General features: G+C 56.6%; 87 protein-coding genes and 1 pseudogene (1 of these 88 only partly in view). 36 read left to right on the plus strand and 52 right to left on the minus strand.

Annotated elements, in window-relative coordinates; genetic code table 11:
- The 3 genes from ASD54_RS24610 to bfr all read left to right on the plus strand — a co-directional run.
- Window positions 1-3,199, plus strand: the 3' portion of a protein-coding gene (locus tag ASD54_RS24610) for an error-prone DNA polymerase (protein ID WP_062557241.1). Its footprint begins 203 nt before the window's first position; 3,199 of the gene's 3,402 nt are visible here — the last part of the coding sequence; its start codon lies beyond the left edge, outside the window; its stop codon occupies window positions 3,197-3,199.
- Window positions 3,200-3,330: 131 nt separating this feature from the next.
- Entirely contained in the window at window positions 3,331-3,642 is a 312-nt protein-coding gene (locus tag ASD54_RS27535) for a (2Fe-2S)-binding protein (protein ID WP_062557242.1), read from the plus strand.
- On the plus strand, window positions 3,608-4,093 hold the full coding sequence (gene bfr, locus ASD54_RS24620; RefSeq protein ID WP_062557243.1) for a bacterioferritin: 486 nt from the start codon (window positions 3,608-3,610) through the stop codon (window positions 4,091-4,093). Before ASD54_RS27535 ends, bfr begins: the two co-directional genes overlap by 35 nt.
- A gap of 53 nt (window positions 4,094-4,146) precedes the next feature.
- Here bfr and ASD54_RS24625 read toward each other — a convergent pair whose 3' ends face one another.
- The gene (locus tag ASD54_RS24625; RefSeq protein WP_062557244.1) at window positions 4,147-5,106 is read right to left on the minus strand and encodes a quinone oxidoreductase; all 960 of its coding nucleotides are present in this window, start codon (window positions 5,104-5,106) and stop codon (window positions 4,147-4,149) included.
- Window positions 5,107-5,194: 88 nt separating this feature from the next.
- Here ASD54_RS24625 and ASD54_RS24630 point away from each other — a divergent pair, with 88 nt between their 5' ends.
- Complete coding sequence (locus ASD54_RS24630) at window positions 5,195-6,037, plus strand: LysR family transcriptional regulator (protein ID WP_062557245.1); 843 nt, start codon at window positions 5,195-5,197, stop codon at window positions 6,035-6,037.
- Between the two features lie 6 nt (window positions 6,038-6,043).
- On the opposite strand, the gene ASD54_RS24635 is transcribed toward ASD54_RS24630, so the two are convergent.
- The 14 genes and pseudogenes from ASD54_RS24635 to rplU all read right to left on the minus strand — a co-directional run bounded on the left by ASD54_RS24635 (window position 6,044) and on the right by rplU (window position 18,041).
- A complete protein-coding gene (locus ASD54_RS24635; protein WP_062557246.1) occupies window positions 6,044-6,571 on the minus strand; it encodes an RNA pyrophosphohydrolase in 528 nt (175 codons plus the stop codon).
- A 12-nt stretch (window positions 6,572-6,583) separates the two neighbouring features.
- Window positions 6,584-7,759 carry a divergent polysaccharide deacetylase family protein gene (locus tag ASD54_RS24640; RefSeq protein ID WP_062557247.1) on the minus strand — a complete coding sequence of 392 codons (1,176 nt, stop codon included), beginning with the start codon at window positions 7,757-7,759 and terminating at the stop codon, window positions 6,584-6,586.
- Window positions 7,760-7,834: 75 nt separating this feature from the next.
- The gene (locus ASD54_RS24645) at window positions 7,835-9,214 is read right to left on the minus strand and encodes a S41 family peptidase (RefSeq protein ID WP_062557248.1); all 1,380 of its coding nucleotides are present in this window, start codon (window positions 9,212-9,214) and stop codon (window positions 7,835-7,837) included.
- Window positions 9,204-10,571 (minus strand): murein hydrolase activator EnvC, encoded by a 1,368-nt coding sequence (locus ASD54_RS24650; RefSeq protein ID WP_244484847.1) that lies wholly within the window; start codon window positions 10,569-10,571, stop codon window positions 9,204-9,206. Before ASD54_RS24650 ends, ASD54_RS24645 begins: the two co-directional genes overlap by 11 nt.
- A gap of 108 nt (window positions 10,572-10,679) precedes the next feature.
- Window positions 10,680-11,162 carry a 23S rRNA (pseudouridine(1915)-N(3))-methyltransferase RlmH gene (gene rlmH, locus ASD54_RS24655; protein WP_062557250.1) on the minus strand — a complete coding sequence of 161 codons (483 nt, stop codon included), beginning with the start codon at window positions 11,160-11,162 and terminating at the stop codon, window positions 10,680-10,682.
- Between the two features lie 104 nt (window positions 11,163-11,266).
- A pseudogene (gene rsfS, locus ASD54_RS24660) lies at window positions 11,267-11,712 on the minus strand (ribosome silencing factor).
- A gap of 66 nt (window positions 11,713-11,778) precedes the next feature.
- Complete coding sequence (locus ASD54_RS24665) at window positions 11,779-12,369, minus strand: nicotinate-nucleotide adenylyltransferase (protein ID WP_062557327.1); 591 nt, start codon at window positions 12,367-12,369, stop codon at window positions 11,779-11,781.
- Between the two features lie 40 nt (window positions 12,370-12,409).
- Complete coding sequence (locus ASD54_RS24670; RefSeq protein ID WP_062557251.1) at window positions 12,410-13,690, minus strand: glutamate-5-semialdehyde dehydrogenase; 1,281 nt, start codon at window positions 13,688-13,690, stop codon at window positions 12,410-12,412.
- Complete coding sequence (gene proB / locus ASD54_RS24675; RefSeq protein WP_062557252.1) at window positions 13,683-14,855, minus strand: glutamate 5-kinase; 1,173 nt, start codon at window positions 14,853-14,855, stop codon at window positions 13,683-13,685. The genes ASD54_RS24670 and proB overlap by 8 nt, the downstream gene beginning before the upstream one ends.
- Window position 14,856: 1 nt before the next feature.
- Window positions 14,857-15,918, minus strand: a complete 1,062-nt coding sequence (gene obgE, locus ASD54_RS24680; RefSeq protein WP_062557253.1) for a GTPase ObgE — start codon at window positions 15,916-15,918, stop codon at window positions 14,857-14,859.
- A 160-nt stretch (window positions 15,919-16,078) separates the two neighbouring features.
- Entirely contained in the window at window positions 16,079-16,651 is a 573-nt protein-coding gene (locus ASD54_RS24685) for a GNAT family N-acetyltransferase (RefSeq protein ID WP_062557254.1), read from the minus strand.
- Complete coding sequence (locus ASD54_RS24690; protein ID WP_062557255.1) at window positions 16,648-17,283, minus strand: GNAT family protein; 636 nt, start codon at window positions 17,281-17,283, stop codon at window positions 16,648-16,650. The genes ASD54_RS24685 and ASD54_RS24690 overlap by 4 nt, the downstream gene beginning before the upstream one ends.
- 136 nt (window positions 17,284-17,419) lie before the next feature.
- On the minus strand, window positions 17,420-17,689 hold the full coding sequence (rpmA, locus tag ASD54_RS24695; protein ID WP_062557256.1) for a 50S ribosomal protein L27: 270 nt from the start codon (window positions 17,687-17,689) through the stop codon (window positions 17,420-17,422).
- A 40-nt stretch (window positions 17,690-17,729) separates the two neighbouring features.
- Window positions 17,730-18,041, minus strand: coding sequence for a 50S ribosomal protein L21 (rplU, locus tag ASD54_RS24700; protein WP_062557257.1), 312 nt, complete (start codon window positions 18,039-18,041; stop codon window positions 17,730-17,732).
- 355 nt (window positions 18,042-18,396) lie between these two features.
- Between rplU and ASD54_RS24705 the strand changes: the two genes are divergently transcribed.
- Window positions 18,397-20,019, plus strand: a complete 1,623-nt coding sequence (locus ASD54_RS24705) for an ABC-F family ATP-binding cassette domain-containing protein (protein ID WP_062557258.1) — start codon at window positions 18,397-18,399, stop codon at window positions 20,017-20,019.
- Window positions 20,020-20,154: 135 nt separating this feature from the next.
- Entirely contained in the window at window positions 20,155-20,541 is a 387-nt protein-coding gene (locus tag ASD54_RS24710; RefSeq protein WP_244484848.1) for a thermonuclease family protein, read from the plus strand.
- Between the two features lie 38 nt (window positions 20,542-20,579).
- On the opposite strand, the gene acs is transcribed toward ASD54_RS24710, so the two are convergent.
- Window positions 20,580-22,541 carry an acetate--CoA ligase gene (acs, locus tag ASD54_RS24715; RefSeq protein WP_062557328.1) on the minus strand — a complete coding sequence of 654 codons (1,962 nt, stop codon included), beginning with the start codon at window positions 22,539-22,541 and terminating at the stop codon, window positions 20,580-20,582.
- 224 nt (window positions 22,542-22,765) lie between these two features.
- Between acs and ASD54_RS24720 the strand changes: the two genes are divergently transcribed.
- Window positions 22,766-23,470 (plus strand): DUF1013 domain-containing protein, encoded by a 705-nt coding sequence (locus ASD54_RS24720; RefSeq protein WP_062557260.1) that lies wholly within the window; start codon window positions 22,766-22,768, stop codon window positions 23,468-23,470.
- A gap of 79 nt (window positions 23,471-23,549) precedes the next feature.
- Here ASD54_RS24720 and ASD54_RS24725 read toward each other — a convergent pair whose 3' ends face one another.
- A complete protein-coding gene (locus ASD54_RS24725) occupies window positions 23,550-25,487 on the minus strand; it encodes a propionyl-CoA synthetase (RefSeq protein WP_062557261.1) in 1,938 nt (645 codons plus the stop codon).
- Window positions 25,488-25,588: 101 nt separating this feature from the next.
- Window positions 25,589-26,248, minus strand: coding sequence for a YggS family pyridoxal phosphate-dependent enzyme (locus tag ASD54_RS24730; protein WP_062557262.1), 660 nt, complete (start codon window positions 26,246-26,248; stop codon window positions 25,589-25,591).
- 162 nt (window positions 26,249-26,410) lie between these two features.
- On the opposite strand from ASD54_RS24730, the gene leuS reads away from it, so the two are divergent.
- From leuS to holA, 3 genes are read left to right on the plus strand one after another with little or no spacing between them, the layout of a single operon-like run.
- Window positions 26,411-29,044, plus strand: a complete 2,634-nt coding sequence (gene leuS, locus ASD54_RS24735) for a leucine--tRNA ligase (RefSeq protein WP_062557263.1) — start codon at window positions 26,411-26,413, stop codon at window positions 29,042-29,044.
- Complete coding sequence (locus ASD54_RS24740; RefSeq protein WP_244484849.1) at window positions 29,034-29,555, plus strand: LPS assembly lipoprotein LptE; 522 nt, start codon at window positions 29,034-29,036, stop codon at window positions 29,553-29,555. The genes leuS and ASD54_RS24740 overlap by 11 nt, the downstream gene beginning before the upstream one ends.
- A 3-nt stretch (window positions 29,556-29,558) precedes the next feature.
- Window positions 29,559-30,602: a DNA polymerase III subunit delta gene (gene holA / locus ASD54_RS24745; protein ID WP_062557264.1), complete on the plus strand. Its 1,044-nt coding sequence runs from the start codon at window positions 29,559-29,561 to the stop codon at window positions 30,600-30,602.
- Between the two features lie 89 nt (window positions 30,603-30,691).
- Here holA and ASD54_RS24750 read toward each other — a convergent pair whose 3' ends face one another.
- From ASD54_RS24750 to hemE, 8 genes are all read right to left on the minus strand, one after another.
- The gene (locus ASD54_RS24750; RefSeq protein ID WP_062557265.1) at window positions 30,692-31,573 is read right to left on the minus strand and encodes a ParB/RepB/Spo0J family partition protein; all 882 of its coding nucleotides are present in this window, start codon (window positions 31,571-31,573) and stop codon (window positions 30,692-30,694) included.
- 37 nt (window positions 31,574-31,610) lie between these two features.
- Window positions 31,611-32,402, minus strand: coding sequence for a ParA family protein (locus ASD54_RS24755; RefSeq protein ID WP_062557266.1), 792 nt, complete (start codon window positions 32,400-32,402; stop codon window positions 31,611-31,613).
- Between the two features lie 18 nt (window positions 32,403-32,420).
- Window positions 32,421-33,041 carry a 16S rRNA (guanine(527)-N(7))-methyltransferase RsmG gene (rsmG, locus tag ASD54_RS24760; protein ID WP_062557267.1) on the minus strand — a complete coding sequence of 207 codons (621 nt, stop codon included), beginning with the start codon at window positions 33,039-33,041 and terminating at the stop codon, window positions 32,421-32,423.
- Window position 33,042: 1 nt separating this feature from the next.
- Window positions 33,043-34,920: a tRNA uridine-5-carboxymethylaminomethyl(34) synthesis enzyme MnmG gene (mnmG, locus tag ASD54_RS24765; RefSeq protein ID WP_062557268.1), complete on the minus strand. Its 1,878-nt coding sequence runs from the start codon at window positions 34,918-34,920 to the stop codon at window positions 33,043-33,045.
- Between the two features lie 36 nt (window positions 34,921-34,956).
- The gene (gene mnmE / locus ASD54_RS24770; RefSeq protein WP_062557269.1) at window positions 34,957-36,261 is read right to left on the minus strand and encodes a tRNA uridine-5-carboxymethylaminomethyl(34) synthesis GTPase MnmE; all 1,305 of its coding nucleotides are present in this window, start codon (window positions 36,259-36,261) and stop codon (window positions 34,957-34,959) included.
- Window positions 36,262-36,307: 46 nt separating this feature from the next.
- Window positions 36,308-37,573 (minus strand): transcription termination factor Rho, encoded by a 1,266-nt coding sequence (gene rho, locus ASD54_RS24775; protein WP_137133652.1) that lies wholly within the window; start codon window positions 37,571-37,573, stop codon window positions 36,308-36,310.
- Window positions 37,574-37,733: 160 nt separating this feature from the next.
- Window positions 37,734-38,279, minus strand: coding sequence for a protoporphyrinogen oxidase HemJ (gene hemJ, locus ASD54_RS24780; protein WP_062557270.1), 546 nt, complete (start codon window positions 38,277-38,279; stop codon window positions 37,734-37,736).
- Complete coding sequence (hemE, locus tag ASD54_RS24785; RefSeq protein WP_062557271.1) at window positions 38,272-39,309, minus strand: uroporphyrinogen decarboxylase; 1,038 nt, start codon at window positions 39,307-39,309, stop codon at window positions 38,272-38,274. Before hemE ends, hemJ begins: the two co-directional genes overlap by 8 nt.
- Before the next feature lie 401 nt (window positions 39,310-39,710).
- Between hemE and ASD54_RS24790 the strand changes: the two genes are divergently transcribed.
- Genes ASD54_RS24790 through dnaQ form a run of 5 tightly spaced genes read left to right on the plus strand, consistent with a single transcriptional unit; the run spans window position 39,711 to window position 43,303 of the window.
- A complete protein-coding gene (locus ASD54_RS24790; RefSeq protein WP_062557272.1) occupies window positions 39,711-40,532 on the plus strand; it encodes a pyruvate, water dikinase regulatory protein in 822 nt (273 codons plus the stop codon).
- 28 nt (window positions 40,533-40,560) lie between these two features.
- Window positions 40,561-41,160, plus strand: a complete 600-nt coding sequence (locus tag ASD54_RS24795) for a Maf-like protein (RefSeq protein WP_062557273.1) — start codon at window positions 40,561-40,563, stop codon at window positions 41,158-41,160.
- Entirely contained in the window at window positions 41,153-42,004 is an 852-nt protein-coding gene (locus ASD54_RS24800; protein ID WP_062557274.1) for a shikimate dehydrogenase, read from the plus strand. Before ASD54_RS24795 ends, ASD54_RS24800 begins: the two co-directional genes overlap by 8 nt.
- Complete coding sequence (gene coaE / locus ASD54_RS24805; protein ID WP_062557275.1) at window positions 42,001-42,612, plus strand: dephospho-CoA kinase; 612 nt, start codon at window positions 42,001-42,003, stop codon at window positions 42,610-42,612. The genes ASD54_RS24800 and coaE overlap by 4 nt, the downstream gene beginning before the upstream one ends.
- On the plus strand, window positions 42,605-43,303 hold the full coding sequence (gene dnaQ, locus ASD54_RS24810; protein ID WP_062557276.1) for a DNA polymerase III subunit epsilon: 699 nt from the start codon (window positions 42,605-42,607) through the stop codon (window positions 43,301-43,303). Before coaE ends, dnaQ begins: the two co-directional genes overlap by 8 nt.
- 92 nt (window positions 43,304-43,395) lie before the next feature.
- Here the strand turns inward: dnaQ and secB are convergent, their stop codons facing one another.
- Window positions 43,396-43,857 (minus strand): protein-export chaperone SecB, encoded by a 462-nt coding sequence (gene secB, locus ASD54_RS24815; protein ID WP_062557277.1) that lies wholly within the window; start codon window positions 43,855-43,857, stop codon window positions 43,396-43,398.
- Between the two features lie 83 nt (window positions 43,858-43,940).
- Complete coding sequence (locus tag ASD54_RS24820) at window positions 43,941-44,453, minus strand: FxsA family protein (protein ID WP_062557278.1); 513 nt, start codon at window positions 44,451-44,453, stop codon at window positions 43,941-43,943.
- Between the two features lie 116 nt (window positions 44,454-44,569).
- Here ASD54_RS24820 and ASD54_RS24825 point away from each other — a divergent pair, with 116 nt between their 5' ends.
- The 13 genes from ASD54_RS24825 (at window position 44,570) to ASD54_RS24885 (ending at window position 58,074) form a co-directional block, all read left to right on the plus strand.
- The gene (locus ASD54_RS24825; protein WP_062557331.1) at window positions 44,570-45,268 is read left to right on the plus strand and encodes a Tim44/TimA family putative adaptor protein; all 699 of its coding nucleotides are present in this window, start codon (window positions 44,570-44,572) and stop codon (window positions 45,266-45,268) included.
- Window positions 45,265-46,383: a murein transglycosylase A gene (locus ASD54_RS24830; protein ID WP_062557279.1), complete on the plus strand. Its 1,119-nt coding sequence runs from the start codon at window positions 45,265-45,267 to the stop codon at window positions 46,381-46,383. Before ASD54_RS24825 ends, ASD54_RS24830 begins: the two co-directional genes overlap by 4 nt.
- Window positions 46,380-46,934 carry a Smr/MutS family protein gene (locus ASD54_RS24835; RefSeq protein WP_062557280.1) on the plus strand — a complete coding sequence of 185 codons (555 nt, stop codon included), beginning with the start codon at window positions 46,380-46,382 and terminating at the stop codon, window positions 46,932-46,934. Before ASD54_RS24830 ends, ASD54_RS24835 begins: the two co-directional genes overlap by 4 nt.
- Window positions 46,931-47,296 (plus strand): helix-turn-helix transcriptional regulator, encoded by a 366-nt coding sequence (locus ASD54_RS24840; protein WP_062557281.1) that lies wholly within the window; start codon window positions 46,931-46,933, stop codon window positions 47,294-47,296. Before ASD54_RS24835 ends, ASD54_RS24840 begins: the two co-directional genes overlap by 4 nt.
- 131 nt (window positions 47,297-47,427) lie before the next feature.
- Complete coding sequence (gyrB, locus tag ASD54_RS24845) at window positions 47,428-49,854, plus strand: DNA topoisomerase (ATP-hydrolyzing) subunit B (RefSeq protein WP_062557282.1); 2,427 nt, start codon at window positions 47,428-47,430, stop codon at window positions 49,852-49,854.
- 295 nt (window positions 49,855-50,149) lie between these two features.
- Window positions 50,150-51,430, plus strand: coding sequence for a polyhydroxyalkanoate depolymerase (locus ASD54_RS24850; protein ID WP_062557283.1), 1,281 nt, complete (start codon window positions 50,150-50,152; stop codon window positions 51,428-51,430).
- A 154-nt stretch (window positions 51,431-51,584) separates the two neighbouring features.
- Complete coding sequence (locus ASD54_RS24855) at window positions 51,585-52,004, plus strand: DUF2852 domain-containing protein (protein WP_062557284.1); 420 nt, start codon at window positions 51,585-51,587, stop codon at window positions 52,002-52,004.
- Window positions 52,005-52,208: 204 nt separating this feature from the next.
- Window positions 52,209-52,979, plus strand: a complete 771-nt coding sequence (locus tag ASD54_RS24860) for a SprT family zinc-dependent metalloprotease (protein ID WP_062557285.1) — start codon at window positions 52,209-52,211, stop codon at window positions 52,977-52,979.
- A 56-nt stretch (window positions 52,980-53,035) separates the two neighbouring features.
- Window positions 53,036-53,707, plus strand: coding sequence for a phosphoribosylanthranilate isomerase (locus ASD54_RS24865; protein WP_062557332.1), 672 nt, complete (start codon window positions 53,036-53,038; stop codon window positions 53,705-53,707).
- The gene (gene trpB, locus ASD54_RS24870) at window positions 53,704-54,924 is read left to right on the plus strand and encodes a tryptophan synthase subunit beta (protein ID WP_062557286.1); all 1,221 of its coding nucleotides are present in this window, start codon (window positions 53,704-53,706) and stop codon (window positions 54,922-54,924) included. The genes ASD54_RS24865 and trpB overlap by 4 nt, the downstream gene beginning before the upstream one ends.
- 2 nt (window positions 54,925-54,926) lie before the next feature.
- Window positions 54,927-55,766 carry a tryptophan synthase subunit alpha gene (gene trpA / locus ASD54_RS24875; protein ID WP_062557287.1) on the plus strand — a complete coding sequence of 280 codons (840 nt, stop codon included), beginning with the start codon at window positions 54,927-54,929 and terminating at the stop codon, window positions 55,764-55,766.
- Between the two features lie 39 nt (window positions 55,767-55,805).
- Window positions 55,806-56,690: an acetyl-CoA carboxylase, carboxyltransferase subunit beta gene (accD, locus tag ASD54_RS24880; RefSeq protein WP_062557288.1), complete on the plus strand. Its 885-nt coding sequence runs from the start codon at window positions 55,806-55,808 to the stop codon at window positions 56,688-56,690.
- A gap of 40 nt (window positions 56,691-56,730) precedes the next feature.
- Window positions 56,731-58,074, plus strand: a complete 1,344-nt coding sequence (locus tag ASD54_RS24885; RefSeq protein ID WP_062557289.1) for a folylpolyglutamate synthase/dihydrofolate synthase family protein — start codon at window positions 56,731-56,733, stop codon at window positions 58,072-58,074.
- A 77-nt stretch (window positions 58,075-58,151) separates the two neighbouring features.
- Here ASD54_RS24885 and trxA read toward each other — a convergent pair whose 3' ends face one another.
- The 12 genes from trxA to ASD54_RS24945 all read right to left on the minus strand — a co-directional run bounded on the left by trxA (window position 58,152) and on the right by ASD54_RS24945 (window position 75,796).
- The gene (gene trxA, locus ASD54_RS24890; RefSeq protein WP_062557290.1) at window positions 58,152-58,472 is read right to left on the minus strand and encodes a thioredoxin; all 321 of its coding nucleotides are present in this window, start codon (window positions 58,470-58,472) and stop codon (window positions 58,152-58,154) included.
- A gap of 72 nt (window positions 58,473-58,544) precedes the next feature.
- On the minus strand, window positions 58,545-62,102 hold the full coding sequence (addA, locus tag ASD54_RS24895; protein WP_062557291.1) for a double-strand break repair helicase AddA: 3,558 nt from the start codon (window positions 62,100-62,102) through the stop codon (window positions 58,545-58,547).
- Entirely contained in the window at window positions 62,095-65,295 is a 3,201-nt protein-coding gene (gene addB, locus ASD54_RS24900) for a double-strand break repair protein AddB (protein ID WP_062557292.1), read from the minus strand. Before addB ends, addA begins: the two co-directional genes overlap by 8 nt.
- Window positions 65,296-65,298: 3 nt before the next feature.
- Window positions 65,299-66,042, minus strand: a complete 744-nt coding sequence (locus ASD54_RS24905) for a nucleotidyltransferase family protein (protein ID WP_062557293.1) — start codon at window positions 66,040-66,042, stop codon at window positions 65,299-65,301.
- Between the two features lie 5 nt (window positions 66,043-66,047).
- A complete protein-coding gene (tsaE, locus tag ASD54_RS24910) occupies window positions 66,048-67,568 on the minus strand; it encodes a tRNA (adenosine(37)-N6)-threonylcarbamoyltransferase complex ATPase subunit type 1 TsaE (protein WP_062557294.1) in 1,521 nt (506 codons plus the stop codon).
- Complete coding sequence (locus ASD54_RS24915; protein ID WP_244484850.1) at window positions 67,565-70,024, minus strand: PAS domain-containing sensor histidine kinase; 2,460 nt, start codon at window positions 70,022-70,024, stop codon at window positions 67,565-67,567. The genes tsaE and ASD54_RS24915 overlap by 4 nt, the downstream gene beginning before the upstream one ends.
- Before the next feature lie 312 nt (window positions 70,025-70,336).
- Window positions 70,337-71,737, minus strand: a complete 1,401-nt coding sequence (gene ahcY, locus ASD54_RS24920) for an adenosylhomocysteinase (protein WP_062557296.1) — start codon at window positions 71,735-71,737, stop codon at window positions 70,337-70,339.
- A 146-nt stretch (window positions 71,738-71,883) separates the two neighbouring features.
- A complete protein-coding gene (locus ASD54_RS24925; RefSeq protein WP_062557297.1) occupies window positions 71,884-72,159 on the minus strand; it encodes an HPr family phosphocarrier protein in 276 nt (91 codons plus the stop codon).
- Between the two features lie 8 nt (window positions 72,160-72,167).
- On the minus strand, window positions 72,168-72,569 hold the full coding sequence (locus ASD54_RS24930; RefSeq protein WP_062557298.1) for a PTS sugar transporter subunit IIA: 402 nt from the start codon (window positions 72,567-72,569) through the stop codon (window positions 72,168-72,170).
- Between the two features lie 107 nt (window positions 72,570-72,676).
- A complete protein-coding gene (locus tag ASD54_RS24935; RefSeq protein ID WP_062557299.1) occupies window positions 72,677-73,168 on the minus strand; it encodes a hypothetical protein in 492 nt (163 codons plus the stop codon).
- Window positions 73,165-74,973, minus strand: coding sequence for a sensor histidine kinase (locus ASD54_RS24940; RefSeq protein ID WP_062557300.1), 1,809 nt, complete (start codon window positions 74,971-74,973; stop codon window positions 73,165-73,167). The genes ASD54_RS24935 and ASD54_RS24940 overlap by 4 nt, the downstream gene beginning before the upstream one ends.
- A 97-nt stretch (window positions 74,974-75,070) precedes the next feature.
- Complete coding sequence (locus ASD54_RS24945) at window positions 75,071-75,796, minus strand: response regulator transcription factor (RefSeq protein ID WP_137133620.1); 726 nt, start codon at window positions 75,794-75,796, stop codon at window positions 75,071-75,073.
- 327 nt (window positions 75,797-76,123) lie between these two features.
- Here ASD54_RS24945 and ASD54_RS24950 point away from each other — a divergent pair, with 327 nt between their 5' ends.
- Window positions 76,124-77,734, plus strand: a complete 1,611-nt coding sequence (locus ASD54_RS24950; RefSeq protein ID WP_062557302.1) for a phosphoenolpyruvate carboxykinase — start codon at window positions 76,124-76,126, stop codon at window positions 77,732-77,734.
- Window positions 77,735-77,867: 133 nt separating this feature from the next.
- Window positions 77,868-78,302, plus strand: a complete 435-nt coding sequence (gene arfB, locus ASD54_RS24955; RefSeq protein WP_062557303.1) for an alternative ribosome rescue aminoacyl-tRNA hydrolase ArfB — start codon at window positions 77,868-77,870, stop codon at window positions 78,300-78,302.
- 51 nt (window positions 78,303-78,353) lie between these two features.
- Here the strand turns inward: arfB and coaA are convergent, their stop codons facing one another.
- The 7 genes from coaA to hisB are packed head-to-tail and all read right to left on the minus strand — an operon-like array spanning window position 78,354 to window position 82,939.
- Entirely contained in the window at window positions 78,354-79,346 is a 993-nt protein-coding gene (gene coaA, locus ASD54_RS24960; RefSeq protein WP_062557304.1) for a type I pantothenate kinase, read from the minus strand.
- Window positions 79,343-79,666: a phosphoribosyl-ATP diphosphatase gene (locus ASD54_RS24965; RefSeq protein ID WP_062557305.1), complete on the minus strand. Its 324-nt coding sequence runs from the start codon at window positions 79,664-79,666 to the stop codon at window positions 79,343-79,345. The genes coaA and ASD54_RS24965 overlap by 4 nt, the downstream gene beginning before the upstream one ends.
- Window positions 79,667-79,677: 11 nt before the next feature.
- Window positions 79,678-80,454, minus strand: a complete 777-nt coding sequence (hisF, locus tag ASD54_RS24970; RefSeq protein WP_062557306.1) for an imidazole glycerol phosphate synthase subunit HisF — start codon at window positions 80,452-80,454, stop codon at window positions 79,678-79,680.
- Entirely contained in the window at window positions 80,451-81,194 is a 744-nt protein-coding gene (gene hisA / locus ASD54_RS24975) for a 1-(5-phosphoribosyl)-5-[(5-phosphoribosylamino)methylideneamino]imidazole-4-carboxamide isomerase (RefSeq protein WP_062557307.1), read from the minus strand. Before hisA ends, hisF begins: the two co-directional genes overlap by 4 nt.
- Window position 81,195: 1 nt before the next feature.
- The gene (hisH, locus tag ASD54_RS24980) at window positions 81,196-81,846 is read right to left on the minus strand and encodes an imidazole glycerol phosphate synthase subunit HisH (RefSeq protein WP_062557308.1); all 651 of its coding nucleotides are present in this window, start codon (window positions 81,844-81,846) and stop codon (window positions 81,196-81,198) included.
- Window positions 81,846-82,328 carry a DUF2628 domain-containing protein gene (locus tag ASD54_RS24985; protein ID WP_062557309.1) on the minus strand — a complete coding sequence of 161 codons (483 nt, stop codon included), beginning with the start codon at window positions 82,326-82,328 and terminating at the stop codon, window positions 81,846-81,848. Before ASD54_RS24985 ends, hisH begins: the two co-directional genes overlap by 1 nt.
- 14 nt (window positions 82,329-82,342) lie before the next feature.
- Window positions 82,343-82,939: an imidazoleglycerol-phosphate dehydratase HisB gene (gene hisB / locus ASD54_RS24990; protein WP_062557310.1), complete on the minus strand. Its 597-nt coding sequence runs from the start codon at window positions 82,937-82,939 to the stop codon at window positions 82,343-82,345.
- 191 nt (window positions 82,940-83,130) lie between these two features.
- Here hisB and hslV point away from each other — a divergent pair, with 191 nt between their 5' ends.
- The 5 genes from hslV (at window position 83,131) to ASD54_RS25015 (ending at window position 89,909) form a co-directional block, all read left to right on the plus strand.
- A complete protein-coding gene (gene hslV, locus ASD54_RS24995; RefSeq protein ID WP_062557311.1) occupies window positions 83,131-83,658 on the plus strand; it encodes an ATP-dependent protease subunit HslV in 528 nt (175 codons plus the stop codon).
- 77 nt (window positions 83,659-83,735) lie between these two features.
- A complete protein-coding gene (gene hslU / locus ASD54_RS25000; RefSeq protein WP_062557312.1) occupies window positions 83,736-85,043 on the plus strand; it encodes an ATP-dependent protease ATPase subunit HslU in 1,308 nt (435 codons plus the stop codon).
- Between the two features lie 237 nt (window positions 85,044-85,280).
- The gene (locus tag ASD54_RS25005) at window positions 85,281-86,201 is read left to right on the plus strand and encodes a DUF1402 family protein (protein WP_062557333.1); all 921 of its coding nucleotides are present in this window, start codon (window positions 85,281-85,283) and stop codon (window positions 86,199-86,201) included.
- Window positions 86,202-86,245: 44 nt separating this feature from the next.
- Entirely contained in the window at window positions 86,246-87,646 is a 1,401-nt protein-coding gene (locus ASD54_RS25010) for a cytochrome P450 (protein ID WP_062557313.1), read from the plus strand.
- A gap of 91 nt (window positions 87,647-87,737) precedes the next feature.
- Entirely contained in the window at window positions 87,738-89,909 is a 2,172-nt protein-coding gene (locus ASD54_RS25015; protein ID WP_062557334.1) for a malate synthase G, read from the plus strand.
- Between the two features lie 101 nt (window positions 89,910-90,010).
- On the opposite strand, the gene ASD54_RS25020 is transcribed toward ASD54_RS25015, so the two are convergent.
- Entirely contained in the window at window positions 90,011-90,679 is a 669-nt protein-coding gene (locus tag ASD54_RS25020) for a L,D-transpeptidase (protein WP_062557314.1), read from the minus strand.
- Window positions 90,680-90,954: 275 nt separating this feature from the next.
- On the opposite strand from ASD54_RS25020, the gene ASD54_RS25025 reads away from it, so the two are divergent.
- The gene (locus ASD54_RS25025) at window positions 90,955-91,458 is read left to right on the plus strand and encodes an MmcB family DNA repair protein (RefSeq protein ID WP_062557315.1); all 504 of its coding nucleotides are present in this window, start codon (window positions 90,955-90,957) and stop codon (window positions 91,456-91,458) included.
- Here ASD54_RS25025 and ASD54_RS25030 read toward each other — a convergent pair whose 3' ends face one another.
- From ASD54_RS25030 to ASD54_RS25045, 4 genes are all read right to left on the minus strand, one after another.
- Window positions 91,459-92,025, minus strand: coding sequence for an ActR/PrrA/RegA family redox response regulator transcription factor (locus ASD54_RS25030; RefSeq protein WP_156379372.1), 567 nt, complete (start codon window positions 92,023-92,025; stop codon window positions 91,459-91,461).
- Window positions 92,026-92,098: 73 nt separating this feature from the next.
- Window positions 92,099-93,415: an ActS/PrrB/RegB family redox-sensitive histidine kinase gene (locus ASD54_RS25035; RefSeq protein ID WP_062557317.1), complete on the minus strand. Its 1,317-nt coding sequence runs from the start codon at window positions 93,413-93,415 to the stop codon at window positions 92,099-92,101.
- 1 nt (window position 93,416) lies between these two features.
- The gene (gene hrpB, locus ASD54_RS25040) at window positions 93,417-95,882 is read right to left on the minus strand and encodes an ATP-dependent helicase HrpB (protein ID WP_062557335.1); all 2,466 of its coding nucleotides are present in this window, start codon (window positions 95,880-95,882) and stop codon (window positions 93,417-93,419) included.
- Window positions 95,882-96,838 carry an ornithine cyclodeaminase family protein gene (locus tag ASD54_RS25045; protein ID WP_062557318.1) on the minus strand — a complete coding sequence of 319 codons (957 nt, stop codon included), beginning with the start codon at window positions 96,836-96,838 and terminating at the stop codon, window positions 95,882-95,884. The genes hrpB and ASD54_RS25045 overlap by 1 nt, the downstream gene beginning before the upstream one ends.
- Window positions 96,839-97,028 lie beyond the last annotated feature (190 nt).

Consider the following 97,028-nt stretch of genomic DNA (forward strand, 5'->3'; position numbering starts at 1 on the left):
GGATACGGAATTGAAGGTACAGCCGGGTTCGCGGCTTGTCTTCAGCGACGACACACCCGATGTCCTGGCATTTCCATTGAACAGGAAAGGATGGGGCAATCTTTGCCGTCTGCTGAGCGCTGGTAACTTGCGCACGGAAAAGGGAAGCTGCCTGATCTATCTCGAGGATCTTCTGGAATGGGGAGACGAGATGATGTTGGCTATTGTGCCGGATCGCCCCCTGCTGGAGGATGCACAAAAGGCCTCTGACTTCCCTGCCCTTCTGGATCGTCTCAAAACTCGCTTCGGCGACCGGCTCTATATGGCGCTTGTTCCGGACTATGACGGACTTGATACATTCGCCTTTGCCAGTTTCGCGCAATGGGCAGCGAATGCCCGCATTCCCTTGATCGCCACGAACCAGCCGCTTTACCATCATCCCAGCCGCAGACCGCTATCGGATGTCGTGACGGCCATCCGCGAACATGTCACGGTTCAGGAAGCGGGATTTCGCTTTGCAGCCAATGCAGAACGCTATCTGAAGACCGCGCGTCAACTGGCTGCAGTGTTCCGACACTATCCGCAGGCGGTTTCCAATAGCGTGCGATTTTTCTCACAACTCACCTTTTCATTGCGGGAGTTGAAGCACAACTATCCGGAGGAGAGGATCAATGGCGAGACACCTTGGGAAACCCTGCGGCGCCTGACCTATGAGGGTGCTCGCGAACGCTTTGGCGGCACCATCCCGCCCAAGGTTGAAAGACAAATTCAGGAAGAACTGGCCCTGATTCTGGAGAAGAAATATGCGCCCTATTTCCTGACGGTGCGCAATATCATGGAATTCGCCCGTTCTGAAGACATCCTCTGTCAGGGTCGCGGTTCCGCCGCCAATTCCACTGTCTGCTATTGCCTGCGCATTACCGATGTCGACCCAGACCAGAACAAGCTGCTGTTTGCCCGATTCCTTTCGACAGAACGCGATGAACCGCCGGACATCGATGTGGACTTTGAACATGCACGGCGTGAGGAAGTCATCCAGCACATCTACAAAACCTACGGCAAGGAGCATGCAGGGCTTGCCGCAGCGGTGACAAGTTACAGGACCAGATCTTCGGGCCGCGAGGTTGCCAAGGCATTTGGCCTTTCGGAGGACGTGCAATCTGCCCTTTCCAGCACCGTCTGGGGCTGGTCGACAGAAGGTCTCTCTGAGCGGGATGCCAAAAATGCCGGGCTTGATGCACAAGACCCCCTGACCCGGCGCGTGCTGGATTACGCTCGACAACTCATGGACTTCCCCCGCCATCTGACCCAGCATGTCGGCGGCTTCGTGATTACACGCGATCGGCTGGATGAAGTGGTACCCATCATGCCGACAGCCATGCCGGACCGCTACATGATCGAGTGGAACAAGGACGATCTCGACACACTCGGCATTCTGAAGGTTGATGTTCTGGCGCTCGGCATGCTGACCTGTCTCGCCAAGGCATTTCATTTGCTGAAAAGCCATTATGGACAGGAGAAATCGCTGCCCGAGATCCTCAAGGATCATCGTTCCGAGGTCTATGACATGATTTGCCGGGCCGACACGATCGGCGTCTTCCAGATCGAAAGTCGGGCACAGATGAGCATGCTGCCACGCCTGCAACCTCGCAAGTTCTACGATCTCGTGATTGAGGTCGCCATCGTTCGTCCGGGACCAATCCAGGGAGATATGGTTCACCCCTACCTCAAACGGCGGGAAGATGAACGCCACGGACGTGAGATTGAATATCCGAGTGTTGAATTGAAGGACGTTCTGGAACGCACGCTGGGTGTGCCACTGTTTCAGGAACAGGCGATGCAGATTGCCATCGTCGCAGCAGAGTTCTCCCCAAGCGAGGCAGACAAGCTGCGCCGTGCCATGGCCACCTTCCGCCGCACCGGCACCATTCATCACTTCCGTGACAAGATGGTCAGCAAGATGATCGAGCGTGGCTATGATCCAGGCTTTGCGGAGCGCTGCTTCAGCCAGATCGAAGGCTTTGGCGAATATGGCTTTCCGGAAAGCCATGCCGCATCCTTCGCACTTCTGGTTTATACCTCATGCTGGTTCAAGGCCTTCTATCCGGACGTATTCCTGACCGCCATTCTGAACTCACAGCCCATGGGTTTCTACGCGCCTGCCCAACTGGTGCGCGATGCCCGGGAGCATGGCACTACCGTTCTTCCGGTCGATGTGAATTTCTCCGATTGGGACAGCATTCTGGAAGGCGGTAAGGGCTATGATCCGCGAATGCTGAGCCTCCAGCACGCGGATATGCGACAGGTAATCCGTTCGAAATATAGCGTCAGGCTTGGTTTCCGGCTGATCAAGGGGCTACCGGAAAAGGAAATCATCGATAAGCTCATGCCGAACCGGGGATCCGGTTATCGCTCGATCCGGGATCTCTGGCTGCGATCCGGCATGAACCGCGCCAGTATCGAGCGCCTTGCCGAGGCGGATGCGTTTAGGTCCATGGGGCTGGATCGCCGTCAGGCTCTCTGGGAGGTGCGCGCGCTGGATGCTCGCAATGCCAGTGAAAACCTGCCGCTTTTTGAACATGCCATCCGTGACGGCACCCTCAAGCGGGATGATCTTCAGCAGGAGCCGGATTTCGAACTTCCGGAAATGCCTCCAGGCGAACAGGTGATTGAAGATTACCGCAGCCTGACCCTCTCCCTGAAGGCGCATCCCATAACCTTTCTACGAAACGAACTCGTCAAGCGACGCATCATTCAGATGCGTGACCTGCTGACGGCACCGAAAAACAGGCGTGTGGAAATTGCGGGGCTGGTGCTTATCCGGCAAAGGCCCGGAACCGCCAAGGTCATCTTCATGACGCTGGAGGATGAAACAGGTGTGGCAAATGCCATTATCCGCCCGAAAATTTTCTTACGCTTCCGTTCCGTTGTCATGGCGGCGCGTCTCGTGCGTATTCGGGGCATGTTGCAACGAGAGAGCGGGGTCATTCACGTGATCGCCGATGAGATCGAAGACATGACCCATATGTTGGGCCTGCTGCAGGCAGAGAAGCGACGGTTTGGTTTGTGCGAGCGCGTCGATGAGGTTTTGCGCCCAACGGCGGACCATCGCGACCGGCCACGCAGACCCATGCCCGAGGCTCTTTCAACGGTTAAAGGAGAAGCTTCCCCTCAACATCCCAATGCCGAGGTCCCGCCCAAAGGACGCAATTTTCATTGAAGCCAAGCCGCAGATAGCAATCCAGTCTCACAAGAAAGAGAGCAGATGCGCCGTCTGCCATTTTTTGTTGACATTCATCGTCCGCTTTATAAAAGAGGATATCGAATGTCATGTTTGATGGCTGAAACAGCATGCTTGTCTGTAGTTGCAATTACATTACCGATCGGGAAATCAGGGACGTGATCAACGGTCTCCTCGACGAGGACTGTTGGCAGCTCATTGTGCCTGCAAAAGTCTATCACGCCATGCAGAAGCGCGGCCGGTGCTGCGGATGTTTTCCCAATGTGGTTGACCTGATTATCCGTACAACCGAAGAATATCATGCTGCTCACCACTCGACGGAAGCAGATGTCATCGACTATATGTCTCGCTTGAAACAATTCCACGAGGAAAACAGGAGAGCGGACATTGAAAGGCGACAAAAGAGTCATCGAGCGGCTTAATGAGGCCCTCTTTCTAGAACTAGGCGCCGTAAATCAGTACTGGCTACATTATCGCCTCCTGGAAGACTGGGGCTATACAAAGCTAGCCAAGAAAGAACGCGCTGAGTCCATTGAAGAAATGCAGCACGCCGACAAGCTTGTTGCTCGCATTATCTTCCTTGAGGGTCATCCGAATCTGCAAACACTTGCTCCGCTTCGCATCGGCCAGAACGTTCGCGAAGTTCTGGAGGCAGATCTTGCCGGTGAATACGATGCGCGTACCGCCTACAAGGCATCGCGCGATATCTGTCACGAAGCTGGCGACTATGTTTCCATGAAGCTTTTCGAGGAACTGCTGATCGATGAGGAAGGTCATATCGACTTCCTCGAAACGCAGCTTGAGCTTCTCGGCAAGATTGGCGAAGAAAAGTATGGTCTGCTGAACGCAGAATCTGCGGACGCTGCCGAATAATATTTTCAAGATTTCAAAAGCCGGGTGTGAACAAACGTCCGGCTTTTTTGATGTCACGATCTGAAGACTGCTGCGCCTGTGATCATTCCCGCTTCCAGATCACGATGCCCTGCCACGGCATCCGTCAGTTCATAGGTTCGGGACGGAGTGTCCAGCACACCCGCCTCCATCTTTTCCAACACCGCCATCACGGCCGGCCGGTAAGCCGCCTCATTGGCCGTAAAAGCCATGACGCTCGGTCGTGAAAATGCGTTTGATCGAAGAGCACTCAACGGAACGGCAGGCGGCGCACCGGCGACCTGGCCAATATTTGCCGTCATTCCAAAGGGTCGGACAGAGGCAATCGTCTTGGCGAGCGTCGCTCCCCCGATACCGTCGATTGCCAGGTGAACGCCCTGGCCACCCGTCAATTTTTCGACTTCCACGGCAAGGTCCACATCACGTCCCACGATTACATGATCCGCGCCAGCCTGCCTTGCCAGTTGCGCCTTTTCCAATGAACTGACCGTACCGATCACCTCGGCGCCAAGAGACTTCGCCCACCGCACCAGGATCGTACCGAGACCACCTGCGGCCGCATGAACCAGTATCACCATGCCCGCAGAGACAGGGTAGACTTTGTGCAGCAGCATGAATGCGGTCAACCCGCGTAACAATGTACTGCCGGCCAGATCGAAATCCAGCGAGTCCGGAAGTTTGACGGCTCGCCATGCAGGCAGGAGTCGCGTCTCGGCATAGGCACCAACGACCCCAGCATAGGCGACCCGATCACCAACCTTGACGTTTGTGACATATTCACCGACCGCTTCTACCACCCCCGCTCCTTCTACACCTGGTACGGCAGGCAAAGGCAAAGGGTAGATCCCCCGGCGATGATAGACATCCACGAAATTCAGACCAATAGCAGAATGTCGAATCCGGATTTGATCAGCCCCGGGATCTTCGAGTTCCACGTTCACTTCCTGCAGAACATCGGCTTCACCCGTCTGAGCAAACTGAATGGCATAGGACATGTCGCTTCTCCTTTGACAGGCACTATACGCACACTGAGCACTGTGCAAAATTCGCGAAATCAACACATGAATTGTGAGAAAGTGCACAATGAATTGGGATGACCTTCGTCACTTCGCCGCTTTGTGTTCAGAGGGCAGCCTTCTGGGTGCAGCAAAGGCACTCGGCACCGAACATGCGACAGTCTCGCGCCGGATCGAAGCCCTGGAAAAGAAAACCGGTCTTAAACTGGTCGACAGACGAGGACGTCGTCTCCAACTCACCAATGATGGACAACGCATAGCGACACTCGCAATGCGAATGCGGGATGAAGCAGATGGCATCCAGCGCATACTGCGTGGCAAGCGGGATGAAATTGCAGGGGAAGTCACCATATCAGCGCCGCCAGCGCTTTCCGTTTGCGTGATCGCTCCTTGCCTCGCCTCGCTTGCAAATCGCTATCCGCTTTTGACAGTGCGGCTTTTGGCGGAAACCAGGCAGGCGTCTCTCAATCGTCGTGAGGCGGACATCGCCGTGAGACTGTCTCGCCCGGTCGAAGGAGATCTTGCATTGGTGAAACTGATGGAAGTCATCTTCAGGCCCTATGCCAGTATTCACCTGATAGACAAAATGAATAGTCGCGATATGCCATTGATCGGATCTGATGGCGATGTGCGAGATTCACCTCAGCAGCAGGCTCTTGAGCAAATTGCCCATGGCCGACCCTATACTTTCCGCTCCAGCGACGTGATGGTACAGTTCGCCCTCGCCAAGGCCGGTGCCGGTATCGCAATGCTACCGGATTTCCTCGCCCCGGAGCAGCATGGCCTCTTCAGCGTTGATCCTGATGCCAAGCCACTGGTGCGTGAGGCGTGGCTCGTAATCCATAACGATCTTAAAAATTCAGGTCCTGTCAGAGCGGTTGTTGACCATTTGCGGCAGTCCATCGGTTGAGAATGATCAACCTTTGCTGCCTGCCAAATCGCTGAACGCGGCAACAACCTCTATATAGGCCTTTTTCTTGAACGAGACGATCAGTTCAGGCAGGTCGGCCATCGGCTTCCATGCCCAGGCGTCGAATTCCTGATGCTGGCCCGCTGGCGGGTGCTCGATATTGATCTCCGACTCATCGCCTTCGAAGCGGAACGCAAACCAGCGTTGCTTTTGCCCGCGATATTTCCCCTTCAGACCAATACCGATGAGATGGCTTGGAAGATCGTAATGGATCCAGTCGGGAGCCTCTCTCAGCAAAGAGACAGACCGAATGCCTGTTTCTTCGAACAATTCGCGGTAGGCTGCTTCCAGATGGTCTTCGCCCTTGTCGATACCGCCTTGCGGCATCTGCCAGAGCTGTGGCGAGCCATCGGACTCACTATTGTCTTCAGAAAGCCTGCGACCCACCCATACGAGTCCCTCGCGATTCAGCACCATGACACCGACGCAGGGGCGGTACGGAAGCTCGTCCGCAGACACTGGCTTCTTGCTCATGATAGCTCCTTCTCATTCCGACTTATCTGACACGAGGGACGCAACCCCCACGATCTCGATACCGCGCCCTTGCGCTTCTTTGGCCCATTCCGCAACTGCATCGATTGTCTCGTCGAAAGCCGAGCCCATACCGATGGCGGTCCCCTTTCGTTGCGCGACGCGCTCCAGTTCATCCAGTTTTCGGAGGATGGCCTGGCGATCCAGCTGTCCATCTATGGTGATATCGGCAAAGGCATAGGGGGCATCCAAGGGTTTGGCCACCTTTTCCGTAACCGTGCGGGCGGAAGATCCGTCATCCAGAAACAGAAGGCCTCTCTTTGCCGTATCGCGCAAAACCGGTTCCACGGCAGACGGGTTGGAGAGATAGCCGGCGCCGAGATAATTGACGATCCCCGTGTAATTGGTGATCTTGCCCATGGCTTCATGAAGCCGGCTCAGATTGGCTTTGGTGCCGTCCGCCGTGACGAGGGTCAACGGGCCGGGATCATTTGCCGGATAATCAAGGGGTTCCATCGGAATTTGTATCAGAAGCTCGTGTCCTTTGCGGCGCGCCTCCTGCATCCAGCGCTGAAGGCTATTGCCGGAAGCCGCGAATGCAAAGGTTATCTCACCCGGAAGATCTTCAATGGCGCGCTGTGTACCCGTCTGGCTGAGCCCGAGCCCACCGATCACGATCGCAATCCGCGTGCCGCGCGCACCCGACCAGAGCCGCGCATATTGCTCCATCGGACGAAGACCATCATGGCCCTTGATTGGCAATTTCCCGAAGGGACTATCCTCGAGCAAATCCTCATTCGGCAAGGTTGCCATGCGAGGATCCTGACCGAAACGCTGGGCATTGATGATGAGCGGCCCCTCGCCCGGCCTCGAACGTGGTGTGATCTTGGTGATGATCGAACCGTCATCCATGAGACTACGTTCGATATTTGCGCCCGCTTGCCCGTTTGTCTGAAGCTGTTTCTGATCAGGCCGCTGCGTCGGTGGGGCCGGTTCGGCAGGGGGAACCGCGACGGTTACTTCCGTGGCGGGAGCCTGCTCCAGCTTTTGCGCTCGCATGGCATAAAACGACAAACCAAGCAGGCCGCTTCCGAACACGAGAGCAGCAAACATTGCTGTCAGGCCGCCGGATCTGGAACGACCAGGCTTCTTTCTATTCTGCCCGAGAGGAGCGCGAAGATCTGTCCCCACCGGATCGTTCCGCCTTGACACTATTCTTGGAAGAAAGAGCCACCCTCCAGCGTGCCGGAGGGTGGCTTGATGCGATTAAGGCTTGGCCGGAGCCGGTGCGGGCTTGGCTTCTGCGGGTTTTGCATCCGCAGGCTTTGCCTGAGCAGCCTTCTGCTGCTGCGGCGGGAAGGATGGGTCCGACTTATTCCCGCGCAGAAGATCGAGCGCATAGGTCAACTGCACGTCATCCTTGGCTTCCGGCGGAACGTAAGCCGCGGAACCCGAGCCCTCATCGGTCTCATTCTGGCCCTGGATATGGCCCGGCAGGCTCGATTCACCCTCGGTGCGCAACTTGCCCTGCAGTTCCGCAGGCAGAGGCTGATCGACCTTGATGTCCGGCTGGATGCCCGTACCCTGGATCGACTTGCCCGAAGGAGTGTAATACAGCGCCGTCGTCAAACGGAGGGCACCGGCTTCACCCATCGGAATAATCGTCTGGACAGAACCCTTGCCGAAGGACCGGGTACCGACCACCGTTGCTCGCTTCAGATCCTGAAGAGCGCCGGCGACGATTTCGGAGGCCGAGGCCGAACCGCCATTGACGAGCACGATAACCGGCTTGCCATCGGTCAGGTCGCCCGGACCAGCATTGAAGCGGCGGGTTTCCTCGGGATTGCGGCCGCGCGTGGAAACCACTTCGCCGCGTTCCAGGAAGGCATCGGAAACGTTGATGGCCTGATCGAGCAGACCGCCGGGATTCAATCGAAGGTCAAGCACGTAGCCCTTCAGCTGATCGGCAGGAACCTGCGCCTTGATCTTCTTGATGGCCTTCTCGAGGTCGTCATAGGTCTTCTCTGTAAAGGAGATCACACGCAGATATCCGACATTCCCACCTTCGATGCGCGACTTGACAGCCTGTACGGCGATGATGTCACGAACGACAGTCAGTTCGATCGGCTTGTCAGCGCCCTTGCGCAGGATCGTCAGCTTGATCGGCGTGTTGACCGGACCGCGCATCTTCTGCACAGCATCTTCCAGCTTCAAGCCGCGAACAGGCTTTCCGTCGATTTCGGAGATGAAGTCACCAGCCAGAACACCGGCCTTTGCGGCAGGCGTATCGTCAATCGGCGTGATCACCTTGACGAGTTCATTTTCCATCGTGACTTCGATACCAAGGCCACCGAATTCACCCTTGGTCTGGACGCGCATATCAGCCGCATCCTTGGCGTTCATGTAGCTGGAATGCGGATCGAGCGACGACAACATTCCGTTGATCGCATTCTCCACCAGCTTCTGCTCGTCCGGCGGCGTCACATACTGAGCACGCACACGCTCGAAGACATCGCCAAAAATAGATAGCTCACGATAGGTCGAAGACCCTGCGGCCTGGGCAGGCACGCCAGCAGAGTAGACGACGCTCATGGCCGTGGCGCCGAGCAGCGCCCCGACGATGACAAGTGAAGCCCTACGAATCATTTCGTGCCCTTCCAGTTTCTTTAACGGCCCACCACGGCTTCGAATCGATCGGGTTGCCGTCCTTTCGGAATTCAATGTAAAGCGTCGGTCGATCCGTTTCCAGCGCCAACGCGGTTGCGCTTGCCACTCTTTTCTCACCCATTGTGGCAATGGGCTCACCAGAGAATACGAACATTCCCGGTTGAACGTTCACTTTGTCCATTCCAGTCATGACGAGGTGGTAGCCCTCGCCCGCATTCAGGATAATCATCTGACCATAACTGCGGAAGGCTCCGGCGAAAACCACCGTTCCATCGGCTGGGGCTGTTACCACAGCACCGGCGCTGGAGGCGAGTGTCAATCCGCGGGCTGGGTGGCCCGTACCATCGGGGTCACCAAACGACCGAAGCAGATCACCCTCAACCGGATAGGCAAGTTTCACCTTGAGGCTGGCGAATGGATATGCGGGGGCAATGCGGTTTTTGTCGGGCACACCGTTTTCAGCCAGCTGACGTGCCCTCTCGCGCTCTTCCGCCGTCAGTTGCTTTTGCCGTTCTTCCTCACGTTTTGCCCGTTCCATGGCAAGGCGAACCGAGGAAATTTCGCTCTCGAGCGACTGAATAAGCCCCTCAAGATTGGTCGCTTTTCCGGCAAGTTCCTGGGCCTTACGTCTTTCCTCCGCAAGGCTGGCCGATTTGACAGCATTCTGCTTGGCATTTTCCTCCAGCAGCAACGCTATGCGTCGATCTTCCTCGAGGCCGGCCTGAATGGCGGCACTGGCCTTGCCACGCTCATCCGCCACATCGCGTTGAACATCGGCCAGGCCTTGCAGATCGGCCATAAGCTTTTCAGCTTGAACCCGCATGCCCGGCACGACCGCGCCGAGAAGAATAGCGCTGCGCACCGAGCCCAGGGCATCCTCGGGGGAAACGAGCAGAGCAGGAGGCGGATTGCGTCCCATGCGCTCGAGCGCACCTAAGACTTCGGCGAGCACGCTGCGTCGCTCTCTCAGCGATGCACGGATAGTCTCCTGCTTTATCTTAAGGTCGGTCAGCTTTTTCTCGCTTGTCTGAACCTTTGCCTCATAGTCCTTGCGACGCGTAGCGGCGTCAATAAGAGCCTGCCGAAGGGACGCGCTCGTCTTGTCCAGATCGGCAATCGCAGCTTCGATCGATCGAGCCGCATCCGTCGACACTGACATGGTCTTCGACAGGGCCTCCAACTCAGCGCGGGTCTGGTCGCGCTTCGACTGAAGGACGTCAATTGGTAAGGATGAGGTAGAAGGCTCTGCGGACGGGGAAGGAGGAGCCTGCTGGGCAACGGCAATGCCCGCATTGCCACAGGCCAACAGAATAGCCGTGCCTAGCGAAATTGCCACTCTAGATGTCGCTTGCCTGACCAGCATCTGTACCCGTCAAAAGATCAATCCGGCAAAGCTAGACTGATTTGGTAAATAGAACCAGAAACAAGATCGTGTTCTTGTTGGTCAGACGCGGTGATAGGGATGGCCGGAAAGAATGGTCACGGCGCGATAGAGCTGCTCCGCCACTAGAATCCGCACCAATTGGTGCGGCCACGTCATGGTACCGAGATTGATGATTGCATCTGCACGATCGTAGAGAGCAGGATCCAGTCCATCCGCCCCGCCGATTGCCAGCAGCATTTCGCGTTTTCCCTGATCCCGAAACTTCCCGAGAAGGTTCGCGAACGTGGGACTGTCGAGCGATTTTCCCCGCTCATCGAGAAGGACAAGCACTGCACCGTCGCTCAGGCTCTTTTCAAGAAGCCCGGCCTCTTCCCGCTTACGCGTTTCAGCGCCTGATGCGCGGCTCTCGTTAACCTCGATCACACGACCAAGTTCCAGGCTGACCCCAGGACCAGCCTTGGCAAAACGGTCGAGATATCGCGCCGCAAGTTCCTTTTCAGGGCCGGACTTCAGTCGCCCGACCGCAAAGAGGCCAATCTTCATGGATTCTATCCGTTCAAGGCCGATCAATGTACCGCCTGCCACGCTCGCGGGCGCGACAACAGCATCACTTCATCGGCAGCGACCGGATCTCAATCCATTGTCGCTTAGTGGCGTGTCTCTTCCTCGTCCGGAGCAGCCCACATCTTTTCGATGTTGTAGAACTCCCGGATTTCTGGCCGGAACACATGGACGATCACATCGCCGGTGTCAATCAACACCCAATCGCCTGCCTCAAGCCCTTCGACGCGGGCGGGGCCGAAGCCCTCGTCCTTCAGGTCGCGGAGCAAGTGGTCGGCGATTGCCGAGACATGCCGGTTCGATCGCCCTGTGACGACGACCATGTAGTCGCCAAGCGCAGACTTTCCAGCAATGTTGATGGAGACGATATCTTCGGCTTTGGAGTCCTCAACGCTGGCGAGGACCAGTTCAAGAGCACGGGCGGCAGCATCGGCGCCACGTTCCAGGCTCTTCGGAGGAACGCGAGACGTTCTTCCCTTAGCATGTACTGTTGTCAGGGTTTTTCCTTTCCTCAATGACAGAACAGGCACATCCGCGAATCCGTTTCGATGGGGTCCGCACTATGAAGGTGGCACTGAATGGTTAATCTTTCAAGGCATCAGTTTCCTGGCGTACCTTGACGGATAGCTGTCGAACTGAGGCTTGATCGGGGCCCATGGATAAAGGTCCAGCGGGGCGGCGTTCTATGTGCCAGAATACCTGCATCGGATTCATCGATACGCGAGTGGCTGAGAGCCCTTGCAGCGGGCGACGACAGAAAAGACAAGGTAGCACCCGGCCGGTCTATGACAGCAATCGGCAGGCTTGCAGCGATGTGCCGCCACCTCTGCCATCGATGAAACGTCTTGAGACTATCCGCCCCCATGATCCAGACGAAGTGTACGCCCGGATTGCGCGACAAAACGTGGTCGATGGTTTGAGCCGTGAAACCTGTCTGAAGGCGTTCCTCGAAAGCAGTAACGCGGATGCGGCGGTTTCGCGTCAGTTCCTCACTGAGACGGATCCGCTCCTCGAGAGGCAAGAGGATCGAACGGCTTTTCAGGGGATTGCCCGGCGTGACCATCCACCAGAGTTGATCAAGCCGCAATTGCTTCAGTGCGATTTCGGCAACAAGCCTGTGGCCGTCATGCGGCGGATTGAAAGATCCCCCGAAAAGGCCCACCACCATGCCGCGCTCCACATGCGGCATGGTCAGATACGACTGAAGCGCGACCTCTACCGTCACCAGTTCAGGGCCGGATCTGGCCGGTGCCGTGCACCCGGTACTTGAAAGACGTCAACTGCTCCACCCCAACCGGACCACGGGCATGCATCTTGCCTGTGGCGATGCCGATCTCGCCGCCCATACCGAATTCGCCTCCATCGGCAAACTGGGTCGATGCATTGTGCAGGAGAATCGCGGAGTCGATCTCATTGAAGAAGCGCGCAACAACCTGCGGATCTTCAGCAATCACAGCTTCCGTATGGTTGGACGAATAGGTGTTGATGTGTTCGATCGCGCCATCGATACCATCCACTAGCTTCACGGAGATAATGGCTTCGAGATACTCGGTCCGCCAGTCTTCCTCACTTGCAGCCTTAAGCCCCTCGATCTGGGCGCTCACCTCTTCCGAGGCCCGGACTTCGCATCCCTTCTCGATGAGAGCCGAAAGGATCGGCTGCAAATGTGTCGCGGCTACCGCACGATCGACCAGCAGGGTTTCGGCGGCACCACAGATGCCGGTACGGCGCATCTTGGCATTCACGACCACCTTGACGGCCATATCGAGATCCGCAGAGGCGTCCACATAGATGTGGCAGAGCCCTTCAAGATGGGCGAAGACCGGCACGCGCGCCTCTGTTTGCACACGCGCCACCAGACTTTTGCCACCGCGCGGTACGATGACATCCACCGCACCATTCAGACCGGAGAGTAGCGCCCCAACCGCGGCACGATCGGCAATCGCCACCAACTGTATGGAGTCTTCCGGCAAGCCTGCTGCGCGAAGCCCTGCGGAAAGGCAGCGATGGATCGCTTGCGATGAATTAAGCGAGTCTGATCCGCCCCGCAGAATGACAGCATTGCCAGCCTTCAGGCACAATGCACCTGCATCGGCGGTCACGTTCGGTCGGCTTTCGTAGATGACGCCGATCACGCCGAGCGGCGTGCGCACGCGCTCGATTTTCAATCCGTTAGGACGCTCCCAATCCGCAATCACATTGCCAACCGGATCGGGCAGGGCTGCAATAGCCCGCAGCCCCTCGGCCATTTCGGTTACACGCTTTTCATTCAACGTCAGACGATCAATGAACGACGGCTGCAAACCCTTGTCTGCCACGGCCTCCAGATCGAGGGCATTGGCCTCCAGAATTGTTGCTACAGATGAAAGTATCGCATCGGCAGCGGCGTTCAGCGCTCCGTTCTTCTGATCTGTCGAAGCAACGGCAAGTTTGCGGGCAGCCAAGCGGGCGCGTTCGCCCATTGCCAGCATCAGCGTATCGATATCGCTCGATTGCACCTTGTCAAGCATTGGCAGCATCCTCCCGTACGGCTTCATTTTCATTGGCAATCATGCCGGTGATGACGAGATCATCCCGATGCACCATGGCTGCGCGTCCGGCATAGCCCAGGATTTGCTCAATCTCGCCGGATTTACGGCCAGCGATCTGTCGCGCCTCATCGGCATCATAGCTCACCAGTCCACGCGCTATTTCACGGCCTGACACACCGATCACAGCAACTGTGTCCCCGCGGCTGAACTGTCCGCTAATGGACCGGACACCGGCAGGAAGCAGGCTCTTGCCGGAAGCGAGCGCTTTTTCAGCACCAGCATCAACGGTAAGTTCACCGGCAGGCTGAAGCTGCCCGGCAATCCAGGTCTTTCGTGCCGTCACGGGCGTTCCGGATGGCGCGAAGAATGAGGAGCGCGCGCCGCTTTCGATAGCCTTCAAAGGATGCGCAGTCTTGCCGGATGCGATGATCATGCCGCAACCGGCAGCGGTCGCGATCTTGCCCGCATCGATTTTTGTGCGCATTCCACCACGCGACAGTTCTGAGGCCGCGCCGCCGGCCATGGCCTCGATCTCCGCTGTGATCGCGGGTATGACGGGCAGGAACTGGGCGTTCGGATCGAGATGCGGCGGGGCGGTATAAAGCCCATCGATATCCGAGAGAAGGATCAACAGGTCCGCACCGGTCATGGTGGCCACACGCGCCGCCAGCCGGTCGTTATCGCCGTAGCGGATTTCGGACGTGGCGACCGTATCGTTCTCATTGATGATCGGCACAGAACCGAGCTTTAGCAGTTGGTTGATCGTCGCACGCGCATTCAGATAGCGGCGACGTTCTTCGGTATCGCCCAGCGTCAGGAGGATCTGCCCGGCGATGATGTCATCGCGCGACAGACTTTCTGACCAGGCGCGCGCCAGTGCAATCTGACCGACTGCGGCAGCCGCCTGGCTTTCCTCCAGCTTCAAGGCGCCGCCGGGAAGCTCGAGGACCGTCCGTCCCAGTGCAATAGCACCCGAAGATACCACGAGAACATCAATGTTTTTGGCCCGCAAAGCGGCAATATCGGCGCAAACCGAATCCAGCCATTCCTTCTTGAGACCCGACTTGCGATCGACCAGCAAAGCAGAGCCAATCTTGATGACGATGCGGCGATGTTTTGCGATAGGCTTGCGCTGCAGTGTCATCTCAGGCGTCATCCTCGTCGGTATCGGCATCATCTGCATGGTGCTGACTGCGGTCAGGAAGGGCTGTCTCTCCAGCCGATTCCACAATCACATCACGCAGTGCGCGTAGCGCCTCGGTCATACCCATATGGGCAGCGGCGGAGAGAAGAAGCGGAGGCTTTCCGCACGCCTTCTGCAATTCCTTCGCCTTCTTCTTGATCTCGGCCTGATCAAGAACATCGATCTGCGAGAGGGCTACGATTTCCGGCTTGTCCTCCAGGCCGCCGCCATAGGCGTTCAACTCGTGCTTCACAGTCTTGTATGCCTGTCCGACATTTTCCTCCTGCGCCGACACCAGATGCAGAAGAACGCGCGTCCGCTCCACATGGCCCAGGAAGCGATCACCCAGACCAACACCTTCATGGGCGCCATCGATCAAACCGGGAATGTCGGCCAGGATGAACTCACGTCCATCAATCGTCGCAACGCCGAGGTTGGGGTGCAGTGTCGTAAAAGGGTAATTGGCGATCTTAGGCCGAGCGCGCGTTACCGTTGCCAGAAAGGTAGACTTGCCGGCATTGGGCAGGCCGACCAGACCGGCGTCGGCAATCAGCTTGAGACGGAGCCAGATGGTCTTTTCCTGACCGGGAAGACCGGGATTTGCCCAGTCGGGCGCCTGATTCGTGGAAGATTTGAAGTATGCGTTGCCGAAACCGCCATTGCCGCCCGCAGCGAGGCGAAAGCGCTGCCCCTCCGTGACCATATCGATGATCAGCGTCTCATTATCTTCCTCGAAGATCTGCGTTCCCACCGGAACCTTGAGGGTGACGCTCGCACCGTTTGCGCCGGTACGGTTACGACCCATGCCGTGAATGCCGGTGCCCGCCTTGTAATGCTGCTGGAAACGGTAATCGATCAGCGTGTTGAGGCCGTTGACCGCCTCGACCCATACGTCGCCACCGCGACCGCCATCACCGCCGTCCGGGCCACCAAACTCGACGAACTTCTCACGCCGGAAGGAAACTGCACCTGCGCCACCATCGCCGGAGCGGATAAAGACTTTTGCTTCGTCGAGGAACTTCATGATGTTTTGAGCCGTCTTCTCGGAGTTGAATGGGTATGCAGGAAAATGTGCTGTTTTCGTTATCGCTGCTTGGCGGTGAGGTCAAAGCCTATCGCGTCATCAGCTTGATTTGCACCCGGCGAGGCAGTTATTTTGTCTCGCCGGGGCGACTTATGGCCGATCAAGGCCTCCGAAAGTCTTCGGGACGCAACCGGGTTTCAAGATGCGGGGCCATGGCATTGCGGGCCATGCTGAAGAGATCCGAGCAGCCGACGATGGAAAACCCCATTCTCTCCTGAATGCGAAGCGAACCGGCGTTATCAGCGAAGGCACCCGAAAAGAGTTCGGTTTGCGGCATACGACGGAAGAACCGGTCGAGCACTGCCGACACTGCTTCCGTCATCAGCCCCTGACCCCAATAGAAGCGGTTGAGCCAGTAACCCAGATGCCAGCGCCCATGCCGAAGTTCGATGCTCACACAACCGATATGCACACCATCGCCTTCAGTGATGGCGAAATGCCAGTCGGTCGTGCCAAGCACCATGTTCAGCCAGTCCTGCGCATCACCCCTGCTATAGGGAGCGGGGACGCGCGACAACATGCGGGTGACCTGCCAGTCATCGAGCGATTGCGCAATCGCATCCGCATCAGCGGCCTGATGCGGACGCAAGACCAGCCGTCTTGTTTCAACTATAGGGCAGGGCCCAAGCTTCGGTACGACCAGGCGCGGACGTTCGAGAACTGCGGCATTCATCGCATTTCCCCCCAGCTCTTCAACGACATCCAGGTCTTGCGATCCAACCGGAACCACTCGACAGGCACCATTCCACCCATGGCGAGCGAGCCAACCATGCCGGAACCTTGAAACTGGAAACCGCACTTCTGGATGACCCGGCGCGATGCGATATTGGTCACCCGGCACCGTGCATCGATATGGTCGATGTCGCGTGTCCGGAATGCCATATCAATCAGGGCGTGCGCTGCTTCCGTGGCATATCCCTGATTCCAGTGGGGTTCACCAAGCCAGTAGCCAAGCTCGACTGTCTGCGGATCGCCCGGATGGGGCTCAAGACCGCAGCAGCCTAGAAACGCTCCATTATCTCCTCGCGTGATGGCATAGACGCACTTGCCGATCTCGCCGAGTTTCGCGCGTCGCACGAAGTCTGCAGCGTCTTTTGCCGTATACGGGTGAGGCATACGGGCCACCATGGTGGCGATGTTGGCGTTGTTGGCGAGATGGGAAAGGGCGTCGATGTCTTCTTCATGAGGGGCGCGGAGAACAAGTCTCTGCGACAATAAGACAGGGCAATCGCTTCTTAACCGTTGCGGTCTCAACCGCTCCTCGGGCGACCGGCTTTGGCCGCTCCGTAACAATTCCGCTTGCATGGTTCAGTCCTCCTTGTGGGAAAAGAAAAAGGGAAGGTGGGTTTGGCGTCCCATCTTCCCTTTTTTCTGGTCTGAACCTTTTGCGGGTATCAGCCGGGTCGATGTGACGCCGGCTGTTTTAACGCGCTACCGGCTATTATTCCGCTGCTTCCGCTTTCGGCATCACAGACACGTACACGCGGCCATTGGCCTTCGTACGGTAGTTCACATTGCCTGCTGTAAGCGCAAAAATGGTGTGGTCCTTGCCGAGGCCAACATTGGCGCCCGGATGCCACTGCGTACCGCGCTGACGCACGATGATGTTGCCAGCGAGCACAGCTTCGCCGCCAAACTTCTTCACGCCAAGGCGCTTGGATTCAGAATCGCGACCGTTACGCGATGAACCGCCAGCTTTTTTATGTGCCATTGGAGTTCTCCTTTAAACCTTCGAAAATCCTACCGAACGATCAGGCGTTGATCGCGGTGATGCGAACAACCGTGTGATGCTGGCGATGACCGCGAATACGCTTGGAATTCTGACGGCGACGCTTCTTGAAGGACAGAACCTTCGCACCACGGTTATGCTCGACCACTTCAGCCTTGACCACGGCGCCAGCCACGAAAGGCGCGCCGATCTTGGCATCAGCGCCTTCGCCGATAACCAGGACTTCGTTGAATTCGACAACTTCGCCAGCGGCGACGTCCAGCTTTTCAATTGTAACGACATCGTTTGCCGCTACGCGGTACTGCTTACCGCCGGTCTTGATGACTGCGAACATTTTTTATCCTTTCATGTTCGATCCGGCTCTGCCCGCCCATGGCAAGCGGCCGTCTTTTTATCAGTCCACGTTTGAGCAGGATTCGAAGAAAGATCTTAGAACCGGTCTGCCGGTGAATTGAGCTTTCGCCCTATCGAAGTAAAGACCTTTTACGGGCCTATATCCAGATGCGTCGGGGGATACGTGAGCACTTGTGTACTGTCAAGGAAAAAGATTGACATTGCTGCGCTTTTGCCGTTCACGCAGCCTCTTGGACCCAAATCGCTGGCCAAGTCACTTTAAACAGAGGGACGGTTCCTGCCGCCTCTGACATAGCTTGCCCAACTTCCTGCCGTCTGCAAGGATTTCGAATATCATGATCCGCATTGAGAACATCTCCAAGCAGAACAGTCATCGGCTGCTTTATATCGAAGCCTCGGCAGCGCTGAACCGCGGTGAGAAAATCGGTCTTGTCGGGCCGAACGGTGCGGGCAAAACAACGCTCTTCCGCATGATTACCGGCGAGGAGCAGCCGGATGAAGGCCAGGTTTCCGTGGATCGCGGGGTCACCATCGGGTATTTCGATCAGGACGTCGGTGAAATGTCGGGCCGTTCTGCCGTGGCGGAGGTGATGGCCGGGGCAGGGCCAGTCAGCGAAGTGGCCGCAGAACTGCATGATCTTGAGGCCGCCATGTCGGATCCCGATCGGATGGACGAGATGGATACGATCATCGAGCGTTATGGCGAGGTGCAGGCCCGCTATGAGGAACTGGATGGCTACGGACTGGATGGACGCGCGCGCGAGGTTCTCGCCGGTCTCTCCTTCAGCCAGGAAATGATGGATGGTGACGTCTCGAAGCTCTCCGGTGGCTGGAAGATGCGCGTTGCGCTCGCCCGTATCCTGCTAATGCGGCCTGATGTGATGCTGCTCGACGAACCGAGTAACCACCTGGACCTTGAAAGCCTGATCTGGCTCGAAAATTTCCTGAAGACCTATGACGGAGCATTGCTCATGACCTCGCACGACCGCGAGTTCATGAACCGCATCGTCAACAAGATCATCGAGATCGACGCGGGATCGCTGAACACCTATTCGGGCGATTACACCTTTTATGAGCGTCAGCGCGAACAGAATGAAAAGCAGCAACAGGCCCAGTTCGAGCGTCAGCAGGCCATGCTGGCGAAAGAAATCAAATTCATCGAACGCTTCAAGGCGCGTGCGTCTCACGCAGCGCAGGTGCAAAGCCGCGTCAAGAAGCTGGACAAGATCGACCGGGTTGAGCCGCCAAGACGCCGTCAAACCGTCGCCTTCGACTTTTTGCCTGCACCCCGCTCGGGGGAAGATGTCGTCAACATCAAAGGAATCCACAAAGCCTATGGCAGCCGCGTGATCTACAACGGGCTGGATTTCATGATCCGTCGTCGCGAGCGTTGGTGCATTATGGGGGTCAACGGTGCCGGAAAATCGACCTTGCTGAAGCTGGTGACTGGCGGCACGGAGCCGGACGCAGGAACCGTGACTATCGGTGCCAGCGTCAAGCTCGGCTATTTCGCCCAGCACTCGATGGATTTGCTGGATGGTGAAAACACAGTGCTTGGATGGCTGGAAGAGCGTTTCCCGAAAGCCGGACAGGCACCTTTGCGTGCTCTTTCCGGCTGCTTCGGTTTTTCGGGAGACGATGTCGAAAAGCGGTGCCGTGTTCTGTCTGGAGGCGAAAAGGCACGGCTTGTCATGGCGGCCATGCTTTTTGACCCGCCAAACCTGCTGGTGCTGGACGAACCGACGAACCACTTGGACATCGATACCAAGGAAATGCTGATCAAGGCACTCTCCTCGTTCGAAGGCACCATGCTTTTTGTCAGCCACGACCGTCACTTCCTCGGTGCGCTTTCCAACCGAGTTCTGGAAGTCACTCCGGACGGCGTGGAGCGCTATGAAGGTGGCTATCTGGAATATGTCGAGCGGACAGGACGCGAGGCTCCCGGCATCCATATCTGACAAAATTCATAGGTGATAATTCCTATTGACGCGCCCTCGCATAAAGGAATAGTTTCCTTTATGCGCTCAATATTATCTCTTGTTTTGATCATATTCCTAGTATGCGCCAAAGCGGCTGCCGTAGAAGCAGGCGCTGTGGTTGAAGGTCCCGTATCCGCGGAGGTGATCCGCGTCATTGATGGCGACACAATTCTGGTAACAGCGCGACCGTGGCCGCAGCAAAGCGTGGAGGTTTATGTTCGGCTTCGAGGTATCGACACGCCGGAACTGAAGTCGAAATGCGCGCGCGGACAAGAGGCGGCTGAAGCAGCGAAACACTTTCTGGAAGAGATGGCCGGTGCCTCGTCAACCGTCAAACTGACCCGCATTTCGGCCGACAAATATTTCGGCCGCATCGTTACTGACGTCGTACTGCAAGATGGACGTGATCCAGCCCGTGAAATGATGGCTGCCGGTTTCGCCGCCAGCTATTCCGGGCAGGGCCGGAAGAATGATTTCTGCCAACTGGCCAGCAATGAATGAGCAAGGGGCCGGCTTGCGCCGGCCCCTCGATGGATAGTTCAAGCGGCGGCTGGCGCCTTGTTCTGCCGGTTGGCGATCAGATCGTCGACAACACCCGGATCGGCCAGCGTGGAGGTATCGCCCAGCGCGCCGAAATCGTCTTCAGCAATCTTGCGCAGGATGCGGCGCATGATCTTGCCGGAGCGCGTCTTGGGTAGACCGGGCGCGAACTGGATCTTGTCAGGTGAGGCGATGGGACCGATTTCCTGACGCACATGCTTCACGAGCTCCTGGCGCAGCGCGTCTGTGCCCTCGTTGCCCTCCATCAACGTCACATAGCAATAAATGCCCTGTCCCTTGACGTTGTGCGGATACCCAACCACTGCCGCTTCGGAAACAAGATGATGCGAAACCAGCGCGGACTCGACTTCCGCCGTCCCGAGACGGTGGCCGGAAACGTTCAGAACATCATCCACGCGACCCGTGATCCAATAGTAGCCGTCCGCATCACGGCGGCAACCGTCACCCGTGAAGTACTTGCCCTTGTAGGTGGAGAAATAGGTCTGGATGAAACGCTCGTGATCGCCGTACACGGTGCGCATCTGTCCCGGCCAGCTATCGGTGATGCAGAGATTGCCGTCAGCGGCACCCTCAAGCACATTGCCTTCGTTATCAACCAGTTGCGGCTTGATGCCGAAGAAGGGCAGGGTGGCCGAACCGGGTTTCAGATCCGTCGCTCCTGGTAGCGGCGTAATCATGTGGCCGCCCGTTTCCGTCTGCCACCAGGTATCGACCACGGCGCAGCGTTTCTCGCCCACCACATTGTAGTACCATTCCCAGGCTTCCGGGTTGATGGGCTCACCAACGGTCCCGAGTAGACGAAGGCTTGTGCGGTTCGATCGGGTGACGAACTCGTCGCCAGCCCCCATCAGGGAGCGGATGGCGGTCGGCGCGGTATAGAAGATGTTGACCTTGTGCTTGTCGACCACTTCCCAGAAGCGGCCCTGATCCGGAAAGTTCGGTACTCCTTCGAACATCAGCGTGGTGGCGCAATTCGCCAGTGGACCATAGACGATATAGGAATGGCCCGTGACCCAGCCCACATCGGCCGTGCACCAATAGATGTCCCCGTCATGATAGTCGAAGACATATTCGTGGGTCATCGCCGCATAGACGAGATAACCGCCGGTGGTGTGCAGAACACCTTTGGGTTTGCCGGTCGAACCTGAGGTGTAAAGAATGAAAAGCGGATCTTCCGCCTTCATCTTCACGGGTTCGCAATGGCCTTTTACGCTGGCGATTTCCTGATGGTACCAAAGGTCGCGGCCTGGTGCCCAGTTGATCTTGCCGCCGGTACGGCGCACGACCAGAACGTTGGAAACAGTCACGTACTGGCGCGCAGCAATATGAATGGCCTTGTCGGTATTTTCCTTTAGCGGCACCGGCTTTCCACCGCGGACACCTTCATCGCAGGTGATGACGAAGGTTGACTGGCAATCCACGATGCGGCCCGCCAGAGCTTCAGGCGAGAAACCGCCGAACACCACAGAGTGAACTGCACCGATGCGGGCGCAGGCCAGCATGGCATAGGCCGCCTCCGGAATCATCGGCATGTAGATGGTGACGCGGTCACCTTTCTTGACGCCATGTTTTTTCATGACGTTCGCCAGGCGGCAAACCTGGTCGTAGAGCTGGTTATACGTGATCTTCTTGTCGATGTACGGATTATCGCCTTCCCAGATGATGGCGGTCCGCTCACCATGAGTTTTCAGGTGACGGTCTATGCAGTTGTAGGAAACATTGGTCAGACCGTCTTCAAACCACTTGATGGAGACCTTACCCTTGAAGGAGGTATTCTTGACCTTTGTGTAGGGCTTGAACCAGTCGATGCGCTTGCCATGCTTGCCCCAGAACTTATCTGGGTTTTCAACGCTTTCCTCGTACCATTTCAGGTACTTGTCCTTGTCGATCAGCGCGCGCGCCTTCACTGCCTTCTGCACAGGATAGACTTTTTCCGTCATGCTTTCCTCCTCATGCTCCCGACATTGCACGTCCAGCGCGCAGATGTCCCTCTTGTCCGCATTCTTATCATCTGCAGCGATGGCGGCAATTAGACAAAGGGTCATGCCTGCATGACAATTGCAATTTGATCGCAATCGAGTTATAGACGCGACGAATTCCCGGAAATTGTGGTTAACTACCCACGGCTCGCGACACCGGCGCGGACGATAGAAGGATCATATCCATGGCTCAACAATTGCTTATGCCGAAGGCAACCGCAGTATGGCTGGTTGACAACACGGCACTCTCCTTCGATCAGATCGCTCAGTTTTGCAAGCTGCATCCGCTCGAAGTGAAAGCAATTGCGGATGGTGAAGCAGCGCAGGGCATCAAGGGCCTGGACCCGATCGCGACCGGCCAGCTTTCCCGCGACGAGATCGCACGCGCCGAGAAAGATATCAACTACAAGCTGAAGCTTTCCGAGCCGAAGGTTCGCGTTCCGGAATCGAAGCGCCGCGGCCCGCGTTACACCCCGGTTTCCAAGCGTCAGGATCGTCCGAATGCCATTCTCTGGCTGGTTCGCAACCATCCGGAACTGAAAGACACGCAGATCTCACGTTTGGTCGGGACGACAAAATCTACCATCGAGCAGATCCGCGAGCGTACCCATTGGAACGCTGCTAACCTGACGCCGATGGATCCGGTTACGCTGGGCCTTTGCAGCCAGATCGATCTGGATCTGGAAGTAGAACGTGCATCGAAGAACCGTCCGCTGCCGACAGCTGCGGAACTCGGCGCGACACTGCAGGCCGCGAATGAGACCGAAAATCTCGGTTACCGTTACGAGCGGGAAGAAGAGAAAGAACTGGATGCGGACGCCGTCTTCGCCAAGCTTTCATCGCTCAAGTCCACGCGTCGGGATGACGAAGAGGAAGAAGATCGCTTCTGATCTTTGGTGGATCGAATTGAAGAAGCCGGCCTTGCGAGCCGGCTTTTTTATTGGAAGAGAATCTGACTTTCTATTTTGGTTAGCCGGCTAGAGCTTTCTGAGGCTCGCAATATCCATGTTTCTGCAGGATTTCGCTGATCTCATCAAGAATAGTAGGGTCATCGATGGTCGCGGGCATTTTCCAAGGTAGTCCATCCGCAATCTTCTGCATGGTGCCACGCAAGATTTTGCCGGACCGTGTCTTGGGCAGACGCGTCACGACCATGACATTCTTGAAAGCGGCGACGGGACCGATTTCGTTGCGGACGAGCTCCACGATTTCCTTGGCAAGCAGTTTTTCATCACGATCAACCTTGGCCTTGAGCACAAGAAAGCCGCACGGAATCTGACCTTTCAGCGCATCGGCGACGCCGATGACGGCACACTCCGCCACATCAGGATGCATGGCGCAGACTTCTTCCATGGCTCCTGTCGACAGACGGTGACCGGCGCAGTTGATGATGTCGTCGGTCCGCGCCATGACGAATACATAGCCGTCTTCATCCACCAGACCGGCGTCCGCGGTTTTGTAGTAGCCTGGAAACTCCTCCAGGCAGGACGTACGGAATCGATCGTCCGCATTCCAGAAGCTGACCAGACATCCCGGCGGAAGCGGCAGTTTGAGGACGATGTTACCAAGCGTATTGGCAGGGACCGGGTATCCGGCATCGTCCACCACCTGGAGGTCATAACCGGGCATGGGAAGAGTAGGGGAACCATATTTGACGGGCATGAGACCGAGCCCAACAGGATTTCCGGCAACAGGCCATCCTGTTTCGGTCTGCCACCAGTGATCGATCACCGGCACCTTCAGCATGCGTTCGGCCCACTTGATGGTCTCGGTATCGGCCCGTTCACCCGCCAGAAACAGAGCCCGCAAGCCAGACGTATCGTAGCGCTCAATATGTTCACCATCGCCATCCTCCCGGCGTATAGCGCGGAAGGCCGTCGGAGCGGTGAACATGACCTTGACGTCGTGATCCTGCACGACACGCCAATAGGTGCCAGCATCCGGGGTGCCGATCGGCTTGCCTTCGAAGATGACGCTGGCATTCCCCGCAATCAGCGGCCCGTAGACGATATAGGAATGGCCAACGACCCAGCCGATATCCGAAGCCGCCCAGAATGTTTCACCGGGTTTCACGCCAAAGAAGTTGCGCATGCTCCAGAGCAGGGCGGCCATATGGCCCCCATTATCGCGTATGACGCCTTTGGGCTGGCCGGTCGTTCCGGACGTGTAGAGCACGTAAAGCGGATCCGTTGCAAGAACCGGAACGCAAGGCACCTGTGTGCCCTTGACCTTCTCCGCCTCCACCGCCTGAGCGAAATCCATGTCGCCATGCTCATACCGGAGCACCGCATGATGCTGGTCGCGTTGCAGGATGATGCAGGCCTGCGGCTTGACCCTTGCCATATCAACGGCCTGATCGAGCAATGGCTTGTAGGGAACGACGCGCCCGGGCTCCAATCCGCAGCTGGCGCTGATCACGATCTTTGCCTGCGAGTCATCCAGCCGCGTTGCCAGCTCATGGGCCGCAAAGCCCCCGAAAACCACCGAGTGGATCGCGCCGAGACGCGCGCAAGCCAGCATGGAGAACGTCGCTTCTGCCACCATCGGCATGTAGATGACGACCCGGTCGCCTTTTTCAACGCCCAGGTTTTGCAGAACAGCAGCAATAGCCTGAACTTCCGTCAGCACTTCGTCATAGGTATAGACGCGCTTCTCGCCCGTCATGGCGCTATCATAGATGAGGGCGGGCTGGGCACCCTTGCCGTCTGCTACGTGCCTGTCGAGACAGTTATAGCAGGTGTTGGTTTCGCCTCCGACGAACCAGCGCCCGTAGACGCCCTGCGATTCGTCGAAAATCTTGTCCGGCTGCTTGAACCAGTGAAGATTGTCCGCTTGCTTCGCCCAGAACGCTTGCGGGTTCTGTTGCCAGTCCTGATAGACCTCACGATATCGGCTGTTTGCGTGCATCTGATCCTCCCATCGTCTGCCGCACATATTCGAGCGCACAGATTAGGAGGTCAGAAGGCGCGTGGAAAGCCCGACGAAAGAGGGACGCCTCTTGCGCTTTATCAGCGATGACCAAAAATTGCGGAACCGACCCGGACGCTGGTGGCACCAAAACCGATAGCCGTTTCGAAGTCACCCGACATTCCCATGGAGAGCTTGGACACGCCAGCCTCTTCCGCCAGCTTGCGAAGCAATGCGAAATAGGGACCGGGATGATCTTCCGCGGGTGGGATACACATCAGGCCCTCAATTTCCAGCTTCAGTTCATCACGGCAGAAATGGACAAAAGCAACCGTCTGTTTCGGCTCAATACCGGCCTTTTGCGGCTCCATTCCGATATTGACCTGCACGTAAAGCCGAACTGTCTTGCCTTGCTTTTGCATTTCTGTTGCCACGGCCCGGGCAATTTTCTCCCGGTCAATGGTTTCGATGACATCAAAAAGCGCAACCGCGTCAGCCGCCTTGTTCGATTGCAAAGGACCAATAAGGTGGAGCTCGATGCCAGGAGTTTCCGCCTTCAGCTGTGGCCACTTTCCTTCGCTTTCCTGAACACGGTTTTCACCGAACACGCGCTGACCGGCTGAAATAACAGGGCGAATCGCATCAGCATCGAAGGTTTTGGAAACGGCAACCAGCGTTACCGATGCCTCCGCGCGGCCCGCATCCCGTTCCGCCATCGAAATCTTCTGCTTAACGTCCTGAAGTCGTTCTTCGACAGTCATCGCCTTGCCTCAATTATTCTGCTGCAACGCAGTTAGCGAGGAAGCTGCCCTATGCCAAGGGATTGATCGCGTTCTGACCCTCGCAAGCCTCAAAAACTTGACGCTCAACGCCTTTCGTGATGAAGGTCACCGCAACTCTATTCATACCCGGAATTCTCTGAAATGGCGACCGAACGTTACAATCCGCGGGATGCCGAACCCCGTTGGCAGGCAAAGTGGTCCGAAGCGAAAACCTTCGAGACAGACAACAGCGATACGCGCGACAAGTATTACGTGCTTGAGATGTTCCCCTATCCGTCGGGTCGCATCCATATGGGCCATGTGCGCAACTATGCCATGGGGGATGTTGTTGCTCGCTACAAGCGTGCGCGTGGTTTCAACGTTCTGCATCCCATGGGCTGGGATGCGTTCGGCATGCCAGCGGAAAACGCGGCCATGCAGAACAAGGTTCATCCGAAGGACTGGACCTATCAGAACATTGCCACCATGCGCGGCCAGCTGAAATCCATGGGCCTTTCATTGGATTGGGCGCGCGAGTTCGCAACCTGCGACGTGGCCTACTATCAGCGTCAGCAGCACCTGTTCCTCGACATGATGGAAAAGGGTCTGGTTTACCGCAAGCAGTCCAAGGTCAACTGGGATCCGGTCGATCAGACTGTTCTCGCCAATGAGCAGGTCATCGAAGGGCGCGGCTGGCGTTCCGGGGCCCTTGTCGAACAGCGCGAACTGACCCAGTGGTTCTTCAAGATTACAGAATTCGCCCAGGACCTGCTTGATTCGCTGGACGGCCTCGACCAGTGGCCGGAAAAAGTGCGTCTGATGCAGAAGAACTGGATCGGTCGCTCTGAAGGCCTGACCATTCGCTGGGAACTGGCGGAAGCAAGCCGTATTGCTGCGGACTGCAGCGAAATTGAAGTCTATACGACCCGTCCTGACACTCTGTTTGGCGCATCCTTCCTCGCGATCTCGGCAGATCACCCTGTCGCCAAGGCACTGGCGGCATCCAACAGCGAGATCCAGGATTTCTGCGAGGAATGCCGTCGTCAGGGCACGTCGCTTGCCGCGCTCGAAACAGCCGAGAAGAAGGGCTACAATACGGGCCTGTTCGTCAGGCACCCGCTCGATCCGGCTTGGGAAGTTCCGGTTTACATCGCGAATTTTGTGCTGATGGATTACGGCACAGGCGCCATTTTCGGCTGCCCGTCTGGTGATCAGCGCGACCTGGATTTCGCCCGCAAGTACGATCTTCCCGTTGCTCCAGTGGTCATGCCGGAAGGTGGCGATGCAGCCAGCTTCACCGTGGGCACCGAGGCCTATGACGGTGACGGCGTGATGATCAATTCCCGGTTCCTGGATGGTCTGACGACAGACGCCGCCTTCCAGAAGGTAGCCGATCTGCTGACATCCCAGCAACTTGGGAACGCTCCGCAGGCTGCCCGTAAGGTGAACTTCCGCCTGCGCGATTGGGGCGTTTCTCGCCAACGCTATTGGGGTTGCCCGATCCCGGTCATTCATTGCGAAGACTGTGGCGTCGTCCCGGTGCCGAAGAAAGATCTGCCCGTTCAGCTTCCGGATGACGTGACCTTCGATGTACCCGGAAACCCGCTGGACCGTCACCCGACTTGGCGCAATGTGGCGTGCCCATGCTGTGGCAAGCCTGCTCGTCGTGAGACGGACACGATGGATACCTTTGTGGATTCCAGCTGGTACTTCGCCCGCTTCACAGCGCCCTGGGAAGACAATCCGACAGATCCGGCAGTGGCCAACCGATGGCTTCCCGTGGACCAGTACATCGGCGGCATCGAGCATGCGATCCTGCATCTCCTGTATTCGCGCTTCTTTACGCGCGCCATGCGCGAGACGGGTCATCTCGACCTCAAGGAACCCTTCAAGGGCCTCTTTACGCAGGGCATGGTGGTTCATGAAACCTACCGCCTCGGCGAAGGCCAGAGCGGCCAGTGGGTCGCACCCGCGGATATCCGTATTGAAGAAGTTGATGGTGCCCGCAAAGCCTTCCTCTTGAGTTCCGGTGCGGAAGTGGCCATCGGCTCGATTGAAAAGATGTCGAAGTCGAAGAAGAACGTCGTGGATCCCGACGACATCATCGCTTCCTATGGTGCCGACACTGCCCGCTTCTTCGTGTTGTCCGACTCGCCTCCCGATCGCGATGTGATCTGGTCTGAAGCCGGAGTTGAGGGCTCGCATCGGTTCGTCCAGCGCGTCTGGCGCCTGATCTCGGAAGCGGCACCTGTTTTGAGCAAGGTTGCGGCGAACCCTGCCAAGGAAGGCGCTGCGCTGTCTGTTTCACAGGCCGCACACAAGACTTTGCAGGCCGTTCAACAGGACTATGACAAGCTGGCGTTCAACAAGGCCGTTGCACGCATCTACGAACTGGTGAACACTCTTGCATCTCCGCTGACGCAGGTGGCAGCAGGCACTCAGGATGATGCTTACGTAGCTGCTGTCCGTGAAGCTGCACATATCCTGATCCAGATCGTCGCGCCGATGACCCCCCATCTTGCGGAAGAGTGCTGGTCCGTGCTCGGCAATCAAGGTCTTGTCGCAGAAGCCACCTGGCCTGCCTTCGACCCGGTTCTGGTTGCTGATAACGAGGTCACTCTTCCGGTCCAAATTAACGGAAAGAAGCGTGCCGAATTGACAATCGCGCGTGACGCAGACCAGAATGCGGTTCAAGCTGCGGTCCTGCAGCTGGAGGCGGTTCAGGCTGCTCTTTCCGGTAGCGCACCGAAGAAGATCATTATCGTTCCACAGAGGATCATCAACATTGTTGTTTGAGCGTTCTTCCGCCCTGCGGCAAATCGGTCGCGCCGTGGCATCGATTGCAATTGTGGCAGCCCTTGCGGGCTGCCAGGCTCGCCCGCTCTATTCTTCGGCCGGAGGAGTTCCGGTGAAGATGGCTGCCATCAAGATCAACCCTCTCGGTGACCGAGTCGGACAAGAGGTTCGTAATCGTCTTGTCTTCCTGACGGGTGGTGGGGCTGGTGAACCTGCACTCGCTGAATATCAGCTTCAACTCTCCGTCACGTCCACCCGCGCCAATATCCTCGACGACGAAATCGCAGCGGCGGTTCTTCCGGGGCGCGTCACCGTCTCTGCCACCTATGCACTGACACGAATAAAAGATGGTCAAGTGCTGAAATCGGCGACCCGCTCATCGACCGCACTGCTTGATCTCAGCAATCAGGAATTTGCGAAGTTGCGCGCCTATCGGGATGCGGAGAACCGGGCAGCGAACGAAGTCGCGGAATTCGTCCGGGCGGATTTGGCGATGGCGCTTTCCAAGTAGACTATGGCCGAAATCAAAGCGCACGAATTTGATCGGTTGCTTTCACGAGCAACCGAACTCTATCGTATTTTTCTGGTCTATGGCCCTGATAAAGGTCTGGTGTCAGAACGTGCAAAGGCGCTTGCGGAAAAAGCAGGCGTAAATGTCGATGATCCCTTTTCCTACACGCGTCTCGATCTATCGGAACTGCAGGGGGATCCTGGCCGGCTGATTGACGAAGTCAACTCACTTGGTTTGTTTGGCGGGCAAAAAGTCATTCACCTACGCGGATCGGGCGGTGAGAAGATTGTGGCTGACGCGATTGCGGCACTCGACTCAGGTCGAATTCCCGGCAACATACTGATCATTGAAGGTGGCGATCTCAAGAAGGGTAGTGCTCTGCGAAAAAATGCAGAGCAGGCGAAGATCGCGGTCGCCGTCCCATGTTACTCGGATGATGTAAAGTCCCTCAATGCCTTGATCGATCAGGAATTGGCACAAGCTGATCTTCGGATCACTCCGGAAGCTCGCGCTACCCTGCTTGAAGCACTCGGTGGAGATCGTGTCGCATCTCGAAACGAGATACGAAAACTAATCCTTTACTGTATGCAGCAGAAGCAAATCGAGCAGGACCACGTGACCGATATCATCGGAGATGCAAGTGCCATCTCGGCTGATGATGCAGTGGATTGTGTCCTGGCGGGTGACCTTGACGGGCTTCACCGCGCAATACAGAAGATTGTCCAATCCAAGCAGCCAATCTTTCTTGTTTTGCAGTCCTGCCTACGAACGTTCCAAATGCTCGATGCGATGAGAGCAGAAATGGAAGAGAAGCGTTTGCAGAGCGCGCAAATCATGCAAACCTCAGGCCGCCATATTCATTTCAAGCGTAAGCCTTTGATGGAGAAGGCGCTGAGAAATTGGTCATCAACGTCATTGGCCCGTGAGACGCAGAGGCTGCACACGGCGATCTATCAGTCACGTCAGCAGGCACAATTGGATGACTCGATAGCGTTCCAGACGCTCCTTGCATCAGCGCTTCAATCTCAGCGCGCAAACAGATCCTAACATGTCAGCTGCCGCTTCCCTCGATCAGCGCTAGGGCCGCACATTGAAAATCTGACAAAGAGAGCTCATAAGCCGGCTTAACACGGCCTTCAGCGTCGTTCCAGCAACCGGCAAACCTCTTCCAGCTGCTCCAAGGTCTTATAGTTGATCTTGATATGTCCGCTACCGCCTCTGTGACTGATCTTGATTTCAAGACCAAGAGAGTCGCTCAACGATCGTTCAAGAGCAAGCGTATCTGAATCTTTGTTCTGTATCGGAGCAAGCTTTGGCGGCTCTGACTGCGCCTTGATGTCATTTTGCGCGAGGCGCTCGGCATCCCGAACAGACATACCCTTATTAACAATGACCTTCGCCAATCCGGTGGGATCGGAGGTGGAGACAAGTGCACGAGCATGACCGGCTGAGAGCTTGCCGCCTGCCAATAAATCGCGAACAGGCTCCGGAAGCTTCAGCAGGCGCAAACTATTGGCAACGTGACTTCTGCTCTTACCGATGATTTCGCCGAGATCATTCTGTGTATAGCCATGCTCGGCAATCAGTTGCTCGTAGCCGAGAGCCTCTTCCAGAGGATTTAGATCGGACCGCTGGACATTCTCAACAATTGCAATTTCCAGCGCTGTGCGATCATCCACATCCCGCACAATAACCGGAATTTCAATGAGCCCAGCCAACTGGGCTGCACGCCATCGGCGCTCGCCAGCAATAATCTCAAAACCTGAAGAAACCGTGCGCACGACAACTGGCTGCACGATCCCGTGCTGCCGCAACGACGCCGCGAGATCATGCAACTCCGCCTCATCAAACATCCGACGAGGGTTTCGAGGGTTTCTGGTAATCAGCTCGATTGGAACGAGGCGATCTGGATTCACGGGTTTTGCTTGTTGTTCGCCCAAAGGGGCAACCTGATCCATTTCTCCAATGAGAGCAGCTAGGCCACGCCCCAGACGGCGCCGTGAAGGATCATCAACCACTGTACTGGTTCCTACTTTTTCCGTTCAAACGTCCTGATCAAGCCGCCTTACGACGGCGCTCTCTCTGGATTACTTCAGATGCCAACTGAAGATAGGCTTGGCTACCGGCGCATTTAAGGTCGTACAAGATAGCCGGCTTGCCATAGGATGGCGCTTCCGACACGCGAACATTGCGAGGTATCAGTGTGTGATAGACCTTGTCACCCAGATAGGTCCGCACATCGTTCACGACCTGCTGCGCGAGATTGTTTCTCGCATCGAACATCGTCAGAACGATTCCCTGAATATCCAGATGCGGATTCACGCTCTGCCGAACCTGATCCACAGTTTCAAGCAATTGACTCAACCCCTCCAGGGCAAAGAACTCGCACTGGAGCGGCACAAGAACCGAATGCGCAGCTGTCATTGCGTTAACGGTTAGAAGATTGAAGGATGGCGGGCAATCAAGAAGGACGTAGCTGTATCCTGTCGCATCTGGTTGGGAGAGAGCTCGCCGCAGACGGAACGCCCGATCGCTTTCGCGACTAATCTCCATCTCCAAGCCAAGGAGATCCATTGTGGAGGGGACGATCGACAGATTCGGAACTGCAGTTGCAACAACTGCCTCGCTTACGGAAGCATTTCCCATCATCACATCGAATGAAGACAGATGACGATTGCGCCGATCAATGCCGAGGCCTGTGCTGGCATTTCCTTGCGGATCCAGATCAACGATCAAGACATGCTCACCAATTGCAGCCAGTGCTGTCGCAAGGTTGATAGCAGTCGTTGTCTTTCCCACGCCACCCTTCTGGTTCGCTATTGCAATAATGCGATTAGGTTCCTGCATTTTGACACCCGCGACCTGTTACGATGCGCGCTTGAGACCTGAGATCTGCAGCACGACTGAATCTTCTTCCACATGGCTCGCATGTTTTAACAGATCAAAGGTCCAACTTCTATTGGCTTTCAAAACCTCTGTTTGATAATCCCGCCCTTTGTGGAGATAAGCGGTCACGCCCGGTTTATTCAGCATCCATGGACTGCAGTAATCGAGCAAAAGTGGAAGTTCAGCGAGAGCCCTTGCAGAAATCGCATTGATCTCCTTTGAAATGACAGCAGGTGCGTCTTCAATCCTCACCGTATGGACGGAGCCACGAGCACCGGTTTCGCTGAGCACAGTTCGCAAGAATGAAGCCTTCTTATGATTGCTCTCCACAAGATCGACCCAGCCAGAGCCTGTTTCTGCCAGGAGAATGGCAGTGATAACTCCTGGAAACCCGCCACCTGACCCGAGGTCAAGCCATTGGCAGGGTTCAGGATTGAGCTGATAGATCTGAGCGCTGTCTGCAAAATGGCGGCTCCAAAGATCGCCTTTAGTCGAGGGCGCGACTAAATTGATGGCTTTCGCCCATTTGTAAAACAGCTCGGCAAAAATGTTTAGTCGCTGTTCTGTTTCACGTGAAACAGCAATACCATTCAACTTCATCTTATGCGCTCGCTTCCAGTCCACTTGCTGGATAGTTAAATCGGCGGACCAACGTGAGCAGTAATGCCAGTGCTGCTGGTGTCATTCCATCGACCTTAGATGCCTGTGCAATATTCCTCGGCTTTACCTTGGAAAGCTTTATTCGCAGTTCATTCGACAAACCTGAAATTGTACCATAATCGAAATCATCTGGAATGACTCGCTCTTCGTCCGCGCGAACCGCTTCCACGCTTTGACGCTGACGATCAAGATAGACCGCGTAGCCAGCTTCAATTTCCAGGGCCTCTTTTGCCTTTGTAGAACACGCACCAAGTTCTGGCCAAATGCGTATAACGGTATCAAAGGTGATGTCTGGATAGGCGAGCAAATCATAGCCGCTTCTTCGTTGCCCGTCCTGATTCAGGTGAACATCGAATGCAGTGGCCTGATTTGGTGTGACCTGGCTGGTTTGCAGGACAGATCTGAAATGAGCGAGTTCATTTTCAAATGACGCGAACCGCTCCCGACGGTCACGTCCGACCAACCCTAACCCATTACCGATCGGCGTCAGACGCGCATCCGCATTATCGGCTCTCAGCGTCAAGCGATACTCTGCTCGGGATGTGAACATCCGATAAGGTTCTGTGACCCCTTTGCTCGTCAGGTCATCGACCATCACACCAATATAGGAGTCGGTACGACTGAAGACGAAAGAGTCTTGCCCGCCAGCCCGCCGGGCGGCGTTCAACCCAGCAACCAATCCTTGTGCGGCAGCTTCCTCATAACCTGTCGTGCCATTGATTTGACCAGCCAGGAACAATCCGTCAACGGTGCGAACCTGAAGATCAGCGCCTAACTCTCGAGGATCGACATGGTCATACTCAATGGCATAACCTGGCTGGAGTATCTTGACCTGCTCCAAGCCCGGAATCGTCCGGATGAATTCGTCCTGGACGTCGGCGGGCAAGGATGTCGATATACCGTTCGGATAGACCGTGTCATCGTCAAGTCCTTCCGGTTCGAGGAAAATCTGATGACCGTCCCGTTCACCGAATCTCACGATCTTGTCCTCGATTGAAGGACAATAGCGTGGACCTATCCCACTAATCTGGCCTGAATACATTGCGGACTTGTGGATATTGTCTGAAATGATTGTGTGCGTTCGATCGGTCGTCCGGGTTACACCACATTCTATTTGCCGATTGGTGATGTGGTCGGTCATAAAGGAGAATGGCACCGGCTGATCGTCGGCGGCTTGCTTCCCAATAGATTGCCAGTCAATCGTGCGACCATCCAGTCGAGCTGGGGTTCCAGTTTTGAGTCGACCAAGCTTGATACCAAGATGCTCGAAAGTCCGTGATAGACCAAGAGAGGGATCCTCTCCGACGCGTCCAGCTGGTCTTGTTTCGTTTCCGATATGGATCATTCCGCGCAGGAAAGTACCGGTTGTAACGACGACGGTCCGACATGAGAGTTGTCGACCGTCGGCTAGAACGAGGCCGGTTATAGCGCGATCATCCAGGATGAGATCGAAAGCATCGCCCTCGATGACCATAAGATTGTGCGTCTCTGAAATGGCATTTTGCATTGCTTCGCGATACAGACGCCGATCGGCCTGTGTACGGGGACCACGTACGGCAGGCCCCTTCTTGCGGTTCAGCAGTCGAAACTGAATACCAGCACTATCGGCGACCCGCCCCATAAGACCATCGAGCGCATCGACCTCTCTGACGAGATGGCCTTTGCCCAACCCGCCAATCGCTGGGTTACAGGACATCACACCGATGGTCTCTATTTTATGGGTAACGAGCGCTGTTTTGGCACCAAGTCGAGCAGCAGCAGATGCAGCCTCACAGCCGGCGTGGCCACCGCCGATTACAATCACGTCAAATTTGGTCATAGCGTCCACTCTGCGTCTAGCAGTGTTTCACGTGAGTCACTTGCCGATACAAAACTCGGAGAAGATGACCCCAAGCAGATCTTCAACATCCACACGACCGGTAATCCGGCCGAGCTCGTCGGAGGCCAGGCGCAAGCTCTCAGCCTTAAGCACGATATCGCTTTGCTTTAACCCGTCTTCGATGAAATTGGAAGCCTGTTGGAGATGCGAGATGTGACGCAATCGTCCGGCGCCAAGCGACGATATGGCTTCCCAGCTCTGCTTCAGCTCTTGCAGAATCAATGAACGGAGATGGTCAATGGTCTGTGGCAGGCTGACGCTGATGCAAACATCATAACGCGTGTCTTCTGCTGGATGCAAATCGGCTTTGGTTCCAACACGCAATCGTTTTGCGTCGGTCAGGAATGACATTTGTTCCGCTAGCGAATCGATCTCGCTGAGATCAAGAACGAGGTCCGCTGATTCAATCGCCCGCCTCGCTCGCCTGACACCCTCACGCTCAACCACGTCATCGGTCTCTCGAATTCCGGCGGTATCAACCAGTCTGACAAGGAACCCGTCCATATCCAGCTCGACCTCAATGAGGTCACGGGTCGTGCCAGCGACAGAGGTGACAATCGCAACATCTCGCCCAGAAAGGGCGTTGATGAGACTGGACTTTCCGGCATTGGGTGGACCGGCAATAACGACATTGAAGCCGTCCCGGACCAACCGACCGCTCTGCGTGGCGGTCACCTGCTTTAAGATCTCACGGTGGAGAAGCGAAATATCGGGCCATATCCGGTCCGAAACACTTCCCGGTACATCCTCTTCGTCGGCAAAATCGAGTTCGGCCTCGATCATAGCGCGAGCGTGGGTCAGACGGTTTGCCCAATTCTGATACAGCGAAGACAACCCGCCGCTTGCCTGTTCAATGGCCAGCCTTCGCTGCATTTCCGTGTCTGCGGCGATGAGATCACCGAGGCCTTCGACCTCGACAAGATCCATCTTCCCATTGCTGAAGGCACGCCGGGTGAATTCTCCAGCTTCGGCAGCAACGCAGCCTAGTTCCAGCAGTTCCCGGCTGATGGCTGCTACAATGGCGCGACCTCCGTGAACCTGAAGTTCAACGCAGTCTTCGCCAGTGAACGAAGCTGGACCAGGAAATGTCAGGATAAGACCTTGATCGATTTTGGAATTGTTTCGGTCCCGAATCGTTCTGAGGTTCATTCCTCTGGTTCTGTTCAACGGACCAGCCATCCAGCCGACGATATCAAATGCTGAGGGTCCAGAGATGCGTATGACCGCAACTCCGGACGGGGTAGAGCCGGATGATAGGGCGAATATTGTAGGAACGACCATACAGCCTCACAGGCAGAATCCGGCTAATTGCTGAATTCTGCTTGAATCAGGTGTTCATCGAATCGAAGAAATCACCGTTGTTCTTGGTCTGCTTGAGTTTGTCGATGAGGAACTCGATGGCATCGGTTGTTCCCATTGGCGCAAGAATACGCCGGAGCACGAAGATCTTCTGAAGATCCTGACGCGGAACCAGGAGATCTTCCTTACGGGTACCGGACTTGAGAATGTCCATCGCCGGGAAGATGCGCTTGTCAGCAACCTTGCGGTCCAGAACAATTTCAGAGTTACCCGTACCCTTGAACTCTTCGAAGATCACTTCGTCCATACGGCTGCCAGTATCGATGAGAGCGGTCGCGATGATCGTCAGCGAGCCGCCTTCTTCAATGTTACGGGCCGCACCAAAGAAACGCTTCGGGCGTTGCAGGGCGTTGGCATCAACACCACCGGTCAAGACCTTGCCGGATGACGGCACAACCGTGTTATAGGCTCGACCAAGTCGGGTGATGGAGTCGAGCAGAATGACAACATCTCGACCGTGCTCGACAAGACGCTTGGCCTTCTCGATGACCATTTCAGCTACCTGAACGTGACGTACTGCGGGTTCATCGAAAGTAGAGGAAATCACTTCGCCGCGAACGGAACGCTGCATGTCCGTCACTTCTTCCGGACGTTCGTCAATCAGCAGAACGATAAGATAACATTCCGGATGATTTGCAGTGATGGAATGCGCGATATTTTGTAGCAGGACCGTTTTACCAGTTCTCGGCGGTGCCACGATCAGACCGCGTTGACCTTTGCCCAGTGGAGCGACCAGATCGATCACGCGTGATGACAGATCCTTCGACGTCGGAATGTCCTGCTCCATCTTGAAGCGTTCATTCGGATAAAGCGGCGTCAGGTTATCGAAGTGAACCTTATGGCGGATTTTTTCCGGGTCATCGAAATTGATCGTGTTGACCTTCAGAAGTGCGAAATAACGTTCGCCTTCCTTGGGCCCACGGATCGGTCCTTCGACAGTGTCGCCGGTCTTCAGCGAGAAACGGCGAATCTGCGAAGGAGAGATGTAGATATCATCCGGACCAGGCAGATAGTTCGCATTGGCCGATCGCAAGAAGCCGAAACCATCCTGCAGAACTTCCACAACGCCTTCACCGATGATTTCGACGTCCTGACTTGCAAGAACTTTCAATATTGCGAACATGAGCTCTTGCTTTCGCATAGTGCTCGCGTTCTCGACCTCCAGTGATTCGGCAAAGGTCAGCAAATCAGTTGGTGATTTGCTCTTGAGTTCTTGAAGCTTCATTTCAGCCATGAAGAAGGGACCGCTTTGAATTTGAATGGGAATTTGGCGTGATGCTGAGGTGCGTCACCGCGAGCGCCGCGGAAGTCAGACTGTACAGACAAGCCATGGGGATGAGTGACGTAGAAATAGCCGCTTCACCGACGACCTGCAAGGGGTACGCGCTCAAATCTTAAGCGAAGGGCTTCACGATCACGAGGATTACGATCAAAATCATCAATACGGTCGGGATTTCGTTCATCATTCGCCAGTAGCGCGCAGGTTTTCTAGGCGCATCCTTCGCAAATCGTCTTACCCAGTGCGACTGATGGACATGAGCCAGGGTCAGCAGAACGACAGCCAGAATTTTGGCATGCAGCCAGCCTCCCTGAAACCGGAAGCCTTCCCAGGCAAGATACAGCCCGAAGAGCCATGAGATCATCATGGCCGGATTCATGATGACCTTGAGCAAGCGTTGCTCCATCACCTTGAACGTTTCAGACTGGACAGAGCCTTCCGGCGCATCGGTATGATAAATGAAGAGCCTGGGCATGTAGAAGAGACCGGCCATCCACGAAATCACGGCGATGACGTGAAAGGCCTTTGCCCAAAGATAGAACTGATCTGGCACCAGGATGTAGGGCAAAGCGAGAAGCGCCAGAAACACCACGAGCGCGATGGCAGCCTTGAAACGGGCTCGACGTCCAGACGCTTCATGCGTTTGCAGCTCGTCAGCCATCGTTCGACCCACGAACTTGAGCAACGAGTTGTGTCACATGGTCCGGATTAGCTTCCGGCGTAATACCATGGCCAAGATTGAAGACGAGTGGTCCGCTACCCAACACCTGGAGGATGGCATCTATTCCCTCTTCCAGCGCCCGACCGCCTGCTACAACGCGCATTGGATCCAAATTGCCCTGAACAGGACCCTCCTTCTGCAGCTCTGCCGCAAAACTCAGAGGCACAGACCAGTCTAGCCCGATCATATCAGCGCCTGTCTGCTGCCGATAGTGTTTCAGGTTCATCCCAGCGCCTTTGGCAAAGGCAATGATCTTCGCTCCTGGACGACGGGCTTTCACAGACGCAATCATGCGAGCGACCGGCGTGACGGCAAACTCCTGGAACTCTTCTTCACCCAGAACACCCGCCCAGGAATCGAAAATCTGCACCGCATCGGCGCCCGCATCGATCTGGGCAACCAGATAGTCGGCAGAGATATCGGCCAGAAATTCCAGAAGATACTGGAACCGTTCACGGTGACGATAGCCAAACAGCCGTGCCGGTGCCTGATCCGGTGTCCCGCGGCCGGCGATCATATAGGTAGCGACGGTCCACGGTGCACCACAGAATCCCAAAAGCGTTGTCTCTTCTGGAAGACTACGTCGAATGCTGGAAACAGCCTGCATGACGGGGGTGAGATGCGACAGAACGTTTTTGCCGTCCAAAGCAGCGATGCCTGCTTCGTCGATCGGATCCATGCGAGGGCCTTCGCCCTCGACAAAACGCACGTTACGCTTCAGCGCGTCCGGTATCACGAGGATATCTGAGAACAGGATTGCAGCGTCGAACCCATAGCGACGGATGGGTTGAAGTGTCACTTCCGTCGCCAGTTCGGGAGAATAGCAAAGCTGGAGAAAGCTTCCCGCTTGCTTCCGCGTCTCTCGATATTCCGGCAGATAACGTCCGGCTTGTCTCATAAGCCAGATTGGTGGAGGCGAGACAGTCGCTCCGTCCAGAACTTCGAGAAGCTTGCGTCTCACAGCGCTCACGACAGTCTCCCTTAAAACAAAGAAATCTAGAATCTTTAGATTTTCTGATTCTTAGAGTCGGTGACTATCAGGGATAAAGTCTGTTGCACAGATCGTCCCGTTTCCTCGCTTCAGCAAAAGACAATCACGCTGGAAAGGAGCAAATGAACCCAACTGTGGGGACAACTCATTTTACGGATGAAAATCAGTCACATATCGCAACGATCAGCGCTTTCACTTTGTGGATAACTTCGGAAAAGTCATGATCTGCGCCATATTGTCCACATTTCCCACAGCGGCTGGATAAGCTATCGGTTGCCGGATCCAAATGTGGATAAGTCGGCTGTTATCCCGCTCCCGGATACCTCGGTCCCAATAATGGCCTGTCTATCCCAGGTTATGAACAGCAAAGCGAGATTAGCGTGGAGAACCGCAGAAACTTCTTCCATCTCCATCTGATATCTGACTCAACGGGAGAGACGCTGATCTCTGCGGGCAGGGCAGCATCTGCCCAGTTTCGGGGCGCCAATCCGATCGAGCATGTCTATCCGCTTATCCGGAACAAGCAGCAGCTACTGCCGGTTCTGGAGCATATCGACGAAAAGCCTGGCATCGTACTCTACACCATCGTTGACCAGTCCCTTGCAGACTATGTCGATCAACGCTGCAAGGAATTGGGAGTTCCGTCGGTCAATTTGCTTGAGCCGGTGCTTGCGGTATTTCAGGCCTATCTGGGATCACGCTCGCGTCGTCGCGTTGGAGCGCAGCACGTCCTGAATGCGGATTATTTTCGACGCATTGAGGCTCTGGATTTCGCCATGGATCACGACGATGGCCAGATGGCTGAAGAGTATGATGAGGCTGACGTCGTGATCGTCGGGATCAGCCGCACGTCCAAGACGCCCACCAGTATTTATCTTGCCAATCGTGGAATCAAGGTCGCGAACGTACCGCTCGTGCCGGGTACACCTTTACCGGAAAGTCTGTTGAAAGCGACCAAACCCCTGATCGTCGGTCTGGTTGCGACGACCGATCGTATTTCACAGGTCAGGGAGAATAGGGAACTCGGCCATACCAAGGGTTTTGACCCCAGCCCTTATACAGACCGTGCAAGTATCATTGAGGAGCTTAAGTACGCACGCGCCGTGTGCGCGCGCCACCAATGGCCCGTTATCGATGTCTCTCGTCGTTCTATTGAAGAAACGGCTGCGGCTATCGTTGCTCTACGCCCGAAGCTGCGCTAACCGAAAACGGAGCAAACGAGGTGCCGCCTTGCAACCGAAACTCATTCTGGCTTCGTCCAGTCCTTTTCGCCGCAGCTTGATGGAAAACGCCGGACTGGTGTTCGAATGGTCTGCTGCCAATATAGACGAGCGAAAGATGGAAGCTGAGCTGCAAAAAAGTGCAGCAGGGCCCAGAGAGGTAGCGCAGCATCTCTCACGGGCAAAAGCGATGGATGTCAGCCAACGGTATCCGGATGCTTTTGTCATCGGTTCAGACCAGACCATGTCTCTCGGCGAGCACGTCTTTCACAAGCCTAAGAACCGCGAAGAGGCAAAAGCGACCTTGATCGCCCTCTCCGGCAACGTTCATTATCTGAATAGCGGAATCTCCATTGTCCGCAGCGGTCATGTTGAGTGGGAAGGCGTATTCTCGGCCTCCCTCCATGTCCGCGAGCTTTCGGACAAGTTTATCGAACGCTATCTTGATCGCGTTGGAGACAAGGTCATGACAAGCGTGGGAGCGTATCAGCTTGAAGGAGAGGGGATCCATCTCTTCTCACGCATTGACGGCGACTATTTCACCATCCTTGGCCTCCCCATGCTTCCCCTTTTAGAGGCCCTCCGAAATCTGGGAGTGATTGATGTCTGATTCACGTGAAACGTTAACCGCTTTCGTGGTCGGTCATCCCATCCATCATTCACGCTCGCCGATGATCCATACGCATTGGCTACGTGGTTTTGGAATAGCCGGCGAATATCGAGCGATTGACGTGGCTCCGGAGCAGTTTGGAACCTTCTTCTCTGACCTTCGGACCTCGAAAAAGTTTCGTGGTGGGAACGTCACCATTCCTCATAAGGAAGTCGCATGCAAACTTGCTGACCGACCGGATGAACTTGCTCAGGAACTTGGGGCGGCCAATACCCTGTGGATCACCGATGGTTTGGTCCACGCAACCAATACGGACGGATATGGTTTTGTTGCCAATCTCGATCAGCGAGCACCAGGCTGGTCGAAGGCCGACAAGGCCGTCATCCTTGGAGCAGGTGGCGCCAGTCGTGCGGTGATCCAAGCGGTGCGTGATCGAAAGATTGGCGAAATCCATGTCGTCAACCGCACGGTGGAAAGGGCGAGGGAACTGGCCGACCGGTTTGGCTCGTGTGTTCATGCGCATGAGATGGGTGCCTTGCGCGAGGTCATGAGCGGAGCAGGCCTCTTCATCAATACAACCTCTCTTGGCATGGACGGACAGGAGTCGATTGCAATTGATTTTACGGGCATGCAGGACGAAGCGACCGTCACCGATATTGTCTACATGCCGCTGAAGACCCCGATGCTCAAAGAGGCGGAACGGCAGGGAAAGACGACAGTGGATGGATTGGGCATGTTGCTCAATCAGGCAGTTCCCGGTTTTGAGAAATGGTTTGGCAAGCGACCGGCGGTCGATGAGCAGCTGCGTCAGCTCGTCATTTCGGATATGGACAAGCACCAATGATCCGCATTGGCCTTACTGGCTCGATTGGCATGGGAAAATCCACGACTGCAAAGCTGTTTGCCGAGCAGGGCGTGCCCGTCAATGATGCCGATCAGGTTGTCCACGAACTCTATGCCGGGAGTGCCGTGGCACCTATCGAAAATAGTTTTCCCGGTACCGCTCGAAACGGCGTGGTGAACAGAACCGAATTATCTCGCCAACTTGCACTCCACCCTGAACGCTTCAAGGAACTGGAAGCCATCATCCATCCGCTTGTGCGCGAGCGTGAACGCGCCTTCCTCGAACGGCAACAATCTGTTGCGCAGGATATCGTGCTTCTGGATATTCCGCTGCTGTTTGAAACGGGCGCTGAAGACCGGGTTGACGTCATCGTTGTTGTGAGTTGCGAAGCGGACCTGCAGAGGCAGCGCGTTTTGGCGAGGCCGGGTATGACGGCAGAGAAATTCGACCTGATTCTCTCTCGTCAGATGCCGGATAGTGAAAAGCGCAAACGCGCAGACTTTATCATCGATACAGGGCAAGGCATTGAGGAAGCGCGTCGTCAGGTCATACAGGTCTTGAATTCAATTCGCTCTGGGGCGAACGAGGAAGCCGAAAATCATGCGTGAGATCATCTTCGATACGGAAACCACAGGTCTTGAAACAAGAGTTGATCGTGTGATCGAAATCGGTGGCATCGAGCTTCTCAATCATTTTCCGACCGGTCGGACCTTTCATGTCTACATCAACCCAGGCGACCGCAAGGTCCATCCGGATGCTTTGGCAGTTCATGGGATCACAGACGATTTCCTGAAAGACAAGCCGGTCTTTGCCGAAATTGTTGATGATCTGAGAACCTTCTTCGAAGGTGCGAAATGGATCGCTCATAACGCAACCTTCGATATGGGTTTCATCAATGCCGAGTTTGACAGGCTCGGGATCCCGCCCGTTTCTCCGGAACACGTCATCGATACTTTGGCACTGGCCCGCCGAAAGCATCCCATGGGACCAAATTCTCTGGATGCTCTCTGCCGACGTTACGGGATAGACAACTCCCATCGGACGAAGCACGGGGCACTTCTCGACTCCGAGCTTCTTGCCGAAGTGTACATTGAAATGATCGGCGGAAGGCAAGCCGCTCTGGTGCTGGGTGGATCTGAAGCTGCGCGAACGATCAATGAGGCTGAAGACATCGAGGTCACAATCTCAGCTCGACCGAGACCGCTCGCGCCACGGCTGACGCAAGTCGAAATCGAGGCGCATCAGGCCATGGTCGGCAGCATTGGGGCGAAGGCCCTTTGGACTCGCTACTCCTCCTGATACCGGTTGTTGGCGCATCCGCCTCTGAAAGTAGGATCGTCACAAAAAAAGCCCGGTCGATGCCGGGCTTTTGAAGGTTCGTGAATGGGATATCAGCTGTTCAACGAGGAACGCGACTCTTCCTGAGCAAGACGCTGTGCAAACATCTGGCCGAAATCAATCGGGTCGATCATCAGCGGTGGGAAGCCGCCATTGCGCGTGACATCGGAGATGATCTGACGCGCGAACGGGAAGAGCAGCCGCGGGCATTCGATGAAAAGCACCGGCAGCATATGTTCCTGCGGGAATCCAGTGATGCGGAAAACGCCGCCGTAAACCAGTTCCGTTGCAAAGACGACCTTATCGCCATCCTTGGCTTCCGCACTGAGCGACAGCACGACATCGAATTCCGTGTCGGACAATGGGTTCGCGTTGACGTTCACATTGATATTGATGCCGGGAGCCTTGTCGCGTGCCTGCAGTGAACGCGGAGCGCCTGGATTTTCGAAGGACAGGTCCTTCGTGTACTGCGCAAGAATTGTGAGGGATGGGTTCTGATCGTCTTCATTGGCCATTGGCTGTTCCTCGGCTTTATCTTTAGCGCCGTCTATCACTTCAGTGTGACCCTTACAACCCGTTCGCAGGGTCGCGGACAAGGCTAGGAGCCAAGCTTCGGGCCGTTCGGATCCGGTCCCGAAGACCAGGGCGATGACGGATTCGGTTTGCGTTCATACTCGTTGTCTTCGAGGTCGATAACTTGTTCGCTCATCGTTGATGAGGGGTTCGCGCCGGACGTTTGCGTAAACGAAGACCTGACGACGATCCGCTGCGCCATGCGCTTCCAGATCCAGCGACGAATGAAGGGGACGAACAGGATCAATCCCACGATATCCGTTATGAATCCCGGAATTATCAAGAGGATAGCGCCAACAACCATCATGGCTCCGTGGCCAATTGTTTCCGCGGGAACACGCCCGAGACGACTGTCGGCCTGAACTTGCCGCAGAACTCCGAGACCCTGGACACGCAGGAGCAACGTTCCCACCAACCCGGACAGGATGATCAGGCCAAGCGTTCCGAACACACCCACCCATTTTCCAACAATGACGAAGCCTGCGATCTCTGCCAACGGCAAAGCAAGGAGGACCAAAGGAAAAAGAGTGTTGCGCATGGCAATGTGTCGACTCGCGTTTCAAGACGTTTGAAGTCCTCAGCACTATTTGAATGCCGGACGGTTCAGACTATATGAGGTGTATAAAGACATATTCCAACCAACTGCGGGTGAAAATGGGCGCGAACGACTTCATAACTTTGTTCTTTCTGGTCGCCGCTGTGCTGATCTTTCTGCAGCTGAGAAGCGTTCTCGGACGCAGGACTGGCCACGAAAAACCCCCTGCCGATCCCTTCAGCGCGCGCCAATCAATCAAAACCACTGGCAGTGAGGAAGAAAAGGTCGTCACTCTGCCTCGACGGGAGACGGTTGACGAAGAGCAGCGCTGGGTGGAAGTGGATGCGATTGCGAAACCCGGTACCGAACTGAATGAGGGTCTGCGCCATCTTATCAAGGCAGATCCGTCCTTCCGTCCCAAGGATTTTCTCAACGGTGCCAGAATGGCCTACGAGATGATCGTCATGGCTTTTGCTGATGGAGACAGGAAGACCCTGAAGGGGCTTCTTTCGAAGGAGGTCTACGACGGCTTTAATGCGGCCATCACCGAGCGCGAAGCTCGTGGTGAGGTTATCAAGTCCACGTTCGTCGGAATAGACAAGACAGACTTTCTGCAAGCGACCGTCAAGGATCAGGAAGAGCTTATCACGTTGAAAATCGTCAGCCAGCTCATTTCGGCGACCTATGACCGCGACAACAAGATTGTCGATGGTGATGCGGAGACTGTCGGCGAGGTGATCGATATCTGGACTTTCGCGCGCGACATTCGCTCGCGTGATCCAAATTGGAAACTGGTCGCGACTGAATCCGAACAATGACACATAATCTGCCGCAACTTCGTGTGATCGACTTTGCCGATGTCGAAGGCTGGAACACGGATGATCCGCGTCCCGTCTTCGAGGGTATGCGCCATTGCTTGAACTACTTGCGGCAGGGAAAGCCCTATAAGACAGGCGCGCTGGGTCTTTCCGCGCAGGATTTGATTCCCTTGCTGGAGAAGGCGGAAACTCTGGGCCCGCCGCAAAGCGCCGCCGCGGCGCGTACATTCTTTGAGGAAACCTGCGTTCCCTTTGCAATCTGTCCCGATGACATCCAGACCGGCTTCGTGACCGCGTTTTATGAACCGGAAGTCGAGGTGAGCGACAGGCAGGAATCCGGCTATCAATATCCGTTTTATAGTCGGCCGTCTGATCTCGTTGATGTGGATGAGACCAACCGTCCGGCAGGCATGGACCCCTACTACGCCTTTGGGCGGGTAACGGGGAGCGGAATTGAGCCATACCCCGATCGAAAATCCATCGATCAGGGCTATCTGGAGGGTCAGGGTCTCGAGATTGCCTGGGCGAAATCGAAGGTCGATGTTTTCTTTACGCATGTGCAGGGAGCGGCGAGGCTTCGTTATCCAGATGGCCGTGTAAAGCGGATCACCTATGCGGCAAAGGCAGGACATCCATTTTCACCCATCGGACGGCTTCTGATCGATCGCGGTGAGATTGACGCTACAACAGTCTCCATGCAGACGATCCGCTCATGGCTGAACGAAAATCCGACTAAGCGAGACGAGGTTCTCTGGCACAACAGGTCTTATATCTTCTTTCGGGAAGCAGAGGTCATTGAGCAGGATCTCGGCCCGATTGCGGCTGCAAAAGTTCCCTTGATTGCAGGGCGTTCGCTGGCTGTTGACAGGCTGATCCATACATTTGGTTTTCCATTTTTCATTCGCTCGGAAAGCCTCACTCATCTTGATGATGGGCTACCCTTCGCGCGCCTCATGCTGGCCCTCGATACGGGATCAGCGATTGTTGGTCCAACCCGCGGTGACATCTTCACAGGCTCCGGTTTCGAAGCAGGAGAGAAAGCGGGAACAGTGCGCAACAACGCACTGTTCTTTATCTTTGTGCCGAAGCAGGCTGCAGTCAGGTTCATGCCATGAGCGGTCGCAAGCTGGATGGCGATGAGCGAATTCTGTGGGGCAAGGTGGCGCGCACCACGCGTCCTATGCCCGGGCGCCTGGAACAACTGCTTGAATTCGAAGACGCTCTCGATGCAGAGGTGCGAGAGCCTAAACAGACCTTCGCTTTGAATCCGGCTAAAAAACAGTCAGAATCTCATGAAAGTCAGGATGGTATTCAGAAGCCGAAAGGCCAGCATCATCCACTGGAGCGCCCCGTCAAGCGCAAGATCGCCAGAGGTCGACTGGCACTTGAAGCGCGCATCGACCTCCATGGCATGATCCAGAGTGAGGCGCACGGCATCCTTCTGGATTTCCTGCTACGAGCCCATGAACGGGGGCTGCGCCATGTGCTTGTCATTACCGGCAAGGGCAGTTCGCTTGGCAGCGAAGGTGCGCTGAAGCGGGCCGTGCCGCTGTGGTTCTCCAAGACCGAGTTTCGCTTTCTTATTTCGTCTTATGAAACGGCAGCACGCCAGCATGGTGGTGAAGGTGCCCTGTATGTCCGCCTCAGTCGGAGAGGGCAGACGTGACCCCGTTCGGTGAAGCACTTCGCGAACTCCGCAAGCGCAAAGGGGTAACCCAGCAGCAGATGGCGGCGGCGCTCGGTGTTTCCTCTGCCTATCTGTCTGCCTTGGAGCACGGGAGGCGAGGACGTCCCAGCTTTGATTTTCTCCAGAGAGTTGCCGGGTATTTTCATATAATCTGGGATGAGGCTGAAGCTCTTTTTCGGCTCGCAGAGCAATCAGACCCTCGGGTCGTAATAGATACAGGTGGCCTTCCGCCTGCTTACACAGCCTTTGCAAACCTTCTTGCGAGACGGATTGGCTCTCTGGAACCAAGCGTGATACAAGAAATGACGATGCTGCTGGAAAATGCCGCAAATAAGGGCTAATTCGGGCTGGTTCTCCCCGGTTTTCAACGCTTGGCGCTTTGGAAAACAGGCAGGAAATTTCTATAGTCCGCGTCAGGACAACGGTGATTCGCCGCCCACCGTGCACAGCCAAAGAACAAGAAAGTTGATTGATGAGCGATACACCCGTCAGCGCGAGTGCAGAATACGGAGCCGATTCCATCAAGGTCCTCAAGGGGCTTGATGCTGTTCGGAAACGTCCGGGCATGTACATCGGCGATACGGACGATGGCTCCGGTCTGCATCACATGGTCTACGAAGTCGTGGATAATGCGATTGATGAGGCGCTTGCAGGACACGCTGATCTGGTGACAGTGACATTGAACGCCGATGGGTCAGTCACCGTCACGGACAATGGTCGCGGCATTCCGACGGATATCCACACCGGGGAGGGCGTGTCTGCGGCCGAAGTCATCATGACGCAGCTTCATGCGGGCGGTAAATTCGACCAGAATTCCTACAAGGTCTCCGGTGGCCTGCATGGCGTCGGCGTATCTGTCGTTAACGCGCTGTCTGTAAAGCTCAGCCTGAAGATCCGTCGTAGCGGCAAAATCCATGAGATGAGCTTTACGCATGGGGTGGCGGATTCCCCCCTGGTCATCACAGGCAACTACGAAGGCCGTTCTGGCACGGAGGTCACGTTCCTGCCAAGTGGAGAAACCTTCACCAAGACCGAGTTCGATTATGGAACGCTGGAGCACCGCCTGCGGGAATTGGCATTCCTGAATTCGGGTGTCCGCATCCTTCTGACGGACAAGCGCAAGTCCGATATCCGCCAGGAAGAAATGCTTTACGACGGTGGTCTGGAAGCTTTCGTTCGTTATCTGGATCGGGCGAAGAAGCCTCTGGTCGACAAGCCGGTTGCAATTCGTGGAGAAAAGGACGGCATCACCGTTGAGGTCGCGCTGTGGTGGAACGACAGCTATCATGAAAACGTGCTGTGCTTCACCAACAACATTCCGCAGCGCGATGGCGGAACGCATATGGCAGGGTTCCGCGGCGCCCTGACGCGTCAAGTCACGTCTTACGCGGATTCTTCTGGCATTCTGAAAAAGGAAAAAGTCTCACTCCAGGGTGAGGACTGCCGCGAGGGATTGACGGCCGTTCTGTCCGTGAAGGTGCCTGATCCAAAGTTCTCGTCCCAGACCAAGGACAAGCTTGTGTCGTCCGAGGTCCGCCCGGTTGTCGAAAATCTTGTGAACGAGGCTCTGAGTATCTGGTTTGAAGAGCATCCGTCTGAAGCGAAAGTTCTGGTCGGGAAGGTTGTCGAGGCAGCAGTTGCCCGCGAAGCTGCCCGCAAGGCGCGCGAACTGACACGTCGTAAGGGCGCGCTCGACATCGCATCGCTGCCTGGCAAGCTGGCAGACTGCTCCGAACGTGACCCGGCCAAATCGGAACTCTTTCTTGTCGAGGGTGACTCGGCTGGCGGATCCGCCAAACAGGGACGTTCACGTGAAAACCAGGCTATCCTTCCTTTGCGCGGGAAGATCCTGAATGTTGAGCGCGCGCGTTTTGATAAAATGCTGTCGAGCCAGGAAATTGGCACGCTGATCACGGCACTTGGGACATCCATCGGCAAGGATGAATTCAATGCCGACAAGCTGCGTTATCACAAAATCATTATCATGACGGATGCTGACGTTGATGGCGCGCATATTCGCACGCTGCTTTTGACCTTCTTCTTCCGCCAGATGCCGGAACTGATCGAGCGCGGTCATCTCTACATTGCCCAGCCACCACTTTATAAAGTGACACGTGGGAAATCCGTTCAATACCTGAAGGATGAAAAGGCCCTTGAAGAGTATCTGATCGGGCAAGGTCTTGAGGATACGACCCTCACACTGGGCTCGGGGGAGGTCCGTGCTGGCGCTGATCTGCGAGACCTGATTCAGGACGCGCTTCGTCTGCGCTCTCTCCTGGATGGTCTCCATTCTCGCTACAGCCGGTCCATCGTCGAACAGGCAGCTATTGCTGGCGCTTTGAATCCGGAACTCACCGATAATCCTGCCAAGGCTCAGGAAACAGCCGATGAAGTTGCGCGCCGTCTCGATGTCATTGCAGAAGAAACCGAACGGGGCTGGTCCGGCCATGTCACGGGCGAGGGCGGACTTCGTTTCGAACGCATGGTTCGCGGCGTCAAGGAAGTCGCTGTCATTGATGTCGCGCTTATCGGGTCGGCGGATGCTCGCCATATCGATCAGATGACCGCTCGACTGAAAGAAATCTATGCGACCCCGCCGATCCTGACATTGAAAGATAAGACGTCGGAAATTTCCGGCCCTCGCGCCCTTCTGGACAGCATCTTCGCCGCCGGTCGCAAAGGTCTTTCCATGCAGCGATATAAGGGCCTTGGCGAAATGAACGCCGAGCAGCTCTGGGAAACGACGCTGGATCCTAATGTGCGCTCCCTTCTGCAAGTCAAGGTGAATGACGCAACCGATGCGGATGGCCTCTTCGCGCGCCTGATGGGGGATGAGGTAGAGCCTCGGCGAGAATTCATCCAGGACAACGCGTTGAACGTCGCGAACCTCGACATCTGATCAATTTTTGTTTCACGTGAATCTTTTCTGTGGATTGATTCACGTGAAACACACTCGCCTAATCCCAAAAGGTCACACTTTTCTCACGGAAAACGTTGCATTTTTTCTGCAGGGAACAAACGCTCTTCTGCCGACTTGATGCATTGCAGCAGGTAAAAATCAGCGCCTTGCCAAGGAGTACCTTGTCACTATGTTGCGCTGCACTCACTTCCTGTTAGTTTACTTTTCACGTGCTACTCATGTCTGACGGAATTTTCTCCTTCAGACGAAGGAAAAGAAGAAAGGTGGCGTTCGCATGTTCTACCAGCTTTATGAGTTGAACCACGCCGCGATGGCGCCGCTGCGCGCCTCGACAGAAGCGATGCGCTTCTTCTACAGCAATCCTCTTAATCCACTGTCGCAAACTCCCCTTGGCAGAAGTGTCTCGGCATCGCTTGAAGTGTTCGAGCGCGCCACACGTCGCTATGGAAAGCCAGAATTCGGTTTGCCGACCACCACAGTCGATGGGCACACCGTCAAGGTTACAGAGAAGGTGGTCTGGTCAAAGCCATTCTGCAACCTTCTCCATTTCGAGCGCGCTCTCCCAGCATCCCGTGTGCCCGACCCCAGAATTCTGATTGTTGCGCCGATGTCCGGCCATTATGCGACGCTGCTGCGCGGCACTGTCGAAGCCCTGATGCAAGGCGCGGATGTCTACATCACAGACTGGCAGGACGCCCGCAACGTTCCGATCACGGAAGGGACGTTCGATCTCGATGATTACATCGATTACGTGATCGAAATGCTTCATCATCTGGGTCCGGATACGCATGTGGTTGCGGTTTGCCAGCCATCCGTTCCGGTTCTTGCTGCTGTTGCAGTCATGGATGCGGCCAACGATCCCTTTGTACCATCCTCCATGACGTTGATGGGCGGTCCAATCGACACGCGCATTAACCCCACGGCCGTGAACCAGTTGGCACAGGATCGCCCGCTCAAGTGGTTCAAGGATAACGTCATCATGACGGTACCATGGCCGCTCGCCGGTTTCATGCGACCTGTGTATCCAGGATTTCTACAACTGTCCGGCTTCATGTCGATGAACCTCGATCGTCACCTGATCGCGCACAAGGAATTCTACGAACACCTGGTGAAAAACGACGGTGAGTCGGCTGAGAAGCATCGCGACTTCTACGACGAATATCTGGCGGTCATGGATCTGACAGCCGAGTTCTACCTGCAAACGGTGGACACGGTTTTCATCAAGCACGCGTTGCCGAAGGGCGAAATGATGCATCGGACAAATCCCGTCGATACGAAGGCGATCAAGAACGTCGCTCTTCTGACGATCGAGGGCGAGAACGATGATATCTCCGGCGTGGGTCAGACCCATGCTGCACAAACCATTTGCTCCAGTATTCCCGCAGAGATGCGGATGCACTACGTGCAACCGGATGTTGGCCACTACGGCGTGTTCAACGGTTCTCGCTTCCGTCGCGAAATCGCCCCACGAATTCTTTCCTTCACACGCGAACACTCAAAGGCACTGCGCAAGAACGCTCCGCCGCGGGTGATCAAGGGCGGAAAGAGCGGCTGACCGGATCTTTGCTCACGTCGAATTCAGAAAATGCGACCAATGGCTTCGCCGATTGTGAAGAGCATGTTCTTGAAGCGGATGAGCGCACTAACCACATCGAATCTCGAAAGGCCCGCATACCGCGGGCTTTTTGAGAAATGAGGTAGTGCAACCCATGAATCAGTCAGCATTGATCCGTCCGGATTGGACTCCGGCAACCATCGCACTGATGGTTCTCGGCTTCGTTATTTTCTGGCCGCTGGGTCTAGCAATGCTCGCATACATCCTGTTCGGCGAACGACTGCGCGATTTCAAGCGAACCGCAAATGAACGAGCCGATGGGATGTTCTCGTCTTTCCGCAGATCTGGCCGTCGCTATGGCCCGTCCTACTCAACAGGCAATGTTGCGTTTGACGACTGGCGCAAGGCGGAAATGGACCGGATTGAAGAGCAACGCCGCAAGCTTGATGAAATGCGTGAAGAGTTCGACAGCTATTTGCGGGAACTGCGCCGTGCAAAGGATCAGGAGGAGTTTGACCGCTTTATGCGTGAACGTTCCCACAAGGGTCCTGAAACACAATATCCGACCGTCTAACGAAGGGCGCGCCAGACGGTGCTACAAACATCCTCACCGGCACCACAAGGTGCCGGTGTTTTGCTGTCAAATGCTCGCGCGAATCAGCTAAAGCGCATCGCGATCTTTCAGATTCGCTCCTGACGCTTTAACTCTCTGTTTTGACGCATGTCGTTATCGCAAAACCGCTTCACACTTTTGCGCGACATGCGTTAGAACAAGTCCATGTTTTCACTCCTCCGAAAACCCGCCCGAAAAAAGCCAAAGCCTCTTCGTGTTGAGGAACGTTCGCTCCAGGTTGGCGATCGGATGATGCCGCTCGTCATCAAGGAACACGCGACCGCAAGCCGGATGACATTGCGTATCGATGCGGGCGGACGCGGTTTGAAGTTGACGATCCCACGTGGCCTGAAAAGCAGGGAAGTTGAAGATTTTCTCGTCCGGCACGATGGCTGGTTGCGAGCCAAGCTGGCCAAGTTCAGCGGTGATCAGACGATCCGCCCGGGCACGCGGCTGCCCTTGCGCGGAAATCTGCATCGGATTGTCCACACAGGCACGCTGCGCGGTCTGACGGAAGTCGGCATGGAAGACGGAGAGCCGGTCATTCGGGTCAGCGGCCTGGAAGATCATGTGGCTCGGAGATTATCCGCCTTTTTGAAAAAGGAGGCGCGTTACGATCTGGAGCGCCTGGCCGCCTACCACGCAGCGAGCATCGGCAGATCGATACGCTCCATCACCATGAAAGATACGCGGAGTCGCTGGGGCTCCTGTACCTGGGACGGCAATCTTTCCTTTTCTTGGCGCATCGTCATGGCGCCGGATTTCGTCATAGACTATCTCGCCGCCCATGAGGTGGCGCACCTGCGCGAGATGAACCACGGTCCGGCCTTCTGGGCTCTCTGCAAGTCGCTTTGTCCTCGCACGGAGGAGGCACGTCGCTGGTTGAAAACCAATGGGTCGCAACTGCACGCGCTTGACTTCGGTGAGAAGGGATAACCCTTGCCAATCCTATTTTTCTCGACTTGAACCTCGATTCGTGTCACTTCGCCATCATGAAACCAGACATTAAAATTTGCGGTCTCAAGACGTCTGACGCGGTCAATCTGGCCGTTGCCCGCGGCGCTACGCATATCGGCTTCATTTTCTTTGAGAAAAGCCCGCGCCATATCGATCCGCTTCTTGCCGGGACGCTTGCCGATCTTGTGCGCGGCAAGGCCAAGATCGTTGCCGTAACCGTCGATGCGGATAATGAGGAACTGGAAGAAATCATCGCCTTCCTCAAGCCGGACATACTTCAGCTTCATGGTAGCGAAACTGCCGAGCGCGTCCTGAACATCAAGGCCGTGTTTGGGCTGCCGGTGATGAAGGCTTTTTCCGTGCGCACGGTCGATGATCTGCGCAAGATCAAAGCCTACGAAGGGCTCGCCGATCGTTTTCTGTTCGACGCAAAGCCGCCAACTGGGTCAGAGCTTCCGGGCGGTAACGGTGTCTCGTTTGACTGGGATATCATGGCCGCGCTTGACGAAGGCGTAGATTACATGCTTTCCGGTGGCCTCAACAAGGAGAATGTGGGAGCGGCGCTGTCCAAGACCCACGCTCCCGGCATCGATATTTCCTCCGGCGTGGAAAGCGCGCCTGGTGTGAAGGATCTGGACAAGATGAACGCCTTTTTCGATGCAATCGAAAAATGGCGGCTAAATGCATCAGAGGGAGTTGCACAGTGAACCAGCCGCTCAAGCCGAATTCGTTTCGCGCCGGTCCTGATGAGGACGGTCGTTTTGGCATCTATGGCGGCCGTTTCGTCGCTGAAACCCTGATGCCTCTCATCCTTGATTTGCAGGACGAGTGGAACAAGGCAAAGACTGATGTGGAATTCCAGAAGGAACTGGCGCATCTGGGCACACATTACATCGGTCGTCCAAGCCCGCTCTATTTCGCAGAGCGTCTGACGGCCGAACTGGGTGGCGCAAAGATCTACTTCAAGCGCGATGAGCTGAATCACACAGGCAGCCACAAGATCAACAACTGTATCGGCCAGATCCTGCTTGCCAAGCGTATGGGCAAGAAGCGCATCATTGCAGAGACGGGTGCCGGTCAGCATGGCGTCGCCTCTGCAACGGTTGCTGCCCGTTTCGGTCTGCCTTGCGTCGTCTACATGGGTGCAACGGACGTCGAGCGGCAGGCCCCGAACGTTTTCCGTATGAAGCTTCTGGGCGCTGAAGTGAAGCCTGTGACATCTGGTCATGGCACGCTGAAGGACGCCATGAACGAAGCGCTGCGTGATTGGGTCACCAATGTTGATGACACCTATTACATCATCGGTACGGCGGCAGGCCCGCACCCCTATCCGGAAATGGTTCGCGAATTCCAGTCGGTCATCGGCAAGGAAGCACGCGAACAGATGCTGGCAGCCGAAGGGCGTCTGCCTGATATGCTGGTGGCAGCAGTCGGCGGCGGCTCAAACGCGATCGGTCTGTTCCATCCCTTCCTGGATGATGACGCGGTCAGCATCGTTGGCGTCGAAGCCGGCGGCAAGGGTCTTGAAGGTGAAGAGCACTGTGCCTCACTCACCGCAGGTCGCCCCGGCGTTCTCCACGGTAATCGTACTTATCTGCTGCAGGACAATGACGGCCAGATCAAGGAAGGCCATTCCATCTCGGCTGGTCTCGATTATCCGGGCATCGGACCGGAGCATTCCTGGTTGAAGGATTCAGGCCGCGTGGAATATGTGCCGATCAAGGATGATGAAGCGCTGGCAGCTTTCCAGCTTCTCACCCGCACTGAGGGCATCATCCCGGCGCTGGAGCCGAGCCACGCGCTGGCGGAAGTCATCAAGCGCGCGCCGAAGATGGACAAGGATCAGATCATTCTGATGAACCTCTGTGGCCGTGGCGACAAGGACATCTTCACTGTCGGCAAAATTCTTGGAATGGGTCTCTGATCATGACTGCACGTATGGACAAGCGTTTTGCTGATTTGAAGGCTGAGGGACGCCCGGCGCTCATCACATATTTCATGGGCGGAGATCCGGATTTCGAGACTTCGCTGGGTATCATGACGGCTCTTCCGGAAGCCGGCGCGGATGTGATCGAGCTTGGCATGCCATTCTCGGATCCGATGGCCGATGGCCCGGCAATCCAGATGGCCGGTCACCGTGCCTTGGCCAAGGGTCAGACACTGGCGCGTACGCTGGACATGGCGCGTGAGTTCCGCAAGACAGATCAGAACACGCCGATTGTCCTGATGGGTTATTACAATCCTATCTACAACATGGGCGTCGAAACCTTCCTGGATGAAGCGGTCGCGGCGGGCATCGACGGCCTGATCGTTGTCGACCTGCCACCGGAAATGGATGACGAACTTTGCATCCCGGCGCTTGCGCGTGACATCAACTTCATTCGTCTCGCAACGCCGACGACCGATGATCGCCGCCTGCCCAAGGTGCTCGAAAACACATCCGGCTTTGTCTACTACGTTTCGATGAACGGTATCACGGGCTCTGCTCTTCCGGATCTCTCCAAGATTGCGGGTGCCGTCCATCGTATCAAGTCCCATACGGATTTGCCGGTCTGCGTTGGCTTTGGCGTCAAGACCGCCGATCATGCCAAGGCAATCGGTGCCGCTGCGGATGGAGTCGTCGTCGGCTCCGCCATTGTTGCGCAGGTTGCAGGCAGCCTGACTGCGGATGGCGAGGCCACCGAGCATACGATTTCAGCCGTTGCGACGCTTGTTCGCGGCCTTGCGAGTGGCGTGCGGTCCGCACGTCTTGTCGCAGCCGAGTAAGATAACCACATTGACGATGGTCAATCAGGAGTTCTGCCAGTGAACTGGATCACCAACTATGTGCGCCCAAAGATCAACTCGATGCTGGGCCGCCGGGAAGTGCCGGAAAATCTATGGATCAAATGCCCGGAGACGGGGGAAATGGTGTTCCATAAGGATCTGGAAGAAAACAAGTGGGTCATCCCCGCATCTGGCTTCCACATGAAGATGCCGGCAAAGGCCCGGCTAACCGATCTTTTCGACGGCGGCGTTTATGAAAACCTGCCGCAACCGAAGGTCGCTCAGGATCCGCTGAAGTTCCGTGATTCCAAGAAGTACAGCGACCGCCTCAAGGACAGCCGTGTGAAAACTGAGCAGGATGACACGATCCTTGCTGGTCTCGGAAAAGTGCGCGGCGTCAAGCTCGTCGCCGTGGTGCATGAGTTCAACTTCATCGGTGGGTCGCTGGGCATGGCAGCGGGCGAAGCAATCGTGAAGGCAGCCGAACGCGCTCTGGCGGAGAAGTGCCCGCTGGTCATCTTCCCGGCTTCCGGTGGTGCTCGCATGCAGGAAGGTATTCTGTCGCTGATGCAGCTTCCGCGCACCACGGTCGCCGTCAACATGGTGAAGGAGGCGGGGCTTCCGTATATCGTAGTGTTGACGAACCCGACGACCGGTGGGGTTACGGCCTCTTACGCCATGCTGGGTGACGTGCATATTGCCGAGCCAGGTGCGGAAATCGGCTTCGCCGGTAAGCGTGTGATCGAACAGACCCTGCGCGAAAAGCTGCCGGAAGGTTTCCAGACCTCTGAATATCTGCTCGAACACGGCATGGTCGATATGGTCGTCAAGCGTCATGATATTGCGCCGACGCTTGCCAGCCTTCTCAAGATCATGCTGAAGCAGCCAGCCAACAGTGATCAGCCTGTTGCCCTGTCCGCTTGAGCGCGGACGGACGACAGAAGCATAAGCCTCGGGGACTTGCATGAACCACATTGCCGTTAGCGAGGCGGAACAGGTCATCAACGAGTTGATGATGCTGCACCCCAAGGGTTACGACATGACCCTTGGAAGGATGCGGCGTCTGCTCGATGTGCTCGGCAATCCGCAGCAGCGCTTGCCTCCCGTCATTCATGTCGCCGGCACGAACGGAAAGGGCTCCGTCAGTGCCTTCTGCCGTGCGCTTCTGGAAGCTGCCGGGCATGCGGCGCATGTCCATACGTCACCGCATCTCGTCAACTGGCATGAGCGGTATCGCATCGGCTCGCGTCAGGGGCCGGGGCAACTGGTGGACGATGCACTATTGGCGGATGCACTGCGTAGGGTCGCCGTTGCCAATGCTGGTGAGCCAATCACGGTTTTCGAGATCCTGACAGCCGCGGGTTTTCTCCTATTTTCCGAACTACCTGCCGATGCGGTCATCCTGGAAGTGGGGATGGGCGGCAGGCTCGATTGCACCAACGTCATCGACCATCCTGCAGTGTCCGTCATCATGCCGATTTCTTTCGATCATCAGGCCTACCTCGGCGACAGGGTTGAGCTGATTGCCGCGGAAAAAGCCGGTATCATCAAAAAAGGCTGTCCGGTCGTTATCGGACGACAGGAATTTGATGCGGCTGAAGAGGTTCTGGTGGCAACAGCCGAGCGTATGGGCTGTCCGACATCGGTCTACGGCCAGGATTATTCCGCCCATGAGGAGTTCAACAGGCTCGTCTATCAGGATGAGTTCGGCCTTGCCGACCTGCCCCTGCCGCGGCTTCCCGGTCGCCACCAGCTTTCGAATGCAGCCGCTGCTATCCGCGCAGTCAAAGCAGCCGGTTTCGAGGTCACGGACGCGATGATGGAAAAAGCGATGACCTCGGTCGAATGGCCCGGACGCCTTCAGAAGCTGACGGAGGGCGAACTCGTTGCCCTTGCGCCCACAGAGGCCGAAATCTGGGTCGACGGCGGCCATAATCCAGGTGCAGGAGAGGTCATTGCGGAAGCCATGGCCTCCTTCGAGGAGCTTCGTCCCCGGCCGCTTTATCTGATTATCGGAATGCTGAACACGAAGGACCCTCTCAACTACTTTCGGGCCTTCACCGACATTGCCGAGCAGGTCTTTACAGTTCCTATCCGCGGCAGTGATGCAGGATTGGATCCCGTGGCGCTTGCAGCATCAGCCTATGATGCAGGTCTGGTTGCCGAACCCATGTCCAGCGTTTCGGATGCTCTGAAAGAAATTGCCGAGCGACAACTTGATGACGCGGCCCCGCCGCGGATACTTATTGGCGGTTCGCTCTACTTGGCCGGGAATGTGCTGGCAGATAACGGCACACCTCCCCGGTGAGGTTCAACAGAAGATGAGAGCGGCATAAAAAACCCGGCGCGAGGCCGGGTTTTTCGTTTTGTTCTCGAATGCACTGATCAGGCTGCGGCAGAAATCCAACTGGAAAGCGCAGTCTTCGGAGCAGCGCCAACCTTGATGTCAGCCACTTCACCGCCCTTGAACATGGCAAGCGTTGGGATTGAACGAACGCCAAACTTGGCTGCCAGATCCGGGTTTTCGTCGATGTTCAATTTGGCGATCTTGACCTTGCCGGCCAGTTCGGTTGAGATTTCCTCAAGGCTTGGGGCGATCATCTTGCATGGGCCGCACCATTCTGCCCAGAAATCAACGACGACGGGTTCGGACGATTCCAGCACTTCAGCCTGGAAATTGGCGGCATCAACTTTCACGGTAGCCATGGGGCTCTCCTTTGAAGCATTTCTATTGTGCACAATGTGATGTGTGCGGCACCGAAATTCAATCCTGATCTCTCACTTTGTTCGCAGTTCGGCAAGGGATCGATCGATCGCTTCGGTGGAAAGCGTGATGACTTTTGCCGTCTCCGTGTAGACCAGCACGCAGGAGATTCGATGACCTGGATACAGCGGTTTGAGAATTTCGCGGTAGATGGCCAGTTGGGCGCGATGGGCAAAAGCGACCTCTTCCTCGCTTCGCGGCACGAACCGATTGGTCTTGTAATCCAGAATGATCACCTGTCCGTTCGGCGTTATTGCCAAGCGGTCGATACGTCCCGAGACGGCATAGTCCCGCCCGCTCATGGAAAGAGTTCCCATGATGGAGACTTCTGATTGAGCCTTTTCGGAAAACAACGGTGCCAATGCTGGCTCGCGGAGAACAGCGAGCACCGAATGGTGGAGAGATTGCCGCTCGTCCCTTGGCCAAAAGTAAGCCGTCCGTTCGAGATAGCGTGATGCCGCTTCATCCCAATCCTCGCGCGGAAGGTTGGGCAGCATCTGGAGCATGCGATGGGTCAGCAAACCTTTTTGCAATGCCAGATTGCTCGCCTTCTTTTCCCCAAATAGCGGGGAAACGAATGGTGCATCGCCATCCTCATCTTCGATCATGATTCCCGCCCCGGAGGGGCTCAAGGGCCGGGGTAGCGGGCGGTGTGGCGGTAGTGGCTTGAAAAGCTCGGAAGGCAGGGATCTCGGACCTGCATCCTGCTCAGATTCCGATTTCATCTGTCCGGGTACGTCGAGAACTAGCCCAGACTCGCGCCAGAGATAACCGTTCCAATCTCCATCTGGACTTGAAAACGTTGTTTGTGTGCACCGTGTTTCGTCTTTGCTGAGTGCCTGCCTGACCAGGGCCTGCCAACTCTCATCATTCTCACGCTTGCCTCGGTAGCCGCAAATCACCAAACGGTCAGCAGCTCGTGTCATGCCGACATAGAGCAGCCGCCGGTATTCTTCTTCTGCGGCTTCCTTCAGTCGAGTATCGTCCTGAACCGTCAGGGCGTTTGACAGCGACTTCAGCGGAACCCAGGCGGGAACATCCTTGCTGTTGATCTTAAGAAAGCGGAACCGAGGGACGTGCGATGATATGAAGGCTTTAGAACCGCTGTCCACCAGAAAGACGATTGGTGCTTCAAGCCCCTTGGAGGCATGCACCGTCATGATCCGCACTTCGTTGCGACCGCTATCCTGCTCGCGCTTGATTTCTGGAGCGTCCGCTTCGAGCGTTGAGATGAAGCTTTGCAGTCCGGGCAAGGACTTGTCCTCATGACTGAGCGCAAGGGACAGGAATTCGTCGAGAACATCGCCGGCTTCGCTGCCGAGCCGAGATAGAAACTGTTTGCGACCTCCATCAGCCCCGAGAATCCGGGCAAAGAAATCATGCGCCGTATGCTCGACAGCCAATATCCGGTAGCGGGAGAGCCGTTCTCGCACGCCTGAAAGAGAGAGCTCTCCGTCGTCCGCGAGATCGTTCAGATGCTTCCACACGCTCTCTGCCTCACTCCGCAAGGCAGCAAGCTCGAAGATCTGGTCTTCCGTCAGGTTGAAGATCGGGCTTTTGAGCGCAGCAGTCAAAGAGAGATCGTCATGCGGCTGCAAGACAAAGCGGGCCAGCGCGATCAGATCTTGTACAGCAATATGACTGGTGAGGCGCAGACGATCGGCACCGGCCACTGGAATGCTTCCGCGCCGCTTGAGCGCGCGCGTCAGGGCGTTGACGAAAGCGTCTCTCTTTCGAACCAGCACCAGGATGTCCCCTGGTTCGATGAGCCGTGTCTTGCCCCCTTCAATGATCGTTTGCCGGCCAACCATCTCACCGATGTGATGCGCAATACGTCCTGCAAGTATGGCAGCGGGTGCCTGATCGGGCGTTGAATCAAACGGTGCCGTCCAGTCTTCCTCAAGGTCGCTCTGTTCGGGAATGACCGTTTCCCATAGGTCGACTGCTCCGGCATGCCCGATGCGGTTGGACCGATGGATAACCGGTTCGCCTTCGGCGCTCAGGCCCTTGGCATGAATGGGAATTGAGAACACCTGATCGACAGCGCTGAGGACATCGGCCGTGGAGCGGAAGGAGAGGGGCAAGCGGACGGAGTTAAACAGTTGCCCGCTGCGGGTGACCCGCCTTTGCGTCTGCGTTCGCTCTTCGGCGAAACGTTCCGGGCGCGCTCCTTGGAAGGAATAGATCGACTGCTTTTCATCGCCCACCGCGAAAATCGTACGCGTACCCGGTCTTGCGCTGTCGCCCGTAAAGAAATCCTCTGCCAGAGACTGGATAATGCTCCACTGTACCGGGCTCGTGTCCTGCGCCTCATCAACGAGAATGTGGTCAATCCCCTGGTCCAGCTTGTAGTGAACCCAGGCGCCTACACCTTCTCGCGCCAGAAGCTGGGCCGCACGGGTAATGAGGTCTTCGAAATCCAGAAGGCTGCGCCGACGTTTCAAGTCTTCGTAATCGTCATCGAGCCGCATCGCGAGCGTGAGTGCTGCCAGCGTCGCCTTCAGCATCCGGACAAGGCTGAGACGATCTCGCAACGAAACCACATGATCGCGTGCCTCGGCCATCCAGAGTTCCAGGCCAGGCGCCGCCGCTGTCATTTTCTTTGTGAAAAGCGATGTGTCAGCCTTGGGTTTGCCCGCTTGCGTCAGGAACACTTGATCCAGAAGACGGGCGCGCTCCGCAAAATCCCTCACCTCGGCAACCTGCTGAAGCAGATAGCCCGTTTCGGACGATTTCGCCCCGCCTTTATCGGATTGCGCCAGTTCCAGATAGGTCGTCAGCCGTCCATCCGCCAAGCTGGGAATGGGCCAATAATCAGCGAGGATACTGTCTTCAGTCTCAGAGGCGTCGAGACCGAAACCGGCTCTCAAGGCTCGTTCTATACCTCCAGCTTTTTCGGCCTCAGCCAGGAACTGGCGCAATGCGCCACGGTTCGCGACAATATCGGAGAGAAGAGTTTCCAACCCGCTTTCATCGCCAAGATCAAGCACATGCGTAAAGGCATCGGCCAGGTCGCTTCCCGCCTCCAGCGAGGTGGCCGTCAAAAGGGATCGTTTGGCTTCTGCCAGCAAGGCCTGAGCGGACGCGTCGTCCAGCACGGAGAAGTGGCCTGCGACATTGGCCTCCAAAGGAAACTGGTGGAGAAGCGCCTCGCAAAAGGCGTGAATAGTCTGGATTTTCAGGCCGCCCGGCGTTTCCAGCGCCTTGGCAAATAGCCGCCGCGCTTCAGCCAGCTTGATCGCGTCTGGATATTCACCTTCGATCGCCTGGATACGTTGCGCCAACTCATTGTCCGTCAGCACCGCCCACTCGCCCAGACGCTGGAAGACGCGGTTGGACATCTCAGACGCAGCCGCCTTGGTATAGGTCAGGCACAGAATAGCGGATGGACGGCAGCCGGACAGAAGCAGACGAATGACACGCTGGGTCAGCACATGCGTCTTGCCTGAACCGGCATTGGCGGACACCCAGGCGGAACTGGTGGGCGATGAGGCCAGCGCCTGCTGACGCGCAGTCCAGCTCAGCCATGTTTGCGGATCGGTGTCGAGGCTCAGAAGGTCGGTCTCACTCATCCCCATCAGCCTCCTCTGCATCGGCGGTAGACCACTCGGCAACGCGCGCCAGATGATCGTACTCTCCTCCAAAATCGCCCTGCTGGAAGGGGATGAGCCGTGATGCGAATCCGACATCGCCACTGCGCAGACGGGTTACGAAGGCAGTCAGTTGAGCAATCGAATCGCTCGCAAGCTCGAAGGCTGATTTCGGCTTTGTCCTGGCCGTTTCCTTCGCACCCTCATTGTTTACCTTGTCGCACGTGAAACGTTCGCCGGGTCGAAGGCGCACATAGAGAAGATCGTCCGGCAAGACCTGGCCTATAACCTTGAACGCACCGGCCTGCAAAGCTGCGGCCTCCAGAGGCAGTTGCGGATCGAGCAATGCCCTTGCCTGCGAAACAGTTGGGCTCAGACCTGTTTTGTAATCGATGAGATCGGCATGACCATTGCCCTTGATATCGATACGGTCGGCTATGCCGGTCAGGCGAACTCCAGCCTCTGGTATCTCGTAGCCTGCTGCAAGTTCCGTATAGGTACGCCTGACATCAGGCGCTCGCCGGTCGTGCCAGCGAATGAAGGCGCGGGCAACCTCGCGGAAGCGAGGTCGCCAGACCTGGTCGATATGCAGTGGTAAGCGGGCAGTGGCGAACTCCTCGCGGATCAGATCGTCCATCATGAATGCTGCTTCGTGACTTGCCGGTGCTGCCTTGACGAAACGCTCGATAATCCGGTGGTACAAGGTTCCGCGCTCGGCTGCACCGGGCTCCTGATTGAAACCATCAAGGGGATCTAGTCGCAGGATGCGCCGGGCGTAAATCGAATAGGGATCTCTGCGCAGCCGCCCCACTTCGCTGAAGGAATACTTTCTCGGCTGAAGTTCAGCCGGTGGCTTGGGAGAAGGACGTCGCCCCAATGACTGACCTTCGCCTGCAGGTGTATCGTCAATCATCTGCGCCCAGCGGCGATAGTCTTCCCCTCGGGAGAGCATTTGTACCTTGAGCGACTTGCCTCCCAGAGCCAGCAAACGTTGCAGCCATCGAGACGCCACGGTTGGCGCTCCTCCCTGTCGCAGCGAGCGGGTATAGATCAGATCCCGCGTTCCATTCGCCATGATGAAGTCATGCGCCAGCTGCCCCGTTCTGCGCTCGGGTGGTTCCAGACCGATATCCGCCTTCATGCTGCGGGACAAAAACGGATTATTGGTGGACTGGCCAGGCCACGATCCCTCATTCATGCCGCCGATCACGACTGTATCGGCTCGCTGCAGGCGTGATTCCATGGTGCCGTAGATGAAGACACGCGGATGTGCGAGCGAGCGAGGCTTGACGGCCTGACTTGCCATCAACGCTGCCAGAATATCGATCCACTGTTGCCCATCGGCTTCGATCTGACCATCGGTCGTCATGATGTCGGACAGCAGAGAAGCAAGGCGTTCACCGGCCTCACCGAGCCAGAGCATGCTCAGGTCCCCGGTCTCGGACATCGCCGCTGCTTCAAGCGCCCTGCCGGTGCGTTCTGCCCAATCCGACAGCGTCAGCCGATCCGTAAATCGCCTCCCATCCATTCGGGGTGGTTGTACTGCACTGGCAAGCGGATCGACGGCTTTCTGAATCTTGTCTGCAAGAGCTTTGGCGAGAGCCGCAACGTCTTCGCTGAGAGAAAGCCGCCACTGCTTCGGATGTCGACTCTCTTTATGCGAAGCGATCCCGGCGTCGACAAGCGCTGCAAGAGCTGTGATATCCGGTTTCTCCAGTCCTCCGCGCAAGGCAAAAAGTTCAACCGCATCTCCAGCCGCGTTTCTGGCCGTATCCGGCATGCCGAACCGGGCCAGCGGATGCTTGAGAAGCGACGTGATCGCAACGGGATCTCCCGGCAAAAGAACGGCCTGTAGAAGCACCGACAGAAAAGTGCCCTGCGGTGTAGCGGAAAGAGGCGTACCCGCCGTATCGTCGGCGGTAATCCCGAAGCGCTGCAGTTCCGCCGTGACTCGACGCGCCAACGCTCGGTCAGGTGTAATCAGGGCCACCTGCGACTGGCCATCCAGGCCAGGCTTCTCAAGTGCAAGACGCAATGCGATAGCAATCGCGGCAGCCTCTTCCCGCTCATTTGCAGCCTCGATGAGCGCCACGCGAGAAAAGGCGTCTTCCACCATTTCTGGCGCTGCCTCCTTGCGCCAACGGTTCCAGCTGTCTGTTGCATCGGCTGGGGCGAGCGCTTGCGACAGCAACAGGTTGCGGCATTCGAGATCGCCCGGTGCCTCGCCCAGTTCGATGACATCGCAACGGTCCAGCTCCAGCTTTCGCAAGAGTCGGTGAAATCCGTATTGAGGATGGCTTCTGCTTGCAGGGTCCGGCCTTCCCGCCAGATCGCCCAGCCCCAGCATCGCCCATTGATCATCCGGCATGGATCGGTCCAGGCCCGGTAGAACGACGGCACCGTTTCGAAGTCCGGCAATGGCAGCAATCAGGTTGGCAGCGGCCGGAACGGAGCCCGTCGACCCAGCGACGATTACCGGTCCGTCATGCTGGCGCATGGCGATGCGTCTGGCTTCCGCGTTGATGATCGCAGCCTGATGGCGGGCAGGGGAAGAGCGCTTCAACTCCTCCAGTCTGGTGGGCCAGAACTGGCTGGCGATCTTCAGAAACTCAGCCGAAAGTTGCCACCACAGCGAATGCTCGGTTGTTCGCAGTTTGTCGAGATCACTCCAGTCTCTGTCTTCCGTCTCCATCGCATCAATGAGTTCGACCAGCGAACGTGCCAGCCATATCGCATCTGCAGGGCTTGCCGGTGCCACAAGGGGGGAAGTTTGATGAACATCCATCACCGCCTGTGGAAGCGCATTGCGCCATGCCAGGATCAACCGTCCCAGTTCCAGCAGCCTTTGCGTGCCACTGATCGGCATGGCAAGATCCATCTCTTCCGGTGCCGTCAGGTCGAAGAAACCGCTATCGTCATCGGTTTCGCCCAAGGGGCGGATCACCGGCAGAATGGCTGATTGACCGCCGAGGTAATCCACGAACTCGGAACGGAGAACGCGTGCCGCGCGACGGGTCGGGACGTAAAGAGTGACCTTGGCGAGCGCAAGCGGATCGCTTGCCTCGTAGCGGAAGCTGTCCAGAACGCGCCCTTCACAGAGCGCTGATGCCACCGTTTTCAGAAATGGCGCCGCCGGAGGAACGGTCAGAACCCGTTTTCTGTGCCGCGCTTCCATGGGTCAACCTGCTCCGGACGCGATCAGCTGCCGTGTCCCGAGAAACCCTTCCGCAGCCTCCAGTCCGTCGGGAGAGCCAACCGTAATCCAGTGACCGCTCAGCATCGTGCCGAAAAGCCGACCGTTCCGTATGGCTTTGTCAAAATAGATGTTCAGGTTGAATGGTTCGTCTGGCGCATCGGCAAAGAAGGCCGTATTCACGACGAAAGCACCGGCATAGACGACAGGCGTTGGATCGCCTTCGGAATACCGCGTGAGCCGTGCCTCGGCATCCAGATTGAAGTCTTTCTTTCCGTCGTGGCCGATAGCCTGCTCCAGCGTAACGCACAGCATGGCCATATCCATCCGATCGGGATCAAAGAACTGAATCAGTTCGCGCAGATTGGAAAACTGATTTTCCGGCTCGCCAACCCAGAAGAGGTCGGCATTCATGACAACCACGGGACCGTCCGGCAAGAGCTTCAGCCCTTTGACGAGACCGCCACCATTGTTCATCAACCGGTCCCGCTCATCCGAGATCAGGATTTCCATGTCCATGCGCTTCGCCAGATGCGAGAGCATCATATCGGCGTGGTGGTGTATGTTGATGGCGACTTTCGTCACGCCTGCTTCCGCAAGGCTGTCCAGCACGTAATCGATCATGGGACGGCCGCCCACAGGCACGAGCGGCTTTGGCAATCGGTCGGTGATCGGGCGAAGGCGAGTGCCAAGCCCAGCGGCCAGTACCATCGCGTTCTGGATAGTCATAAGGATCAGGTCCGTGATTCGCTGACGTCGATCCCTGCTTGTGCCATCCATTGCCGGAGCGGCGCAAGAACGGGATGTTCAAGAACCGTAGCGAGATAGCGAAGCGTCCGAGGCATGTGCTTCAGATATCCCGGTTTCCCGTCACGCTCCTTCAAGCGCACCCATATGCCTGCGAGCTTGCAATTGCGCTGTGCGGACATGATGGCGAAGGCCTTCAGAAAACTTGTCTCGTCGAAATTTCCCTGAACGTGGCGAAGTCTGAGATAGTGTGCCAGCAAGGCATCGCCCAGCGTGGAAGGAATATCCACGCGGGCGTCCTGTACGAGAGACGCCACATCATAGGCGGTTGGACCGATCATCGCATCCTGGAAATCGATGAGGCCGATCCGGCGCAATTCTTCCTCATGCGCCTGCCAGATAAGATTGGGCGAGTGATAGTCTCTCAACAGAAGATGCCGCTCGCAATCACCAAGCTCTGCGATCAATCCGTCCCAGACGCGAGAATAGCTTTCCCGTTGGATATCGGTGGCCTGTATGCCACCGTTCTTCCAGGGGAGGTACCAATCGATCAGCAAACGCGTCTCGATCTTCATTGCAACAGGATCGAATGGCGGAACCTGATGTTGGTGCTGCGTGTCGACGGCGATGATCGTTGGCGCCGTTTGGTGATGCAGATGTGCCAGACAGTCGATGGACGCCATGTAGCGTTCAGTGATTGGCTTTCCGCCATCGTCCAGAACGCCGCTGTGCCCAAGATCTTCCAGCAGAAGCAGACCGCTATCGAAATCGCTGGCCACGATATCCGGGGCGCGCAACCCGATGTCGCGCAGGTATTGCGCAATTGCGACAAAGGGCAAAACCTCTTCCGCCAGATGCGCAACTTTTGGATAGGGCTTGCCATCCAGCACGGGAGGACCATCCGGTCTGCGTGGCCAGTCCATGAGGATGTATCGTTTGCCGTCCTGGCAAAGAAGCGTTTCATAGGCGCGTAAAGAGGCGTCCCCGGTCAGATACCGCCGTTGTCCATCGGCATAGCCGTGTTTTGTCAGAAACTGCCGGATCAACAGGGCGCGGCTGATTCGCGCCATGGCAGTGCTTGAGCCGGTGATTTCGACACGCCGCCCTGCGCCTTCATGCATCAGGGTGAGGCGGATGCGATCCTTCGGCAGCTCCGTAACGGCCATTTCCGGCCATTCGACGAGACAGATACCATCAGAGAGCGCCTCGTCGAGCCCCAGTTCGTCGAGTTCGGATCCGTCTGCCAGACGATAAAGATCGAAATGCGAGATGGGAATGCGCAGGTCATAGCTCTGGACCAGAGTAAATGTCGGGCTTGGGACCTCTAGCTCGGAATCTTCCGCCATCGCACGGATAAAGGCTCTGGCCAGCGTCGATTTACCGGCTCCAAGGTCACCTGACAGGCACAGGCAGTCACCGGGCTTTAGCGCCAGCGCCAAATCTTCGCCGAGCCGGATCGTTTCCGCCTCGTCTTGCAAAAGCAGAGAGATCACGGATGCGCTGCTCATTCGGCTGCGACAGAACGAGCATAGACGGCGCTCGGAATACGGCAGGTGACGGTGGTGCCGACGCCCGGCTTGCTGTCAATCTTCACATCGCCCTTGTGCAGATGTACAAAGCTTTCGACGATGGACAGGCCGAGGCCTGCGCCGCTGCGCTTGCCGCCCTTGCCGCTGGAGAAGCGGTTGAACACCGTCGGCAGAACCTCTTCCGGAATACCGGGACCATTATCGGCCACGGAGAAATAGACATTCAGGCCTTCGCGCCAGCTGCTCAACGTGATGGTTGACCCTTCCGGTGCAAAATTTGCGGCATTGGTAATCAGCTTGATCAGGATCTGTTTCAGGCGCTGTTGATCCGCCACGATGCTTCCCATGCCGCGTGGCGCGACAATCTCGAGCATGACACTGTTCTCGTTCAACCTGTCTGCAATCTGCATGGCAACGTCGTCCAGCAGATCATCAAGCTCCACATCGCTGTAGCTCAGCTCCATGATCCCGGCATCGACCGTTGCAAGATCAAGAATGTCGTTGACGATGGTGAGAAGCACTGAAGAAGAGGTAGAAATATGATCCACATATTCCGACTGGCGTTCGTTCAACGGCCCGATTCCCGGCGTCTTCAAGAGATCGGTGAAGCCGATGATGTTGGTCAGCGGCGAGCGTAGCTCATAGGAAACGTGCTGAACGAAATCGTTCTTCAGTTCATCCGCCTTGCGGAGCGCCTCGTTCTTTTCCTTCAGTGCCCGCTCAGCCCGCGCACTGTCCGTCATATTGACGAAGGTCAGCATGGTCTGCGCATTGGGAAGCGGGATGACGGCGTAATCCAGAACGATGCCGGAGGTCAGCTCGAATGTGCCTTGTAGCGACGGACGTTCATCGTCGAAGTTCGTCAGCATCTGGCCAAAGAGGCGCCAGCCGTCCGGCTTTTCGTATTCCACAGCGCAGGCGGCTTCGATGGCCTTGATATGCGTGCCGGGCTTTGTCTGTTCTTCCGTGATACCCCAAAGCGCTCGGAATGCCGGGTTTGACAGGCGAATGCGACCATCCGGACCAAACACGGCAACACCCTCGGCGAGATGATCGATTGTCTCGCCCTGTACTTTGACGAGCGTATTATAGCGGGTCTCAAGATCCACCTGCTCGGTCAAATTCTCGAAGACCCAGGTCACGCCGCCCTGCGGATGTGCGGTCGCAATGACCTGAAGCGTCTGACCGTTTGGCAGATGCCATCTGTTCGTCTGCGTGTCGAGCGCACGATAAACAGAGAGAACCTGTTCCTTCCAGTTCCGCCAGTTCAATTGCTCTGGTAGCTTGTTTCGGCTGCGCAGCTTGTCGAGCAGTTCGTTATGATCCGGATGGCTTTCAAGGAAGCCAAGTTCGAGATCCCACAGGCGGACGAAAGCCTGGTTGTAGAACTGCAGGCGCTGCTCACGATCGAAAATGGCGACAGGCGTGGCCAGATGATCGAGCGTTTCCGCGTGGCTTGTCAGGGTGCGGGCCAGTTCCGCGCGGATGGCTTCGGCTTCCGTTACATCGATTGCCATGCCGGCAGAACCGGCAGACGCAACGACGTCCACGACCTCGAACAGTGTGCGATTGCCGCGAACGACGGTCGAAATGCGATCGTGATACGGTGAGGTCGGTGTTGCGGCTGCCCGAATCTGTTCGCGCGCAATCGTACCGAGAAACTCGCGGCTTTCACGCACTGCCTGCGCCGGGCTGGAAGCCTCTACAGCATCACCATAGGCATGGTTGACCCAAGCAAGTTTGCCTTCCGCGTCGCGATGCCAGACCGGTTGCTCCAGAGCATCGAGAAGCGACTGGAAGAGGTTCATGGAAGACACGAGCCGTTCTCGCTCGATCTTGAGCTCAGCAAGCTCCGCTCTGAGATTGTTCAGAGCAATGAAGCGCACAAAAGCCTTGCCCCCGGAAACACGCCCCTGAACTTCCAGAATCTCGTCGCGTTGCGTTTCGACCACCAGATCGAAAGTGCGGCCATCGGAACGCAAGGTCTCGATGCCCCGCTCAAGCTCGACTGCGGAGTGAGCGCGGATCCACTTGCCAAATGCCAGAAACTCGCGGTCGTCTGCCGGCGCGCCGGTTTCCGTTGGAAGTTGGCCGAGAATTTCCGGCCTCGAAGGACCCGCCTCCCAAATGACGATACGCCGGTTCTTGTCGGCAATCAGGGCTTCATATTTCGAAATACGCTGTTGTGCGTCAGAAAGCGCGCCGCGTATCTCCTGGCTTTCCGCTTCCAGATTGCCCTTCTGGCGCATCAGCCAGATGGTTGAAAGCAGTGCCGCCGCGATGGCGCCAATGGCAAGTGACGAGAAGATAACCTCCGAGGACGAGAACAGGCGACCGGTGGGAAGAACGCGTTCCTGCGCAAGCGCTGCCCCAGCGAAGCCGGAAAGCGCCGTGCTCGCCAGGCCAAGCCGGAATCCGTTGTAGAAGCGGCGCATGCCAGATGCTCCTGATTTCTGCCACTGTCCAGCCATGCGCTTCCATTCACCTCGAGACGTTCGCGTAACGTCATCGTTTGCGCCAACAGCCTTGCGTGAGGCTAAATTCCTCGTCTTCATTCAGGTCTGTCTCCGTCCATGTGCCGCATCGTCGACAAGACATCCCGGCCCGCGTGGGACTTGTGGTCCCCACGAATCAAGTCTCGAAACAATATCTGCTTCGGAAATTGGGGCAAAGGGCGACAGCCAAAAAAGAAGCCGCGGAATGTCAATTCCGCGGCCTTCAGGATCTTGTGGATAGATGAGGTGATATCAGTATCTGTAGTGCTCAGCCTTGAACGGGCCTTGCTGCGATACGCCGATATAGGCTGCCTGCTCTTCGGAAAGTTCCGTCAGTTTCACGCCAAGCTTCGCCAGGTGCAACCGGGCTACCTTTTCGTCCAGATGCTTCGGCAGAATATAGACGCCTGGCTTGTATTCATCGGTCTTCGTGAACAGTTCGATCTGGCCCAGAACCTGGTTGGTGAACGAGGCAGACATGACGAAGGACGGATGACCGGTCGCATTGCCGAGGTTCAGCAGACGGCCTTCCGAAAGCAGGATCATGCGGTTGCCCTTCGGGAACTCGATCATGTCGACCTGTGGCTTGATGTTGGTCCACTTGAGGTTCCGAAGCGATGCGACCTGAATCTCGTTATCGAAATGACCGATATTACCAACGATGGCCATATCCTTCATTTCGCGCATGTGTTCGATGCGGATCACGTCCTTGTTGCCGGTCGTGGTGATGAAGATGTCGGCGGAGGAGACGACGTCTTCCAGTTGAACCACTTCAAAGCCATCCATGGCGGCCTGCAGCGCGCAAATCGGATCCACTTCCGTCACCTTGACGCGAGCGCCAGCGCCAACCAGCGAGGCTGCGGAACCCTTGCCCACATCGCCATAGCCGCAAACAACGGCCACCTTGCCAGCCATCATGACGTCGGTTGCGCGGCGGATTCCATCCACCAGAGATTCCTTGCAGCCGTACTTGTTGTCGAATTTCGACTTGGTGACCGAATCGTTGACGTTGATGGCCGGGAAGGGCAGTAGACCCTTCTTGGCAAGTTCATACAAACGGTGAACGCCTGTCGTCGTTTCTTCCGTCACGCCCTTGATGGCTTCGCGCTGCTTCGTGAACCAGCCGGGAGATGCCTTGAGACGCTTCTTGATCTGAGCGAACAGGATCTCTTCTTCTTCCGAACCCGGATTGGAAAGAACATTCTCGCCAGCTTCGGCACGAGCACCCAAGAGGATGTACATGGTGGCATCGCCACCATCGTCCAGGATCATGTTGGAGACGCCGCCATCGGTCCACTGGAAGATCTTGTCGGTATATTCCCAATATTCGGTCAATGTTTCGCCCTTGACGGCGAAGACCGGAATGCCGGCAGCTGCGATCGCGGCTGCAGCGTGATCCTGGGTCGAGAAGATGTTGCAGGAGGCCCAGCGGACATCGGCCCCGAGAACTTTCAGCGTTTCGATCAGGACAGCTGTCTGGATCGTCATGTGCAGCGATCCAGAAATCCGCGCGCCCTTGAGGGGCTTGGTCTCACCAAACTCAGCACGGCAGGCCATCAGGCCCGGCATTTCAGTTTCGGCAATGTCCAGTTCCTTGCGGCCAAAATCGGCAAGCGCGATGTCAGCGACGATATAGTCTTTTTCAGTGCTCATTGTGGGTCTCCAGCTCTGCTTTCGGTCTGCCGCAAATCGGCGACCAGCAAGGGGTTGGGCCGACCTTCGCAAGTCGACAGTGCTGCCTGCCATGTAGCAGGGTTCCACAAAACTAGCAATAAGGATATAAAGAAGTCTTTATATGATTACATCTCTTCGCCAAAACGATCTTCGACGAGGCGTGCCAGAGCTTCGATTGCCGCCTCTGCCTGAACGCCGCTGGCGCTGACCTCAATCGTACAGCCGGGACTTGCGGCCAGCATCATCAATCCCATGATAGAGGTACCACCGACTGTCATGCCATCTTTCGAAACTTCGATACTGGCATCGAAACCTTCGACCATCTGCACAAACTTGGCGGAGGCCCGTGCATGCAGACCCCGCTTGTTGATGATGAGCAATTCTCGCGTAATGGACGACATGGAGCCTTTCACTTGCCGCTCAGGACACGGCTTGCCACGTTGATGTATTTGCGGCCGGCATCGGAAGCCTCCACCAGAGCCTTCTGCATGTCGTTGTCGCCACGAACGCCTGCGAGCTTGATCAGCATCGGCAAGTTCATGCCAGCAATGACTTCGGTCTTGCCACTGCTCATGACGGAGATGGACAGGTTGGAAGGAGTGCCGCCGAACATATCCGTAAGGATGATGACGCCGGAACCTGAATCGACCTTCTCAACGGCGTCCATGATATCCTGACGCCTTCTGTCCATATCGTCTTCCGGACCGATACAAACGGTCTCAATGTTTTTCTGAGGACCGACAACATGCTCCAAAGCATGTCGGAATTCCTCGGCCAGCTTGCCATGGGTGACAAGCACAAGTCCGATCATGTTGAGTTCTTCCCCCACTACACAATATCGTCCATGGTTCAATTTTGCACTGCAACAGACCCAAGGCGGTGGGAAGCCATCTTGTCCATGTCACAACGAAGTGCAAGCTAAAAATCAAGCAAGGAGAGTTCGCGGAATGGGCTTTCGTGACAAAATTCCGGTCGAACTGCTGCCAAAACGATCAGCGGGGCCGGATGATCATGCCGCAGGCGCATCATCGGCAAGGATCCACGGACACCAAGATCAAATACTTCGTCTTCTGGCGGCAGACGCTCCTCGACCCGGTCTGCCAAGACGCAAATGGCAAGGTGAAGAGGGGCGCGATCTATGCTTCGCAGACGACCGATACCGGTGCCGCGAACCTCAATCAACCCTGCGATGGAAGGCGGGCGAACGGCATGGATCTCATCGGCATGCCTTTCGATCAAAACCTGGTCATCGCTGATGAGAGCCGCATAAGCATTCAAACTCGCCGCATGCTGCAGAAGCGAAAGGGCAAGACTTGTCTTTCCGCTTCCGGACGGCCCAGTTAGCAGCAGGCCACGCGTTCCGATCACGATTGCGGTAGCATGCAGGTTGAACGCATCTCCTGCCGTCACGCAGCCTCTCCCATCGGAAGCGACAACGTAAAGCGAGCTCCAGTGACAGTTGTGCCATCCATCAGGTTTTCAGCCTTCAGCGTACCGCCATGGGCTTCAGCGATCTGGCGACTGATGGACAGACCGAGACCCGAATTCTGGCCAAAGCTTTCACCTTCGGGTCGGTCCGTGTAGAACCGTTCGAAAATGCGGTCGATATCCTCGGCGCGGATGCCGGGACCATTGTCGTCCACCTGGACGATGCAGCGGCTGCGGCTCTTGAACAATTTAACGGTGATCCGTCCATCCTTGTCCGGCACAAAGGAGCGCGCATTCTCGATCAGGTTCGTGATGATCTGTCCGAGGCGAAGATCGTGACCATGGACCTTATAGACACTCTTGGCGCCCGGCTTGTGGTCGACGATGAGTTCAATGTCGACCGGCTTGCGCCCGCTACGGATCTGGCGAGAGATCTCGACGAGATTACCAGCCAGTGCCTCCATATCCACCGGTGCCGCGTCCGAACGAGCCAGTTCCGCATCAAGACGCGAAGCATCGGAGATATCGGTAATCAACCGGTCCAGGCGGCGTACGTCATGAAAGATGATGTTGGTCAGGCGCTGTTTGGATTCCTCAGTCTTCGCCAGAGGCAGCGTTTCGACCGCGCTTCTGAGTGAGGTGAGAGGGTTTTTTAGCTCGTGACTGACATCGGCAGCAAAGCTTTCGATGGCGTCGATGCGGTCGTATAGCGCATTGGTCATATCGCGAAGCGCGATGGAAAGATTGCCGATCTCGTCCTGACGCGCGGAAAAATCCGGAATTTCTTCACGCTGCTTCACCCCACGGCGAACACGGATGGCCGCTGCCGCCAGACGGCGAAGCGGATTTGCAATCGTGGATGAGAGAAGGAGGGACAGCAGGATGTTGACAAGCGTTGCGACCCCGAAGACGCGCATGATGGCCAGACGTTCCGCATGCACGATGTTGTCGATATCACCCGCCTGTGTCGAAAGCAGCAGGACGCCGAGAACGGCCCTGAAACGCTGGACGGGTACGGCGACGGAAACGATCAATTCACCCTTGTCGGTGACGCGAACGACGGCCCCGCGCACGCCGGTCAATGCATTCATCACTTCCGGATAAATGGATCCGTCACCGCCTGGAGCTTCCCGGTAGGCAGGCAGATTGCCCGGCTGAAGCAGACGGTTGAATTGGCTCGTAAGCCATTCCGGCCAGGTCTGGGATTCTCCCTCGACGGGTGGAAGTTCGTACCGCAGCACCTGGCCGCGCGAGTAGAGGTGGCGTGAATCGAGCAGCAGGTTCGCATCAGCGTCGAAAAGACGGGCGCGGGTTCTGGTAGGCGAAATGAGGCGCCGCAGCACTGGCGCGACCCGCTCCGGATCGATCGGGAATTCCAGATCCTCATCATTCGGAACCGGCGTAATGCTTTGCCCAGCCTGCAACTCCAGAAGCTTTTCCGGATCGATGGTGATCGAATTCGTATCGACGGAAGCCGAGGCTGAAATGGCACCGGCGATGATTTCGCCCTGGGTCAGAAGGCTCTCGACGCGCGCATCGATCAGCCCCTCGCGGAACTGGTTCAGGTAAAGGATGCCTGCAACCAGCACCACGGTCGCCGCGATGTTAAAGAACAGAATACGACGGGTAAGGCTCGAAAAGACGGCATTGCCGAAAATACGCCGGATCAGCGTAAAAGGATGCGTCCATACCCGCCGCGCCGGACGCGGCGTCTCGCGCTCGGCCTCATCGGGCTCGCGGGTATGAAATGTCTGATCGGCCAAGGCCAGGTCCTTTCCAGAGGCCATCCACCGAAACCCTGCTTACGTGCAGCTGTCACGGTGATTCGTGCCTTATATCCGCTCCGCGCCCGCAATGGCAGGGGCACCGGTCTGGATGCGCAGGTCAGGCAGCCTCGCGGAAACGATAGCCGACACCATAGAGCGTTTCGATCATGTCGAAGTCCGTATCGACCATCTTGAACTTCTTGCGAAGCCGCTTGATGTGACTGTCGATTGTTCGATCGTCTACATAGACCTGCTCGTCATAGGCCGCATCCATGAGGGCGTCGCGGCTCTTCACCACACCCGGTCTCTGGGCCAGCGAATGCAGGATCAGGAACTCGGTGACGGTCAAGGTCACGGGTTCGCCTTTCCAAGTGCAGGTATGGCGCTCCTGGTCCATCGCCAGCTGTCCACGTTCCAGCGTACGGGCTGCTTGGTCTGCGGCCGATTTGGGCGTCGCACCCGCGACAGAGGCTCCTTCACGAGCGCTGGCACGACGCAGTATTGCCTTGACGCGCTCTACCAGCAGGCGCTGCGAGAAGGGCTTGGTGATGAAATCATCTGCGCCCATCTTCAGGCCGAACAATTCATCAATCTCTTCGTCCTTCGAGGTGAGGAAGATCACCGGAAGGTCGGATTTCTGGCGCAGGCGACGCAGAAGCTCCATGCCGTCCATACGGGGCATCTTGATGTCGAATATGGCCAGCTGGGGCGGCCTTGCCAGAAGACCGTCAAGCGCGGACGCACCATCAGTGTAGGTTTCAACCCGGTATCCTTCTGCTTCCAGCGCGATGGAAACTGAAGTCAGGATATTTCGGTCGTCATCTACCAGGGCTATCGTCTGCATTTTCTCTGTCTCCGCCATACTACACGCGTCTCCTGGATTGTGGCCCAGCCGAGCTTCTGCTCCGGTCAGCATGTGTTTGGGGATAAAGGTGGAACAAATTGTGGCAAAGATAAAGAGGGTTCCACACTATCAAATTTAGCCGAATTTGAAGCACCGCGGGAATAGGCAAAAGTCATACCTATTCAAACCGATTTAAAAATAGAAAAAAATCTTTAAATCGATTAAATATATGATTTTATTGATTTTTTCTAAATTCCGCCCTTGCTCTTTTTAAAAAATCGTGGCTAGCGTCATTCAAACGTCAACATGGCTGAAGGAAAACGCGTCATGGAGCAGCACGGAACTTACAATCCGTCGAATAGCATTGAAGCTCTCGGGCTGGTTGGTGCTCAGCGCGTCAACTATAACCTGAACGAGAGCGAATTGTATGAGGCAGCCCTTCGCAATGGCGAAGCTGAACTCACGATCGATGGCGCGCTGCGCGCAGTGACAGGCCAGCACACAGGCCGCTCGCCCAAGGATAAGTTCGTCGTCCGCGATGCAAATACTGAATCCACCATCTGGTGGGACAACAACAAGCCACTGTCGCCCGAGCACTTCGAAGTTCTGCGCCAGGACATGCTCGCCCATGCACAAGGCAAGACACTTTACGTGCAGGATCTGATCGGCGGCGCTGATCACGATAACGCCCTGCCCACCCGCGTGGTGACGGAACTGGCCTGGCACGGTCTTTTCATCCGCAATCTGTTGATCCGCCCGGATCGCTCCACACTCGCAAGCTTCCAGCAGAGGCTGACGATCATCAACCTGCCAAGCTTCCGTGCCGACCCGGCGCGTCATGGCTGCCGGTCTGAAACCGTCATCGCCTGCGATCTGACAAACGGCCTCGTCCTGATCGGCGGCACGTCTTACGCTGGTGAGAACAAGAAGTCGGTCTTCACAGTCCTGAACTACCTTCTGCCGCAGAAGAACGTCATGCCGATGCATTGCTCGGCTAATGTGGGCGCAGAGGGTGACTCGGCAGTCTTCTTCGGCCTGTCGGGCACCGGCAAGACGACGCTCTCGGCTGATCCGAACCGTACGCTCATCGGCGATGATGAGCACGGCTGGGGCGAGAACGGCATCTTCAATTTCGAAGGTGGCTGCTACGCCAAGGCGATCCGTCTTTCTGCGGAGGCAGAGCCGGAAATCTATGCTGCGACACGCCGCTTCGGCACGGTTCTGGAGAACGTTGTTCTTGATGAGAACCGCGTCCCGAACTTCGACGATGCATCACTGACGGAAAACACCCGTAGCGCCTACCCGCTGCACTTCATTCCGAATGCGTCGGCGACGGGCATTGCTCCGCATCCGAAGACCATCATCATGCTGACGGCAGATGCCTTCGGTGTCATGCCACCTATTGCAAAGCTCACGCCTGAGCAGGCCATGTACCACTTCCTGTCTGGTTACACCGCCAAGGTGGCCGGTACGGAAAAGGGCGTGACGGAACCAGAAGCAACTTTCTCCACCTGCTTTGGTGCGCCGTTCATGCCGCGCCATCCGACGGAATACGGCAATCTTCTGCGCGATCTGATCGCCAAGCATGAAGTCGATTGCTGGTTGGTCAACACCGGCTGGACCGGTGGCGCCTATGGTGTCGGTCGCCGTATGCCGATCAAGGCAACGCGCGCTCTTCTGACTGCGGCTTTGAATGGTGAGTTGAAGAAGGCGGAATTCCGCACGGATGCAAACTTCGGCTTCCAGGTTCCTGTCAAAGTTCCGGGCGTGGAAACCGCAATCCTCGACCCACGCTCGACTTGGGCTGATGGAGCAGCCTATGACGCGCAGGCCAAGAAACTGGTGACCATGTTCATCAACAACTTCGCCAAGTTCGAAGACCATGTGGACAGCAAAGTCCGGGATGCCGCTCCGGGTGTTCTTGCCGCCGCCGAGTAAGAACAGACCTCTGGGACGGCTGGTGGAAGCCTGACGTTCAGCGAACCGATGCGCTTACCCAGAACCGCCGGTGCCTCGTGCCGGCGGTTTCTTTTTGGTCGACTTTATGAAATAGAGGGGACCGGAGACTTTCATGGCCAGCGACCCCCTCATCATCAACAGCCGCATAACGATTGCCGGATGGGAACTGACGGAGCAGTTCGTTCTGGCGGGCGGACCAGGCGGTCAAAACGTCAACAAGGTTTCGACGGCTGTTCAGCTTTTCTTTAATCTCCTGGGCTCGCCATCACTTCCAGACCGGATCAAGGAAAATGCCTCCAAGCTTGCGGGCCGTCGTCTCAGCAAAGAGGGCGTGCTGATCATCGAGGCCAACCGCTTTCGCAGTCAGGAGCGCAACCGCGAAGATGCTCGCGAACGGTTGAAGGAGCTTCTCCTGGAAGCAGCAAAGCCGCCGCCACCACCACGCCGGAAAACCAAGCCCAGCAAGGGTGCCATCGAGCGACGCTTGAAGGAAAAATCAGGCCGTTCCGAAGTCAAGAAGATGCGTGGGCGCCCGAACGGGGAATGATGCCACGATTGATAGGCAGCGATGGAATTTCAATCGTGGCCGATGGATCGCCTACAGTTTGCGGAGCGAAACCGTCTCAACAAGATGGTTGCTGCCTTTACGCAAAATCAGATCCGCCCGAGGTCGGGTCGGCAGAATGTTCTGACGCAGGTTCTTGAGATTGATGTTCTGCCAAAGGCCCTCGGCGATTTCAAGCGCCGCATCCGCATCGACTGATGCATAGCGCTTGAAATAAGAACTCGGATCGCGAAACGCCGTTTCACGCAACCGCATGAAACGCTGAACGTACCAATTGTGGATCAGCGATTCTTCCGCATCGATATAGATCGAAAAATCAAAGAAATCGGAGACCATCGGCACGATTGTGCCATCCGCTGGCAGCGTACGGGATTGCAGCACGTTGATACCCTCGAAGATCAGGATATCCGGCCTGTCAACAATCGTGAACTCATCCGGCAAAACATCGTATGTCAGGTGGGAGTACCGGGGTGCTGGCACATTCGGTTCGCCCGCCTTGATGGCAGAGAGAAAGCGGAGAAGTGCCCCGATATCATAGCTTTCCGGAAAGCCCTTGCGCTCCATCAGGTTTTCGCGCTTTAGCACCGCATTCGGAAACAGGAAGCCATCCGTGGTGATCAGATCCACCTTCGGACTGGACGGCCAACGCTTCAGCAATTCCTGAAGAATGCGGGCCGTGGTGGATTTGCCGACAGCCACAGATCCCGCGATGCCGATCACGAAGGGCGTCTTCACCTGATCCGAGAGGCTCAGAAAGCGGTTCCGCTGCTGGAACAGGAGCTGTGACGCTTCCACATGGGCAGATAACAGGCGCGACAGTGAGAGATAGATCCTGCGAACCTCGTTGAGGTCTATCGGGTCGTGCAGAGAGCGCAGGCGCTGCACTTCGTCCGCGGTGAGCGTCAGTGGCGTGTCAGCCCGGAACCGCGCCCACTCCTCGGATGTAAACAGAAAGAAGGGCGAGTAATTGATATCGCGGTTGCTTTCCGGCATATCGGAACCAGTGGGCTGGGTGGCGATCGTCATGTTGGTTTCCGGCTCGCCTTTTCCTGCAGGCCCGATTGAGCCGTGCGGCGTTGCAGTTGTTCCAGTACATCCTGTAGCGGAATACCTGCAATCTTCAATACGACCAAGAGATGATAAAGAAGATCAGCGGCCTCTGATTTAAGATCCTGCCGGTTATTCTGAATGGCTGCAATGACAGTCTCGACCGCCTCTTCGCCCAGTTTCTTGGCCGCCCGCTCCTGACCGGCGGCCACGAGCTTCGCAGTCCAGGATTCCGACGGGTCAGCTTTCGCGCGTTCCGCAATAATCTGCTCGAGATCGGTCAGAGAAAATCCGCTCATACGTTCTCTCCTCAATCCAGGCGCATGGCTATACCGCGATCAGCCATGTAGCGTTTTGCCTCACCGATCGAATAAGTTCCAAAGTGAAAAATGGAAGCTGCGAGGACTGCGGTTGCGTGGCCCTCGGAAATGCCTGCCACCAGATCGTCGAGATTGCCTACGCCGCCGGACGCGATGACAGGGACGCGAACTGCATCGGCAATGGTGCGCGTCAGAGCAAGATCATAGCCGCTTTTTGTCCCGTCACGATCCATGGATGTGACAAGAAGCTCGCCAGCCCCTTTCGCGACCATCGTCACAGCGAACTCGACAGCATCGATCCCCGTAGCCTGGCGTCCGCCATGGGTAAAGATCTCCCACCTAGGGGCTTCGTGTGCACTGGAAACGCGCTTGGCATCGATCGAGACAACGATGCACTGGTTGCCGAACTTGTCCGCAGCCTCGGCCACGAAGTCAGGGTTCTTGACTGCGGCGGAGTTGATCGAAACCTTGTCGGCACCTGCGAGCAAAAGCTTGCGTATGTCGCCGACGGCGCGCACACCACCACCGACAGTCAGGGGCATGAAGCAATGTTCTGCCGTCTGAGCCACGACGTCAAAAATGGTATCGCGATTGTCGGAGGAAGCAGTGATGTCGAGAAAGCACAATTCGTCCGCGCCGGCCGCATCATAGGCTTTCGCTGCTTCAACAGGATCGCCTGCATCGATGAGATCAACAAAGTTGACGCCCTTGACCACGCGGCCGTCTTTGACATCCAGGCAAGGAATGACACGAGCCTTCAGCGTCATGGGCGGGCCTCCTTGGCAGCGCGAATCACCGCAAGCGCTTCAGTCGGATCAATGCGGCCATCATAGAGTGCACGGCCGGAAATCGCGCCCTCGAGTCTGGCCGCGTCTGGCTTCAGCATGCGGTGGATATCGTCCAGAGAGGCAAGGCCGCCAGATGCGATGACAGGAATGGAAACCGCCTCGGCCAGTTGCAGGGTCGATTCCCAGTTTATACCCGTCAGGATGCCATCACGATCGATGTCGGTATAAATAATGGCTGTGACACCGGCACCTTCGAATTTCTTAGCCAACTCAATAACGCCGAGCTCGGATGCTTCCGCCCAGCCTTCCACGGCCACTTTTCCGCCTTTGGCGTCTATGCCGACAGCGATCTGGCCTGGGAACTTCTCGCAGGCTTCGATCACGAGGGCGGGATTGCGAACGGCAACTGTGCCCAGGATGACGCGCGTCAGTCCACGCGACAGCCAGGCTTCGATGTGGTCAAGCGTGCGGATGCCGCCGCCCAGTTGAACCGGGTTCCTGGTTGCTTTCAGAATGGAATCGATCGCGAAACCATTGCGGCTTTCGCCCGCAAATGCGCCATCCAGATCCACCACATGTAGCCACTCGAACCCTTGATCCTCGAAGGCCTTTGCCTGTGCTGCAGGATCGGGATTGTAGATCGTAGCCTGGTCCATATCACCAAGCTTCAGGCGAACGCATTGGCCATCTTTCAGGTCGATGGCAGGAAACAGGATCATCTCAGGGCATCCAGCGGAGGAAGTTGGAAATCAGGGCGAGACCAAGTGTCTGGCTCTTTTCAGGGTGGAATTGCGCACCGGCGGTGTTTTCGTGCGCAACGAATGCAGTCATCGGACCGCCGTAATCGGTTGTCGCCACTACGTCTTCCGGATTTGATGCTGCAAGATGGTAGGAGTGAACGAAATAGGCATGCAAACCATCAGGCCCCGTCGCAATGCCGTCGAACAGCGCGTGTGGTCGGTTGAGCGTCAGCGTGTTCCACCCGATCTGTGGGATCTTCAGAGCAGGATCCGACGGTGTCATTTCCGTCACGTCGCCCGCAATCCAGTTCAAGCCTTGCGTCGTCTCCTTCTCGAGGCCACGCGTCGACATCAATTGCATGCCGACACAAATGCCAAGAAAAGGATGGCCCTTGTTCTCGACAACGTCCCGGAGGGCCTCTTCCATCCCAGAAACAGCGGCAAGACCGCGCCGGCAGTCGGCATAGGCTCCGACGCCCGGAAGAACGATCCGGTCAGCACTTGCCACGACATCCGGTTTGTCCGTGAGGCATATTTCCGCATCAAGGCCCGCCTCGCGTGCGGCGCGCTCAAAGGCCTTCGTTGCCGAGCGCAGATTGCCTGAGCCATAGTCGATGATTGCAACGCGCATTAGCGTCTTCCTGTATCAAATAGTCCAAAGGACGGGCCGTACTGGGTTGCGGGAGAAGCTTCCGCGGAAAGTTTCGTCCAGTCGGTCTTTGGTGTTGTCATCTGGCGCACGTCGCCAGCAGGACCAGCGAAATAGATCTGCTCGGCTGAAGCAAGATCCGGTGCAGTCACGACGGTATCGAGAACCCAGCCACGTCGCATCAGTGTCCGAACCAGCATCTGTCGTCCTTCGAGACCGGTCAGGAGGGCAATGGAGAGTTGCGCAGCCATTCCGGCGAAAAACAGACCGGGACGGTCAGCAAGCCACCCTGCGGCGAACTGTGCCGTCAGAACTGCGATTCCCCAGAGCCAGCAGCGATTGAACAGGAGCCAGAGCCCGGGAAACACAAAAGCCGTCCACACCATCCGGTCAGCGATAAACCGCGTCGAACGATGGTCCGGCTCGGCTCCTCCCGGTGGGGTCAGAACGATATAGCTGATCACGAAATCTCCTGACCTTAAACGAGCGTGCCCTTCGTCGAAGGAACGCGGCCTGCCTGACGCGGATCGATCTCGGTTGCCGTGCGCAATACGCGGGCCACCGCCTTGAAGCAGGTTTCCGCGATGTGATGGCTGTTGGCACCGTAATGGTTCAGGACATGCAGAGTGATCCCCGCATTCTGCGAGAGCGCCTGGAAGAACTCGCGAACGAGTTCCGTATCGAATGTGCCAATTTTCGGTGCCGTGAAGGTTACGTTCCAGACAAGGAAAGGGCGACCGGAAAGATCGACCGCGGCCTTGGTCATGGTTTCGTCCATGGCAAGATCCAGCGATGCATACCGGGTGATCCCGCGGCGATCTCCAAGTGCCTTGGAAATCGCCTGACCGATTGCGATACCGGTATCCTCCACGGAATGATGATCGTCGATGTGCAGATCGCCCTTGCAGTCGATCTCCATGTCGATCAACGAATGTCGCGACAATTGCTCCAGCATGTGGTCGAAAAAACCAATGCCGGTCGAGATCTTGGAGGTGCCGGTCCCGTCCAGATTGACGCTGACGGAAATGGACGTCTCGTTGGTCTTGCGCGAAATCGAAGCGCGGCGTTCGCTCATTGTACTCACCGGTTCCTGAACACGGAAAACATTGCTGCTGCTTATCAGCCGCCCGCTTCCCGTGCAAACGATTCCGAATGGACGGTCGAGGTCGAACGATTTGCAATCCGCCGCCTCACACTTACATGTGCCTCAACAGCCGGAATCAACCGGGAATGATGTCTCCGCACAGGCGGAGCAAAAGGTGAGACATGACGACAATCATTACCGTCCGCAAGGGCGGAAAGGTGATCATGGCAGGTGACGGGCAGGTGAGTCTCGGTCAGACGGTCATGAAGGGCAATGCACGAAAGGTTCGGCGCATCGGCAAGAGCGGCGATGTCATTGCGGGCTTTGCTGGCGCGACGGCGGATGCGTTTACGTTGCTGGACAGACTGGAGCGGAAGCTCGAACAGTATCCGGGGCAATTGATGCGTGCCGCAGTGGAGCTTGCGAAGGATTGGCGTACAGACAAATATCTGCGCAATCTGGAAGCAATGATGCTGGTGGCGGACAAGCAGATCACGCTTGCCATCACAGGCAATGGCGACGTGCTCGAGCCGGAACATGGAACCATCGCCATCGGCTCCGGCGGCAACTATGCCTATGCTGCAGCGCGCGCTCTGATGGATACGGACAAGTCTGCGGAAGACATTGCCCGGCAGGCGCTCGATATTGCAGCCGATATTTGCGTCTACACGAACCACAATCTGGTCGTTGAAACGCTGGATGCCGAATAACTCCGTCAGAACTATTGTGAAGGGCTCCTCGGATCGGGCCGCAAGGCCGATCTAAACGGAGATGCCAAGAGGACATCATGACAAACTTTTCCCCACGAGAAATCGTTTCCGAGCTGGATCGGCACATTATCGGTCAGCAGGATGCCAAGCGTGCCGTTGCTATTGCGCTTCGCAATCGCTGGCGCCGTCAGCAACTCGATGAAAGCCTGCGCGATGAGGTCATGCCGAAGAACATCCTGATGATTGGCCCGACCGGTGTCGGCAAGACCGAGATTTCTCGCCGTCTCGCGAAGCTGGCAGGTGCTCCTTTCATCAAGGTCGAAGCAACGAAGTTCACGGAAGTCGGTTACGTTGGGCGCGATGTCGAGCAGATCATCCGCGACCTCGTTGAAATCGGCATCGGGCTGGTGCGCGATAAGAAGCGCGCCGAGGTTCAGGCGAAGGCACATGCAAGTGCCGAAGAGCGCGTGCTGGATGCTCTTGTTGGCTCCACCGCATCTCCCGCCACCCGCGACTCATTCCGCAAGAAGCTTCGTTCCGGCGAACTGGACGATAAGGAGATCGAGATCGAGGTCGCCGATACCGGAAGCGGTGCATCGGGCTTCGAAATTCCGGGCATGCCGGGCGCCAATATTGGCGTGCTCAATCTTTCCGACATGTTCGGCAAGGCCATGGGCGGACGTACCAAGAAGGTTCGCACAACGGTTTCGAAGTCTTACGGCGATCTCATTCGAGATGAATCCGATAAGCTGATCGACAATGAAGTCATCCAGCGAGAAGCCGTTCGCTCGGTTGAAAATGATGGTATCGTCTTCCTCGATGAGATCGACAAGATCGCAGCGCGGGATGGCGGTATGGGGGCAGGGGTGTCCCGCGAAGGTGTGCAGCGTGATCTCTTGCCTTTGGTAGAAGGCACGACAGTTTCCACCAAATATGGTCCGGTCAAGACAGACCATATTCTGTTCATCGCATCTGGCGCTTTCCATGTTGCAAAGCCGTCAGACCTTCTCCCTGAACTGCAGGGTCGCCTGCCGATCCGGGTCGAACTGAAGCCGCTCTCCAAGGAGGACTTCCGGCGTATCCTGACGGAGACCGAGGCAAGTCTCATCCGTCAGTACAAGGCGCTGATGGAGACCGAGCAACTTGCGCTCGATTTTACAGAGGATGCGATCGATGCGCTTGCCGATGTGGCGGTGCATCTCAATTCCTCGGTAGAAAACATTGGTGCGCGGCGTCTGCAGACGGTGATGGAGCGGGTGCTGGACGAAATTTCCTTCCACGCGCCGGATCGCCCCAATACTGAAGTGACGATCGATTCGGCCTATGTGCGCCAGCATGTCGGCGATATTGCTGCCGATACCGATCTTTCTCGCTATATTCTGTAACGCCGCTTGTATGCCGAGTGGCAAGGGCGCAACGCGCCCTTGCCTTCGATGATCCTTTTGACGGGAAATTGAAGCACTCAGGCTCGCCTTGTCGCTCTACATTCAGTATGGGTTCATACCCATAAGTGCCTTTTATTTCGGATCTCTGATTCGTCCGAAAGCAACGTGCTGAAGAGCCTGCATGCTCTGCTGTTCCCTGGGATATTCGTCTTGAAACGTTCTTTGCTCGCCGTCTTGATGGTTTTCGCGCTTTCCGTGCCCGAGGTTCAGGCCGGGAGCTTGACCACTGTGCCGCCAGGCAACCGCAATGCCGAGCAGCCCAAGATTCCAGGCGCTTCGGTTCGACGGACCCGCGAGGGCAGGACAACATTCGATGACAAGTTCGACAAGATTCGCGATCTTCTCGCTGGCGATCGGTCACTGATATCGAAGATCAAGCAGACGGCTCGCCAATATGACATTGATCCAATCCATATTGTCGGCGCCATTGTTGGTGAGCACACCTATAACGTCGATGCTTACGACAGGCTCCAGTCCTATTATGTCAAGGCCGCGGCCTATGCCGGTGACAACTTCCGCTTCAGCTACAAGGGCGAGTCGATCACCCAGTTCGTTACGCGTCCGCAATTCGAAAAGTGCGAGCGGTTCAGCGATTCCTATAAACTCTGGTCCTGCCGCGAAAATGTCTGGGAGCAAACGTTCCGAGGTGAAAAGGTCGATGGAGTTTCCTACCCCAATGACCGCTTCAGCGCTGTATTTTTCCAACCGTTCTATGCAGGTCAGACATTCGGTTTGGGCCAGCTCAACCCGTTGACCGCGCTCATGCAGTCCGACCTTGTGGCCAGCCGCTCCGGCTATGCGAAGCTTGATCCGGCCGACGCCCAGGGTGTCTACAAGGCGATCATGGATCCGGACAAGTCTCTGGCCTACATGGCGGCGACGATCCGCCGAGCAATCGATGATTATGCAGACATTGCCGGAATGGACATCTCCCGCAATCCAGGGATTACCGCCACACTTTATAACGTCGGCAATACAGCCAGCCGTGCAACTGCGCTTGCCGCCCGCAACCGTGGCGGCGGAGGCTCCCTGCCGGAAGAGAACTATTACGGCTGGCTGGTCAACGACAAGCTGGATGAATTGAAATCGCTCTTGTAAGTGCCGATATGAAGGCCTGTTGATCCCGTCAGGAGAACAGGCCCATGGATATGCGTCCGGAACCCTTTGAGCCACCGGCTCCCCATCCCCGAACGGCGATCCCGTCTCGGTTGGAAATCATCCGGACCGTTTTCAGGAACCCGTTGGAACTCTGGGGAGAGCCTTCCTACACACTTCCCTGGATCAACTCGAAGTTCTTTGCCGAGCGGACATTGATCGTCAACGATCCTCGTCTCATTCGCTACGTTCTCGTTGATAACGCCGCCAACTATGAAATGTCGGAAATTCGGCAGCTCATTCTGCGACCAATCCTCCGCGATGGCCTGTTGACGGCGGAAGGGCCGGTCTGGAAGCGATCCCGCAAAGCCATGGCGCCTGTGTTTACCCCGCGTCACGCCAAGGGTTTCGCTGGAAAGATGCTGGCCAAGTCCGAAGAGTATCTGACCAAGTATGCAGACATTGGCTCTGAGGGGAGGGTAGAGGATATTTCCGTCGATATGACGGAACTCGCCTTTGCAATTCTGTCCGAGACGCTGTTCTCCGGTGAAATCGTCACGCAGAGCGATAATTTTGCCGATGATGTCGATTCGCTCCTGCATCGCATGGGACGGGTCGATCCCATGGACCTCTTGCGCGCGCCTTCGTGGGTGCCGCGGGTTACGCGTATCGGCGGTGCCAAGGTTCTGGGCAAGTTTCGCGAAATCGTTCGGCTGACGATGGAAAAGAGGAAGGCCCGCATGCGGAGCAACCGGGATACGACGCCGGATGATTTTCTCACCCTGCTTCTGGAACTTGACGGACCGGATGGACTGACCCTGGATGAGATAGAGGACAATATTCTGACCTTCATCGGCGCTGGTCATGAAACGACGGCACGCGCTTTGGCCTGGACGCTCTATTGCCTGTCTCATGCTCCGCAGTTTCGAGCCCTGATGGAAGAGGAGATCGACCGGGTCATTACAAGTGGAGCTGATCCAGTCGAGTGGCTGGATTTGATGCCGCACGTACGCGCAGCTTTCGAAGAGGGGATGCGGCTTTATCCACCCGCCCCGTCCATCAACCGCGCGGCTATCAAGGATGATACCTGGACGAGCCCGAACGGTGAGGTTCTGGAAATCGCCGCAGGAACGACCGTTCTTGTAATGCCCTGGACGCTGCATCGCCATCAGCTTTACTGGGAAAAGCCGCGTGCTTTCATGCCGGAACGCTTTCTGCCCGAGAACCGCAGCCGGATTGATCGCTTTCAATATCTGCCTTTCGGTGCCGGACCACGCACCTGTATCGGAGCCACGTTTGCCATGCAGGAGGCCGTAATCGCCTTGGCTGTTCTCTTGTCGCGGTTCCGCTTCGAATCACTTCCGAACGTCAAGCCTTGGCCCGTCCAGAGGTTGACGACCCAGCCGCAGAACGGTCTTCCCATGCGCGTCATGCCGCGGTCCGTATGATCTCGAACATGATCATTCAACGAATGCCGGATTGACTAAGCGGTCCCACCGCGCAAAAAACCTTGGCATGAATGTTTATGGAGAATTCCTGATGAGCCGCATCGACGTACATGGGTTGGCAATCGATACTGCACTTCACCGCTTTCTGGTGGAGGAAGCCCTGCCGGGAAGTGGCCTGGATGCGGACCGGTTCTTTGCTGAGCTGTCGGCAATCGTTCATGAGCTCGCACCGAAGAACCGCGACCTTCTCGAAAAGCGCGATGCGTTTCAAAACCAGCTGGACGAATGGTACCGAAAGAACGGATCGCCCACCGACCTTGCAGCCTATGAAGCCTTCCTGCGTGAAATAGGCTATTTGCTGCCCGAGGGCCCGGATTTCACGGTATCAACTGAAAATGTCGATGCGGAAATTGCCCGTATCGCGGGCCCTCAACTGGTCGTTCCGGTCATGAACGCGCGTTATGCGCTGAATGCGGCCAATGCACGTTGGGGATCGCTTTACGATGCCCTCTATGGCACGGACGCAATCCCTGAAGCGGATGGCGCTGCCAAGGGCGCCGGTTACAACCCGGTCCGGGGTGCGAAGGTGATTGCCTGGGTGCGCGATTTTCTGAACCAGTCGGCTCCGCTGTCTGAGGCGAGCTGGACGGATGTCACGGGCTTTGAAGTCTCTGGTGGAACGATTCACGTGAAACTCGGCGATAAGGTTGCGGGTCTTGATGAACCTGCCCAGTTCGCAGGCTTCAAGGGAGAGGCCGCATCGCCCACTGCTATCCTGCTGACACGCAACGGCCTGCACATCGAGATCCGAATCGACTCATCGACACCGATTGGCAAGGACGATCCCGCTCATATTTCGGACGTCTGGTTGGAATCGGCAATCACCACGATCATGGATTGCGAGGATTCGGTCGCGGCTGTGGATGCCGAGGATAAGGTCGTCATCTATCGCAACTGGCTCGGCCTCATGAAGGGTGACCTGAAGGAGGAAGTGTCCAAGGGCGGAAAGACGTTCATTCGTGCCCTCAATCCTGATCTGGCCTTTGAAGGCCCGGATGGGTCCGCAGTGACTGTACCGGGTCGTTCGCTCATGCTCGTGCGAAATGTCGGTCACCTCATGACCAACCCGGCAATTCTGGATCGGGACGGGCGGGAGATCCCGGAAGGCATCATGGATGCCATGGTCACGGCGCTTATTGCTCTTTACGATATCGGACCGCAGGGACGCCGCCAGAACTCGCGCGCAGGCTCCATGTATGTGGTGAAGCCGAAGATGCATGGTCCTGAAGAGGTCGCGTTTGCCTGCGAAATCTTCTCTCGCGTCGAAAAGGCGCTCGGCATGGCATCCAATACGATCAAGATGGGCATCATGGACGAAGAGCGGCGCACCACCGTGAACCTCAAAGAATGTATCCGCCAGGCGAAGGATCGCGTTGTTTTCATCAATACGGGCTTCCTGGATCGGACGGGCGACGAAATTCATACCTCGATGGAAGCCGGCCCGATGATCCGAAAGGGCGACATGAAGCAGGCGGCATGGATTGCCGCCTACGAGAACTGGAATGTCGACATTGGCCTGTCCTGCGGTCTTTCCGGTCATGCTCAGATAGGCAAGGGCATGTGGGCCATGCCTGACCTTATGGCAGCTATGCTGGAGCAAAAGATCGCGCATCCGAAGGCCGGTGCGAATACGGCCTGGGTCCCATCGCCTACCGCCGCAACCCTGCACGCGACGCACTACCACAAGGTCAACGTTGCTGAAGTGCAGGACGGGCTGAAGTCACGCGCTCGTGCCAAACTTTCCGATATTCTCTCTGTGCCGGTATCTCCGCGACCAAACTGGACGGCTGAAGAAGTGCAACGCGAGCTCGACAACAATGCCCAAGGTATTCTCGGCTACGTTGTGCGCTGGGTCGATCAGGGTGTTGGCTGCTCGAAAGTGCCGGATATTAACAATGTCGGTTTGATGGAAGACCGTGCCACGCTGCGTATTTCTGCCCAGCACATGGCGAACTGGCTGCATCATGGGTTGGTTACAGAAGATCAGATTACTGAAACCATGAAGCGCATGGCCGCGGTCGTCGATAGCCAGAATGCCGGTGATCCAGCTTACCAGCCAATGGCCGGTCGATTCGACGATTCGGTCGCCTTCCAGGCCGCCCTTGAACTTGTATTGCAGGGCCGCGTACAGCCGAATGGCTATACCGAGCCAGTCCTGCACCGCCGTCGCCTGGAGGCGAAGGCCAAGGCTGCGGCGGTTTGACCTGAGCCGAGAGGTGAAACCAACGTTTCACCTCTCGCATTCCTGAACGCGAAACGGCACGCCGAGACGTGCCGTTTTCTATTTGGAAGAAGAGATTCGGGTTACTGAATGACGACAACCTTGGTTGCGCGACCCGGACGAACGCGGCTGTAAAGGTCGATCACGTCCTGATTCATCAACCGGATGCAGCCAGAAGACGCTGCGGTGCCGATGGAAGCCCACTCCGGCGTGCCGTGCAGGCGGAACAGAGTATCCTGACCCTTTTCATTGAACAGGTACATCGCGCGCGCACCGAGCGGATTGTTGATTCCCGGACCCATGCCGTCCTCAACATAGCGGGCGACATCAGGACGGCGTGCTGCCATTTCCTTCGGTGGATGCCACGTCGGCCATTCCTGCTTCCAAGCTACATAGGCCTCGCCAGACCATGCAAAGCCCTGCTTGCCGACGCCGATACCGTAGCGAACAGCCTTACCATTTGGCAGGATGTAATAGAGGAAGCGTTCGCGCGTATTGACGATGATCGTACCAGGGCGTTCCTTGGTTTCGAAATCGACAATCTGACGATGAAACTTCTTGTCTACGCGGTTGATCGGGATCGCCGGAAGCGAATAGCCTGCATCGGTCACCGGACCATAGGCGTCTGAGAAGATCTGGTTCGTCTCGGTGCGGATGGTCGCGACCTTCGTGTCAGATGAGGTCGTGGAGCAGCCGGCCAGGGCAAGCATGGAAAGAAGGCCGGATGCGATCATGCTGTGGCGGAAGCGCATGGAATTCTCATGAAAAGGAGTGAAATCAAAGACGTGTTCAGACGCCTTAGATTTCAGGTTTATTTGCGAACCGGTGGGGCTTGGCAAGGCCGCAGAAAGGCACAGGCCTTCGCGACTGCACAATTGGAAGGGGCATTGCCTTTTTGCAACAATTCTCGAAGCTGAAGCTAAATTCGCAAATTGTCTACGTGGTCCGCAATGCCAGCTACATTTCCGGATATCGAGAGACAACACAGTGATTCGCCTCGTTGGCCAGAGATACGGAGACCCTCGACTTGACAATTATCAGACTGGGCGCCGTGAGCCCATTGATTGATGGTCGCCAGTCACAAAGAGCCATGATGGTGCGTCGCGGCGTACAGATCCTGCTCAATGACATGCGCCATTCCGTTTTGCCCGAACTGACGCTCGCTAGTGGCAGGCGCGTCGACCTGATCAGCCTGTCACCGAAGGGCGAAATCTGGATCGTTGAAATAAAAACCTCGGTCGAGGATTTTCGGGTAGACCAGAAGTGGCCGGATTATCGGGATTTCAGCGACCGCCTGTTCTTTGCGACCCATAAAGACGTGCCACTCGATATCTTTCCGGAGGACTGCGGCCTGATTCTGTCGGACGGCTATGGCGCGCATCTGCTGCGAGATGCGCCTGAGCACCGGCTTTCCGCCAGTAGCCGCAAGGCACTCACGCTGAGCTTTGCACGCACGGCGGCGCAACGCCTGCTCGCCGCCGAATGGGCGACCGGCCAAAGCTTTGAGGATGCTGAAACGACTGAAAACTGATCAGCGCGGTGCGCGTTTTGCCAAAATGCGCTGCAAGGTTCTCCGGTGCATGTTCAGCCGACGCGCCGTCTCCGAGACATTGCGTTCGCACATCTCGTAAACGCGCTGAATATGTTCCCAGCGCACGCGATCGGCAGACATGGGGTTTTCCGGTACATCTGCCTTCTCGCCTGGCCGCTGCGTCAGCGCTGCATAGACATCATCGGCATCCGCGGGTTTGGAGAGATAATCGACTGCACCGAGTTTTACGGCCGTGACGGCGGTTGCGATGTTTCCATAGCCCGTGAGAACGATGACGCGCGTGTCCTCCCGTCCCTTGCGGATCGCTTCGATGACATCCAGCCCATTGCCGTCGCCCAGCCGCAAATCCACAACGGCAAACTTCGGCGGATGTGCTCTGGCCTTCGCGATGCCCTCTGCTACGGATTCAGCGATCTCCACCTTGAAGCCCCGGCTTTCCATGGCACGCGCCAGTCGGCGCAGAAAGGGCGCATCGTCATCCACGAGCAACAGCGATGGGTCCGGTCCAAGATGCACCTGGGATTCGGTAGCCGTCGAAGACTCCATCTGCTCCAATTCCATCTTTTTCTCCTTCGTCTGCTTCCTCGCATGGATTCTACGTCAAGGAAAGCAATCTAGCTCATATGGCCCGTTCACTATTGATATCCATCAAGGATCGAGGCCATACGACCCGAATTTGTGCCCCGCTCGCACCGGTTGCCCGATTGGTAAACGTCAATTTTGCGCCAGACCGTTCCAGCAAAGTCTTGGCGATGAACAGACCGAGTCCGAGGCCGCCCGCCCGCTCGTCCTGTCTCGAGCGCGACGACATGTAAGGCTCTCCGATATGTGTCAAAACATCAGGGGCAAAACCGGTTCCATCATCTTCGATGGTAATGGCGACAACGTCTATGTTGTGCTCCACGGTAATCGTGACACGGGAGCGTGCGAAGTCGACGGCATTTTCAATCAGGTTGCCGAGGCCATACATGATCGCTGCATTGCGGGCTCCGACCGGTTCACTCTCACGCTCCCCTTTTTCTACCAGCGCAATCTCGACCTCGAATTGTCTATGGGGGGCAATGACTTCTTCGACAAGCGAGGAGAGGGGAAGCCTACGAAGATGGTCTTCGCTTTCCGCGGAAAGCGATGTCAGGCGACGAAGAATGTCGCGACAGCGCTCGCTCTGGCTTCTCAGCAGGGCAACATCTTCGCCAAACTTCTCATCATGCTTGAGTTCTCGCTCCATTTCCTTGGCCACCACACTGATCGTCGCAAGCGGTGTGCCCAGTTCATGCGCGGCGGCCGCTGCAAGGCCATCCAGTTGCGACAGGTGCTTTTCTCGTTCCAGTACCAGTTCGGTTGCGGCCAGCGCATCGGCAAGCAGAGTGGCTTCCATGGAAACGCGATAGGCATAGAATGCCGCGAAGGCCATCATCGAAACGATTGCCGCCCAGAAGGCCAGAAGCAGCAGCGGATGAACGACCAGATTCTCGTCTCCTTGCCACGGCACAGGATAAGGCGTCAGGGCCAGAAGTGTTGCGCAACTCATCGCAAATGACAGAAGACAGAGGGAGTGGCGAAGCGGCAGCGACGCGAAGGAGATGATGACCGGGACGCAGAGGAGGGATGCGAACGGGTTGGCAAGCCCGCCTGTAATGAAGAGAAGCCCGCCCATTTGCAGAAGGTCGAAACCTAGAAGAACAAGGGCCGCTCCCGGCTGAAGTCTATGTGTTGGAGGATATCTCAAGGCCAAGGTCAGATTGACTAGACCGAGTGCTCCAATCAGCAAAATTGCTTCCAGGAGCGGCAGATCGAAGTGAAGGACCACGGCAACGACGAATACGGTGAGCGCCTGCCCGGCGACAGCTAGCCAGCGAAGCCAGATCAGCGTTTGCAGGCGAAGGCTGCGGCTGCTGCGCCCGAACTGCAAATGGCGGATCGACTGGCTTTCCATCTCAGGTTCCTTTGGGCTTCGCCCGGTGCGTAGCTTGCGCATGTGCAGGATCTTCCGGCCACGGATGCTTGGGATAGCGTCCGCGCATATCCGCTCGGACATCTTTCCAGGAGCCAAACCAGAATCCGGGAAGATCTCGCGTGGTCTGGATCGGACGATGTGCCGGAGAAGTCAACTCAAGCAGCAGCGGCAGTTTGCCGCCCGCTACGGCCGGATGTGCCTTGAGACCAAATAGTTCCTGCACCCGGATGGCAAGAACCGGTTCTTCTCCATCATAGCGGATCGGATGGCGTTGACCGGTGGGCGCTTCGAAATGCGTCGGCGCAAGGCGAGCAAGATCCTGACGAAGCTCAAAGGGAATGAGGGATTTCAGTCCCTCCATCAAACTTCCGGCATCCACGGCGTCCAGTCGGGTCCGGCCACTTTGGAAGGGTACGAACCATTCATCAAGTCGCTCGAGCAGGCGTTCCTCTGCCATATCGGGCCAAGGGCTGCCGATCGTACGGTGAAGAAAGCCGATCCTGTCACGCAACTGCTCGGCTTCCTTAGAGAACGGCAGGCACTGCAGGCCAAGTTGCCGCACTCCGTCGGCAAGACCACGCGCAGCGGCCTCCCCGGTTGGGCGGGGCAAAGGGGATTCCTCAATCAGGAGCGCTCCCAAGCGAACGACGCGGCGAGCGCGGACCTGTTTCGATGCCGTATCGAAGAAGGCTTCTTCCCCCGAGACAATCGAATGCTTGAGTTCGTCCTCGATATCGCTGCGTCGAACCTCTGTGGCCGCCAAAATTCGTGCCTGAGCGGCCCGTCCTGTCAGGTCGGCAATTACAAGGTACTTACAACCGGAAAGTCTTTCGGTCTCGGGAAGTTCTGCACCACGGCCATTTGCCATGACAAATCGGCCGCGTGCACCGCGTTGGATGGCCACACGGTCCGGAAAGGCGTGCAGAAGCAGCTGGCCTGCCGAGAGATCTTCCGCCTGCCCCGTGGCCTTTGGCAGCGATTTAGCGAGTCTGTCAGCCAGACCGCGTGCCGCCTCAGCTCGCTCACCGCGTTCACTGCCAAACTGACGCAGTCGAGAGTCGAGGTCGACGTCTTGTCCGCCCAGACCTTGTTCCGTCAACAGTATGGCTAGTCGAGCCGCCTTGCGAGCTTCACCGCGTTCGGCGCCTGCAATCACCATCGCGGCCAACCGAGGGGGAAGAGAAAGGTCCCGCATCAGTTTCCCACGAACGGTCAGCGCGTCGTTCTTGTCCAGCGCTTCCATCATCCGCAAAAGATTGCGCGCTTCTGTCAATGCAGCGAGCGGGGGCTGATCCAGAAAGGAGAGGGTTGCTGGATTTTTCACACCCCAGTGGGCGAGATCCAGCGCCAGTGCAGCCAGATCGCTCGCCAGGATCTGCGGTGGTGTGAAAGCGGGCAGGGCCGCAGTTTGTCCCGCATGCCAAAGACGAATAGCGATTCCCGGCTCCGTTCTTCCGGCTCGGCCTGCTCTCTGGTCTGCCGATGCTCGGGAAACACGGACCGTTTCAAGCCTGGTAATCCCCGTTGACGGTTCATACACGGGTAATCGTTGCAGTCCGCTGTCAATGACGATTCGCACCCCATCGATCGTAATAGAGGTCTCCGCGATCGATGTCGAAAGAACCACTTTTCGCTGGCCGATAGGGCAAGGCTTGATGGCGAGATCCTGATCCCGTTGCGACATGGCACCATAGAGAGGTGCTAGAACAGTCGCTTCCGGCAATTTGCCAATCAGCCGCTCCTGCACGCGCTTGATTTCGGCTTGCCCGGGCAGGAATGCGAGGATCGAGCCATTTTCCCGATCGTGTGCCGAAAGGATCGCGCGAGCCACGCTGTCCTCGATCCTTTCGCTGGCGTCGCGGTCAACATGTCGCATCTCGATGGGGAAGGTTCGTCCCTCGCTTTTCACCAAGGGGGGACTATCGAGAAGTGCGCAGACCCGATCGACATCCAGTGTCGCCGACATGACAATGAGCCGGAGGTCTTCGCGCAAAGCTCCCTGCGAATCCAAGGCAAGCGCCAATCCGAAGTCGGCGTCCAGTGACCTTTCGTGAAACTCATCGAATAGAACGGCAGATACGCCCGCCAGCTCCGGATCTTCCAGGATCATCCGGGTGAACACGCCTTCGGTCACCACCTCGATGCGAGTCGCCTTCGAAATGCGATTGTCGAGGCGCATTCTGTAACCGACGGTCTGACCAACCTGTTCGTTGAGGATTGTCGCCATGCGTGAGGCTGCTGCACGCGCTGCCAGACGGCGAGGTTCCAGGAGAATGATTCGCCCGGTGCACCATTCTTGATCCACAAGATAAAGCGGCACAGTCGTGGTCTTGCCAGCGCCAGGTGGCGCTGAAAGCACAAGTCGGTTTCCGGTCGCAAGCGACTGGCCGATTTCGGAGAGTACGGATGTAATGGGAAGTTCAGGTAGGGAAATTCGGGATGATATCATCGGTTATCAGTTGCCCGAAGCGTGGTTTCATAGGCGAGAATAGCGCCTGCCAGATCCTCAAGCGCCGCACCCACCGATTTGAACAGAGTGATCTCGGCTTGCGATGTCCTGCCCGGGCGTTTTCCGGTAACGAGTTCGCGCATGTCTCCGCGGATATCCTCCAGCTTGAGAACACCTGTTTTCAGCGGAATGGCAATGTCGCCGCCCTCGTGCGTAGCACCCTCATAGGTATCAACAAACACGCTTGAACGTTGAATGGCAGTGTCATCGCTTTCACGCATAGTGGGTTTGAATGCGCCGACCAGATCGACGTGACATCCGGGCTTCAGCCATTCGCCACGGATCAGCGGCTCATTTGAAAGCGTGGCGCAGGAGATGATGTCTGCTTGGCGCGCCGCATCCTCCAGACTGGGAGCCGCCTCAGCCGGGATGCCCAACTTTATGGCCTCTTCAGCAAGGAGAGACGACTTACGCAAATCACGTCCCCAGATCCGTACACGCTCAATGGGGCGAACCCTGTAATGCGCCTCCATGAGATTGAGCGAGAGGCGGCCGGTCCCAACCATCACCAAATCCCTCGAATCTTCACGAGAAAGATAGCGAGAGGCGAGCGCGGATGTCGCAGCGGTACGCCGCGCGGTCAATTCACCGCCTTCGATCAGGGCCAGTATCTCGCCCGTTTTCCCCGAGGAAAGAAGATATCGCCCAATGATCGTTGGCAGCGAACGAAGATGGTTATCGGGAAACAGGTTCAGAAACTTCACGCCGCTATACTGTCCCGGTAGCCAGCAAGGCATGAGCAGCATCGTCGCATCTGCCTCGCCCGGTACCTCCATTTCATGATGGTGCCGCAACGGCGTTACGCAGTCGCTCGCAAACATTCTCTCTATAGCCGAGATCAGCTCGTCGAAGGGCAGAGCCTCGCGGGTTTGTTTCTCATCAAGCACTTGCATAGAATTCTCCCAGAAATTAGGGGGAACCATACCCTTGGAGTACGGGCGGCGGGAGGCCTGGTGAAAAAAATGACAGATTTCTGACATTGGCTGTTGACGGATAAAATTGGTTTCCCTATAACGCCGATCACTGACGAGGGCGGCGGCGCTGCTGGCGACGAAGTCCTTCGTTCTTGAGAAAGTCTGGGTT

The sequence above is a fragment of the Rhizobium sp. Root149 genome, assembly GCF_001427345.1.
In the GTDB taxonomy this organism is placed as follows: Bacteria; Pseudomonadota; Alphaproteobacteria; order Rhizobiales; family Rhizobiaceae; genus Neorhizobium; species Neorhizobium rhizoryzae.

Bases quoted from the DNA above. Each gene is read 5' to 3' on its own strand.
- arfB (WP_062557303.1), top strand. From the start codon at position 77,868: ATGGCCAGCGACCCCCTCATCATCAACAGCCGCATAACGATTGCCGGA.
- ASD54_RS24930 (WP_062557298.1), bottom strand. From the start codon at position 72,569: ATGATCGGACTTGTGCTTGTCACCCATGGCAAGCTGGCCGAGGAATTC.
- rplU (WP_062557257.1), bottom strand. From the start codon at position 18,041: ATGTTCGCAGTCATCAAGACCGGCGGTAAGCAGTACCGCGTAGCGGCA.
- ASD54_RS25045 (WP_062557318.1), bottom strand. From the start codon at position 96,838: ATGCAAGTGCTTGATGAGAAACAAACCCGCGAGGCTCTGCCCTTCGAC.
- coaE (WP_062557275.1), top strand. From the start codon at position 42,001: ATGATCCGCATTGGCCTTACTGGCTCGATTGGCATGGGAAAATCCACG.
- ASD54_RS25015 (WP_062557334.1), top strand. From the start codon at position 87,738: ATGAGCCGCATCGACGTACATGGGTTGGCAATCGATACTGCACTTCAC.
- ASD54_RS24860 (WP_062557285.1), top strand. From the start codon at position 52,209: ATGTTTTCACTCCTCCGAAAACCCGCCCGAAAAAAGCCAAAGCCTCTT.
- proB (WP_062557252.1), bottom strand. From the start codon at position 14,855: ATGACACTGCAGCGCAAGCCTATCGCAAAACATCGCCGCATCGTCATC.
- rpmA (WP_062557256.1), bottom strand. From the start codon at position 17,689: ATGGCACATAAAAAAGCTGGCGGTTCATCGCGTAACGGTCGCGATTCT.
- ASD54_RS24720 (WP_062557260.1), top strand. From the start codon at position 22,766: ATGGCTCAACAATTGCTTATGCCGAAGGCAACCGCAGTATGGCTGGTT.
- ASD54_RS24670 (WP_062557251.1), bottom strand. From the start codon at position 13,690: ATGCTTGACAAGGTGCAATCGAGCGATATCGATACGCTGATGCTGGCA.
- ASD54_RS24945 (WP_137133620.1), bottom strand. From the start codon at position 75,796: ATGCAGACGATAGCCCTGGTAGATGACGACCGAAATATCCTGACTTCA.
- hisF (WP_062557306.1), bottom strand. From the start codon at position 80,454: ATGACGCTGAAGGCTCGTGTCATTCCTTGCCTGGATGTCAAAGACGGC.
- ASD54_RS24820 (WP_062557278.1), bottom strand. From the start codon at position 44,453: ATGCGCAACACTCTTTTTCCTTTGGTCCTCCTTGCTTTGCCGTTGGCA.
- hemJ (WP_062557270.1), bottom strand. From the start codon at position 38,279: ATGGCTGACGAGCTGCAAACGCATGAAGCGTCTGGACGTCGAGCCCGT.
- hisA (WP_062557307.1), bottom strand. From the start codon at position 81,194: ATGATCCTGTTTCCTGCCATCGACCTGAAAGATGGCCAATGCGTTCGC.
- ASD54_RS24630 (WP_062557245.1), top strand. From the start codon at position 5,195: ATGAATTGGGATGACCTTCGTCACTTCGCCGCTTTGTGTTCAGAGGGC.
- ASD54_RS25035 (WP_062557317.1), bottom strand. From the start codon at position 93,415: ATGGAAAGCCAGTCGATCCGCCATTTGCAGTTCGGGCGCAGCAGCCGC.
- ASD54_RS24755 (WP_062557266.1), bottom strand. From the start codon at position 32,402: ATGCAGGAACCTAATCGCATTATTGCAATAGCGAACCAGAAGGGTGGC.
- ahcY (WP_062557296.1), bottom strand. From the start codon at position 71,737: ATGAGCACTGAAAAAGACTATATCGTCGCTGACATCGCGCTTGCCGAT.
- dnaQ (WP_062557276.1), top strand. From the start codon at position 42,605: ATGCGTGAGATCATCTTCGATACGGAAACCACAGGTCTTGAAACAAGA.
- holA (WP_062557264.1), top strand. From the start codon at position 29,559: ATGGCCGAAATCAAAGCGCACGAATTTGATCGGTTGCTTTCACGAGCA.
- mnmG (WP_062557268.1), bottom strand. From the start codon at position 34,920: ATGACCAAATTTGACGTGATTGTAATCGGCGGTGGCCACGCCGGCTGT.
- ASD54_RS24925 (WP_062557297.1), bottom strand. From the start codon at position 72,159: ATGTCGTCCATTACGCGAGAATTGCTCATCATCAACAAGCGGGGTCTG.
- hisH (WP_062557308.1), bottom strand. From the start codon at position 81,846: ATGCGCGTTGCAATCATCGACTATGGCTCAGGCAATCTGCGCTCGGCA.
- secB (WP_062557277.1), bottom strand. From the start codon at position 43,857: ATGGCCAATGAAGACGATCAGAACCCATCCCTCACAATTCTTGCGCAG.
- ASD54_RS24725 (WP_062557261.1), bottom strand. From the start codon at position 25,487: ATGCACGCAAACAGCCGATATCGTGAGGTCTATCAGGACTGGCAACAG.
- trpA (WP_062557287.1), top strand. From the start codon at position 54,927: ATGACTGCACGTATGGACAAGCGTTTTGCTGATTTGAAGGCTGAGGGA.
- ASD54_RS24685 (WP_062557254.1), bottom strand. From the start codon at position 16,651: ATGAATGCCGCAGTTCTCGAACGTCCGCGCCTGGTCGTACCGAAGCTT.
- ASD54_RS24825 (WP_062557331.1), top strand. From the start codon at position 44,570: ATGGGCGCGAACGACTTCATAACTTTGTTCTTTCTGGTCGCCGCTGTG.
- ASD54_RS25010 (WP_062557313.1), top strand. From the start codon at position 86,246: ATGGATATGCGTCCGGAACCCTTTGAGCCACCGGCTCCCCATCCCCGA.
- ASD54_RS25020 (WP_062557314.1), bottom strand. From the start codon at position 90,679: ATGCGCTTCCGCCACAGCATGATCGCATCCGGCCTTCTTTCCATGCTT.
- ASD54_RS27535 (WP_062557242.1), top strand. From the start codon at position 3,331: ATGCTTGTCTGTAGTTGCAATTACATTACCGATCGGGAAATCAGGGAC.
- ASD54_RS24635 (WP_062557246.1), bottom strand. From the start codon at position 6,571: ATGAGCAAGAAGCCAGTGTCTGCGGACGAGCTTCCGTACCGCCCCTGC.
- obgE (WP_062557253.1), bottom strand. From the start codon at position 15,918: ATGAAGTTCCTCGACGAAGCAAAAGTCTTTATCCGCTCCGGCGATGGT.
- coaA (WP_062557304.1), bottom strand. From the start codon at position 79,346: ATGACGATCGCCACCCAGCCCACTGGTTCCGATATGCCGGAAAGCAAC.
- ASD54_RS24915 (WP_244484850.1), bottom strand. From the start codon at position 70,024: ATGCGCCGCTTCTACAACGGATTCCGGCTTGGCCTGGCGAGCACGGCG.
- ASD54_RS24865 (WP_062557332.1), top strand. From the start codon at position 53,036: ATGAAACCAGACATTAAAATTTGCGGTCTCAAGACGTCTGACGCGGTC.
- addA (WP_062557291.1), bottom strand. From the start codon at position 62,102: ATGAGTGAGACCGACCTTCTGAGCCTCGACACCGATCCGCAAACATGG.
- hisB (WP_062557310.1), bottom strand. From the start codon at position 82,939: ATGAGCGAACGCCGCGCTTCGATTTCGCGCAAGACCAACGAGACGTCC.
- ASD54_RS24905 (WP_062557293.1), bottom strand. From the start codon at position 66,042: ATGACTATCCAGAACGCGATGGTACTGGCCGCTGGGCTTGGCACTCGC.
- rho (WP_137133652.1), bottom strand. From the start codon at position 37,573: ATGGCTGAAATGAAGCTTCAAGAACTCAAGAGCAAATCACCAACTGAT.
- ASD54_RS24625 (WP_062557244.1), bottom strand. From the start codon at position 5,106: ATGTCCTATGCCATTCAGTTTGCTCAGACGGGTGAAGCCGATGTTCTG.
- ASD54_RS25030 (WP_156379372.1), bottom strand. From the start codon at position 92,025: ATGGAGTCTTCGACGGCTACCGAATCCCAGGTGCATCTTGGACCGGAC.
- ASD54_RS24645 (WP_062557248.1), bottom strand. From the start codon at position 9,214: ATGATTCGTAGGGCTTCACTTGTCATCGTCGGGGCGCTGCTCGGCGCC.
- hslV (WP_062557311.1), top strand. From the start codon at position 83,131: ATGACGACAATCATTACCGTCCGCAAGGGCGGAAAGGTGATCATGGCA.
- tsaE (WP_062557294.1), bottom strand. From the start codon at position 67,568: ATGAGCAGCGCATCCGTGATCTCTCTGCTTTTGCAAGACGAGGCGGAA.
- ASD54_RS24850 (WP_062557283.1), top strand. From the start codon at position 50,150: ATGTTCTACCAGCTTTATGAGTTGAACCACGCCGCGATGGCGCCGCTG.
- addB (WP_062557292.1), bottom strand. From the start codon at position 65,295: ATGGAAGCGCGGCACAGAAAACGGGTTCTGACCGTTCCTCCGGCGGCG.
- ASD54_RS24800 (WP_062557274.1), top strand. From the start codon at position 41,153: ATGTCTGATTCACGTGAAACGTTAACCGCTTTCGTGGTCGGTCATCCC.
- gyrB (WP_062557282.1), top strand. From the start codon at position 47,428: ATGAGCGATACACCCGTCAGCGCGAGTGCAGAATACGGAGCCGATTCC.
- ASD54_RS24830 (WP_062557279.1), top strand. From the start codon at position 45,265: ATGACACATAATCTGCCGCAACTTCGTGTGATCGACTTTGCCGATGTC.
- ASD54_RS24940 (WP_062557300.1), bottom strand. From the start codon at position 74,973: ATGGCCTCTGGAAAGGACCTGGCCTTGGCCGATCAGACATTTCATACC.
- mnmE (WP_062557269.1), bottom strand. From the start codon at position 36,261: ATGGTCGTTCCTACAATATTCGCCCTATCATCCGGCTCTACCCCGTCC.
- ASD54_RS24705 (WP_062557258.1), top strand. From the start codon at position 18,397: ATGATCCGCATTGAGAACATCTCCAAGCAGAACAGTCATCGGCTGCTT.
- ASD54_RS24855 (WP_062557284.1), top strand. From the start codon at position 51,585: ATGAATCAGTCAGCATTGATCCGTCCGGATTGGACTCCGGCAACCATC.
- ASD54_RS24885 (WP_062557289.1), top strand. From the start codon at position 56,731: ATGAACCACATTGCCGTTAGCGAGGCGGAACAGGTCATCAACGAGTTG.
- hslU (WP_062557312.1), top strand. From the start codon at position 83,736: ATGACAAACTTTTCCCCACGAGAAATCGTTTCCGAGCTGGATCGGCAC.
- leuS (WP_062557263.1), top strand. From the start codon at position 26,411: ATGGCGACCGAACGTTACAATCCGCGGGATGCCGAACCCCGTTGGCAG.
- trxA (WP_062557290.1), bottom strand. From the start codon at position 58,472: ATGGCTACCGTGAAAGTTGATGCCGCCAATTTCCAGGCTGAAGTGCTG.
- ASD54_RS24730 (WP_062557262.1), bottom strand. From the start codon at position 26,248: ATGACTGTCGAAGAACGACTTCAGGACGTTAAGCAGAAGATTTCGATG.
- rlmH (WP_062557250.1), bottom strand. From the start codon at position 11,162: ATGAAGATTGGCCTCTTTGCGGTCGGGCGACTGAAGTCCGGCCCTGAA.
- acs (WP_062557328.1), bottom strand. From the start codon at position 22,541: ATGACGGAAAAAGTCTATCCTGTGCAGAAGGCAGTGAAGGCGCGCGCG.
- ASD54_RS24950 (WP_062557302.1), top strand. From the start codon at position 76,124: ATGGAGCAGCACGGAACTTACAATCCGTCGAATAGCATTGAAGCTCTC.
- ASD54_RS24965 (WP_062557305.1), bottom strand. From the start codon at position 79,666: ATGAGCGGATTTTCTCTGACCGATCTCGAGCAGATTATTGCGGAACGC.
- ASD54_RS25005 (WP_062557333.1), top strand. From the start codon at position 85,281: ATGGTTTTCGCGCTTTCCGTGCCCGAGGTTCAGGCCGGGAGCTTGACC.
- ASD54_RS24690 (WP_062557255.1), bottom strand. From the start codon at position 17,283: ATGCAAGCGGAATTGTTACGGAGCGGCCAAAGCCGGTCGCCCGAGGAG.
- rsmG (WP_062557267.1), bottom strand. From the start codon at position 33,041: ATGAAGTTGAATGGTATTGCTGTTTCACGTGAAACAGAACAGCGACTA.
- ASD54_RS24665 (WP_062557327.1), bottom strand. From the start codon at position 12,369: ATGCCGCATGTGGAGCGCGGCATGGTGGTGGGCCTTTTCGGGGGATCT.
- ASD54_RS24835 (WP_062557280.1), top strand. From the start codon at position 46,380: ATGAGCGGTCGCAAGCTGGATGGCGATGAGCGAATTCTGTGGGGCAAG.